Genomic DNA, 115343 nt, shown 5'->3' with positions numbered 1-115343 from the left:
GAGCGTCGAAAGCGACGCGCGGTGGCTCAGGAGCCGCTCGAAATAGCGCCCGGTCGTCCGCACAATGGCAAACAGCCGGATCATCGCGCTCGGGATGAGATAGTCGAAGGCACGCGCTGCGATCGGCCCCGCGCCGCCGGCGATCGCCGCGGCGGTGATGAACCATCCCGACAAGGCAAGGAGGCCGATCGTCGTCACCGCGACCGCGACACCTGAGGCGACGGCCAGGCGTCGCGTGCCTCGCCAAGGCGTGCCGCAGGCAGCGAGCGATTCGGTCAGATCGGCGGGCATCATCGGATCGCGACCTCGCGGTCGGCGGCCGCGATCAGCACCGTGTCATGGGTCGCGACGATCACGGCCCGCTCGACGGCGACCGCCTTCAGCATGGCGATCAGCGCGTCCGCGGTGTCGCGCTCCAGATCGGCGGTAGGCTCGTCAAGCACGAACACGGGGCGGTCCGCCAGCAATGCCCGGGCGATCCCGATCCTGCGCCTTTCCCCACCGGAAAGGCCCGAGCCGCGCGGATCGACAAGGGTGTCCAGCCCCTCGGTGCGGGAGGCGATCAGCGGCCCGAGGCCAGCGCGCAGGGCGGCGGCGCTGATCCTGTCCCGGGGCGCATCCGGCCACGCCAGCGCGATGTTGTCGGCGATCGTGCCCGGCAGCAGCATGACCTGCTGGCCGGCCCAGGCGATCACCTGATTGAATGCGCCCGGTTGTATGTTCGCGCTACCGAGGAACAGCCGGCCGCTCACAAGCGGCGCAAGCCCGACTATCATGCCGAGCAGCGATGACTTGCCGCTTCCTGTCGGGCCGGTCAGCGCGACCATCTCGCCGCGATCGACCGTCAGGCTGAACGGGCCGATGGTCGTACCGTCCTCATAGCCGATGACCGCCTGCTCGATCGCGAGGCCGTGCGCGTCCCGTGGATCGACGATGGCGATGACGGGCTCGGCCGGCAGGCCGGCGCAACGCGACTCGATCGCGGCCAGGGCCGCCTCGCCGAGCTGCTTGTCATGATAGGCAGCGGCAAGCCGGCGCAGCGGAAGATAGAATTCCGGCGCAAGCGCAAGCGCGAAGAAGGCGCGGGGCAGGTCGAGATGTTCGGGGACAGCGAACGGCAGCAGCCCGAGAAGCTGGAAGCCGCAATAGACCGCCACGAGCGCGACCGAGAGCGCCGAGAAGAATTCGAGTGTGCCCGACGACAGGAAAGCGATCCGCAGAACGCCATAGGTGCGATCCGCGACCTCCTGGACGGCAGTATCGACCTGGCGCGCGACACGGTCCTCGGCCGCAAAGGCGAGAATGATCGGCAGGGAGCGCACGCGATCGACGAACAGACCCGATAGCCGGCCCAGCGCCGAGACCTGGGCGTCCGCGGCGCGGCGGGCGGCGCCGCCCGCGAGCGCCATGCCGAGGCCGAAGGGCAGCAGCGTGGCGACCAGGATGGCCGCGGAGACTGGACTGGCGAACACGACCATGGCCGCGATGAGCAGGGGCGAGATCATCGCGGCGCGCCGCAGCGGCTCGAAGCGCCCGAAATAGGCGGTCAGCGCCCCGACCTGATCTACCGCTGCCGCGACGTCTTCTCCGAGCTGTCGGCCCGGAGCGCGGCGCGCGCGAAGCAGCACCGGGAAGAGGCGCCCGCGCACGACGGCCTTGGCCCGGCCGGCAGCGGCGATCCCGCTGTCCTCGACCTGCGCCTGGACCAGGGCTCGGACGCCTGCCGTCGCGGCCATCAATCCCGCCCAGACTAGGGATAAATACGAAGTGCCGGCAAGCAGGAAATGGAGTGTAGCCGCGAGCGCGAAGGCAAACAGCGCCGCCAGGAAAGCGTCGAGGATCCACCATGAGAGAGGCCCGGGACCAATGCCTGGCTTGGGGAGAATGTGATCCATGCGCAGTCCATTTACACACTTTCGTTTATACATTAATTGAAACCTATGCCCCGGCGCTGCCGGACCGAGTCTAAAGAAGGACGCCAGCGATGGACATGGCCGTAGTCGAGCTTTCCCGGCTCCAGTTCGCGCTGACCGCGCTCTACCATTTCCTGTTCGTGCCGCTGACGCTTGGCCTCTCCTTCATGCTCGTCATCATGGAAAGCCTCTATGTGATGACCGACCGCCCGGTCTGGCGGCAGGTCACCCGCTTCTGGGCCAAGCTCTTCGCGATCAACTTCGTGCTCGGCGTCGCGACAGGCCTGACCATGGAGTTCGAGTTCGGCACCAACTGGGCCTATTATTCGCATTATGTCGGCGACATTTTCGGCGCGCCGCTTGCGATCGAGGGCCTCATGGCGTTTTTCCTTGAGGCCACGTTCGTCGGCGTGATGTTCTTCGGCTGGGACAAGCTTTCGAAGCAGGCCCATCTGTTCACCACCTTCATGGTCGCGCTCGGCTCGAACCTGTCGGCGCTGTGGATCCTCGTCGCCAATGGCTGGATGCAGCACCCGACCGGATCGGCATTCAATCCGGCGACGATGCGCATGGAGGTCACTGACTTTGCCGCGGTGATCTTCAATCCGGTGGCGCAGGCCAAGTTCGTCCACACCGTCAGCGCGGGCTATGTGACTGCGTCGGTCTTCGTGCTCGGCGTGTCCTGCTATTTCATGCTCAAGGGCAAATGGCTTCCGCTCGCACGGCGCTCCTTCACCGTCGCCGCCGCCTTCGGCCTTGCCTCCTCATTGTCGGTCGTCGTGCTCGGCGACGAGAGCGGCTATGCGCTGACCGACAACCAGCGCATGAAGCTCGCCGCGATCGAGGCGATGTGGCACACCGAGCCGGCACCCGCCGGCATCGACGTGTTCGGCCTGCCGAGCAACAGCCGGCACGAGACCGCCTATGAGATCAAGATTCCCTATGTCCTGGGGCTCATCTCGACGCGCAGCCTGACCGGCGAAGTGACCGGCATAACCGAACTCGTCGACCAGGCCCGCGCCCGCATCGGTCACGGCATCCTCGCCTATGACGCCGTCGAGCGGCTGAAGAAGAACCGCAACGACCTCGCCGCCCGCGCTCAGTTCGAGGAAGCCAAGGGCGATCTCGGCTATGCGCTGCTCCTGAAGCGCTTCGTCGCCGACCCGCGCCGGGCCGATGCGGCAACGATCGACAAGGCCGCCTGGTCGACCGTTCCCAATGTCCCGGCGATGTTCTGGGTGTTCCGCGTCATGGCGGGACTCGGCTTCGGGTTCATCGCCTTTTTCGGCCTTGCCTTCTGGTTCGCCACCAAGCGGCAGTTCGATCGCCGCTGGTTCCAGCGCATTGCGCTCTGGATCATCCCGCTGCCCTGGCTGGCCGCGGAGTTCGGCTGGGTGCTCGCCGAGATCGGCCGGCAGCCCTGGGCCATCGACGGCGTGCTGCCGACCTTTCTCGGCACCTCGGATCTGAGCATAGCGCAACTCTGGACGACGATCGCCGGCTTCACCCTGTTGTACGGCACGCTCGCGGTGATCGAGGTCAGACTGATGCTTCAGGCGATCGGCAAGGGACCTGATCCGGTCACGGAGCCGATGGACGAGGCGGGCCCAAGCTATCCTGGCGGCTATGCCCCGCTCGCGGCGGAATAAGGAGTTCACGCAGATGGCCATTCCCCTCGATTATGACATGCTCCGGGTGATCTGGTGGGCGCTGATGGGCGTGCTGCTGATCGGGTTCGCGCTGACCGACGGTTTCGATCTCGGTGTCGCGACGCTGCTGCCCTTCGTCGCCCGAACCGATGCCGAACGCCGCATGGTCATCAACACGGTCGGCCCGACCTGGGAGGGCAACCAGGTCTGGTTCATCCTCGGCGGCGGAGCGATCTTCGCGGCCTGGCCGTTCGTCTATGCGGTCAGCTTTTCGGGCTTCTATCTCGCGATGTTCCTGGTGTTGGCAGCATTGATCCTGCGCCCGGTCGGCTTCAAATATCGCTCGAAGCACGAGGACGCGGCATGGCGCTCGCGCTGGGACTGGGCATTGTTCGTCGGCGGCTTCGTCCCGTCGCTCGTATTCGGCGTCGCTGTCGGCAACGTGTTGAGCGGGGCGCCCTTTCGTTTCGACGACGATCTGCGCCTTCACTATGCTGGCGGTCTACTTGGCCTGTTCACACCCTTCACGCTCGTCGCCGGCTTGCTCTCGGTCGCGATGATCGTCCAGCATGGGACTGCCTGGCTGTCGATGAAAGTGGAAGCCGGCGCGGTGGCGGACCGGGCTCGCCGGTTCGGCAAGATCGCGGCGGTCGCGGCGATCCTGCTTTATGCCATCGGGTTCGCGATGATCGCCTATACCGATCTCGGCTACCGGCTGAGCGCCGGCATCGACCCAGCCGGGCCATCCAACCCGCTTGACGGCAACAGCATCCATGCCGCCGGGGCATGGCTCGACAATTACGGCGCCTATCCATGGATGATTGCCGCACCCACCGCCGGGTTCATCGGTGCTGCGCTCGCCTGGCTCGGGCATCTGCGCCGTTGGCCCGCCATCGCGTTCGCCGGATCGAGCCTCGCCACGATCGGCATCATCGCAAGCGTCGGCGGCTCGATGTTCCCCTATATCCTGCCGAGTTCGATCGATGCCCGGTCGAGCCTGACGGTCTGGAACGCATCGTCTAGCCATATGACCCTGTGGATCATGCTGCTGGTGACGGTCGTCTTCCTGCCGATCGTCCTGCTCTACACCGCCTGGGCCTATCGCGTGATGTTCGGCCGGGTGACGGCCGAGGCTGTCCGCACCAATCCCGACCTTTACTGAGGAGCGTCGCGCCATGTGGTATTTTGCCTGGATCCTCGGCCTCGGCCTCGCCGTTGCCTTCGCGATCCTCAACGGCCTGTGGCACGAGATACATTCGGCGCCCGAGGAGGAAGAGGCAGCACCGGGCTCGCGTTCAGGGTGAAAGCGCGCGGTCGCGGTTGAGCCCCACATGAGACGACGAGTCGACCCCGAAGCCGGCCGGGAGCGCAACGAGAAAAGGGAAGCGACTCGAATAGCCGGCTTCCTCAAAGCCGATCTCGACGATCCCGGATCAGCGGCTCGTCCTCAACGACGAGGAGACGCGGCGCATTGGTTCAAGGTAGCCGATGAAGGCATCGCTCACCGGGGCCGACCAGCGATGGATCCGCCTCAGGAGGATTCGGCCAATGCGGGCCTGACTGCGGAAACCATTTCGTCGCCGGCGAACAAGCGATCCAACCGGAGGCGGGTCGTACGTTCAAACTCCTCCTTGGGCAGCGATGAGGGGCGCCTCAGCCCGAGATCGATGCGGATCGCATCCTTGATGCGGGCGACGGCATCTTCCGTCAAAACGCCGGCCCGAACGAGTTCGATCGACAATTGCACCAGACCCGCCGCCGTCGCGTGAGCGCGGAGCCCGACAAACTCGATCAGATCGTGGGCCTGCTTGCCTTCTCGTGTATCCATGGCTGTCCCTTCCCAATCACGCGAGACAGCAAGGTGGCTATCCCGGAATCGGCGCGGCAAAAATCGCTCCTGCTGCGTCGCGGATGCATAATAGGGCAGCAAAACGGCGACCCCAATCATTTGAAGAGGCATTAGCGTCGCGTGGCATAAGGCCGGGACAATCCCGACTCGCGGCAATTGGTGGTCGGCGAAAACCCGCGCGGAAACAGACGGACGCTTTCACGGTCCCGCGACCCAGACTGGTGCCTGCCGCATTGCGCGCTTCCTCGGCGAACGAGCCAGCACGTTGCGTTCGACCGTCGAATCTACTCTGATTGACGCTCGCTCGAACAGTGACGTCCTCAATAAGTTCGCAAGGGCGATTCCAGCCAATGGCTCTGATCCAGCGCCCGACTGGAAGCGAGACGCTCCTGCGCAATCCCCGGCCGAGCGGACAGCCAGGCTGTCGCGGCGGCGATTCGGGCTGAGGCGGTACGACCTCACGCATAGGCCGACACATTGTCGACAAGCCGACCCATCGGGGCGCCGAACGGCCCGGCGGGGATTGACTCTACCCGCATCTCGCGTCGAATGGCGGATAGCCACGAGGAGCATCTGATGAGGATTCCGGGCATCGTCGCCCTGCTGGTAGCCATACCCTCGATGGCGGGCGCCGCTTACCTCGAAACCTCACCGGTCACTGCCCCTGCCGGTCCGGGGAAGTCCGTCACCAGGGAACAGCTTCACGACTATGCAGCAGCACTGGTCGAGGTCGAAGGCCTTCAGCAGGCCGTTGCGGCCCAGCTTGCCAAGCTCGCTCCGGCCGACCGGCAGACGCTCGTTCGCCAGAGCAATGCCCAGATGATGTCAATCGTTCGTCGGCACGGATTTGACTCCAAGACCTTCAATGCCGTCAGTAAAGCCGTCGAGAGCCAGCCGGACCTTCGCCGCGAAGTACGGCAGGAAATGATGGAGAAGGTCATGGGTACCACGCAGCTCTAACGCGCGCGCCTCAACGTGCGCCGCCCCTGTCGCGCCGTGCCGCCGCATCGGCAATGCGCCCCCCCCCCACCGGCCTGAAGACGGGAGACCTGATACTCGCTGCTTCCGAGTCGCCGATCTCGAGCGCGTCGGAAGTCGCGCGAGCCCTGGACACCGCGGACGAGACGGTGTCGCTCGACGTGCTGCGCTGGGCCAGAAGACCGATCGTCTCGCTCGTGGTGCCGGATGCGACCGGGAGCACGATTGCATGACGCCGAGGGGCGATCGCCTGTACGACGGCAAGCCGCGATCGCCGAAAGTGCGGCATATCGTCGATTATGGTGATCGCGGCAGCTTAGACCCGATGTAAATGGATGGCTCCCCCTTCTCCATGACAGTAACTGATCGGATGATATCGGTAGACCAGCAATGACACGTCGGACGTACATCTCGTGCTGGAAAGGAAGTACCGATGGGCACGCCCCCAGATGACTCCCACGCCAGCGGAGCGCCTCCGATCCAGACCGATGTGGTTCCCGGTGACATCGCCACCGTCCCGGTCGCCAGCACGTTCGCCGATCTTCGCGTCAACGCCGGCACCGGGCTCACATCTTCGGAGGTGAGCGCCCGGCGCGAGACGTACGGCTTCAACGAAGTGGTCGATAAGAAGGGGCATCCGGTCCTCAAGTTCCTCGGAAAATTCTGGGGAATCTCGGCGTGGATGCTCGAACTAATCATGGCGCTGTCAGCGCTTCTCGGAAATTATTCCGACCTCGCGGTGGTCGGCGCGCTGCTGGTGATCAACGCAGTTTTGGGCTTCACGCAGGAACGCCGCGCAGCAGGCGTGGTCAAGGCATTGCGGAAGCGATTGCAGGTCAGCGCGCGCGTACGCCGCGATTCGAACTGGCAGACTATCCCCGCGCGAGAACTGGTTCCGGGGGACGTGGTGCGCGTACGCACCGGCGACATCATACCGGCGGACGTGAAGCTCCTTGAGGGCGCCATGAGCCTGGATCAGTCGGCGCTGACGGGCGAAGCGACCGAGACGGACATGGAGACCGGCGACGTGCTGCCGTCGGGGTCAATCGTCCGGCGCGGTGAAGGCAATGGCGTTGTAGTGCTGACCGGCGCGCAAACCTTGTTTGGCCGCACCACGATATTGGTACGGGAAGCGCAGCCAAAGCTGCACATCGAAACCGTCATAGCCGGGATCGTCCGCTGGCTCTTCATCATCGTCGGGCTGTTGCTGAGCGCGGTGCTCATCCTGTCGCTGATCCGCGGCGCGCCGCTGCTCGAGATGATCCCGCTCCTGCTTGTCCTCCTGATGAGCGCTGTGCCCGTTGCTCTCCCCGTCATGTTTACGGTCAGCATGGCTCTGGGATCGAAGGAACTGGCCAGGCGCGGCGTGCTCGTCACCCGTCTCAGCGCGGCGGAGGATGCCGCGACGATGGACGTTCTCTGCGTCGACAAGACGGGCACGATCACGATGAACCAGCTGACCGTCACTGAGGTGACGCCGCTGGAACATGCGACAAAAGCCGATGTGCTGTCCGCCGGCGCGCTCGCGTCTCGGGAGTCGAACCAGGATCCGATCGACCTTGCCTTTCTCGCTGCCGCCACAGCGAATCGCGTCTTCGACGATCTGCCCGCGATCACGCCCGTTTCCTTCGCGCCGTTCGATGCGAAGACCCGGCGGACCGAAGCCCTGGTCGAGCAGAATGGACGGCGGCTTCGCGTCATGAAAGGCGCGGTGCGCGCCGTCGCCGAGGCCTGCGGACTCAAGCCGCCAGCGCTCGAGGCGCTGGATGCCAGGGTCAGCGCGGCGGCGGCCAGGGGGTATCGCACGCTGGCGGTGGCGCGCGGCGTCGGGGAAAACACCCCGGTCCTGCTGGGGCTCGTCTCCTTATACGATCCGCCGCGACCGGACGCAGCGCAGCTTATCGCGACGCTTCATGGGCTCGGCGTGCGCGTGAAGATGCTGACTGGCGACGCCCTCGCGGTGGCGCTCGAGACCGGTCGGGGGATCGGGCTGCCCAACATCCGACGCGTCGCCGAGGTGAAGGGCGCGTGCGGGACGGCCGACCTGTTCACCGGCGCCGATGGCTTTGCCGAGGTCTATCCGGAGGACAAGTATATCCTGGTAAGGAATTTGCAGGCGGCGGGGCGCGTGACCGGCATGACCGGCGACGGCGTCAACGACGCGCCGGCGCTTCGCCAGGCCGAAGTCGGGATCGCCGTCAGCACCGCAACCGATGTCGCCAAGGGCGCCGCGAGCGTCGTCCTGACCGATGCCGGACTGACCAACATCGTTGCGCTGGTCGAGCAGGGCCGGACGATCTACCAGCGTATCCTGACCTGGATCATCAACAAGATCAGCCGGACGATCCTGAAGGCCGCTTTCGTGGCGATCGCGTTTGTGGTGACGGGCAAGTTCGTGGTCTCGGCCTTCACCATGCTGCTTCTGGTCTTCCTCACCGACTTCGCGAAAATATCGCTCTCCACCGACAATGTGCGCCCCTCCAGGAACCCGGAGACATGGCACATCAATCGCTTTATCGGCGTCTCCGTGCTTCTCGGGATCGCGATGGTGGCTGAGGCGCTCTTCCTGTTGTGGATCGGCTGGACCAGGTTCGGTCTGGCGACCAACGACGAGGCGCTCCACACATTCAGCTTTCTGATGCTCCTGTACTTCGCCGTCTTCTCCGTCGTGTCGGCGCGGGAGCGCAGCTGGTTCTGGTCAACGCTGCCAAGCAAGACCTTCATGGCGGCGCTGACCGCAGACGCCGTGGTCGGCACCGCTCTCACCCTGGTCGGGCTCAAGCACCTCCAGTCCCTGCCATGGTGGCAGGTCATCGCGGTCGGTGCCTATGCGCTGATCGCGTGCCTGATCATCAATGACACGGTGAAAGTTCTGATGTTCAGATGGCTCGTTCCAGGCGCCGGCGCCCGGCTAACAGGGCCGAAGGCAATGCCGGCTGAATAGGTCGAGCAGCGCCCGCAGGTATCGTGACATACAGGAATCCGGCATCTTTGACTGTCATTTCGTCGTTCCGGCTGCTTGCGCTGAATCAGGCGCTTCTCGTCTTTTCGAGCATGCCGGCGGAAGAGCGCAGCTGGCTCTATCTGCTCAGGCTTTTCGCGTTCGCCCTGATCCTCTTCGCGATCGGGCTCACGAATCGTCAACGCTAGAAGCCGGAAAATCGCACGCCGGCGCGATTCTGCCAGAATCGCCTGAATTCACCCTCGGGAGTCCAGGTCCCCTCGTGTCGCGTTCTTCAGGCATCTGATGACGCACTCCAGGGCGCCGGAACCGGCCGCCGTGAGACACTTGTCCGAATCTCGGCAAGGGATCCCGAACGTGCCGGAGTTGGGGCCGGACCCTGTGCCTGGCGCCCAGCGCCCCGGGAACGAGAGCATAGTGAGGCGGTCGCACCGGGCGTTGTTGCCGGGATGCCATGCCATTATCAGGCGATCATGGCGCGAATTCTGGTGATCGAGGACGACAGGACGACTGCGGCGGAAATCGCCGTCGAGCTCGTGGCGCATGGCCACACGGCCGTCCTGAGCCATGACGGCGACGAAGCCCTCGAGCGTGCGACCCAGGAGCATTTCGACGTCATCACGCTGGATCGAATGCTGCCCGGGCTGGATGGCCTCACTATCGTCGCCCGGCTGCGGGAACGCAGAATCGCGGCACCGGTGCTGATGATCAGCGCGCTGAGCGATGTCGGCGAACGCATCGCGGGCCTGCGCGCCGGCGGCGACGACTATCTCGTCAAGCCGTTCGCGCCCGGCGAGATGGCGGCCCGCGTCGAGGTCCTGCTGCGACGGGCCGCATCATCGGGCCGCGAAACCATGCTGGCCGTCGGCGCGCTGCGCCTCGACCTGATCCACCGCCAGGCCTCGATCGACGGAGAAGTGGTGAAGCTCCTGCACATGGAGTTCCGCCTGCTCGAATTCCTCGCACGCCATCCGGGCCAGGTAATGAGCCGGCGGATGATCTTCGAACAGGTTTGGGGCTATTATTTCGACCCCGGCGCGAATCTCATCAACGTCCATATCGCGCGGCTGCGCAGCAAGCTCGACCGGCCGGGGCGCACCTCTCCCATCACCACGGTCAAGGGCGAAGGCTATCGGCTCGATGCTGTCTGACCGGCTGCGCCTCAGCGACATTCGCCGCACCAGCGCCTTCCGACTGACCGTCATCCTAGGGACGCTGTTCCTGATCGGCGTCGTCCTGCAGCTCGGCCTGATCTACGGCCTGACCGCGCGCGAACTGACGGCGCGCAGCGACCGCATCCTGCGCGACGAGGCGGCACAGTGGATGTCGGTTCCCGCGCCCGCGCTGCCGGCGCGGGTCCGTGCCGATCTCGGCAGCGGCGACAGCGACCTGAACTATGGCGCCCTGTTCGCCCGCGACGGCGATCGGATTGCCGGCAATATCGCGACGGCGGATCATATCACCCCGGACCGGCCGATCGATATCGCGGCCAGCGCCACGCACGGCCCCTTGCGGCTGCTCGCCGAAGTCACGCCGGCCGGCGAGACGATCCTGGTCGGTCGCGACATCAGCCAGATTCGCGATCTGCGTGAGCGCATCCTGATCATCCTCATCTCGAGCGGCCTGCTGACCGCGATCGGCATCGCGCTCGCGGCGCTTGCGCTGAGCAGAGAACCGCTGCGGCGCGTCCGCGACCTGCAGCGGGCGTCGCGCGCCATCGCCGCCGGCCGACTCGACATGCGCATGCCGATCGCCGGCAGGCACGACGAGCTCGACCAGTTTGCGTTGACCGTGAACGTCATGGTCGATGATGTCGCGCGGCTGCTTGAACAGGTGAAGGGCGTGACCGACGCGATCGCCCATGATCTGCGATCGCCGCTTACCAGGGTGCGGGCTCAGCTCCACCGTGCCCGGCATCTGCCGGACGCGGCGCCCGCAATGGCCGAACTGCTCGGCGACGCGGAAAGCGACCTCGAACTGGTGCTGGATCGCTTCGCTGCGTTGCTGCGGATTTCCGAGATCGAAGCGGGTGCACGGCGCGCCGCGTTCAAGCCGACCGATCTCGCAAAGCTGCTGACGGATGTCGTCGCCTTATATGAACCGCTGGCCGAAGAAGAGGGGACCACCCTGACACTCGCCGCTGCGCCCTCGATGAAGATCATGGCGGATCGCAAGCTGCTGTTCGAGGCAATCAGCAATCTCGTCGACAACGCGATCAAATTCGCCCGGACAGAAGTGTCGATAACGGCACGGCGCAATGGCGGGGAGATGCTGCTCGACGTGCGGGACGACGGGCCGGGCATCCCCCATGACGAGCGCGAGGCGGTCCTGCGGCGTTTTCACCGGGGCGCGAAGGCCGCCGGCTATCCGGGTACCGGCCTTGGCCTCAGTATCGTCGCCGCGATCCTCCATCTGCACGGTTTCGAGCTCGAGCTGCTGGGCGGCAGCCCGGGTCTTGTCGCGCGGCTACGCATGCCGCCCGGCGAGCTCCCGCTACCGGCGAGGTGAATTTCATTTAACTTGGCGACGGCGCAAAATCGATCGAAGGGGAGCACGCCAATGGTGCGTTGCACAATGCGTCCCTCCCCGCGGCGCAGAGCGACCGCCATTGGCACCCCGGGACAACCAACGGTGCCATATGCTCCAGCTCGTCAAGCTTGCGCTCAGCAAACCCTATACCTTTGTCGTGCTGGCGATCCTCATCCTGATCGGCGGCACGATCGCCTGGTTCGATACCGCGACCGACATCTTTCCCGATATCAAGATTCCGGTGATCGCGGCGGTATGGACCTATCGCGGCCTGCCGCCGCAGGACATGGCCGGGCGCGTCGTCTATTATTACGAGCGGCAGCTGTCGACCTCGGTCAACGACATCGATCATATCGAGAGCCAGTCGCTGTCGGGCGTCGGCATCGTCAAGATCTTCTTCCGCCCCGGTGTCGATATCCGCACCGCGACCGCGCAGGTGACCTCGGTGTCGCAGACGGTGCTGAAGCAGATGCCGCCCGGCATCACCCCGCCGCTGATCCTCAACTACAATGCCTCGACCGTACCGATCCTGCAGCTCGCGCTCTCGTCGAAGGACCTGTCGGAGCAGAAGATCTTCGATCTGGGGCAGAACTTCATCCGCCCCGCACTCGCCTCGGTGCAGGGTGCCGCGATCCCGTCGCCCTATGGCGGCAAGGAACGCCAGATCCAGATCGACCTCGATCCCGATGCGCTGCAGGCACGGCATCTGTCGGCGAGCGATGTCGGTACCGCGCTCGCAGCGCAGAACCAGATCGTGCCGGCCGGTACGACCAAGATCGGCCAGTTCGAATATAATATCCGGCTCAACAACAGCCCGGAGGTGATCGACCAGCTCAACGACCTGCCGATCAAAACGGTCGATGGCGGGACCGTGTTCATGCGCGACGTGGCGCATGTCCGCGACGGCTCGCCGCCGCAGCGCAACGTCGTGCGGGTCGATGGCGGCCGCGCGGTGCTGATGACCGTGCTGAAGAGCGGATCGGCCTCGACCATCGCGATCGTCGATCAGGTCAAGGCGCTGTTGCCGAAGCTCAAGGAAACCCTGCCGCCGAGCCTCAACGTCGCTGCGCTCGCCGACCAGTCGCTGTTCGTCAAGGCGGCGCTTTCAGGCGTGGTGCGCGAAGGCGTGATCGCCGCGACGCTCACCTCGCTGATGATCCTGCTGTTCCTCGGGTCCTGGCGTTCGACGGTGATCATCGCGGCCTCGATCCCGCTCGCCATCCTGGCGGCGGTCGCGGCGCTGGCCATCTCGGGCGAGACGCTGAACATCATGACGCTTGGCGGGCTTGCGCTCGCGGTCGGCATCCTGGTCGACGACGCGACCGTCACGATCGAGAACATCAACTGGCATCTCGAGCAGGGCAAGACGGTCAACCGGGCGATCCTCGACGGTGCCGAGCAGATCGTCCAGCCCGCCTTCGTTTCGCTGCTCTGCATCTGCATCGCCTTTGTGCCGATGTTCTTCCTGCCCGGCATCGCCGGTTTCCTGTTCGCGCCGATGGCCAAGGCGGTGGTGTTCGCGATGATCGCCTCGTTCGTCCTGTCGCGCACCCTGGTGCCGACGATGGGCAATTATTTGCTGCGCGACCATGCGACCGAATTCACCGCAGCCCAGATGCTGACCCATGATGCCGGCGCCGGCAGGCCGAAAACGCGCAATCCGCTGCGCCGCTTCCAGCACGGGTTCGAGCGGCGCTTCGAAAAGGTGCGGGACTATTATGTCGCGCTGCTCGGCTTCGCGATCACGCAGCGCAAGCGCTTCGTGCCCGGATTCCTCGCTATCGTGCTGCTCTCCTTCGCGCTGATCCCGATGCTGGGCCGCAACTTCTTCCCGACGGTCGATGCCGGACAGATCAACCTCCATGTCCGGGCGCCGGTGGGAACCCGGATCGAAGAGACCGCCGCCCTGTTCGATCATATCGAGGACAGCATCCGCCAGGCGATCCCGCGTGAGCAACTCGCCTCGATCGTCGACAATATCGGCCTGCCGGTGAGCGGCATCAACCGCGCCTATTCCAACACCGGCGGCGTCGGTCCGCAGGACGGCGACATATTGATCACGCTGAACAAGAACCACGCGCCGACCGCGGGGTATCTCAAGACCCTGCGCCGGAAATTGCCTGACGCGTTTCCCGGCTCGACCTTCTCGTTCCTGCCCGCCGACATCATCAGCCAGATCCTCAATTTCGGCGCGCCGGCGCCGGTCGACGTGATGGTCACCGGGCCGGACATCAAGGCGAACGAGGCCTATGCGCACGAGCTGGTCGCCCGCATGCAGCACATCGCCGGCATCGCCGATGTCAGGCTGCAACAGGCGAACGACTATCCCGAGCTCGGCTTCGCGGTCGATCGCAGCCGCGCCGACCGGGTCGGCATCACCGAGAATGACGTGACCAAAAGCCTCGCCGTCAACCTCGCCGGCAGCTTCCAGGTCGCGCCCGCCTTCTGGCTCAATCCGAAGAACGGCGTGTCCTACCCGATCGTCGTGCAGGCACCCCAATATCGTGTCGACTCGATGTCGCAGATGCAGAATATCCCCGTAACCGGCGCGAAGCCGGACTCGTTCCAGCTGCTCGGCGGGCTGGGCTCGCTCACCCGCGAACCATCGGCGGCAGTGGTGTCGCATTATGCGGTGCAGCCGTCGTTCGACGTCTATGCGACGACCCAGGGACGCGATCTCGGCGCGGTGGCGGGCGATATCCAGCACATATTGAAGGATACGGCCAGGGATCTGCCCAAGGGCGCTTCAGTCAATCTGCGCGGCCAGGTCGAGACGATGAACACTGCGTTCGTCGGCCTGCTGCTCGGGCTGCTCGGCGCGATCATGCTGATCTATCTGCTGATCGTGGTGAACTTCCAGTCGTGGATCGACCCGGTCGTGATCATCTCGGCCCTGCCGGCCGCGCTCGCCGGGATCATCTGGATGCTGTTCGCCACGCATACGCCGCTCTCGGTGCCGGCACTGACCGGCGCGATCATGTGCATGGGGGTCGCCACCGCCAACAGCGTGCTGGTCGTCACCTTCGCCCGCGAACGCCTGGCCGAGACCGGCGATGCGCTCCGCGCCGCCGCGGAGGCGGGTGCGACCCGCTTCCGCCCGGTGCTGATGACCGCGCTCGCGATGATCATCGGCATGGCCCCGATGGCGCTCGGGCTGGGCGAAGGCGGGGAGCAGAACGCGCCGCTCGGCCGGGCCGTGATCGGCGGGCTGATCTGCGCGACGATCGCGACGCTAGTGTTCGTGCCGGTACTGTTCGGCATCGCCCATCGCAAGGACCGGCGCGCCGCCGCAACCCCTGCCGATAACCAAGTATATGGAGAACTCGCCCATGTCTGATTCCGCCCAGACTGAAACCGTGACCGCGCCGAAGGGGCTGAAGGCCGCCGGCATCGGTGCCGTGCTGGTCGCGGTCGCCGTCGTTGCGATGGGGGCCGTGACACGCGCGGAGGACGCACACGAGGCGCAGCACATTTCGGACGCAAGTTCCATTCCAACCGTCCACCTGGTCCCGGTGACGGGCGGTGCGGCAGGCGATGCGCTCAACCTTCCGGGCACAATGGAAGCCTGGGATGCCGCGAAAATCTATGCGCGCGTGCCCGGCTATGTGAAGGCATGGTATCGCGATATCGGCGCGGTCGTGCCGGCCAACGCGCCGCTGGGGTCGATCGATACGCCCGAGCTCGACCAGCAGATCATCCACGCCCGTGCCGCGCTCGCCAGCGCCCGCGCCGCCGAGACACTGGCCAGCGACACGGCGGCGCGCTGGAACGACCTGCTCACCACCAATTCGGTATCGAAGCAGGAAGCCGCCGAGAAGAATGGCGATCTCGCGGTGAAACGTGCGGCCGTGCAGGGCGCGACCGCCGATCTCGGCCGGCTTCTCGCGCAAAAGGCCTTTGCCACGGTGCGAGCGCCGTTCGCCGGCGTCGTGACGACGCGCGCAGCCGATATCGGCGATCTGGTCGGACCCGGCGCGACGAGCCAGCAGCCCTTGTTCGCGATCGCCAATATCAGCCGCCTCAGGATCTATGTCTCGGTCCCCCAGGCCTATTCAGCCGGCATGAAACCCGGCCTGATGGCGACACTGACCGTGCCTGAATATCCCGGGCAGGCGTTCAAGGCGCAGCTCATCGGCGACGCGAACGCGATCGATCCCCAGAGCGGCACGATGCGGGTCCAGCTGGTCGCCGACAATCCCGGCGGCGCGTTGAAGCCGGGCAGCTACGCGCAGGTCCGATTCGACGTACCCGGCGGCGGCGGCGCGGTGCAGATTCCGTCGAGCGCCCTGATCTTCCGTGCGCAGGGCACCCAGGTCGCGCTGGTCGGTCCTGACGCGCATATCCGCCTGCAGTCGGTGAAACTTGGTCGCGATCTGGGTGCTACGGTCGAGGTGCGCTCGGGGCTCGCGGCTGGGGTGAAGGTCGTCGACAATCCGCCGGATTCGATCGCCGATGGCGAGCTGGTGCGGATCGGGTCGCCGCGCCATGTCTGATCGCATATGCCGGGCAGCAGCCCTGATCGCGGCAGCGGCGCTGGGGGGCTGCTCGCTCGCCCCGACCTATCGGCCGCCGGTCGTCGCGGCGCCCGCGGCATTCAAGGAAGCCGGTCCATGGCTCCCCGCCGCACCCGCCGATGCCGCGCGGCCCGAGCCGTGGTGGACATTGTTTGGAGACCCGACGCTCGACGGGCTCGAACGGCAACTGGCCGATGCCAATCCCACAATCGCCGGCGCGGTCGGCCGGTACGATGCTGCCCGCGCCTATCTTGCGCGAGCGCGGGCCGATCTGTTCCCGAGCGTCTCGATCGGCTCGCAGCTGACCCGGAATCGCCAGTCCGACAATCGCCCGCTCCGCGGATCGAACCAGCCCGATCTCTACGCAGCCGACACCGCAAGCGGTGCGGCGGGCTATGAGCTCGATCTCTGGGGTCGGGTGCGCAACAGTGTCGCCGCCGGCCGTGCGGAGGCCGAGGCCAGCGCCGACGATATCGCCGCGGTCAGGCTCAGTCTCGCGGGGGAGCTCGCGAGCGACTATATCGCCTTGCGCGGCGCCGATCAGCAGATCGCATTGCTGAACAATACGGTCGACGATTATGCGCAGGCCGACGCTCTGACCCAGCGGCGCTTTCGCGGCGGCATCGCCTCGGGCGTCGATGCGGGGCGCTCAGGCGCGCAGCTGGACGAGGCCAGGGCGCAGCTGAGCGACGTCATGGCCGGGCGGGCGCTGATCGAACATGCCATTGCCAGCCTTGTCGGCGTGCCCGCGTCGAGCTTCACCATTGCCCCGGCCACGACCAGCCTGGCGATGCCGGCGATCCCGGCAGGCCTGCCCTCAACCCTGCTCGAGCGGCGGCCGGATGTCGCAGCGGCCGAACGGCGGATGATGGCCGCCAACGCCAAGATCGGCGTCGCGCGCGCGGCGTTCTTTCCATCGATTTCGCTGGGAGGGCAAGGCGGATTCCAGAGCACCGCCCTGGCGGGGCTGGTAAGCGCGCCCAACCTGTTCTGGTCTGTCGGGCCGAGCGCAGTGCTTAGCCTGTTCGGCGGCGGTCGCCGCCGTGCCCAGGTCGCGCTGGCCCGCGCCGACTGGGACCAGACGACGGCGGCCTATCGCGGCAATGTCTTGAGAGCCTTTCAGGATGTCGAGGACAGCCTTTCACAGCTCCACCTCATCGGCGACGAGGCGGAGGCTGAACAGCAAGCCGAGATACAGGCCGCGCAGGTCGAGACGCTGTCTCTCAACCGCTATGTGAAGGGTGCGGTGACCTATCTCGACGTGGTGACCGCGCAGACAACGGCACTGCGCATTCATCGCGCTGTCATCGACTTGACGACCCGGCGGCTGCAGGCCAGCGTCCGCCTGGCGCGCGCGGTCGGCGGTGGATGGCGTGTTGGAGAAGCGGCCTAGTCAATTCCAGAAGGATCTGCCCACCGAGCCGGCTGGGGGCACATGATCATCACAGCGCCGGATTGGTCGGCGGAATGGGACCGACCAGCATGGTCGCTTCAGTGAAGGTCAGATCCGGTGCGCCGCAATGATCGGTCCGGCATTATGTAACAACTGCACGTGCATTTGCTACATAATGCCGCGAAAGCGGCTGGTGCCGGGTCGTCGAGGACAGCCGCGGCGATCTGTGCGCTTTCCTGTGCGCGGATCAGCACGGCACCGAGCTGCACATATACGAGCTCGCCGTACGGCTCGATCGTCAGCGACTCGGCCTTGGCCGCAACCTCGTGGCCGTGACGATCCGAGCAGCGCAGCGCCGTCGCGTCGACTCGATAACGCTGACGACCTTCAGCGGCGTTGCCTGGAATGCGCCGTTCTACGAGCACCTTGGATTTCGCCGCCTGCATGCCCGCAACATGGGCGCCCGATTGCGCGCCATCCTCCGCGGCGAAGTCCAGGCCGGGCTGCCAGCCGGCGTCGATGTGCGATGCGCTTGATCCTGACTGCTAACGAGAAGGAGGAGGGCAATGAACCTTCATCGTCGCCTTCCGGTCACTGACGAGCCAGCCGCCGCCGACCTGTCTGAGCTCGACGGCCGCATCAACGACTATAATGCCGACCGCACCGGGATCCGCGATGCCCGCTATCTGAGCATCATGCTGCGGTCCGACGAGGGCGAGCTCTATGCCGGCCTGCACGGCCATAGCTGGGGCGGGTGCTGCGAAATCAAGCTGTTGTGGGTCGCGGAAGACCGCCGTGGCGAGGGGCTCGGCACGCGGCTGTTGCAATCGGCAGAGGACGAAGCGATCCGGCGCGGGTGTCACCTCATCCTGCTTGCAACGCGCAGTTTCCAGGCACCCGGCTTTTATGAGCGTCATGGCTTTTCGCCCGTCGCGACGGTGCACGGGTATCCGGCGGGGCATTCTGAGATCTTCATGGTGAAATACCCGCCGGCTTGAAGCGCAAGGTCGCGCCTTCACTCGCGCTGGGCGATCCCGCGCCGGTCCTGTTGCACCGAGCGAGGATCGGGGCCGCCGCGCTACTCTTCCTCGCCGGCTGCACCATGTCCGCCCCAAGCGGCAAACTCAAGGACGAGACAGCAAATTCTCCATGCGGATGGACAACCGCCCAACTTGACTACTCTTGGACGCCGGCCCGTTGCTGCATCTAAGCAACGTCTCCTGCCCCCTCACTGGCCGCCGTGGTGCGGCGCTCGGTAGTGAATTGGCGAACGCCGGGTCGGACCTGGGCCTCGATGAGCCGAACGCCACGACCTATCCCTACACTTGGCGTGTTCTCGCCAATGAGCTCGACTCCGGCATGTTCAAGCGCCTCGACCACCTTCATCAGCGTGTCGATGATGCCCCGCACTTGGCCGCCGGACGACTCCATGCGCTGGATGGTGGGCAGTGACAGCCCCGCCATCGCGGCCAGCTCGCGCTGGTCGATCCCAAGCAGGGCACGGGCCGCACGCATCTGTGCAGAAGTGATCATCTCATTGCTCCTGAAGCCACGCTTCTATTTCTCCCATGCCTGTATGCATGTCTGATACGTGAGGAAAGCAGCCTCAGCCATAAAAACCTGCGCTGCCCCGGGAAATCCCACAAAGTGGGGCATCTTCAACGAGATGATGCATCATATATCAAATGACCGCTTTATAAATGGCCATCTACCGGTATAGTACGTCATATATAACAGCGAGAGTGTCAAGAGTGCCGCTCCGGTGACGGAAAGGATGGACGATGGTTGGTGCAACGGATGGCCCGCAGCGCAAGGACAGCGGCGTCGCATCGATCGGCCAGCGCCTGCCCAATTTTGCGAGCGCGCGCCAGGGCTGGACCCTGCATCCTCAGTCAAAACCGCGTTCGGACGGCCAACGCACGATCCTGCTCGAGGCGCGCTGCGCCAGCGGCGCGATCGACATGTTGCTGACCGCCGCGGAAGCCGCCGAGCTGATGTTCGCACTCGGCTACGCCCTCGAGCAGGCTGCACGAACCGACACCTCAACGGCCAGCCCGAAGGCGCGCCACCAGAATTCCATGGAGACCCGGGCATGACAGTAAATTTGGTAGCAGCGACGTCGGATGGTCTCGCGTTCGGCCCGGAAGCGCGCGTCCATTCCAACCAGGCCGCTCCGTTCCTGGTCGAGGAGGCGCTGGCCCGGAACGAGGGTCGGTTCGCAGCCGGCGGTCCGCTAGTCGTCGAAACCGGCACGCACACCGGTCGATCGCCCCGCGACAAGTTCACCGTTCGCGATGAGCAGACCGAAGAGGCGATCTGGTGGGGCAAGGTCAATCAGCCGATGTCGCCGAATGCCTTTGCTGCGCTGGAACATGACTTCCGTGCGCATGTAGCGAGCCTCGACCAGGTCTACGTCCAGGATCTGTTCGGCGGTTCGCAGCCGGACCACCGCATCCGGGTCCGCGTGGTGACCGAACTGGCCTGGCACTCGCTGTTCGTCCACACGCTGCTCGTGCGCCCGACGATCGATGAGCTCGCCTCCTTCGACCCGGAGTACACGATCATCGACCTGCCATCGTTCCGCGCCGATCCGGCCCGGCACGGATGCCGGTCCGAAACCGTCATCGCGATCGACTTCACGCGCAAGATGGTCCTGATCGGGGGCACTGCCTATGCCGGCGAGATGAAGAAGGCCGTCTTTTCGATCCTCAATTACGTCCTCCCGCCACGCGGCGTTATGCCGATGCACTGCTCCGCCAATATCGGCTCCCATGGCGATACCGCGATCTTCTTCGGCCTGTCTGGCACCGGCAAGACGACCCTGTCAGCCGACGCCAGTCGCACGCTGATCGGTGACGACGAGCATGGCTGGTCGGACACCGCCGTGTTCAACTTCGAAGGCGGCTGTTACGCGAAGATGATCGGTCTCTCCGCCGAGGCGGAGCCGGAGATATTCGCGACCACGCGCCGGTTCGGGACGGTTCTTGAAAATGTCGTGATGAACCCGGCCACGCGCGCGCTCGATCTCGATGACCCATCGCTCGCCGAAAACAGTCGCGCGGCCTATCCGATCGATTTTATCCCGAATGCCTCGGCCGACAATATGGGCCCCGTGCCGCGCAATGTCGTCATGCTGACCGCGGATGCATTCGGCGTGTTGCCGCCGATCGCGAGGCTGACACCGGCCCAGGCAATGTACCATTTCCTCTCGGGCTATACGGCTAAGGTCGCCGGCACCGAAGTCGGCGTGACCGAGCCCGAAGCCACATTCTCAACCTGCTTCGGAGCGCCGTTCATGCCGCGGCATCCTTCCGTCTATGGGAACCTCCTGAAAGACCGCATCGCCCAGGGCGGAGTCGCTTGCTGGCTCGTCAATACCGGATGGACGGGCGGTGCCTATGGCACCGGGCACCGCATGCCGATCAAGGTTACGCGCGCGCTCCTGAACGCTGCGCTCGACGGCAGGCTCAACGCCGCCGCGTTCCGCACTGATCCGAATTTCGGATTCCAGGTGCCGCTGGCGGTTCCCGGTATCGATTCCACGATTCTCGATCCAAGATCGACCTGGGCCGATCCGACTGCCTATGATGCCACCGCGCACCGACTGGTGAACCTGTTCGTCGAGAATTTCGGCCAGTTCGAGGACAGCGTCGAGGCATCCGTGCGCAATGCATCGCCGGGGATGCGAGTCCATGCCTGAGACCGTGTCCCCTGTCGATTATCGACTGAAGCGCGAGAAGCCGACAATCTCGCGACGCTTGCGGAATCTGCTACCGACGCGCCGCTTCGGACAGCTCCTGGCACCGCGGACGATCTGGATCGCGCTATGGCGCGGGTGCCGCGACCGGTGCCCCGCCTGTGACGGTGCGCCCCTGTTCGGCAAGTTCCTCAAGCCGCTCGATCACTGCCCGGCCTGCGGACAGGACTGGACGCACCACAATGCCGACGATTTTCCGCCCTATATCGTCATCCTGGTGACGGGGCATGTGGTCGTGACAGGCATGGCGTTGGTAGAAACGACCTTCCATCCGCCGTCCTGGGTCCATATCGCGCTGTGGATTCCGCTCATCATCACCCTGACCATCGGCCTGATCCAGCCCGCCAAGGGTGGCGTCATCGCCTATCAATGGTGGCATGGGATGGGCGGTTTCGGCGAGCGCCAGCCGTTGAAGGCACCCGAGCCGGCATCGACAGTAAGCACGCCCTTGCCCGGCATCGAATATCATCGGCGTCGCGCTGCGCGCTCGCGCCAGCGGGTGAAGCGAACAGGCGGGCGATGAGACGGCACCCCATGTCCGAGCGCGCCGCAACCGCCGCGTCCACCACCCTTGCCGCCCGTGACGGAGAGGCACGATCATGGTGATCTTCGTCATCATCGTCGTCTGCGTCGCCCTCATGATCCTGTTTTTCGCCGTCACGATCGCGGGGGGCGAAGCCCATGACCGCGCGAACGCCGAGGCCGCGGCCCGAGCCCGGGCAAAGGCCGCCGCCCCTTCAACGTCCGACGACACCGGGGCGATCTGATTTCGCATCCTTTTGATTTGCTGTCGTTGGGCTTCAGCCCTGCGCGCAGTCGGCACGACAACGACAGGCCAGGCGCGTTGTTCGTCGCGTCAGCGGTCCCGCTTGAATGCGCCGGGGCGCATTTTCGACCGGGACTGCAAGATGTTGAGGGCGCGCGCGACTTCCGCCGAACCGACGGTCAGCCGGGACGGGACAATCCCCAGCCTCTACTCGACCTCGTCTCTGCCAAGCCTGCCCTCGATGTGGCGCATGGCCGTCCCCCAGACGTGATGGTCCAGCTGCCGGCAGATGCGTTTTGCGATCTGGGGCAGGAACGCTGCCTGATGCTGCGGGAACAAAGCGGCGGTCGCGGCGATATCCGCCTGGGACAGGGCAAGCTTTGCACCCTTCCGAGCAAACACGGCCTGATTGAAGCCGCCCTCGGTCGGCACTGATCGCGCCGCGCCGTTGAAGCTCCGCGCAATCCTTTTAGCGTAGCGGCGATTGAGATGGCCCCCACCCCACAGATTGACGATCATCATCCCGCCGGGCGCAAGTCGCCGATAACATTGGTCGTAGAAGTCCGCGCTGCACAGCTGTGGGGGCTGCCCGAACTCGTCGAAGCCGTCGATCAGAAGCACGTCCGGCCTCGAACCGCCCTGCGCCACGAACTCGGCACCATCCCCGGCCAGTATCCGGAAGCGGTCATCGTCGCGTGGGATCTGGAACTCGTCGCGAAGCGCGATGATCCGCTGATTGATCTCCACGACGGTGATGTCGGTCTCGGGCAGCAGATGATGGCAGAGCTTCGCGAGCGAGCCGCCGCCCAGGCCGATCATTTCGATGCGACGCGGGCTCGGATCGAACAGCAGAAACCCCATCATCATCCTGGTATAGTCGATCGTCAGTTCGATCGGATCGAGCAGGTTCATTTCACTCTGCATCGAGTGCCAGTCGAAGTGCAGCGAGCGGATATCGCCGACGTCGGAGATATAGGGCGGCCGCGATTCCACCTGGCCGCGACGTGCGCGTTCGCGCCACATATCGAGGCTTTCCAGCATCAGATTGCCCGCGATGAGGTCATCCACGTCATAGGCTGACGTCTCGGGATCGCCTCCCGAGGACCAGTCTGTACTGACCCTCTGGCTATCCTGGATCTTGCGCTCCGGGGACTCAGGCACGGTAGCTTCCTTCCGCCGCGCCATCGCTGGCGCACGCTGCCGGCAAGGGACTGGCGCTCTTAGCGGTCGTCATGCGAGCTCGACCGCACGGTCGTGGATTCTCCGCCGCCGATGCGCTGGTGCGCCACACCCTCGCGACCACCGCGATGCTGGAGCACGGCGAGCAGCGTGGCGACGAGCCGCGACGAACGCCCCGATAGGATGGCCAAGCGCCATTGCGTCACCGTTCACATTGAGGCGGCCCATGGAAATACCGTGATCCTTCGCTGCCATCATCGCCACGATGGCGAAAGCGTCGTTGACCTCGAACAGATCGACCTGCTCGATGGTCAGGCCCGTCCGTTCAGCCATCGCGGCGGGCCGATGGATCGCTGAGCGCGGCCAGGATTCCTGTTGTCGGCGAGTCTTTGGTCCATGTCTCAACACCAGGGCCCAGCGCAGCACCGGCCTCGGCAATCCCCGCTCCCGCGAACCGATCGTTCCGCTCCAGCGCGACCCGCGTTGCATGCATAAGGCGGTCCATTTCTACTGCGCCGGGCATGCCCTGCTCGCCGCGACCGGCGGGGCGAAGGTAGGGCGCGGAGCGGTCGCTGGCGGAATGGTCTCCACCTCGATCCTGCCCGCTACCGGCTGAAGGAGCATGTCCCAAAAACCATCTCCGAAAAACCGAAAAGGCACGCCCGCCTCAAAAGAGGTTGCCGTTAATACCCTGAACGATCATATATGACATATCTACAGAGCTATTTAAAGCTGTGCCTTGATGTATAGTACATCAATTCAATCGTCGAGCCGGGAGATCGGCCCGGTGATCCCGTAAGGCACGAGTTCGCCGTGGCGATGTGACGCAACCCGATGCGAGATTGACGAGATGAGCGAGCCCGAGCAGCATAGTCTCCCCGAGAAAGCGCTCACCTGTCATTACGATGTTGGCCGACATCGCACTCAATGCGGCGATGCGACGGCATTACCGCTTCAACAGGTCGACCGGGCGGACGAATATCCTGATCATGCCAGACCTGCATTCGGGCAATATCCCGGCGAAGCCGCTCGAGGCACTCGGCGGGCGCTCCGTGCTCGGTCCGTTCCCGGCCGGCATGGCAAGGCCCATGCAGTTCGGCGCCATGACTTCCGTTGTATCCGACCTGCCGACGCTGGCGGTGCCGGCCGCTACCGGCACATGCGATGAGCCGTGATGGATATCCGCAGCCCGGGTCCGGTGTCACTTTCCCCGCGCCCGGTGCAATTGCCCGGGGCTTTCGCCGGATCTCGCCCGATACGCCAAGCCTCGGAGGCTCGAATCCAACCCGCCGGTTAGCCGGAAGTGCGCCCGCCAGGAGAAATAGCATGACTGAGGAGTCGCTCCTGAAATCCGCCCAACGGCTCACCAGGATGCTGGGTATCGCCCCGTCAGTGGCAACGACAGTGGTCGACCATATTCCGGGCAAGCCGGGCCAGATCACGTTCCTCGTGCTGCGTCACAACAGTTACCAGATGCCGCCGGTGCCGACTCGTTTTGAAGGTAATATCGTCAGGATCAAGATCGACGGCGTGGTAAGGGAACGATCCGGGCGGCGGCATCCCGGGCGCTAGTCCAACAGCAAACAACGCGAAGGAATCCGACGGCGATCCTGCCGACAGAACCGAAATTCTACCAGAATTTCACGACAGGAAATCGTCCAAACTGATGATCGCGCCGAGATGAATTCTGCATCTCTTCGCCGCCATGGAAAACGGCAATGCTCTCGACCATTCAACTCAAATATTTTGCACAAAGAGGCCGGGACTGCCGCACAGCTGCGATACGAGCGACCGATCCGGAGACCAGACGGTGCCTGAATGATCTCGCTGCTGCCTATGAGTGTTTGTACATCGAGGCGGGTTCTGGCGATCCATTCCCAAATGCCCGGTTGCAGGCCGCCGCGTTTGCGGTGCTGGAGGCAGAGCTGCCTCGCGACACCCCCGAGGGGCGATCCATGGCTCCCCCGATCCCCTCACGCCTGCCTTCGTACGATCAAAGAGCGATGAGAAACGCGCTCGACCGATGGACGAATGAAAGCGGGTCGCCCTCCCGGTAACCCGGACAACGTCATTTTCAATCCCGCCCATCAGCCTGATGCGCTCAGCGACGATTGTTCTGGCGGGCCGCTTTATCTGAACCAGCCTCTGCTGATAATTCACGTTTTATATATCAATAAGCCATCTTTGCATGTTAGATTTCCTAATGTAGACGTGATATTCCATCGGCGTTCAATGATCACGGGAGTCAGGCGATGATAGGAGCGGCCCAGTTGCGCGGCGCCCGAGCCCTGCTCGGAATCGACCAGCGTGCGCTCGCCGAGATGTCCAGCCTGTCCCTGCCGACCATCCAGCGGATGGAGTCGAGCAAGGACATCATCCGGGGCAATGTCGATTCGCTGATGAAATTGATCGCCGCGCTCGACAGCGCCGGCATCGAGTTCATCGCCCAGGGTGCCGCGAGCCCGCAAGGCGGCCGCGGCGTCCGGTTTTCCGGACAGCAGCAGGGCGACCCGAGCGGTCGAACAGGCGATTGGGCGCTTTCCGGATCACGAGCAGCCTAGATGCCGGCGATGGGGCCTGTGGTCGCAATCCTGTGGTGCATAGCGGCCTTGCTGGTCACGGGCGCGATCGCTGTGTCGATCGGCCGCCTCAAATGGGCCAGGTGGTTGATCTACGGCAGCAGCCTGACAGTCTGCATGACGGCGTGCGCGATCGCGATCACGCATCTGATTGCCGGCCGGGCAAGCGTTTCGGAGATCGTTCTTCCGCTCGGCCTGCCCTGGATCGGCGCCAATTTCCGGATCGATGCGCTCGCCGCATTCTTCCTCGTCGTAATCAATCTGGGCGGGGCAGCCGCGAGCCTTTACGGGCTGGGCTATGGCAGCCACGAGACGGCGCCCGAGCGCGTTCTGCCTTTTTTCCCGCTCTTCCTTGCGGGCATGAACCTTGTGCTGCTGGCGTCTGATGCGTTCACTTTCCTGCTCTCCTGGGAATCCATGTCGCTGGCATCATGGGCTCTGGTGATGACGCACCACCGGGAGGAAGAGAATCGCAGGGCGGGCTATGTCTATATCGTGATGGCGAGCTTCGGGACGCTGGCGCTGCTGCTCGCCTTTGGCCTGATGGCTGGCCCGGAGGGCGGCTATGCCTTTGCAACCATGCGCGCGCACGGTGCGCCGTCCGGCCTCGCAGGTCTGGTGCTTGTTCTCGCCTTGCTGGGGACCGGCTCCAAAGCGGGTCTCGTCCCGCTTCATGTCTGGTTGCCCCTCGCGCACCCGGCCGCACCAAGCCATGTCTCGGCGCTGATGAGCGGCGTGATGACCAAGGTCGCGGTCTACGGATTCATTCGGATCGCCTTCGACCTGCTCGGGCCGGTTTCCTGGTGGTGGGCGATCCCCGTGCTGTTCGCCGGCGCCATCACCGCGGTGCTCGGCGTTCTGACCGCGCTGATGCAGAATGATATCAAGCGTGTCCTTGCGTACAGCACGATCGAGAATATCGGGCTGATCTTCGTCGCGATCGGCCTTGCGCTGGCATTTCAGGGCAATGGCATGAAGGCCGCCGCGGCGCTTGCGATGACCGCCGCGCTCTTTCATGTCTTGAACCATGCACTCTTCAAGAGCCTGTTGTTCTTCGGCGCGGGCGCCGTTCTCAACGCCACGGGTGAGAGAAGAATGGAAACGCTGGGCGGGCTGCTCAACCGGATGCCCGCCACGGGCCTGCTCTTCCTGGTCGGGGCGGTCGCGATTTCGGCCTTGCCGCCGCTCAACGGCTTCGCGTCGGAATGGCTCATGCTGCAGGCCATCCTGCTCAGCCCCGCGCTTCCCCAATGGGCGCTGAAGCTCCTCATTCCGGCGGTCGGTGCGATGCTCGCATTGGCCGCAGCGCTGGCGGCGGCCTGTTTCGTGCGCGCGTTCGGTATTTCCTTCCTTGGCAGGCCGAGAAGCCTTGCGGCATCCAACGCCCATGAGGTCGATCGGCTGTCGATCGCCGCAATGGCGATCCTCGCGATTCTCTGTCTACTCGCAGGGATCTTTCCCGCACTCGTCATCGACGCGCTCGCGCCCGTCTCCAGCGCGCTGACCGGGGCGCACATGCCGGTCCAGACTCATGTCGCCTGGCTTTCGATCGTTCCGATCGCGGAAAGCCGCAGCTCCTATAACGGTCTGCTAGTGTTCCTCTTCATCGCCGCCTCGGCGTCGCTTTCAGCCCTGGCGATCCACCGTTTCGCATCGGCCAAGCTGCGCCGGGCGCCCGTATGGGATTGCGGCTTTCCGGACGCCAGCCCCGCCACCCAATATACGGCGGACAGCTTTGCTCAACCGGTGCGCCGCGTGTTCGGCGGCTTCGCCTTTCGCGCTACTGAAGTAGTCGATATGCCGTCCCCGGGGGATGGTCGTCCGGCACGGCTAACCGTCACGCTGCACGATCTTGCCTGGGACCTGATCTACGATCCGGTCATCCGGCTGGTCGCTTACCTCGCGGAACGGCTGAACCACCTGCAATTCCTCACGATCCGCCGGTATCTGAGCCTGGTCTTCGGCGCCTTGATCCTGCTCCTGCTGATCCTCGCCGCATGGCCATGATCGACATGTCCGTGATCGACGGCTTTTCGATCCAGGTCTCCCAGATGCTGCTCGTGCTGCTCCTGTCGCCGCTGCTGACCGGGCTGGTGCGCAAGGTGAAGGCGCGGCTGCTGCGGCGGCGAGGCCCGCCGCTGCTGCAACCCTATCGCGATCTGATCCGGCTTGCGCGCAAGGAAGCCGTCGTCGCCGAGAGCGCGTCCTGGCTGTTCCGGATCGTGCCTTATATCGTCTTCGCCGCGACCTGGGTGGGAGCGGCCCTGGTGCCGACCTTCGCCACGGGGCTGCTGTTCAGCTGGTCGGCGGATCTCATCGTCATCATCGCCTTGCTGGGCAGCGCGCGCTTCTTCCTTGCGCTCGCCGGCATGGATGTCGGCACCAGCTTCGGCGGAATCGGATCGAGCCGCGAGGCGATGATCGCGACGCTCGCCGAACCGGCACTGATCATGATCGTGTTCACGATCGCCCTGATCGCCGGCTCCACGCAGCTTTCGACCGTGGCCAATGTGATGCTGGCGGGTGTGGGCCTGCGCGTCTCGCTCGGCATGGCGCTGGTTGCACTCGTCATTGTCGCGCTCGCCGAAAACGCGCGGATGCCGGTCGACAATCCGGCGACCCATCTCGAACTCACCATGGTGCACGAGGCGATGGTGCTGGAATATTCCGGGCGGCACCTGGCGCTCCTCGAACTCAGCTCGGCGATCAAGCTTCTGCTCTATTGTTCGCTGATCGCCTGCGTGTTCGTACCATGGGGTCTGGCACCCGCGGGTGCGCCGCTCCATGTGCATCTGATCGGCGCGGTTCTCTATTTAGCAAAGCTCGGCGTCGCGGGTTGCCTGCTCGCCGTCTTCGAATCCATGGTCGCGAAGATGCGGGTGTTCCGCGTGCCGGATTTTCTCGGCGCCGCGCTGATGCTCGGGTTCCTCGGCACGCTCCTCCTGTTCGTCTCGCGGAGTCTGTAGCGTGGATAAGTTCGCTTTCGACGTTGCCCATTTCCTGGCGGGGACCCTGGTCCTTGTCAGCCTGATGCTGCTCTATCAGGATCGCCTGTCGGCCCTGCTGAACGTCTTCGCTTTCCAGGCCGTCATGCTGGCCCTTTCGGTCGCGTGGCAGGCTTATGTACAGCATGCTCCCCATCTCTACTTGACCGCGGCGATCGCGCTCTCAGTCAAGGCAATCATCATTCCGGTCGCACTGCACCGGATGATCAGGCGCCTGGGCATACACCGCGAAGTCGAGACGGCGGTCAATATCGGTCCCACCATGTTGGGCGGACTGGCGCTGGTCGCGCTGTCGATGGTCGTCATCCTGCGCGTCACCACGCAGTCCGACATATATGCCCGCGAGGACCTCGCCTTCGCGCTCTCGGTCGTGCTGCTCGGCCTGTTGATGATGGTGACCCGACGCAACGCCGTCAGCCAGGTAGTCGGCTTCATGTCGCTCGAGAACGGGTTGATCCTCGCGGCCACCGGCGCGAAGGGCATGCCGTTCGTCGTCGAGATCAGCGTCGCCTTTTCCGTTCTGGTCGCCTTCATCGTCATCGGCGTCTTCCTGTTCAGGATCCGCGAGCGCTTCGACTCGGTTGATCTTCAGGCCCTTGACGATTTCCGGGGGGAACGCCGGTGATCGGGATGCCCGTCTCCGGCGCCGGTCTGATCCTGGCGATACCGCTGGTGACGGCGGCCTTGCTGCTGTTCATTCCGAACTACAAAGTGTCGGCACGCCTCAACGCGGCTTCCTCCTTTCTGACGCTGCTCGCCGCGCTGTCGCTGTTCGTGCACAAGCCCGCGCCCGGACCCTATCTGCTGGTCGACGATCTCAATATCGTCTTTATCGTACTCAACACCTTTGTCGGCTTCACCACGAGCGTGTTCAGCGCCAGCTATATCGGCCATGAACTGGAGACAGGCCGTCTGACGACGACCCAGCTGCGCTTCTACCATGCGATGTATCAGATCCTCCTGTTCGGCCTGAACCTGGCGCTGGAGGCGAACAATATCGGGTTGATGTGGGTCGCGATCGAGCTTTCGACGCTCACCACCGTCCTGATGGTCGGCATCTATCGCACCCATGAGGCGCTTGAAGCGGCGTGGAAATATTTCATTCTCGGCAGCGTCGGTATCGCGCTGGCGCTCTTCGGCACGATCCTGATCTATATGGCCGCCCGTCCGGTGGTCGGCGAAGGCCCTGACGGCATGGTCTGGACCGTACTGATCGCCCATGCGGCCACACTCGACCCGGCCTTGCTCAACCTCGCCTTCGTCTTTCTGCTGCTCGGTTACGGCACCAAGGTCGGGCTCGCACCGCTGCACGCCTGGCTCCCGGACGCGCACGCCGAGGGTCCGACGCCGATCTCGGCGGTACTGTCGGGCCTGCTGCTCAATGTCGCGCTGCACGCGGTCTTGCGGTTCAAGCTGCTGCTGGCCGCGAACCCCGGCGCGATCGCGCCAGGTCCGCTGCTGATGACGATGGGACTGGTCTCGCTGATCTTCGCAGGCTTCATGCTCTACCGGCGGCGGGACATCAAACGGCTGTTCGCCTATTCATCGATCGAGCATATGGGCATCATCGCCTTCGCCTTCGGCCTGGGCGGCCCGCTCGCGAACTTCGCCGGGCTCCTGCACATGACGATGCACAGCCTTACCAAATCGGCCATCTTCTTCACCGTCGGCCATATCGCACAAGCCAAGGACACGCAGAAGATTTCGGACATCCGCGGGCTGACCGTGAGCCATCCCTTGTTGGGCTGGGGACTGGTCGCCGGCGTCGTCGCGATCGCGGGCATGCCACCGATGGGCGTCTTCATGAGCGAATTCCTCGTCGTGAGTTCGACCTTCGCGCGCGCACCGCTGCTTGCCATTCCTTTGGTGATCGGCCTGCTGGTCGCCTTCGGTGCCCTCATGCTCAAGGTCCATGGACTGGCGTTCGGCGAACCGACAGGCGTGAGCCACCCGGTCAAGGCGTCCCATCTGCCGATGATCGCCCATCTTGGACTCGTCTTTGTCGCCGGGGTATATCTGCCTCCTCCGCTGGTCGCCTGGTTCCAGCATGTCGCTGGCCTCCTCCATTGAATCGGGAGGGAATATGCAGAGCATGATCAGGACACTGCCGGGCACGCCGCCGCCGCATGCCCACCATCCATGGCCGCGCAGAATCGTCGATGCCGAGACATGGTCCGCCCTTGCCGCACAACTTGCGGAGGGCCGATGGACATTGGCCGGCTTGTGGGGGGACGCGGGCGCCGTCCACATGGCCCTGCTCGACATGGGCCTTGGCAAAGAGGGCCGCCGCGAACTGGCCGTCCTGTCCCTGCCCTGTCCAACCGGCCAATTTCCGTCGATCGCTCGGCACCATCCACCCGCGCATCGGCTCGAGCGAACCATAAACGATCTGTTCGGCCTCGAACCTGTCGGCGCGCCCGACGATCGTCCCTGGCTCGACCATGGGCGCTGGCGCGTCGGTCATCCCCTCGGGACCAGCACCGCAACATCCGGCGAGGGCGAAGCATATGTCTTTTTGACGGCGGAAGGCGAAGGCCTGCACCGGATCGGAGTCGGTCCGGTCCATGCCGGCATTATCGAGCCGGGGCATTTCCGGTTCACCGCCAATGGCGAGACCGTCGTGCGCCTCGAAGAGCGGCTGGGCTACACGCACAAAGGCGTCGAGTCCCTGATGGCCGGCGCCTCGCCGGAGCGCGCCGCGCGGCTTGCGGGAAGGATTTCCGGCGACAGCACGGTCGCCTATTCAATTGCCTTCGCGCGCGCAGTCGAGGCGGCGCTGGGGATCGAGATCCCGACACGGGCGCATTGGCTGCGGGCTCTGATGGCCGAGCTCGAGCGGATCGCGAATCATCTGGGCGATATCGGGGCCGCCTGCAACGATGCCGCGTTCGCCCTGATGCATGCCCATACCGCCGTGCTGCGCGAACGCGTGCTGCGGCAATCGAACGCGTGCTTCGGTCATCGCCTGCTGATGGACAAGGTTGTGCCTGGCGGTGTCGCCGTTGATCTGGATCGCCCCGGTGTGACGGCTATCCGATCGCTCATGGCGACGATCCGGGAAGCCTTCCCGCCCTTGATCGAGCTGTTCGACGACACTGCCTCCCTGCAGGATCGCACTGTCGGCACTGGAATAGTCTCGCACGCCCTTGCCCATCAATATGGTTGCGGCGGGTATGTGGGGCGGGCATCCGGGCGCTCGTTCGATACGCGCCGCGACCTTGCCTATCCGCCCTATGACTCGCTGCGCTTCGATGTACCCCTGTTCCAGGAAGGCGACGTCAACGCGCGGCTATGGGTCCGCATCCGCGAGGTGGAACAAAGTCTCGGACTGATCGACCAGATCCTGGCGGAGATGCCGTCGGGCGATATCTCGGTCGCTGTCGGCCATGGTCCCGACCCGTGCGAGGGCATTGCCCTTGTCGAGGGTTTTCGCGGGGACATTCTCTGCTGGCTCCGGCTCGGCCCGACGGGGATCGTCGAGCGCTGCCACCTTCGCGACCCGTCCTGGTTCCTATGGCCAGTGCTCGAGGCCGCGATCGAGGGCAACATCGTCGCGGATTTCCCGCTCTGCAACAAATCGTTCAACTGCTCCTATTCCGGGCACGACCTTTAGGGTTGATGATGCGCAAGCTCCTGTTCGAAAGCCTGATCCGAGCGCCACTGACGGAAGCCCCGCCAGACCCTGAACTGGGCGATGTCGCGGCGCTTGCCGCTACGCTCGGTGACGTGGCACGGAGGCGGCTTGGACGGAGCCTTTCGATCCGCGAAATCGATGCCGGTTCCTGCAATGGCTGCGAACTTGAGATCCACGCGCTCGGCAATGCCTTTTACGATCTCGAGCGCTTCGGCCTTCGCTTCGTCGCCTCTCCACGCCATGCCGATGTCCTGCTCGTCACCGGCCCGGTCACGCGGAACATGCGCGAAGCGCTGAAGCGCACCTATAATGCGACCCCAGCGCCAAAATGGGTCGTTTCCGTAGGAGACTGTGCGGCCGACGGCGGCTGTTTTGCCGGCAGCTATGCCGTTGTCGGCGGCGTTTCCGCAGTGGTGCCGGTCGATCTGCATATTGCCGGCTGCCCGCCGTCGCCGGCGAGGATTCTGAAGGCGCTGGTCGCGCTGATCGACCATGTGTCGCTGGGTGCGGGTGCGCCGTGAAACCGCAGCCGATGCTTTGGTTGTTCCACGCCGGCGCCGCGGCCGCGACGCGCCAGTTGCTGTCAATCGTGATCGTCACGCTGACCTTCGCCCTTCTTTCCCGAAACGGACTGGTAGGGCCGATCCTCGTCCATACTGGTTCGGGCCATATCGCAGCCACGCCGATCCTGGGCTGGTTCTATCTGCTCACAGTGTGAATTGGCGTCGAAAGCGAGACCCCATGGATGTTGTCGGTAAACGACTGACAAGCCGGAATAAAGATTGCGATGGGCGGGGTCCCAAAGGGCGCCGATTTTACAATAGATCACACTCGTAAATTGCTCTGAATCAACGCCTTGGCGAAATCTGAGGGAGGCCCGCTTTGGGCGTGAGTTCACAAGCCTGACCCGCATCACGGTCGCACCGTCACCCTCCGACATCATCGTGAACCATGTAGTTGAGGTCGATGCGGACGGCGCACGACCCGCGCCTCCATGCGAAGACCCTGGCCTAGGACGATGACCATGTGCTGGTCATGAGCCAGAATTTCCTGTCGGCCGACCCGTCCGATCTCAACATCCGGCGCGAGATCGGTGTCTATGTGCGCGGCGCCTCTTTGCCACGGATGCTCAAGGACCGGTTTCATGCCGCGCGACGCTGAGTCCCATGGCGGCGGCATCCCGTGGGCGGATATAGTCGGGCAAGGGAGCCCCTCCCCTGGCGCCGCGAAGCTGCGCTTCCATCCTGTCTTGCGGACCGAGCCTAAGCTGCGACCGCCTCCCAATCGATTGCTTCCTCCAAGGCACGCCCTGCCGATTGCACGCTGATATCATCGCCGCAGCCCAGCCGCGTCAGCATGCGCAGCAGACGTTCCACGGACATCTCGCGGTACTGGCCGCCCAGCAGTTTCGTCAGATCCGGCTGCCCGACGCCGATCAGCTTTGCGGCAGCGCTTTGGGTGAGGCCGCCCCGACTGCCCTGTGCGCGACCTTTATCGGCAGATAGAGGCGCTCTGTCGTACGCTCGAGGGGTGAGAACCCAAAACGGCCGTAGAAGGCGCGCACCTGACCGTCGATGGGATCAACAACGATCAGGCGCGCGGCGGCCTCAATCAAGCAAAGCCGCGCCATCGCGTCCAGCAGCAGTAACTCACCGAGGCCCTTGCCCCTCATCGTGGCATCGCGCGCGAGCCGGCCGATCAGAAAGGCCGGGATCCGATCATAGGTCGGTAAGCCCTTCTTCTGCTCGGGCGACAGTTCGTTCACCAACACCGCATGCGCCGAGATGGTATAATAGCCGAGGATGCTCGGGGAGCCCGGCGCGACCGCCACGAAGCAGGCGGCGATGTCGCTGCGCTCGTTCTCGCCCGCGAATTTTAACAGATAGTCGGTGAGAGAGGGTTGCTCACAGGCGAACGCGCTTCGGTCATGCGCTGCTGTCAGCCGCTCGAACCGTACGTCGATCTCGTCGCTCACGCATGGCCTGTCATCGCACGGTGCCGCGCCGCGGCCGCGCGCAGCGCGTGATTGGGCTCCGCCTCGGCGTCAAGTGCGCGGGTCAATGCCGCGAAATCATCGCGATTGAGTCGCGTCACCTCGGCATCCTCGATCGCGCGTTGCGCGGCATCCTGGACCGCAGCGGTGACAAACGCTGCCAAGGTCTGGCCGCGCAAGGCTGCTGCCTGGCTCACGCGGTTGTGCAGTGAGGGGGGCACCCGCACCTCAAGCCGTTCCGAGCGGCGCTCCGGGGCTCTTGCGACCATGTCCATGCTCCTTCGCCTATAATGTACGGCATTATACCGACAAAATCGACCTGAAATCGACGTCACTTCCAGACCGCCGTTGATGGAGCGCCTCGCCGGAGGCGCTGCGATGGTCGCGGCGGCTGTCCGAGAAGACTTATAAGCGTTGCCATGTTCATAAAGGCCTCGTTGACGAGATCACACGGGACAGAACCCTCTACCCCGGGCCGCGAACGCCATGCGCGCCCATTTGGCCGAACTCGGGATCGTCGCAGCGACCGGCATGACGAGCGTAGCGAAGTTCATCGCCATTTTGCGCGACGCGGGAGGACTCTCGCTTCCATCGACGGCTCGCTCGGCGCTCTTGGAAATCGCCGGGCAGATCGAGAAGCCGACGGCACGCGCGCCGTGATGCACTTGATACGAAGATCGCCGCAGTTGTGGCGGCGGCTGTCGCCTCGGTGGCTGCCCTGGAGCGGTTGGGCTGCATCAGGTCGCCCGCCAGGATGATGGTGCGGGCGCAGCGCGCCATCTCAGGAATGTGGCGATCGAAACCTGCACGGCCTCGTCTACGATCAGGGAGTAGAAGGCGAGCATGTAGCGTCGCGCGAAGTTCCGGGCTCTCGCGCCCGGCCGGGTTCAAAAAAGGCGGACTTGGTGATGCGACGCATCGAGGCAACCGCGATGCCCACAGGCTACTGATCGAAAAAATCGTCCAGACACGACCTGCGCAGTCCCGTCGGGTCTATGGACCATGTATTGACGATGTTCTTGTTTTGATCAAGCGCACTTACGCTAAGTCATTGAAAACGCTGGTGACCCCTACGAGAATCGAACTCGTGTTTTCGCCGTGAGAGGGCGACGTCCTAACCGCTAGACGAAGGGGCCGTGCGAGCGGAGCGGCGCATCTACGGCGAGGTGGCGCCATCGTCAAGATGGCGCCCGTGAAGGGATGGGCGCGCGATCACGCCCGCCCTCGCTACTGGAGATATTTCTTGTTCGCGATCCGCGCGTTCGCGCAGGACATGGACTCTGTGCCAGTCCGCGCCGCAGGAGATATGCCGGAAAGTCCCTGCTGCCCATTGATGCTGCGAACGTCTTCAGCCGCGAAATTGATGTGGATGAACGGCCGCCGCATTCGCTTCTCCAGCGGTAATCGAACACGGGAAGACCTCCGCCCATCCGGAATAGCACGGGCCGAAAGCCTAAAAAAAGTGTCGCAACCATTAAGAAGGGAAGTTCGAACGACCCGGAGGATGCGACGGCGCAGCACTTTAGTTGCAATGACTTTCACCATGATTTTCGCAGCACCGCCCGCAGCCGCCCGCGCATATTGCTCGACAGGGGTGGCGCGTCGCGGGACAGTGCCGTATTTCAGTTCCATGACATCCCCACCAAATTTCGTTGCCATGCTCCGCGCCGAACCTGAAAATGCGCGTCGATGGGGGCTTTACTCAGTCCGCGAGGACCGTTGGCTCGATGTCATCTTCCGGTCACGGCGCGAAGCCGAAGAGGCTTTCGAGGTTCTGCGCCATGCACAGCTGCCAACGCCGGCGTCACCCAGGGGCAAACGCTCCTGAAGCGTCGTGGTGAAATCCGGGCTGAAGCATTTTGCGCAGGCTCGCGCGCGGAGAGGTGTCAGGCCGCGGGGCGACTCTGAATCTGCACCCGTGGCCTTTGCAGGGCGGTCCGGGGGCCATGGACCCCGGTTTCAAGCATGATCATCCGCCGGCGCGGCAGATTGAGCTTGTCCAGGATCATGTGGACGTGATTCTTCACCGTCGCCGGGCTGATGTTCAGCGTGCAGGCAATTTCCTTGTTGGAGAGCCCTTCCTCGACCAGCACGGCGATCTCGCGCTCGCGCCGGGTTAAATGGGAGTCGGCATCCGGCCTGCCGCGTCCGGCGAGCTGGGCGACGCGCTGCAACAACCTTGTGGTGAGCTGCGGCGGGCACACCGGCAAACCGCTGAGGACGCGGATCGCAGCGCGGTTCAAATCCTCGATCGTGCCGTCATGATTGACGAACGCGGTCACGCCCGCTTCGGCGCCGGCCAGGCCTTCATCTTCGCTGGTCATGCCGAACCCGATCACCTGGATGCCCGGCGCGAGCGTGCGTGCAGCGCGCGCCGCATCGCGCGAGCGGCTGCGGGAGATATCCAGGAACATGATCTGCACGGCGTGGGACGCAAGCGCGTCAGTCAGCTCGTCGGCTGAAATCGCCCCGAGCAACCGCAGATCGCCCAGCCGGCTCAGCCCCGCCGTGATTCCCTCGCGATAGATCAGGACGTCACTCACCACGACCGCGGTCGGCCGCGTATCGGTGCATGTCCCAGCGTCCTGATGCAGTTCCATTCGCGATGCTCCCGTCTGCCCGTACATGGGCTCGATTCCCACCGCCCGGCTCAATCAGCCAGGCAACAAAGCGGTGGGAAAGAAACACGCGACCCAGTTTCTTGGTTTTCTGTCGAGTCATTCCCGAGTTAGCCTTCCATCACGGAAACAATATTTCCGGTCGTGATCGAAGTGCGAGGAAGCCCCGCAGCTAACGTGATGCGGCATCATAATCCAAATCGGCCGATTCGGAACTATGATTCGCGATAAAGATCAGGTTCTGGATGTTTTTCCGAACGATCCGAAGCTTTCTCTACGGTCTGGACCAAATGGTCCGGACCGTTGGCCCGGGAGGATGATCCGGCCACGAGGTCCGGATAAAGGCCCGGGTGTTTCTCTCGATCCTCCGGCTCATGCGCCCCGCCCCGCCCTGCGCCTAACCTACCTTTCCTGACCTGAAGCGGGGGACGCGATGACGATCCGCGTATTGCTCGGCGCGACTACCGCAATGGTCAGATCGGCGCTTCACGGCGCGCTTAGCGAATGCGAGGATATCGAGCTGGTCCAGCCTAGCGCCTTCGACGCTGCTCCCGACGACATCGACGTGGTCGTCCTGCATCAGGTCGCACTCGGCGATTGCGACCCAGCGCTCCGGGCGATCACCGGCGCTCCGCGGATCGGGGTCGTCGCGATCGGCGACGACGGAATTGCCGGCAATCTCTATCGCGTCGACCGCGAGGGCTGGCGCTTCACCCCGGCCGGCCAACACGGCCTTGCCGACGCCATCCGCGCCGTGGCCCGGGCGCACTGATGGCGGGGCATCAAGCCATTGCCGCGGTGGCGGCGGCGCTGCGCGGAGTGATCCGCGAACGCTATCCGCGCGATATATTCGGGACGCTTACGGTCGATTGCTACCAGGCCAAGGACATCGAGAAGGGGCTGACGGGCGACGGCTTCGCGATCCTGATGTGGCGCGTCGCGATCAACACCCAGCGCCGCGCCCGCGGGCCGCGTACCGACATCTTCGGCCGCCGCTTCAAGCCGTCGCTTCCGCTCGATGTGAGCTTCCTCATCATCCCGGTCGCCTCGGCGGTCGAGAAGCAGCTTCGCATGCTCGGCTGGGTGATGCGCGCCCTCGAGGACGCCGGCGCGATCACCGCCGCCCAACTCAACGATTATCTCGCCGAAGACGGCATCTTCGCGGTCGACGAGGATATCGACCTGGTCTGCGATCCGCTGAGCGTGGTCGATCAGCTTTCGATGTGGGACCGGATCCGCCGCCATCCGCTGTTCGCCAATTATGTCGTCCGGATGGTGCTGCTCGACAGCGCGCTCGACCTCGACGATTCGGGGATCGTGCTCGAGCGGGGCTTCGAAGTCGGCGTTGCGGAAGACGTGTCGTGACGCTGCAGCTGGTCTCGCCCGATCGCTTCGTGCGTCATGTGCCGCTCGGTTTCGCCTTTCGCGACGCGTCCGACCTGTCGTTGATCGGTGATGGGCTCGATATCCGAATCACCGATGCGATGCGGCCCTGGCGCAATGCTCAACTCCGGCCCACGCCGAGCGGCACCTGGATGACACCGCGCCTGCCCGGGCTCGATGCGGTTCTTGCCGAAAAGCCGGCGGACTGGTCGACTCACCAGCGCAGCTTCGTGGTGGCGGTCGAGGACGATCTGCACCGCTTCCTGCCGGTCCGCTTCCAGGCCGACCTGCCCGTCCGTGGCCGATTTGCCTGGCCGAGCTGGAGCGGCTTCGCGACGGGCCCTATCGCGCCGTTGCTGCCCGCCGGCGCGCCGGCGGGATATGCACCCGACTATCTCCCGCTGTTCCCCGCGATCGCGCGCACCGCGCCCGGGCCCCGCGCCACGGTGCGGGCGCAGCTTGCGGTCCGCCAGGCCGACGGCACCGACCTGCCGGCAGGCTGGGCAGCGATGACCGTCTCCGTATCGGGAACGGTCATCGGGCTCGGCATTGCCGATGTCGGCGGGGCGATCGTGGTGAGCGGCGCCTATCCCACCTTGCCGTCCCAGACAGTCGAAGAGGCCGCGGCGGGCCGAAGTGAGGTCGCGTGGGAGGCCGTCATCAAGGTCTATTACGGCAAGCTCGCCGGCAGTCCGCCGGCGCTGGATGAGATACTCGGCCAGCTCTCGAAGCCTCCGACCAAGGCGCTCGCGACCCTGAAGCCCGCCGAGCCCGAGCTGCCCGCACAGACCTTGGTGCTTGGCCGTCCGCTGACCCTGGCCACCGGCAAGACCGCAACCGAGCGCTTTTCAAGCCTCTACCTCAAAGCGAATTGATCGAGGAGACCGCCCATGCCTGAATATCTCGCTCCCGGCGTCTTTGTGGAGGAAGTCTCCTACCGGGCAAAATCCATCGAAGGCGTCAGCACCACGACCACCGGCTTTGTCGGGGCGACGCGCTTCGGCCCGATCGACATCGAGCCTGATGTCATCACCGCGCTCGTCGAATTCGAGCGAGTCTATGGCGGCCGCCAACAACTCGAATTCGAGGACGGTACGCTCGACAATTATATGTGGAACGCAGTCCGCGCCTTTTTCGAGGAAGGCGGCAAGCGGCTCTATGTCGCGCGCACCTATACCGGCGACCCGGTGGATGGTTGCGCCACCGTGCCGCTACCTGCGGTGCCTCCGGCCAATATCAAGATCCGCGCGCGCTTTCCCGGCAAGGCCGGCGAAGCGCGGGTGCGGCTGCAATTCTGGGTGAGCCAGAACCGTCTCGTGTTCCAGCCGAGAAGCGACGACCCGACAAAGCATCTCGCGATCCTGCGCTCCTCGGCCGATCGCGACACGGTCTATGTCGGCAACATCCCCGATAAGGGGATCTATTTCATCTCACGCGACCCGCAGAAGGATCTCTGGAATTTCGAAAACCAGGACGGCACCAAGAAATTCGAGCTCCAGTCGCTCGCCGAGACCGCCGCGACCATCCGTACCATCACCGCGACCGTCTATGTCGAGCCGAGCGAGCCGGGGCTTCCCTTCTTCGCCGCGACCAACCTCGCGCTCGATCGCGGCCACAAGACAGCCGGCGCGCCTGACTCGCTGTTCGACTATTTCGCGGCCGAGCCCGCCAATCTTGCTGCCTCGCGCTCCATCCCGATCGTTATCGCGGCGCTGACCGCCGAGCAGGCGACGGCCGAGAAGAATGCCGCCGACAAGGTCAAGGCGGATGCCGACCAGGCCGACAAGGATGCGCAAAAGGCGCTCACCGCAGCCAACAAGGCTGTAAGCGACGCGCAGCCTGATCTCGATGCAGCCAATATCGCGCTGCAAAAGGCCAAGGACGATCTGGCGGCCGTGGTGCCGCCGACCGATCCAGCCCCGTTCGTACAGGCACTCAAGGACGCGCAGGATCTGAAGGACGCAAAGCAGAAGGTCGTCGACGACGCCACGCTCAAAGTCCAGCCCGCAAAGGATGCCAAGGCGGCAACTGCCGCGGCCCTGGCCCAGGCAACCGAGCGCGCGCAGCGGGCGCTCGACATCTTCACCGCCGCCGGCGCCGACGTGCCGCCGCGCAATGGCGCGAAGATCGTCTTCGATTATCACGCCGCCGCGCCCTCGCCCAACCGCTTCATCGACAGCGATATCGACACCAGCGACGGCAAGGCCCCGTTTCTCGAGGCGATCTTCTTCCTTACCGGGGGCAAGGACGGCAAGATCCCCGTCCCGGACGATTTCAAGGGTGCTGAGGACCCGACGACCAACCGGAAAAAAGGCCTGGTGGCATTCGAGGATATCGAGGATATCTCGATCGTCGCGGCACCCGGATCGACCTACAGCCTGGCCGCCGCGACCGATGCCCAGGCAATCGCCAATTCGCTGATCAGCCATGCCGAGCGTATGCAATACCGCATCGCCGTGCTCGACAGCATCAAGGGCGCCTCGATCGGCCAGGTGCGCGAATATCGCGCCAAGTTCGACAGCAGCCACGCGGCGCTTTATTATCCCTGGGTCAGGATCATCGACCCCGAGACCGGCCAGGAGAATTATTACCCGCCGGCGGGGTTTGTCTCGGGCATCTATGCCCGCAACGATATCGAGCGCGCTGTCTACAAGGCGCCCGCGAACGAGGTGGTGACGCTCGCGCTCGGCTTCGAGAAGATGCTCAACAAGGCGCAGCAGGAAGTGCTCAACCCCGAGGGGGTCAATTGCTTCCGCTTCTTCGAAGGGCGCGGCATGCGGCTATGGGGCGCGCGCACCGCGAGCTCGGATCCCGAATGGAAATATGTCAATCTTCGCCGATACTTCGCTTATCTGGAGCGATCGATCGACAAGGGCACTCAATGGGCAGTCTTCGAGCCCAATGGCGAGCGGCTCTGGGCCAATGTCAGGCGCACCATCTCCGATTTCCTGCTCAACGAATGGCAGACCGGCGCGCTGCTCGGGGACAAGCCGGAAAAATCCTATTTCGTGAAATGCGACCGCTCGACGATGACCCAGAACGACCTCGATAACGGCCGCCTGGTTTGTCAGATCGGCGTCGCCCCCCTTCGTCCCGCTGAATTCGTCATCTTCCGCATCGGCCAGTGGACGGCCGACGCCAAGTCATAAGGGGAAAGCGTCATGGCAATCCTGAGAGAGCGTCCGTACGTCCAGTTCAACTTCCTGGTCGATCTGGGCGACGGCAATACCGACGGGCCCCAGGCGGGGTTCCAGGAACTCAGCGGCATCGGGATGGAAGTGACCGTCTCCGAATATCGCACGGGCAACCACAAGGAAAATTCGGTGATGAAGATCACCGGCATGAACAAGTCGACCGACGTGACGATGAAGCGCGGCGTGATCGGCTCGCTCAACCTCTACAAGTGGCTCGACGATATCCGCAACGGCAACCAGAACGCGCTGCGCACCGTCACCGTCACGTTGATGAACGAGGACCATACCGACGCAGTCCAGACCTGGAAGCTGATGCGCGCGCGCATCACCAAGCATACCAGCGGGCCGCTCAATGCGAAGGGTACCGACGTGGCGATGGAGGAACTGGTCCTCGCCTATGAGCGGCTGGAGATGGAATAAGCCATGTTCGCCGGCGACGCCCTTCCCGGCATTCGCGTCGACGTCGCCCCGGCGCCCGTTGCCGAGGCGCTGCCACGCATGGACGTCGCCGTCTTCGCCGGGTTCGCCGAACGCGGACCGTGCCACCGCGCGATCGCCCTTTCCAGCCCCACCGCCTACGAAACAGTGTTCGGTGGCGTTTGCCCGCTCGCCTATGAAGCCGATAGCGGCGCCCGGCTGACGGGCAACCTTGCCGCCACCGTCCGCGCCTTCTTCTCCAATGGCGGCAAGCGCTGCTGGGCGATCCGGCTTGCCGAAACCGACGATTTTGCCGCCGTCCGCGCTTCCCTCGGGGTTGTCGATCCGGGATCCAGGCCGGCCACCATGGGCCATTTCGCGCTGCCCGGCATCTTGTGCCGCCTGCCCGATGCGGAAGACAATGCGAGCATCGTCTCGCCCGCAATGCTGGGCGCGGCGAGCCTCGGCTCCTGGTCCGATGCGATGCAGCTCGCGACGCGCGTCGCCCGGCAGCCGCTCGCCATTACGCGGCAGCACAGGGTGGCTTATGGGCTGCGCTTCGCCGATCGGGGCGTGCTGTCCCCGGGGGACCTGATCGAGCTCGGCGGCGGCAACGGGCTGGTCACGCGCTATGCCAAGGTGCTGCGAATAAGCGGCGGTGAGGTCTTCGCGCTCTGGATCGCGTCCTTCGCCCGCATCACTGACAGTGAAGCGGGCTCGCTGGTCATCAAGAAGGGCCATGCGAGGATTTCGGGTGAGTCCGGGCTCTTCATCGCCAAGCTGACTGAAGGTACGACCGCCACCCTCGCGATCGATCCGGCCGTGGCGAAGCTGCTCGTACCCGGGCGCTGGGTGCAGTTCCTGCATCAGGGCGAAGCCGACTGGCTGCGGATCGAAACGGTGAAAGGCAGCAAGGCGCTCGGCCCGGCCTGGCAGCAGGTCGCATCGCGCCTGCCCGGCGCGCCGCTTTCCGCCGCCAGGGTGACGGTCGACATCGCCGAGCACCGCCCGGGCACCGACCGGGTCAGTGCCGGATTGTCGCCGGCGCCCGAGGCGGCGGGCGCGATCCAGGGCCTGCTCGACGCCGATCTTTTCCATGCCGACCCAGCAAACCGGACCGCGGCGATCCGCCCAGGCTTTGCGGTCGCGCGCAGCGAAAGCGCGCTGATCGCGCTCGGCTATGCGGGCAGCGGCGGGGTCGGAAGCTTCGGTGACATCGCGGCGCGCTTCGGCACGCCGGCCTTCACGCCCTCGGACCGTATCGCGCTGCGCTCGAGCTGGCTCCCGATCGGTCTCGACGCGAGTTTCGGCGAGCCGATCGGCCCGGTACCGCAGAGCGATGACCCGCTGGTGCGCGACGGACTTTCCCGCTTCGACGAGCGGCTGTTCCTCGATCCCCGCCTTGCCGATCTTCGCGGCGCTACGCTCGTCGAACAGGTCGCCGCGATCAGGGATCTGGACGAAAGACAGCTGTTCGGCATCCATGCCGCGTTCGACATTGCCGGCGATCTGTTCCCCGAGCCGAGCCTTCTCGCCGTTCCCGATGCGGTGCAGCCCGGCTGGGAAACCGGCGCGCCACCGGCTGCGGCGCTCCCACCGCAACCCGGCGCGCCGGCAAATCCCGACTGGCGGACCCATTCGGGCGGCTGCGCCTCGGCCGACACGACCGCATTGGCAGCGCCCGACTTCGGCGCCTTCCTCGACAGTAGCACGAGGCTGCTCGACACGCCCATGCTCGTCGCGCCGACCCAGCCGGTGGTCGCGGATCTATTCACTCTATCCTGGGGCCCGCAGCCGGCGGGCAGCGTCGTCGTGCTCGAAGAAGCCGCGAAGCCCGATTTCTCGGATGCCGTCGAAATCCTGCGCGACACCGGCGTCGAGCATCTCGACATCCCCGGCCGCGCCCAAGGCGCGCATTATTACCGCCTGCATATCGAACTGGACGGCAATGTCTCGTCCTATGCCAGCGCCGTGGTCGTGCTGCACAAGGCGAGCTATGTCGCGTTCGGGGAGCCGGCCGGCCCGGCCCGGCTCGCGCTGCTCGCGCGCCTTCAGGTCGCCATGGTGCGGATCGCCGGCGCCAATGGCGACTTCTTCGCGCTGCTGTCACTTCCCCGCCACTTTCGCACGGCTGACGCCGCAGCCCATGCCTCCGCCCTCACGACTCTCGCCCCCGGCGCAGGCGGTGTCGCCCAGCTTGGTGCCGATGAGCAAAGGCTCCTCTCGTTCGGCGCGGTCTATCATCCCTGGCTGATGTCGCGCGGCAGCAACGGCTTGCTGGCATCGCCACCCGAGGGCGCCGTCGCCGGGATGATGGCGGCGCGAGCCGAGGACCGCGGCGCCTGGATCGCGCCCGCCAATGATCCGCTCCAGGATATTGTCGGGCTCGACCCGGCGTTTCCCGAAGCCGAACTGCTGACTCTCGACCGCGCGCGCGTCAATATGGTGCGCCGCCTGCCGCTCGGCTTCACGCTGTACGATGCCGACACGCTCTCGAGCGAGCGCGACTGGCGGCAGATCAACGTCCGCCGGTTGATGATGCTGCTCCGCCGCACCCTGCTCCGGCGCGGCATGACCTATGTGTTCGAGCCCAATGGCCCGGTGCTGCGCCGCGCGGTCGAGCGCAGCCTGGTGGCGACGCTAGACGACCTCCAGCAGCGTGGTGCCTTTGCCGGGGCGAGCTCGGCCCAGAGCTTCCGGGTCGCGGTCCAGGAGAGCGCGGCCGATCTCGATGGCGGCCGGTTGGTCGTCGAGATTTCGGTCGCGCCCGCCCAGCCGATCCGGTTCCTCACCGTAAGCCTCGTCCAGCAGGGCGCGCGGCTCACCATCCTCGAGGCGGCGTGATGGCAGACGATCCGCGCCCCTTCACTGCCTTCAACTTCTCGGTCGAGATCTATCCCGACGGCAAGAGCGCGCCGCTCTGCAAGGCTGCCTTCGCTGAATGCGACGGGCTGGAGATGACGCATGATTTCAAGACGATCCGCTCGGGCGGCGCCAATGATCATGCCTATCGCGTGCCGGGGGTGATCAACTACGCCAACCTCACGCTGAAGCGCGGGCTGACCGGCAATTTCGATCTCTGGACCTGGTTCGCCGCTTCGATCGCCGACCCGTTCCTGCGCGCCAATGCCGAGGTGGTGATGCTCGCCGAGGATGGCAGCACCGAGCGCGCGCGCTTCCAGCTCAGCCGCTGCCTGCCCGCCAAGCTCAAGGCACCCGCGCTCAACGCCAAGGACGGGACGATCGGAATCGAGGAGTTCCAGCTCGCTTACGAGAAGCTCCAGCTCGCCCCGGCGGCGGGAGGTGGCAAATGAGCGAAGCAGTGCTGGTCAAGGCGAAGCTCATCGAGCTCAAGCAGGATCTCACTTCCGAGCTTCCCGGCGGCAAGAAGATCGACGTCCAGTTCAACCCCGAAAACATGAAGGTCAGTTTCGCCAACCAGGTCGCCGAGCCGAAGGGCGGCGACCAGAAGGCGGGGACAGCCGGGCGCCAGTTCGTCGGCGCGGGCACGACAAAGCTTGTGCTGACCCTGTGGTTCGATGTGACCGCGATGGACAAGCCGGTCGACGACGTCCGCCGCCTGACCGCCGACGTCATCTATTTCATGACCCCGACCAAAGCCGATTCCGACCCCAAGAAGCTTGCGCCGCCGGGCACGCGTTTCTCCTGGGGCTCGTTCATTTTCGACGGGATGGTCGAGGGGCTCGAGGAATCGCTCGAATTCTTCTCGGCCGCCGGCAAGCCGCTGCGCGCCAGCGTCGCGGTGACGATGAGCCAGCAGAAGATCCTGGTGGCTGATTTCAAGGGCAGCAGCGGTATCGTCCCGAACCGCCCGGGCCAGCGGCCGTTCACGCCGGCACCGCAAGGCGGCAGCCTGCAGAAGATGGCCGGCGCGGCGGGCAAGGGCGGCGACTGGCAAGGCATCGCCGCCGCCAACAATATCGAGGATCCGCTGCGCATGTCACCCGGCGCGCTGATCGATCTCGACGCGAGCGTGAGCGTCGGCGGCGGCATCGGCTTCGGCGCGAGCGCATCGATCTCGGCGCCGTCAGTCTCGGCAAGCGCCGCGGTGTCGCTCCCGGCACCCAGCCTGTCGATCAGTTGAGGAGAAGGAAATGGCAGTCGTCATCGACGAATTCGAAGCGACCGGGGAACCGGCCGGCGACGCCAAGGGTGATGCGGCGCCGCCGCGCGAGCCGCATCCGCACGAGACAAGGCGGCGGCTCCGCATGGTCGCCTTGCGCGTCGCGCGCCTGTCGCCGCGCTGAGGGCCGCCATGTCAGCTGAAGTCGCCCGTCTGCCGATGCGCCCAGCGCGGCCCTCGATCGCGATCGAGGACAAGCGCGACGCGAAACTCGAGGCCGCCCTGCTCCGCTACGAGCTGACCGACAGCATCGAGGGGATGGCGCGTGCCGAACTGGTGTTCGGCAATTGGGGCGGCGACGACAAGCCGGGCTTCCAGTATTTCGACCGCAAGACGATCGAGTTCGGCAAGAAGATCAAGGTCGGGATCGGCGACGACAGCATCCTGTTCGAGGGGCGGATTACCGCGATCGCCGCTGCCTTTCCCGAAGGCGAGGCAGCGCGGATCACCGTCTTCGCCGAGGACCGGCTGCAGGATCTGCGCATGACCCGGCGCACCCGCTGCTTCGCGCAATCCTCGCTCGGCGACGTGGTCCGCAAGATCGCGCAGGAGCACGGACTCCAGGCGCAGATCGATACCCGGGCACCCGCGGTGCCGCTGCTCGCCCAGCTCAACCAGACCGATCTCGCCTTTCTGTTCGATACCGCGCGGCGCTTCGATGCCGATATCTTCGTCCAGGGCACGACGCTGCACGCGGCCCCGGCGCGGACTCAGGAGGGCGTCGCGCTTGCCTGGGCCGGGACGCTGCGCTCCTTCCATGTGCTCGCCGATCTCGCGCAGCAGCGCAGCGCCGTCGTCGCTTCGGGATGGGACGTGTCGGGCAAGGAGGGCGTCAGCCATCGCGGCGTGAAGGATGCGATCCAGCCCGAGCTCAATGGAGATACCGCCGGCGGCGATATCCTGGTCCAGGCGCTTGGCGAGCGGGTCGACACGCTCGCCCACGGCCTGCCGCGCTCAGCCGACGAAGCGAAGCAACTCGCCGAGGCGAGCTATCGCCACATGGCGCGCGGCTTCGTCACCGGCGAGGGCACCTGCGAGACCGACGTCAAGCTGCGCGCCGGGGTCAAGCTCGACCTGACCGGGCTCGGCCCGTTGTTCGAGGGCAGCTACCGCGCGATTGCGGTCACCCATCTCTACGATCCCGAGCATGGCGCGCGGACCGAGTTCCGCTGCAACCGCCCGGGAATCAAGCCGCTATGACCGCCTTCGCGCTTCTCGACGGCGACCGCCGCCAGGTGCAGCTCGACGAGCGCATGCCGCAGGGCTGGGGTGGCATCTGGTATGGCGTCGCGCCGGCGACCGTCGTCGATATCAAGGACCCCGATGGCCAGGGCCGGGTCCAGGTCACCCTGCCCTGGTGCCCGGATTCGGGCGGCGGCCGCTATGAGGCATGGGCGAGGACGGCGTCGCTGTTCGCCGGCAAGGATCGCGGCAGCTGGTTCATCCCCGATGTCGGCGACGAAGTGCTGGTCGCGTTCGAGCATGGCGACCCGGCGCGGCCTTATGTGCTCGGCGGCTTGTGGAACGGATCGGATTCGCCGCCCGATTCAATGGATGGCGCGGGGAAGAACAACCGCAAGGTGATCAAGTCGCGCGAAGGGGTGAAAATCACCTTCGACGACACGAGCGGCCAGGTCCAGCTCATCATCGAGACACCCGGCGGGCAGAAGGTGACGCTGAAGGATACGCCCCCGGCGATCGATATCGAGGATGCGAGCGGCAATTCAGTCAAGCTCGAAGCCAGCGGGATCACCATCACTGCCTCCGCCAAGGTGACGGTCAACGCCAGCCAAGTCGCGGTCTCGGCCGGGATGGTGACGGTCGATGCCGGCATGTCGAAATTCTCTGGCGTGGTCCAGGCTGACACGGTGATCTGCAACTCCATCGTCTCGGCGAGCTACACGCCGGGCGCGGGGAATATCTGGTGACCGCGCTCGCCCATCCCCTGACCTGGGCCGCGCCCCGGCCGCTGTGGCGGGGCGGCGCCTCGCCCGGTCGGGCGCCGACTATCCTGCGCTTCGCCACCGACGATTTCATGGACCAGCTGCTGGGGATGCTCGCGACTGATCCGGGCAGCCTGGCCGATCATGTTGCCCGCTACGAAACCTGGCGCTCGCCGCCCGGCACCCTCGCCACCGAGGATCTGATCGAGCGGGTGCCGCTGCCGGCGCCGCTCAAGCAATCGCGGCTGATGACGCGGCTGGCCCGCGCGCCGAAGCCGATCGCCGTGCCTGCGGCCGGCACGCCGGGGCTCAAGCTCTATCAGCCGGCGCACCAGCGTTATTATATCGCCTGCGCCACCCTCGCCTGCGCGATCCCGGGCCTGCCCGACCGCAAGCTGGCGGGCGGCCATGAGCAGGTCGGCTTCGTGCTGCGCCGCCGGATGCCGGCGACCGCCAATGCGCCGGCCGGCAGCCCGCTCGTCGAATATGGCTATGTAAAGGACGCAGCCGGCGTGCGCTGGCAGCGCGTCTCCGACGGGAACGACGCTGTCCTCGCGCCCGGCGAAGAGCGGTTGCCTGCCTTCCCGCTCGCGCACCAGGACGGCCATGGCCTCAAGCGCAGCCTGTGGGGCGGGCTGATCCCGGTCGGCCGCCGCGAGCAATATCTGAGCGCCCCGGTCACCCGCACGGTGAAGCGCCTCGTCGAAGGCCAAGCCCAGGCATTGGCCGGAGTTACACCCGATGCACCGCGCAATTCGAAGCTCGCGCGCACCACCGAATTCAAGATGGATTTCGCCGAACCGTGGAAGGCGCTGATCCAGGCGGCGATGAAGGCAGCCGACGATATCGACCGCGACAATGACAAGGATTATTCGAGCCCGACAAAACGCCAGACCCGCATCCGCGCCCGCAATGTCGGCTTTCAGTCGCAGAGCTGGCTCCTGCTGCTCGACCTGATGGCGTTTCTCGACCGCCATCTGAAGACAGTCGCGGCCGCGGTCCGGCGAGACAGCGGTGCCGGGTTGAGCGGCGCCAAGCTCGATCTCTACATCTGGCTGTCGAACGGGCTGCAAAAGGCCGATAGCGACCGGCTCGCCAATGGTTTCAAGCTCACCGGCGCCAATCCGAGCCCCACGCCGCCACTGCCGCATCTGCAAACCCTGGCCGATGCGCTCCGTCACATCGACGCCGCGGGCGGCGGCGCGCTGCTCGAGGCAGCCGAAACACAGTATCGGGACGTGCTTGCCGAACGCGCGCGCTGGCCGAGCTTTCATTATCTTCTCGCCGGCATCGCAAGCGATGGGAATGGCGGCGCGATCGATGCGGGCGGCGGGTTCCGCACCCTGCCCCCGTCAAACCCCGGCACTGCGCCCGATGCCGAGATCGACGCGCTCACGGTGCCGCTGGCCGGCCCGGCCGACCCGGTCTCGATCGACCCCAGCCCGGCCCCGCCCCACCCCCAGCCGTTCGATATCAACGCGGTCGAGAAGCTCACCGTGCTCGTCGCCCGCGCGCTCGACACCAGCGATGAGAGCGATGCCCGCGCCATGCCCTTCGCGCAGCAGCTCGCGCTGGCGATGCAGGACAGCGTCGGCGACACCGGCCAGTTCATCCTGCGCTTCGTCCATCTGAATGCCGATTGCGGGCCCATCCATCCGCCCACCCTGTCGGAACCGAGCGTGCCCTTCGAGCTCGCCAATTTCTTCGATCCCGATGCGCCGGCGCGGCCGGTGCGCATCACCCTGCCGATGGACACCAGCCCGGCCGGCCTGCGCAAACATGCCCGCGGCACTGCCTTCGTCCTGTCCGACATGCTGTGCGGCCAGGTGCAGCGCGCCAAGGGCATGGGGTTCATCGATCTGGTGCTTCAGGTCCTGCCCTGGCCGCTCCACAAGGACATCGACACCGGCGACGGCGGCGGCTGCAAGAATGCCAACGGCATCGACATCGGCATGATCTGCTCGCTCTCGATCCCGATCATCACGATCTGCGCGCTGATCCTGCTGACAATCATCATCACCCTGCTCGATTTCATCTTCCGCTGGGTGCCCTTCTTCATCCTCTGTTTCCCCGTGCCGAAGCTCAAGGGCAAGGGAGGCGGCGGATGACCAGCCCGTTCGGCAAGAGCCTTGCTTTCCCGCCACGCGTCGACGCGTCAGGCCGCATGCTGTGGTCCGAGGGCGAGCGGAACATCCAGGAATCGATCGCGATCATCCTCAGGACCGCCCCCAATGAGCGGGTCGGCCTGCCGCGCTTCGGCGCCGGGCTCACCGCTTTCCTGTTCGAGCCCAACAATGCGGCGACCCATGCCCGCGTCGCGCATGCGATCGACAGCGCGTTGAAGAGCCTGGAACCGCGCATCAAGGTCGACACGGTCGACGTCGTCGCTGACCCCGAGGCGAGCGAGACCGCGATCGCGACCATCACCTATCGCCTCGTCGCGACCGGCTCGACCCAGCGGATCGCGCTCGATGTGCCGCTCGCGGCAGCCGGTTGACGGAGGACAGGACATGCCACTCCCCGCACCCGCCACCGACAACCGCCGCTACCAGGCGCTGGTCGACGAGCTCGTCGCCCGCATTCCATCGCACACGCCTGAATGGACCAATTTCAACGATTCGGATCCAGGCGTCACGCTGATCCAGCTGTTTGCCTATATCACCGAAAGCCTGCTTTACCGGACCAACCAGATTCCCGAGCGCAATCGCGCCAAGTTCCTCCAGCTGCTCGGCGTGCCGCTCGCGCCGGCCCAGGAAGCGCGCGGTCTCGTCGCCTTCGCCAATGGGCGTGGCCCGACTGAATCGCTGGTCGTCCCGCGCGGCACTGAAGTGTTCGCCGGCGCCCTGCCGTTCCGGACCGCCACATCGCTCGACGTGCTGCCGCTCGAGGCGCGCTTCTATGTCCGCCGCCCCATCATCAGCCCGACTCAGGAGCAGCAGGATTATTACGCGCTGCTCTACGCCTCGTACGACAAGCCGGTGCCGCAGACGCTGGCGCTGTACGAGACAGTCGAGGTCGTCGGCGGCGGCGGCGTCGATCTCGCTGAAACCGTTGATCACAGCCTGTGGGTCGCGCTGCTCGGGCGGACCATGGACAATGTTCCGGCAAAGGATCGCGACGGCTGGGACGATCTGCGCAGCAAGCTCGCCGGGCGGACTTTATCACTGGGCATGAAGCCCGATCAGGGCGCCGATCAGATCGTCGCCCGCCCCGGCACGCCGCCGGCGCTCAGCGACGGCCTGCTCCGCTTCGAGCTGCCGAGTCCGGGCCCGATTGCGCTCGATGCCAATGGCAGCCCGATGCCAAGCTATACGCGGGTTGCCGCGCGCGCCGATTTCGATCCGCTGTCTCAGCCCGGCATCATCGAGCTCGCGCTTCCCGCCGCGGCCGGCCTCGATCTCTGGCATCTCGACCCGCTCGAGGCCGGCGTAGGCGACCTGCCCCCCGTCGCCGATGCGCCCGACGTCGCCGCCCGAATCGTCACCTGGCTCAGGATTCGCTCGGGCAGCACCACTGACGTCAAGCTCGATTGGGTCGGGATCAACGCAGCCCAGGTCCGTCAGCAGTTGCTGATCAGCGCCGAGCAGCTCGCTCCCGGCGACAACACGCCCGACCAGGTTCGACAGCTCCGCCAGACGCCGGTGCTCGCGGGGTCGGTGACGCTGACCAGCATCGAGAACAACACGCGCCACGACTGGACAGCGATCGACGATGTCCGCGCCGCCGGTCCCGAAGTCGCGATCCCCGGGGCACCCGACATGGGTGATCCGCTCGCGGTATTTTCCTGCGATGCCGAGGCCGGTACGCTCAGCTTCGGCGACGGTTTCACCGGCCGTCGCCCGAAGCTCGACGAAGCTCTGTACGCCAGTTACGCCTCGACCGCAGGGGCCGCGGGCAATGTCAATGCCGGCGCGCTGAAGGGCGGGTCGATGGTGCCCGAAGGCGTGACAGTAACCAACCCGGTCCCGACCTGGGGTGGTGCCGATGCCGAAAGCGTGGCCGCCGCCGAGACCCAGATTCCGCGTTTCATCACCCACCGCGACCGGCTCGTCACCGCCGAGGATTTCCGCGCCATCACCTGGCGGACGCCGGGGGTTTCGATTGGCCGGATCGAGATACTGCCCGCAGCGCATCCGGACGTCGTGCCCCTGACGATCGGCTCGGCGCCTGGCGCAGTCACGCTGATGGTGATTCCGATCCGTGATCCCGCTCACCCCGACGCCCCGCGCGCCGATCGCCCCTTCCTCAACACGCTCTGCAATTACCTCGATCCGCGTCGTCTCGTGACGACCGAGCTGGTGCTTCGCGGGCCCGATTATGTCGGCATCTGGATCTCGATCGGTATCGAGGTGGCCGGCGGCCGGGCGGTCGCCGAGGTGGTCGAGGCAGTCAAGACTCAGATCAAGGCGTTCCTCAGGCCGCTCCCCGCTCCGGACACGCCCATGCCGCAGCTGCCGATGCTCTACGGGCCTGACATCGACCCGGCGCTGCGCGGCTGGCCGCTTGCCCAGGCGGTTCATGCCCGCAGCCTCCAGGCAGCGGCCGCGCGCGCAGCCGGCGTGGTGTCGGTCGAGGACGTGCTGCTCGCACAAGGATCGGGCGCGGCGGTCGACAGCATCGCTCTGTCCGGGCTTGAGCTTCCCGAGATCCTCGGCCTGTCGGTGGTCGCCGGGTCGCCCCTGTCGCTCGACGCACTGCGTGGCGCCACGACGCCCAGCCAGACTGCCCCGCGCCTGCCGGTCCCCATTTTGGCGGAGACCTGCTGATGAACGTCAACAGCGCCCATTTCCATCTGCTGCTCGGCGACGGCGACTGGGGTGCGTGCACCAGCGTGGGGGCCAAACCGGCAGCGCTCGCGAAAAAATGGAAGTCGCTCCAGCCGGACGACACGATTCCCATCTTCGACGCGAAAAGCCTTCAGCTCACGCTGCAGCCGCTCGAGGAGCCGATTCCGGCGACTCCGGGCGAGCCCCTGTTCACCGCCGCCGATCGCCGCGACGCCGTCGCTGATCGCAACGGCAATCTCTATGTCATCGCCGACGACCGGCTGGGCTTGACGATACGCTCCGCGGGCAGCGGAGTGGTGACATCCTTCTGGCCGCCCGCGCCCCGCCGCCGTCGCCGTGAGACGCGTGCCTTCGCTGATGCGGCGCCCGTCGAGACGGCGCCCCGGATCCTGGCCGGGCTCACGATCACGAGCGACGATTTCCTGATCGTGGGTGCCGGCGGCAGCCTGCTCCGTTTCGATCTGGTCGGTGGCGGCCCGCCCGACCGGGCGCAACTCCCCGACGGCATCGTCGCCGCCGCGCTTGCCCCGGCTGGCGACGGCGGCCTCTGGCTGCTCGACGCGACATCGCCGCGCCTGTTCAGGCTTGATGCCAACCTCTGCATCGAGGCCCGCAGGGTGCCTGGCGAGGCGGCGATCTTCGCGCCCGACGGCATCGATCCGGCACCCGGATTCACCGCCGAACCGGTCACCATCGACACGAGCGTCATCCCCGCGCCCGCCGGGCTCGTCGCGCTGTCCGACGGCGCTGTCATCCTACTCGACGCGCCGGTGAAAACCGCCGCCGGGCTGTTTATTCTCGATCCCGGCGCGAGCGCGATCCGATCGCTGATCAGGCTCGACATTGTCGCCTTCTGCTTCGCCGCCACCGAACCCAAAGGCATGCCAGCCCTGCTGCTCGCGGATACCGACGGCAACCAGGCATGGCGCGTCCAGCTGGTGCAGCGGAACGGTCGCTGGGAGGCGAGTCCGCAATCCGATACGCTGCCGCTGCGCCGCTTCGGTGGGCGCGCGCTGGTGCCGATCCAGGGAAATGTCCATTATGACAGCGGCGCCACCGACCCGATCTGGGTCCAGGTGATCGCGATTCCGCATCGCCGCTACGCCCTGAGCGCCGGCTTCGTCACGCCCGTCCATGACAGCGGCGTCCCGCAATGCGTGTGGGACCGTATCTGGATCGACGGTTGTATCCCGCCCGGCGCCACGGTGCGGGTGGAGGCGCGTGCCGCTGACGATTCCCGGACCTTCGCGACCCAGGCGACGACCGGCTGGATCGCACAGCCGGCTCTCGTCCTCTCGCCGAGCGGTTCGGAGCTGACCGGCAAGCGTGCGATCGCCGCGGTCGCCACCGACCCCCGCAACGGCAAGGGAAGCTGGGGCCTGCTGCTCCAGGGCATTACCGGCCGCTACACCCAGCTCAGGATCACCCTGATCGGCGACGGCCGCATCACGCCGCGGCTGCGCGCGCTCAGGATCTGGTATCCGCGCTTTTCCTATGTCCAGCGCTTCCTCCCTGGCGTCTATCGCGAGGAGCCGGTTTCCGCCTCGTTCCTCGAACGCTTCCTCGCCAATTTCGAGGGGCTGAACACCATGATCGAGGATCGCATCGCCACCGCCGAGGCCTTGTTCGATCCGCGCATCGCGCCAGTGGAAATGCTCGACTGGCTGGCAAGCTGGTACGAAGTCGCGCTCGACCCGGCCTGGGACGAGCGGCGGCGGCGTCTCTTCATCGCGCACGCCGCGGCATTCTTCGGCTGGCGGGGCACGATCCGGGGGCTGCAACTCGCGCTCAAGCTCGCGCTGGACGAGACGATCACCGCAGCTGACTTCACCCTCGACGGCCCCGATTGCACCTGCCCGGGCGCGATCCGCATAGTCGAGGCTTATCGCAACCGCCCCCGATCGCGGCGCTTCCCCAAGGCAACCGATATCCCCGCCCCCGGCATCCGCAGCCTCGATGGCGACTGGCTGCCTGAAGAAGGCGCCGCCGGCCTCTGGGCGCGCTGGCCGGAGGGGCCGGCCCCCGCCGGACGCTTCCCGCTGTTCCCGCTGGCCGGCAAGGAAGCCATCTGGACCGCGCTCGTCCAGCAGCAACTCGGCTTCGTGCCGAGCGTCGGCCAGGCAGAGCGGGCGCGCTGGCAGGCATTCCAGGCCTCGATCGGCATCGCCGCGCCCGAACCCGACCTGCCGGCAGCGACGAGCGACGTCTGGGAACGTTATGCCGCGCTGCCAACGCACGACCGACAGGCATGGCAGGATTTCCTGCGCGCCCGCTATCGCACGATCGACCTGCTCAACGCAGCGCACGACACCCTCTGGAGCGATTTCACGCTCGTGCCGCTTCCCGATCATCTGCCCGCCACCGCGACCGGCGCGCGCGACTGGCTGATGTTCGAAGGCCAGGAGATGCCGATCGACCGCGCCGCGCATCGCTTCAGCGTGCTCCTGCCCCGCACCCGGGTTGATACCGACCCGGACACCGAGGCGACTCAAATCGCCCTCGCCCGCCGCATCGTCGGGCTCGAAAAGCCCGCCCACACCGTGTTCGACGTCCGCTTCTACTGGGCGATGAACCGGGTCGGCGAAGCGCGGCTCGGGCTCGACAGCGCGATCGGCCAGGGCAGCCGCGCACCCGAACTGGTGCCCGCCGCGGTGCTCGGCCGCGCTTATGCCGGCGCCACCTTTATCGGCGGTCCGGCGATCCCGCCCACGGGCAGGAGCCGGATCGCATGCTGACACATCCAACCCAGAAGGGGGAGCGATACCATGGGATGCTGTAGCCCATTTTCGGCGGTGGCGACGGCCTCGACCGCCGACCCCGCCCGCCACGTCAACTTCACCGCCGGCATGGTGCTAGGCGTCGACGATTATCGCCAGGAATTCGCCTATCATTCAGCGCGCGACAAATGGATTGTCCGCGAGTTTCTCGGCTATGGCACGCTCTCCGGCCTTGCGGTCACCGTCGAGGCGGATGCCAACGGCCCCCGCGTCCGCGTCACGCCCGGCGCCGCGGCGGCCCCGAGCGGCCAGCTGATCTGCGTCGGCCGCGAGCAATGCGGTTCCTTCAACCCGTGGCTCGCCCGCAAGGAGATTGCCGACAAGCTGAACGCCCAGGCCGCGCTCCAGGTCGACCATGACCATCTCACCCTCAATCTCTTCCTGACGCTCTGCTATGTCGACTGCGCCGTCGCCGATGTGCCGATCCCCGGCGAGCCGTGCCGCAGCGACGAGAATCTGATGGCGCCGTCACGCATCGCCGACGATTATACGCTGAGCTTCTCCTTCGATCCGCCGCCAATGGCCGAGGCGCTGGCCGGCCCAGCGCTGGATGCGTTCTGGGCTGGCCTGGATATCGCTCCCGCCAACGCCGACACCGCCAAAGCCTTCGCCACCGCGCTCAGTCGCGCCGAGCTGCAGCTCCGGCTCGCGCTCGGCGTCTATCCCGCTGACGCGCCGGCACCGGCGGATGCCGATCTCGGACAGATCAGTATCGCGACCAACGCCGCGCCGCGCTTTCGCGCCGCGCTCAAGGCACTCTGGGTCACGCGTCTCCGCCCGCTGGTCGCTGCCCAACGCTGCGGTACGAGCCCGGTCACCGCGAATGACTGCGTTCTGCTCGCCCGGCTGACCGTTCCCGTCGTTCGCGTCTCCACCCATTGGGAAGTCGCGGCGCCCCCCGTCGACCAGCCGACTGCGGTAACGCTGGACGAAACCGATCGGCCGGTACTCCTGCCCGCAGCGCTCGCGCAATCGACCTTCGGGGCTACGGTAAACGACGATTCGAGCGGCCAGACCATCGCCTTCATGAGCGCGGCCGGGAATATCCTGCCGCCGATCCGCATCGCGGTGGTGCGCTCGGATACGGCGATCTCGGTCAAGGTCCCGCCCGCCAACGCAGCGAGCCTCGGCAAGGAGCTCACGGTCAAGGCCGGCGGCGCCGGCGTGATCACGCTCACCACCCCAGCCTCGACCACGATCGACGGCGCCAACACTCTTGACCTCAAGGTACGCGGCGCGGTGTCTCTGGTCTCGGATGGCGCCAACACCTGGCACGTCACCGGACTGGTTCAATGAGCGCGTCCGGCGATTTCATCGATCTCGAACAGCCGGTCAGCGATGGCGGCATCGAGAGCGTCAACTTCTTCAACGGCCGGTTGCTGACCGGTGGCGACATGTCCCGAGAGCAGCGCGCGCGCCGCGATTCGGAGGCGCGGTTCGGTGAGGCGCTCGGCGACGGCATCGCCTTCGGCCTCGACGTCTCCGCCCAGCCGCCCGATGCCAATGACACCCTGCCGAGCATCCTCGTCCAGCCCGGCCTTGCGGTCAGCCGCACCGGGCAGTTGCTCCGCCTGAACCAGCCCGAGCGGATCCGCCTGTCGCGGACTGATTCCACCAGCTTCGCGACGTCGGGCTGCGCCTTTGACGATTGCGTGCCGCTCGCTGGCGGCACCTATGTCGCCGGCGAAGGTCTGTATCTGCTCACCATCGCGCCGGCCGAACTCGCCGCGGGCCGCGCCCCGACCAACGGCTCGGGCGCGACGGGAACGCCATGCGATATCGATCGCCGGATCGACGGCGTCCGCTTCCGCCTGATCGAAATCCCCTCTTCGCTCTATGCCGACCTTCCCGTCACCGCGCCGGACTTCCGGAACCAGATCGCCTATCGCTGCTTCGGCCCGGGCGTGCTTGTTGACTGGTCGACCAACCTGCTCGCAAGCGGCGCGCGCGTCGACGGGTTGCTCGACAGGATGGCCGGCTATGGCTTCGCGGTCCAGGAAGTCCCGCTTGCACTGATCGGCTTTCAGGGCGCCGCTGACCTGACGCTGCTCGATGCCTGGTCGGTCCGCCGCCCGCTCGCCCTCGCCGATCCACCCGGCCCCTTCCGCAGCGCCACCGCGCCGCGCCGCATCGCCACTGGCCGGGCGATGCTCGCCCAGTTCCAGGCCCAGCTCGACGAGCTGGTTGCCGCCAACACCCCCGGGCTCAAGGCGCGGACTTATTTCCCCAATCTACCCCCGGTCGGCGTGCTGCCGCGCATGACGCCCGATCAGGGCAAGGATTTCTTCGGCGGGATGGAGATACGTGGGCCGGTCCATATCAACAGCGCGACGGTCGAGCTGCTGATCCGCGAGAGCCTTGCCTTCCCCGCGATCCGCTCGGCCGACATCGAGATCGTCTGGCTCTACGCGGTCGCAGAGAACCTGATCGCCGGCACCAAGGCGATGGCGGACGGCACCAGGGTCGACCCCTATCTCGTCTTCGCCTCGGCGAACCTCGCCTATCGCGGCGACGCCCGCTTCAACCTGCATCGCTGGAACTACGCCAACTACGCGCTCGGCGGTGGCTGAGCCTCCGCCGGAAAGGATCGCAAGACCATGGTTCAGACCACCGCCACCGACCCCGGCACGATCGCTGTCCCGATGTCGAGCATCCTCGACGCGCTCGAAGGCGTGCTCACCGACGAAGAGCGGACCGCGCTCTACGAGCAGCTGGTCGGCCTGCGACCGTCCACCGTCGCCCCCGGCGACCTGATCACCGCCGAATTGTTCAACCAGGTCAGGAGCGACATCAATGATCTCGTGCGTCGCGTGACCCTGCTCGAAAGCGCAAGCAACACGACGCCCAAGCTCCCGATCATCCACCAGATCGTCCCGCAGATCGTCCATTCGGGCGATCAGCTCATGGTGCTCGGCGAGAATCTCAATCCGGAGCTGCTCAACCGCATTCAGGTGAATGATACGCCGGTGGCGATCGCCGACCTCCTGACCGGCAGCGGACCGACCCAGTTGATCTTCGCTGCGCCCGGCATCATCGGGCTGCCGCCTGCAGGTACCGTGGTGATCCTGACGATTTCCAATGCAGCCGGCAGCGCCCAAGCCACCTACACGCAGCTGCCCGGCATTTCGTCGAATATTTCGGTGAATGTCGGCTTCGTTCCCAAATCCTTCACTCCCAACCAAAGTCTCGCGCCGACCACTGATTACGCCTTCACCTACGAGCTGCAGATCCACAGCTCGCAGGACGAGACCTTCCAGCTCGTTCCGCACATCGAGGGGGGCTGGACCGCGACAGTCAAGGACACCGACCAGATTCCGGCCACCGCGGCTTCCGCCGTCAACGGCCTTACCGTGCAGAAGGTGATAACGGTCCACACCCCCGCCAACGGTGGCGGTGCCGGCAATCTGGTGCTCGAGCTCAAGGGGACCAAGTTCCCAGGCTTCACCCAGAGCTCGCAGCCCTTGCCGCTCGCGCTCGGCACCAAGCCGGTGCTGCCGAGCGACCAGATCCAGTTCATCAATACCGACGTGCTCGGGCCACATGCCTGGGCGAACAATGTCATCAAGATCTTCTCGGGGGCGCCGACCATGCAGAATGGCGCCACGGCCACCGTCAATATCAGCACGATGTTCGCCGCGACGGGCAGCTATACGATCGACAGTCTGACAGTCGCGCCGGGAACGGACTGGCAGATCAGCAGCAGCCCGCAAAGCCCGTTCACCGTTTCCGACATCAATTTCCCGACGATGCTCTCGTTCATCATCAAGCCGCTCAAGACCAGCCTCGACGGCAAGACCTTCATCTCGGCCGATGGCACGTTCAGCTTCACCGTCAACGGCCCCGGCGGCGCCACGCAGAAATTCACCGCCGCCCTGCAGGTCCGGTCGGCGTGAGCCGGCCCACCGCAACCCATCGTCAGATGCTTTCTCAAGGAGAATGACCATGACCCGTTATTCAAGCACATTAAGGCGCCTCGCCGTCAGCGGCAGCGCCTTGACCGCGCTGCTGATGCTCGAAGGATGCCCCGGCGCCAGCCTCTATAATGCACGCGAGCTCATCGGCTTCCCCACCACTGCGCTCGGGATGGGGACGCCCAATGGCGTGGCGGACGATGCTGGCTGGACCAATGGCTTCACCAAGTTCCTGGAAGACGGATCGTCATCGCCGGCAGCCTTTATGCGCGGGGTGGCCGACGCGAACCACGTCTATCTCTATGTCGAAGCCGAAGATTCGAAGTTCGACAGTGACGACGCGGTCATCGTGGCGTTCAACCCCACCGGCGACAACAACAAGTTCATGCGGCTGCACATCTATCCGTGCCGGCTGTCGGGTGGCGGCGTCTGTCCGGATACAGGAGCGGTCCCTGATACGAACCTCACTCCCTCGGTCGAATTCGAAACCGGAACGCTCAATGCGGGTGCCGTCACCTGGGGCGCGAAGAGCCAGTCGCCGGCGGGCGTGGTGGTACGCTCTGCCACGGCGCCAAACCATGTCGCCGGCCGCTGGTCAGTCGAAATCCAGCTCGACCGTTCGACCTACCCGTTCCTTGCCAAGGGCACCTTCGGCATGTTCGTCGATGCGATCTCCGTCAACCCGGGCGGGTTCGGCATGTCCGCCTCAGCCGTGCAATATAGCTGGCCGCTCGGGAGCTTCGTCGGCGCCAACGCCAGTGACCCACCGGCGCAGGTAGCGATCGACACGGCAGCGCTGCCGCTGCCGCGCTGGGGCACCGCAACGCTGGATACTGCCACGCTCGGCACCGGCCTGCAGATCACCGGCTTCGAGACCACCGGTGCCGACCCGAGCCTGATCTCGCTGACCCAGCCCAACGAGTTCATCGCGACTCTCGCCAATTCCCCTGACGGCAGCGGCGGCCCCGACCTGACCAACGCAACCGCCGACTTCCAGATCAACAATATCGGCCTTCATCCCGACTGGACCTGGACCGGGATTCCGCCGACGCCGATCCCGAACACGCCGCAAACCATTCATCCCCAGGAATATGTCTCCTTTTCCTCGGGCGAATGGCAGCTTGCCACGACCGGCAACTGGCAGGGATCGGGCAAGACGGAACAGCAATTCTTCACTGACAATCCGCACCAGTGCATCATGGTCAACGCGCATAATCTGGGCTTCACGACCTCGCGCCAGTACAACATGAATTTCGTCTCGGTGAACTCGCCGTTCGACATGAAGCCCGAGATCGCGATGAGCGCCTGGCGCAAGAATTTCCCCCAGGCGACCGGCGTCACGCTGCGCGAGGAGTTCTTCAACGCGCCCGATGGCTTCACCTGGCAGACCACGCTTGGCGGCGCCGAACCCGCGGGGCCGCATAGCTGGCTGCTCCGCTCTTTCGACAAGCCAGTCCTGCATCTCAAGCAATCGGTGCTCGTCGACGAAAAGCTCACCCTGCCGAGCACCAGCTACCCGCTCGACGCGGTCTCCCTGTCGCAGGGCAAGACCTTCGATCTCGACGTCAAGCCAGGCACGGTCACGACCCTGCTCGCTGACGGCCAGGCCATGTTGAGGGGACGCCCGGTGAGCGCGGGCGGTATCGGGGACCAGGCGGCCAGGCGGCTCCAGATCGAAACCAGGCATGTTCCCGACAGCCTGCGCGGCGGCCGGGGAATCCAGACCGGCGCGCTGGTCGGCTCGTTCGACGGGTTCAAGAGCCAGTTCGCGATCGGCAACGGTACGACCTTCTATGTGCCAGCCGACGCCGGCAAGCTCTCGGTCCGCTTTGCGACCAGGGTGCCGTTCGACAAGGGCGCCTTCACGCTCCAGTCGATCGCGACCGCGCCGACGCCGTTCTCCGTCAACGGCGCCAATCTGGACAGGCTGCGCAATGCCCGTCTGCCGATCCTGCTGCCGGTCGGCAACAACCTGCCGATCCATATTGTCCGCGGCTCGCTTGCCGTCGGCAAGGTGATCGTGATCGGCGGCCACTCCTATCCTGTCGGCGTGCCGATGGGCAGCTATGGCTCGATCATCCGGCACGTGCGCGATGGCTCGGGCGTGCCCGGCCAGCCGGGCGGCCCCAGCGGTCCGGGGACGCCCAACGTGCCAGGCACGGTGGTGACCGGCACCACGGTCGTCCCGAAGGGTGGCTCGCCGACGGCGCTGCACAACACCGTGACGCCGATCAAGCCCAGATAGGCGATGCTCCCGTCGCGTCCCCAGGCCGGCGCCGACCTCGCCGTCCACCGTGCCCGCGCCACCGGGTGGCGCGGCACACGAGCCGAGGTCGCGCGCTGGCTTGAGGACGTGCCGGTCGCTTCGCTGGGCCTCGACCCGGAGGAACTGCTCTATCTCCCCCGACTGCGGGTTCGCGTCCCGGCGCATCAGGGTCCTGGCCCGGGCCGGATGCCGGAGCGGATCATCGCCGAGTTGCGCGCGCTGCTCGCCGGGGCGGATAGCGGCTGGGGCGCTGGCTTCTCGCCAGATCGCGCCTATCGATTCACCAGCCGGGGCCGCTATTTCGCCTGGCTGGTCGCGCTGCTGATAAAGGACGGCTCGGCCCCCGCCCTCGGCGCCTTCAGCGCTGCCACCGGTACTGTGTCGCTCCGACGGTGGCAGCGTAGCGCCGTCCTGCCCGACGGCGCCGCTTTCGTTGCCACGATCGGGCGGCTGGCGGAGATCGGCTGTGCCGCGCGCTGGATCGAGCGCTTCGATCCGGCCGATGCGGCGCTTGCCCGTTCCGGGCTCGAGCAAAGCTTCGGGCTTCGCCTCGATACGCCCGCCGCGCCAGCCGCGCGCGGCACGGCAGGCCGGCCGAGCGTGCGGCCGGATCCCATAGCGGACAGGCCGTTGACCGAGGCGATCACGCAGCTCGTGGCGCAAGGCAATGAGTGGCACGCGCTTCCCCCTTCCGGCAAGGCGCTGCTGCTCGCGGCGATCGTGCTGGCGCGCGCCCCGTCGCGGTCTCCCGCCCAGGCCGCTGCGCTGGCGGTGCTGCTCCCAATGGCGTGCGAGCCGCGGGAGGAGCGATCCCCGCATCCGCTTCTGGCACCCCGCCGACCACCAGTCTCCCACCATGAGCCGTGCCGCGCAGGCACCGTTTCGCAATCGGAAAGCGATGAACCAAGGCGGGGCGACCGCCGGCTGACCGCCAGCCCGCAGGCGCGCGCCACTCGTGTCGCGCCGCCGGTTGCGCCGCCGGACGGCACAGCGACATGTACCGGTCCGGCGATCGGCCCGAACACCGGTATCCATGTTCCCTTGTCCGCATCGCCTTCGCCGCGCTTCGAGCGCGCAGCGCCCGGCCGTTCCGTGGGAGTGCCCTTTCTCGCGCCAGATGCGCAGTTCAGGACCGGCTATGGCGGCCTGCTCTTCCTGCTCAACGCCTTTGTCGCGCTGGGCCTCTACCCCGATTTCTCCGCGCCGACGGGTGCGCGGCTCAATCCCTCGCCGCTCTGGCTCGCCGACCGGATCGGCCGCTACTGGTTCGGCATATCCTATCGCCGCGATCCGCTGGCTGGCTGGATCGCCGGCCACGCAGCGTCCGGACGCCTGCCCCGCCTTTGGCAGGCCGAACCCGACTGGCTGACGGACTTCGCCACCATCGTCCCGCCGCGCCGCGTGTGCTGGCGCGGGCGCGTCACCGTCTGGCATCCCGCGGGCTTTCCGCTCGCTGACGAACGGAAAAGCGGGCGCTCGCTGCGCGCCTTCGCTGGCTTCCGCCAACCGCGAAGCGGCCGTGCGTCGCTTGCCCGCCGCCTGCCATCGGGCTCGTCCGATCGCTGGGCCGCCTGCCTGGCCTGCTATCTCGACGCGCGCCTTCGCCTCCTTAGCGGCGCCGGCCTCTCGCTCCTCGCCCAGCCCGCCCGGATCCGAACCCGCGACCTCGACCTGACCGCGACCTTCGCCCTCGATCACCACCCGATCGGCCTGCGCATCGCGGGGCTCGATCGCGACCCGGGCTGGAGCCCGGCCGAGGGGCGCGCCATCGCCTTCGTCTTCGAATGATCGGCCGGCCGCCTTTCGTCGCTGTGCCCCGTGGTGCTGCGAGCCATTTCCGGCTGACGCTGTTTGCGACCGTCCTGCGCCTCGCCGAGCTGTGTGCGCCCGGCGAGCAGCCTGCCTTCCTGGCCGATTATCTCGACGAATGTGCGATGCTCTGGGGCACGCCCAGGCCGCCCGATGCCGCGACATGGAACAGCGCGGTCGATCGCTGGGCGTCGGACCAGCCTGATCTCCCCTTCGCCCGGCTCGCCTCCGGTTTCCCTGCCCTTCATCGCCAGCTTCTCGCCACGATTGCGCTGATCGAGGAGGATCCGCGCTTCGCCAGCCTGATCGAACCCGAGGGCGGCTTCGCGACGCTTGGTGGCCTGACCGCACTCTGGCGCGAAGCGGTTCCCCTGCGCGACGGCAGCGCTGTCCGCGATCTGCTGCTCGAAATGGTCGCCGCCGGCGTGGTCACCGTCGCCAATGCCGAGGCGGCGCGGATCGAGTGGCAATTGCGCCTTTCGCATCCGATCCACGATCTGTTGTCGGGCGCAATTCCCCGGCTCGACGGCGCGATCTTCGAACCCTGCGCCATCTTGCCCGAGCCGAGCGGCTGGATCGGCGAGGGCGATCCGGCGGCGCTTGCGGCGATGCTGACGGCCAACCGGGCCGCCCTCCTGCTGGTGCGTGGCCCGCGCAACAACGGCCGCAAGACGTTGCTGCGCGCCGCCGCGCGCGCGGCCGGGCTGAACGTGCTTGCCCTCGCGCCGGCCACGATTGCTGATCCGACACGCTGGCGCACTGCCGGCGCGCTTGCGCATGCCGGGAATGCGCTTGTCCTTGTCGAACTGGAAACCGGACCGGCCGAAACCGTCGACCTGCCGCAACACCCGCTGTTCGCCGGGCCGATCGGCGTCGTCACCGGGATGACCGGCGGCGTTCGCGCGCCAGGCGCATTGCCGACGATCGGCTTGCATCTCGCCATCCCCGATGCGGCGCTCCGTGAAGCCCATTGGCGCAGCGTCGGCTTCACCCCCCTCGCCGAGTCGCTCGGTACGCTGTCGCTGACCTCGGGCAATATCCGCCGCGCCGCCGTCGGCGCCGCGAGCCGCGCCGCGCTGGCCGGCCGGGCCGTGCCCGGGCAGAGCGATGTGATGCGCGCGCTCCGCGACCTGCGCGATGCCGGGCTCGACGCGCTCGCGACGCCGATCGACCTGACCGCGCCACCCGAGCCGCTCCACCTCGATATCGGCGACCAGACGGAGTTCGATGCACTGCTGCTGCGCTGCCGTCACCGCGAGCAGCTCGGCGATCCGGGCGGCGGGCGAGGCGTGCGCGCGCTGTTCGCCGGGCCGAGCGGTACCGGCAAGACGCTGGCCGCGCGCCACATCGCCGCCGCGCTCGACAAGGATCTTTACCGGATCGATCTTTCCGCCACGGTCAGCAAGTTCATCGGCGAAACCGAGAAGAGCCTCGAGCGCGCGCTGTCGGCGGCTGAATCGCTCAACATCGTGCTGCTGCTCGACGAGGGCGATGCGCTGATGGCACGGCGCACCGACGTCTCGAGCTCGAACGACCGCTATGCCAATCTCGAGACCAATTTTCTGCTGCAGCGGATCGAATCCTTCGACGGAATCCTGCTTGTCACCAGCAACGACGCCGATCGCATCGACCCGGCTTTCTCGCGCCGGATGGACGCGGTCCTCGCTTTCCGTCCCCCCGACGAGATCCGCCGCCACGGCATATTGCGCCAGCTGCTCGGCGAGCACCGCGTGTCGCCCGGGCTGCTCCAGGACATTGCGTGTCGCTGCGCCCTGAGCGGCGGGCAACTGCGCAACATCGCGCTCCACGCCCGCCTGCTCGCGCTCGATACCGGCGCGCCGATCAGCGACATCGAGCTCCGCCAGGCGGTCGTGCGCGAATATCGCAAGACCGGCGATTACTGCCCGCTCAAGCTCCCGTTGCTGGCGGTGGGCTGAGCCATGGCCGAGGGCGCGCGCGAGGCAAAGGCTAAGGAGCCGGTACGCAGCGTCACCTCCAATGTGCGGGCGCGCGAACCAGCGCGCGCCTCGATCGCCCGGGCACCGATGGACGGCCGCCGATCGATCCTGTTGTCGCCAAGGACGATCCAGCCGTCGCTCCGCATCTCCTCGCCGAGCGATGCGGCCGAGCTGGAGGCTGACCGGGTCGCCAAGGCAGTGGTGTCGGCGCCCGATCCGGCGCCCACCGCAACCCAGCGCAGCCCGCCCGGCCTGGACCGCGCACCCACGCCGGCTGCGAGCAAGAAAGCGCCCGGCGCAGATCCCGCGGTCGAGGCGAAGGTCCGCAAGGCGGCAACCGGCGGTGCAGCGCTGCCGGCCAAGACGCGTGGCCTGCTCGAACCCCGCTTCCGCGCCAATTTCGCCGGCGTCCGCATCCATACCGACAAGAATGCGAGCAGCCTCGCCACGCAATTGGGCGCGCGCGCCTTTACCTTCGGCAGCCATATCTTCTTCAACGACAGCCAGTACGACCCCAACAGCAAGGGCGGCCTCGAGCTGCTCGCGCACGAACTCACCCACACCATCCAGCAGGGTGAGGCGATCCAGCGCAAGGCGATCGACCCGGGCGAGACCAGAGTCACCGAGCGCACCCCGCAACAGGCGAGCCGCCTCGGCCTGAGCGACGCACTCGATTTCTTCGCCGACGCCGCCAACGCGATCCCCGGCTATCGAATGTTCACCATATTGATCGGGGTCAACCCGATCAACATGAGCGCAGTCGAGGCGAGCGCCGCCAATATCCTCCGCGCGATCGTCGAGTTCCTGCCCGGCGGCAACATCATCACGCGCGTGCTCGACAGCTACGGCATCTTCGACAAGGTCGGCGGATGGATCGAAGGCCAGCTCAAGTCGCTCGGCATTACGGCCTCCGCGATCAAGGCAGCGCTCAAGGCCTTCCTCGATTCACTCGGCTGGCGCGACATCTTCGATCTCGGTGGCGTGTGGAATCGCGCCAAGGCGATCTTTACTGACCCGATCACCCGGATCATCGCCTTCGCGAAATCGCTATTCAGCGAAATCCTGCGCATGGTCCGCGAGGCAGTCCTCAAGCCGCTCGCGGCGCTCGCCGAGGGAACGGCCGGCTATCCGCTGCTCAAGGCAGTGCTCGGCTTCGATCCGGTGACGGGCGAGGCGGTGCCGCGCACAGCGGACACGATCATCGGCGGCTTCATGACGATGATCGGCCAGGAGGAGCTCTGGCAGAACATCAAGAAGGCCAACGCTATCTCCCGCGCCTGGGCCTGGTTCCAGGGCGCGCTGGGCGGGCTGATGGCGCTCGTCCGCAGCATTCCCGGCCGCTTCATGGCGGCGCTCAAAGGCCTCGAGATCATGGACTTCGTCGTCCTGCCCTCGGCCTTCGTCAAGCTCGCCAAGACCTTCGGCAGTTTCCTCGTCGATTTCGGCAAATGGGCGCTCGGCACCGTCTTCGACCTGGCCAAGATCATCATCGAGGTCGTCGCGCCCGGCGTGATGCCGTACATCGCCAAGGCGGGTGCTGCCTTCAACACGATCGTGCGCGATCCGGTCCGCTTCGTGCAGACCCTGGTCCGCGCCGCCGTGCAGGGCTTCAAGCAGTTCGCGGCCAATTTCCTCACACATTTGAAAGCCTCGCTGATCGGCTGGCTGACGGGTGCGCTGGGCGGCGCGGGCATCTATATCCCGCAGGGCTTCTCGCTGATGGAGATCGTCAAGTTCGTCCTGTCGGTGATGGGGCTGACCTGGGCTAACATCCGCGCCAAGCTGGTCAAGGCGACCAATGAAACCACCGTCAAGGTGCTCGAAACCGGCTTCGACATCGTCAAGACGCTCGTCACCCAAGGCCCGGCGGCGGCATGGCAGAAGATCGTCGAGACGCTGACCAACCTGAAGCAGATGGCGATCGACGCGATCATGGATTTCGTGAAATCCAAGGTGGTCAGCGCCGCCGTTACCAAGCTCCTGTCGATGCTGTCACCGGCGGGCGCGCTGATCCAGGCGATCATCGCGATCTACAATACGGTGATGTTCTTCGTCGAGCGGATCAAGCAGATCGCGGCGGTCGCGGCGAGCTTCATCGATTCGATCGCGACCATCGCGGCGGGCAATATCGGCCCCGCCGCCAACCGCGTCGAGCAGACCATGGCCGGTCTCCTCACCCTGGTGATCAGCTTCCTCGCCCGCATCGCCGGGCTCGGCAAGGTCAGCGACGCGGTGGTCGGCCTGATCAACAAGATCCGCGCACCGATCGACAAGGCGCTCGACAAGGTCGTGGACTGGATCGTGGCGACCGCGAAGAAACTGGGCAAGATGGCCAAGGAGGGTGCCGCCGCGATCTTTGACTGGTGGAAGGAGAAACTCGGCTTCTCCAACGCGGATGGCGAGAGCCACACGCTGCAATTCATCGGCACCGGCGACAGTGCCAAGATGGGCATCGCCACGACCCTGACGCCGGTCGCCACCTATCTCGCCAACCATCCCGACAAGGGCAAGCCGGTCTGGAACACAGCGAACTCGGTGTTCAGCGCGGCAACGCAGGTAATCTATTCGCCTGCCGCGAAAACCCAGGCGGAAAAGGACCGCCGCGCCGCGATCAAGGCCGAGCTCGCCAAGGTGAGCGCGGCCTTCGCCAAGCTCTCGGGAGCTCCGCCCGACGCGTCCGACTATGGCACCAACACCCCACCGACCTATGGCAATCCCTGCAAGGTCGACGTCATCATTGGCGCGCCCCTTACCGGCAGCATCACGGGCGCTTGGCCGGTGAACATGAAAGGCTACAAGGAAATCTACGATGCCGGCCTGACTACTGCGACCGACCGCTGGGTCCAGATGCACATCATTTCCGAAAAGCTCGGCGGCGACGGGACGAACTTTGCGAACCTCGTTCCGGCTCCCAACAGCGTGAACACCGGCCCGTTCCGGAGCTTCGAACATGCGATCGGCCCGCTCGCCAAGGCGAAATCGGGCGCGATCAAGAACCGCGTCTGGGTCGAGGTGTCGGTGAGCGGGTCGAAGACGGCCGCCACTGGCGTTTCGGGCAAGGCCGGCCTGTGGTTGTGGAAGGGGAAGAAGGCCTCGCCGAAATGGATGAAATCGGAGACCGCTTCCTTCACCGCCAGCGCGGGCATTCCGAAGCCGCAGCTCGGCGCGAAGCGGAAGCTGGTCCTCAATTTTACCTCGGGGACGGAAATGACCAAGGATTTCGGGATCAGCTCGGCAACCGCGACGCTCGTCAAGCAGGGCAGGCCTTATGCGTCGGTTGCCGCGTTCAAGGCGACGATGCTCGCAAACGGCGCCACCATCGGGCAGATCAATGCAGTATTGGCAAGAGGACCCGCACTCAATGGACCATGATCCGGATTGGCAGCGCCTGGTTTCCCGACTGAAGGCCGCGAAGACCGTCAAGGTCGTCCAATATGAGGTCGGCGACCCGATCACCAAGGACGATCGCGAGATCCTCAAGGTGATGGAGGCGGTGCCGCCACCGCCGCCAGTGATGCGCCTGCTCGAAAAGGCCAACGGCCTGAAACTGCTCTGGAACGGTTCGCCCGGCGGGCACGCGGTCCAGGGTTCGATCAATATCCTGCCGCTGGTCCAGTCGGCGCTGCGCGCCGGCGCGACGGAGGAGAGCGCGCCGCTCGAAGGCGTACTCTGGAACGACGAATATGCGCCGGCCATCAAGAAGCAATTGCAGGAGATGGCGATATTCGAGGCGCTGGCTGGACGATCAGCTCATCTGACCTACCGGGTCGGCGACAAGGACGCCCGGCTGTTCCTGGTCGATGACGACCGGATCGAGGCGCTTGTCCCCGATTTCGTCACGGTCATCGGCCTTATCGAACGCTTCGGGGGAGCTGACGGGCTGCGCGAGCATCTCGTTCATGCCGACTGGAAAGATCGGCTGGCGAAGGACGAAACGCTCCAGGCCATTGCGGCGCTCTGACCGGTCACCTTTCAGCGCGGAGCAAAGGACCGCTCTCGAATTTCGGCAGCGCCACCATGGCGCATGCTGCGCGATCCGGTTTAGGTACCATCCGACACGCAGATGGATGGAGACCTGATTCATGCCCGGTTTGATTGCACGCGCGGGCATCCTCGCGGCCCTTTGGGCCTCTCTCGCGGGCGCATCGGACCCGGCCTACACGCCCCGCGAAACCTTTGCGCCGCTCGATCTCGGCCAGCCCGCGAGTGGCGTTCGCACCGCGAGCGGCGTGCCGGGGCCGCGCTACTGGCAGAACCGCGCCGATTACGCGATCCACGCGACGCTTGATCCCGCAGCGAAGACGATCACCGGCAGCGTCCAGATCAGCTATGCCAATAACAGCCCCGACGCGCTCGACGTGCTGTGGCTCCAGCTCGAGCAGAATATCTACCGCGCGGACTCACGTGGCGCACTGTCTCAGGGACAGCGAAAAGGCCGCGGCGGGGGCACGACCGACGGCATGACGATCGACTCGGCCGAAGTGCAGATCGCCGGCAAGGCCTTCCCCGTCGCGCCGCTGATCAGCGACACGCGCGCGCAGCTCGCGCTCCCCACCCCGATTGCGCCCGGCGGCAAGGCAATCGTCACGCTCCATTATCATTATACGGTGCCCGGCCTGTTCGGCGGCCGCACCGCCTGGGGCAAGAGCCGCGACGGCGAGATCTACGACCTCGCTCAATGGTATCCGCGCATGGCGGTCTATGACGATATCCGCGGCTGGGATCCGCTCCCCTATCTCGCCCAGGAATTCTACCTCGACTATGGCAATTTCGATTATTGGGTGACGGTCCCCTCCGACATGCTCGTCGCCGGCTCGGGCGCGTTGATGAACCCGGCCGAAGTCCTCACCAAGACCCAACTCGCCCGCTTCGCCCGAGCCCGTACCAGCGATGCGACGGTCGCGATCCGCGCCCCGAGCGAGATCGCCGACCCAACGACCCGCCCGAAGCAGGGCGGCATGCTCACCTGGCATTTCCGGATGGAGAACACCCGCGACGTGGCGTGGAGCGCGTCAAGCGTGTTCGCCTGGGATGCAGCCCGCATCAACCTGCCCGGTGGCAAAACCTCGATGGCGATGTCCTTCTACCCGGCCGAGAGCCAGGGCAAGGAACGCTGGGGCCGCTCGACCGAATATATGAAGGATGCGGTCGAGCGGATGTCGGCGAAGTGGTTCCCCTATCCCTGGCCGGCCGCGATCAACATCGCAGGCCCCGCGACCGGCATGGAATATCCCGGCATCGTGTTCGACGGCATTGACGATGCCGGCAAGACGCTGTTCTGGATCAGCGCGCACGAGATCGGCCATAGCTGGTTTCCGATGATCGTCGGCTTCGACGAGCGCCGCCATGCCTGGATGGACGAGGGCTTCAACACCTTCATCGACGTGTATGAATCGGACGAGTTCAACAGGGGCGAGTACGCCCCGAAGCGCGATTCCGAATATGCGCAGGGCGGCGGCAATCCGGTCGACGAAATCCTGCCCGTGCTCGCCGATCCCCAGGCCCCGCCGATCCTGTCGCGCGCCGACACCGTCACCGAGAAATACCGCCACCCGGTCACCTATTTCAAATCAGCGCTCGGGCTTGTGCTGCTGCGCGAACAGATCCTGGGGACCCAGCGCTTCGACCATGCCTTTCGCCGCTTCATCGCCGCATGGGCATTCAAGCACCCCAAGCCGGCCGACTTCTTTCGCGCGATGGAAAGCGATTCGGGTGAGGATCTCAGCTATTGGTGGCGCGGCTGGTATTACAACAACTGGCAGCTCGACCTCGCCGTGACGAAGATCGCGCCGGCCGCGGCGGACGATCCGGCCAAGGGCGCGCTGGTGACCGTAGAATCGCGCGACAGGCTGGTGATGCCCGCCACGTTGCGGGTTGGCTTCGCCGATGGCAGCACACACGATATCAGGCTGCCCGCCGAGACCTGGATCCGCCAGGGGTCGGTCACGATCGGCGTGGACGGGCCCGGCAAGGTGGTGAAGGCGGTGATCGATCCCGATCATCGCCTGCCCGATCGCGACCGGAGCAACAACGAGGCGACTGCGCCCTAAGGTCGCCCCCTTCCCGAACCTCCCGTTTTCACCCTTGCAATCAATTATCATATTTATCTGGACGACGGAAACGCCGGGCATTACCGTTCGCAACAGGTCATCTCCGGGAAAAGCGCGGTGCAACGCGCTTGCGGGAGCAGGGCATTGGGGAGATTTTCGTGTCTGATCGCAAGCTTCGCGCCGTGAAGAAGGCTATGCTGGCGACCACGCTCGCTTTGTCCTGTTCGAGCATGGCGCTGGCCGCGACTGTCGAGAAGGTCCCGCACGGCGTGATCGTCACGCCCGACAGCGGCCCGGCCAAGCGAGTCCGCGTGCTCGCCTATGACGATCGCAGCTTCCGGGTGACGGCGGTGCCCGATGCGAGCCTCGACCTGCCCGCCAGCCTGATGGTGATCGAGCAGCCGCACGGCGATGTCACCGTCAGCCAGGCCAAGGGGATCGTCACCGTCAAGGCCCCGAAGGCCACCGCCGAGATCCGCCTGTCCGACGGCCATGTCCAGTTCCGCGACGCGGCCGGCAAGATCGTCCTGAACGAGGCGGCGCGCGGCGCCTTCACCCCCGTCTCGCTCGACGGCAAGCCGTATCTGGCGACCCGCCAGCAGTTCAACCGCGGCACCGACGAAGGCTTTTACGGCCTGGGCCAGCACCAGAACCGGCAGATGAATTACAATGGCGAGGACGTCGAACTCGCCCAGCACAATATGGACATCGCCATCCCCTTCGTCGTCTCGACGAGGAACTACGGGCTGCTGTGGGACAACAACGCGATCACCCGCTTCGGCAACCCCAAGCCCTATGCGCTGGCCGGCACCGACATGAAGGTCATTAGCGACGGCAAGCCAGGCTGGAAGGCAGCCTATTATCTCGGCGACACGCTCGCCGTCACCCGGACCGAACCGACCATCGACTATCAGTTCATCCGCGACCAGGCGAAATGGCCCGCCGCGGCCAAGGCCAGGACGGTCGCCTCCGCCGACAGCGGCCAGAACACCGCGGGCGTCGCCACCCAGGCCCAGCATGTCGTCTGGACCGGATCGATCACCCCCGATGCGAGCGGCACCCACAAGTTCCGGCTCTATTCGTCGAGCTATGTGAAGGTCTTCGCCGACGGCAAGCTGGTGCTCGAGCGCTGGCGCCAGAACTGGAACCCCTGGTTCCATAATTTCGAACTGCCGATGACGGCGGGCAAGCCGGTCGCCATCCGCGTCGAATGGGAGCCCAACGCGGGCTATATCGCCTTCTTCCACAACGACCCCCTGCCCGCCCCGGACCGCCACTCGCTGTGGATGTCGTCCGAAGCAGGCAAGGCGACCGATTACTACTTCGTCGGCGGCGCCAGCATGGACGATGTCATCGCCGGCTATCGCGGCCTGACCGGCAAGGCGGCGATGATGCCCGAATGGGCCTATGGCTTCTGGCAGAGCCGCCAGCGCTACGAAACCCAGGAGCAGTTGCTCAGCGTCGTCCGCGAATATCGCAAGCGCCGCATCCCGCTCGACAATATCGTCGAGGACTGGTTCTACTGGCCCGAGGACCAATGGGGCAGCCACGACTTCGACAAGGCCCGCTTTCCCGACCCACAAGCGATGGTCGACGAGGTCCATGGGCTCGATGCCAACATCATGATCTCGGTCTGGCCGAAATTCTATCCGAACACCGCCAATGCGAAGGAGCTCGACGCCAAGGGCTTCCTCTATCGGGGCAATCTCGACGCCCACCGCAAGGACTGGGTCGGACCGGGCTATGAGAACACCGATTACGACCCCTATGCCCCCGAGGCGCGGCAGATCTACTTCCGGCAGATCCGCGACAAGCTGGTGAAATACGGCTTCGACGCCTGGTGGCTCGACGCGACCGAGCCCGACATCCATTCGAACCTCTCGATCGAAGAGCGGACGGCTGCGATGGGCCCGACCGCGATGGGACCGGGCGGTGCCTTCTTCAACAGCTTCCCGCTGGTCCATGGCCAGGGCGTGGCAGAAGGCCTGCGCGCGGCGCGGCCCGATGTCCGGCCCTTCATCCTCACCCGCTCCGGTTTCGGCGGGCTGCAGCGCGCCAGTGCCGCGGTCTGGTCGGGCGATCTCGCCGCGCGGTGGGACGATCTCCACGACCAGATCTCGGCTGGCGTGAACCTCTCAATGTCGGGCCTGCCCAACTGGACTCACGATATCGGCGGCTTCGCGGTCGAGGACCGCTACACCCGCCAGCTGCCCGAGGCGCAGGCCGAGTGGCGCGAGCTCAACCTGCGCTGGTTCCAGTTCGGCGCGTTCAGCCCGATCTTCCGCAGCCATGGCGAATTCCCGCACCGCGAGATCTACGAGATTTCCGCCAACGACCCGGCAATGCAGGGATCGATGATCTGGTACGATCAGCTCCGCTACCGGCTGATGCCCTATATCTACACGCTCGCCGCCGACACCTTCCACAAGGACGGCTCGATCATGCGCGGGCTGGTGATGGATTTCGGCGCCGACCGGAAGACGTGGGGAATCGACGACGAATATCTGTTCGGCCCAAGCTTCCTCGTCGCCCCGGTCTCGACCTTCAAGGCCCGCGACCGCGCGGTCTATCTGCCGGCCGGCGCCGACTGGTACGACTTCGACAGCGGCGTGCATTATAGGGGCGGCCAGACGATCAGGGCAGCGGCGCCCTATGAGCGCATGCCGCTCTTCGTCCGCGCCGGCGCGATCATCCCCACCGGCCCCGAAGTGCAGAACACGAGGGAAGAGCGCGATGGCCCGCTCGTCCTCCAGGTCTTCACCGGCGCTGACGGCAGCTTCTCGCTCTACGAGGACGACGGGGTGAGCCCCGCCTATCTGAAGGGCAAGTTCGCCCGGGTGCCGATCCGCTGGAACCAGGCGACCCGCACGCTGGCGATCGGTGCGCGCGAGGGCGGCTATGACGGGATGCCAGCGAAGCGGGCGATCTCGGTGCGCTTCTACAGGCCGGACAAGGCGGTGGCGCCCGACTTTGCGGAGAGCGCGACGAATATAGTGTATGAGGGGAAGGCGGCGACGGTTCGGGAGCCGTAACCCCGCACCTGGTGCGGCGGGCTTCCGGGGCCGGCGCGCCCGACAGCGACCCCGATTTCCCGCTGTTCCCCGCTGTTCCGGCGCATTTTTATTTTCGCCGCTGTTAAGTTGGATTTTCCGACCAATTTCCTCACATATTATCAATATCTTGTGCGCAATTCCGCTGTTATTGAATAACAGCGGCGGAACAGCGGGAAACAGCGGGCCGAACAGCGGCGATAACAGCGGGGAACAGCGGGGAACAGCGGGGCTGTTGGAAAGAACAGCGGCGCCCCGCGCGCGAACAAAACGGTCATGTCAAAGAGCGGGCGGCCGATCGAGCATTCGCCGCTCGCGCTCTTCCACAATCTCCGACACGGTTGAATCGAGCGGTTGCCGGTGCCGTGCAACGAGGCGCGCGCGGGTGCCACCCGATTTCGGCGCGCGCAGCAACCTTTTCGACACGATCATCCGCTAGCGTCGTCGGCGCCGAGGGTCGGAGCGAGGGGGTTTGCATGATCACCAGCGTGGCAAAAATTGTCACGGTTGCTGTGGTGGCGGTCGGCCTGCTCGCCTCCGTGCCTCCCGCCGCCCGAGCTGGTGCTGGTCCAGACGAGCATTGGACATGCGGCAGAGGCCAACGAAAACAAGGCGCGGATCGAGCGCGTGAGGACCGCCTTCGTCAAGGAGGACTTCGCCGCCCTCGACGCCATGGAAAACGACTATCGGGGAAGCGGCGGCTCGACACAGTCGGGCGCGTCGAAGCTCCAGGCTTATTACGAGGCGCTGAACTTTTTCCTGAGCGGACTTAATCCTCCCGGTCAGTGCGATACCGCCTGGCAGCCCTATCTCGATCGGTGGCGGAAAGCCTCGCCTCAGGCCCCAGCGCCCATCATCGCCAATGCCGCTCTAATCGAGGCACGCGCATGGTGCTATCGTGGCGATGGACCCGCGGGCAGCGTGGGCGCAAGCGCCTGGCAGCCCTATGAAGAGAATATCGAAGCCGCCGCCGCGCTGCTGCGACAGGAGGAGAAGGCCGCCTCGATCGACCCGCAATATTATGCGGAGATGGAGAGGCTCTACGTCGCTCAGGGTCGGTCACGCGCGGAGTTCAGGCACCTTCTGGATGAAGCGAGCGCGCGATATCCCTATTATTACAACATCTATTTCGAGGCACAGCGTTATTTTCAGCCACATTGGTATGGCAGCAATGCGGACATCGAATTGCTGGCCCGCTACGCTGTTGAGAAGACCCGGGCGCGTGACGGGAAGAGCGCCTATGCCCGCATCTACTGGCACTCAGTCCTGTGCGGATGCACCGACGAGCTTGCCGGCATGGATTGGCCGGTCATGCAAACAGCCATGGCTGATCTGGCGGAGCGCTACCCGGTCGATTGGACCTATCTCAAGCTGATCCAACTGGCATGCCTGCGTGGCGAAGCGGACGAGGCCCGGAAATATTTCGCCCGGCTGACCGTGAATGATGCGGGTGCCTGGTCAAGGGAAGACTGGGAGCGCTGCCGCCAACTGGTGGGCCCGAACAGCCAGGCATTTCCTGAGGGAACGGAGTAGAGTTCGCACCTGCCGTCATCATCGCGAACCCGGCTTGATCACCAGGGCAGCTCGCGCCCCTCATAATTTACAAAGGCGGTGGTACCCGAGCCGTGGCGCTGTTCGAGCAGATCGGCGATCGCCGGAATGCTCTGGTCGATCGAGAGCGTGGCCGCTGGCCCGCCCATATCGGTACGCACCCAGCCCGGCGCGACCGTCAGCCAGGCCTGGGCCCCGACGCGGCGGCGCTGCGCGAGGCTGACGAAACCCATGTTGAGCGCTGCCTTGCTCATGCGATAGGCCTCCCAGCCGCCATTGTTGTTGGCGATGCTGCCGAGGCCCGAGGTCATCACCGCGGCGGTGCCGTCGGGCGCGAGAAGATCGGCAAAGCGATCGACGATGCGCAAGGGCGCGAGCGCGTTGACCAGCATCAGCTGGGTGAAGGCGTCGGGCTCGACCGCGCCGATCGGCGCGGTGACGGGCCCGGAAATGCCGGCATTGACGAAGAGCAGATCGAGCGCGATGCCGGCGAGCCGGGCGTGGAGCGCATCGACCCCGGCCCAGTCGATGGTGTCGAGCAGCTCGACCCGCAGCGCATCGCCGTGCGCGGCGGCGAGGTCGGCCAGCGCGGCCGGATCGCGCACCGTTGCGATCACCGCCCAGCCACGCTTCAGATGCTCTTCCGCCAGCGCCCGGCCAAGGCCGCGCGAGGCGCCGATGATCAGGGCAGTCGGCATTGGGGGTTCTCCTTCAGGTGCGGAATATAGGGGTGCGCGAGACAGGATCGAGGGGGGAGCGCTCAATAGCGTTCATGCTCGCGCACCGACACGCGATGCGATCGGATCCCGATCCCTCCACTTGGCCGGGAAGCGGCGTCCGACCGCGCGACAGAGGTTGCGGCGAGGTTACCGGAGGTGTAGAATAAGCCCTTCGTCAGCAACGGAAGTTTCGACATGCGCCGCTTCATCGTCGCCGCGCTCGCTACGGCATTCGCTTCTCCCGCAATGGCCCAGACGGCGCCGCAACGCCAGGACGATCAGGCGATCGCCGGGGCCGCCGCCACGCTTGCCAACCCGGAAACGGCGCACGCCGCCGGCAGGGCGATGGCAAAGATGACCGGCGCGATCCTCGATACTCGGGTGGACGAACTCCAAAGGGCGGCCGACGCGCTGCGCGACCGGCCGAATGCCGATCCCAACGCTCCCCATACGGTGCGGGACATGGTTGCGGGCGGCGATCCGACTGTCGAGCGACGCGTCGAAGAACGCACCGAGCACAGCGTCGCGACCGCCGGTGCAGCCGTGCGCGCAGCGGCGGTGATGGTGCCCGAACTGCGCGCAACGATGGCGGAACTTAGACGCAACTTCCAGCAGGCGCTCGACGAAATCGACCGACGCTGAGATGATTCCACCGGCCGCGACCCCACCGGCAGCGCGTCGGCGGCGGGCGGGATTCCGGTAGCAGCCCACTTAGCCGGCCTTCAAGCACGCTGGCGACCCCAAGCCGATCTGCGCCAGCCAGACGCACCTCTGCCGCCCGCCCCCGTGGCCGCACTGCACCGGCCGCAGGCCCGCCAGCGAAGGAAATGGCGCATCCGGAAAGAGGAGATAAGGGGCCCGACCCTATTGGAGATGGTCCAAAAGGTCCTCGCCCGCATCGCGGTTCATCAGCCGACCTTGGTGCGGCCACGCCAGCCGCCACCGATGCCCGCAAGGTGCGGGGAGCGCAGCGGCGCTGCGCTCCCCGGCGTTCGTCAATAGTCCATCGCCGGCGCAGGCGTGGTTTTCTCGTCCTTGGGCAGCTCGGCGACGAGCGCTTCAGTGGTGATGAGAAGCGATGCCACCGAGGCAGCATCCTGGAGCGCCGTGCGCACGACCTTGGCCGGGTCGATCACGCCCGCCTGGACAAGGTCCTGATATTCACCGGTCGCTGCGTTGAAGCCCCAGTTATAGTCCTCGCTCTCAAGCAGCTTGCCGACGATCCAGGCGCCGTCCTCGCCGGCATTCTCGACGATCTGCCGCGCCGGGGCGCGCAGCGCGCGGCGGACGATGTCGATGCCGGATTGCTGGTCGTCATTCGCCGCCCTCAACCCCTCGAGCGCCTTCAGCGCGCGCAGCAGCGCGATGCCGCCGCCGGGCAGGATTCCCTCCTCGACCGCGGCGCGGGTGGCGTGGAGCGCATCGTCGACCCGGTCCTTCTTCTCCTTCACCTCGACCTCGGTCGCGCCGCCGACCCGGATCACCGCAACCCCGCCGGCCAGCTTGGCGAGCCGCTCCTGGAGCTTCTCGCGATCATAGTCGGACGTGGTCGTCTCGATCTGCTGGCGGATCTGCGCGATACGCCCGTCGATATCAGCCCTGGCGCCGACCCCGTCGATGATCGTCGTATTGTCCTTGTCGATCGTGACCTTGCGGGCGCGGCCGAGCATCGCGATAGTGACGCTTTCGAGCTTGGTGCCGAGTTCCTCGCTCACGACATTGCCGCCGGTGAGGATCGCGATGTCCTCGAGCATCGCCTTGCGCCGGTCGCCGAAGCCGGGCGCCTTGACCGCCGCGACCTTGAGACCGCCGCGCAGGCGGTTGACGACCAGCGTCGCGAGCGCCTCGCCCTCGACATCCTCGGCGATGATCAGCAGCGGCCGGCCCGATTGCACCACCTTCTCGAGCAACGGCACCATCGCCTGGAGGTTCGAGAGCTTCTTCTCATGGATGAGGATATAGGGGTCCTCGAGCTCGGCCCTCAGCTTTTCGGGGTTGGTGACGAAATAGGGCGAGAGATAGCCGCGGTCGAACTGCATGCCCTCGACTGCCTCCAGCTCGGTCGCGAGGCTCTTCGCCTCCTCGACGGTGATCACGCCCTCATTGCCGACCTTCTCCATCGCCTCGGCCAGGATTCGCCCGACCTCCTCGTCGCCATTGGCCGAGATCGTCGCGACCTGCGCAATCTCGCTGTTGGCGCTGACCTTGCGGGCATGGCTCTCGAGATCCTTGACCACGGCCGCGACGGCGAGATCGATGCCGCGCTTGACGTCCATCGGGTTCATGCCCGCGGCGACCGCCTTCGAGCCTTCGCGCACGATCGCCTGGGCGAGCACGGTCGCGGTGGTGGTGCCGTCGCCGGCCTTGTCGTTCTGCTTGTTGGCGACTTCGCGCAGCATCTGTGCGCCCATATTCTCGAACTTGTCGGCGAGTTCGATCTCCTTGGCGACGGTCACGCCGTCCTTGGTGATGCGCGGCGCGCCGAAGCTCTTCTCGATCACGACGTTGCGGCCCTTGGGGCCCAGCGTCACCTTCACTGCATTCGCAAGCGTATCCACGCCGCGCAGCATGCGGTCACGCGCGTCCGACGCAAATTTCACTTCCTTGGCAGCCATCTGGCCAAACTCCTTTCAATGCCTTTGCTGATATTTGAGGAAAACAGGCGCTCAGGCGGCCCGTTTGAGTTCTGCGACCGTCTCGATCACGCCGAGGATATCGCTCTCCTTCATGATGAGCAGCTCCTCGCCGTCTACCTTGACCTCGGTGCCTGACCATTTCCCGAACAGGATATGGTCACCGGGCGCGACCGACAGGCCGACAAGCGCGCCGCGATCGTCCCGGACGCCCGGCCCGACGGCGACGACTTCGCCTTCCTGCGGCTTTTCCTTTGCGGTGTCGGGGATGATGATGCCGCCCGAGGTCTTCTCCTCGGCATCGATGCGGCGGACGACCACACGGTCGTGCAAGGGGCGGAAATGCATGCATAACCTCCAGATGCAAAACGTGGATGTGACAGCCCGGCGTCCCTCCCGGACGACAGGCGCCGCCGAGCTAGGAAAATGGATTTTCCGGTTCAAGAGGGCGGCCGAAAAAAATTGGCACTCTCGCCCGAGAGTGCCAAAAACTGCCGGATCCGGACCCTTGACTGCGCGCGATTCAGCACCAAAATTCGCGCCGCGGTTCTGCCGCACTGACTGAAAACCGGCGACACACGGAAAGGAGGCATGGCCATGTCGCAGCCATTTTCCCGTTTTCTGCATCCCTTTGACGTAGCGAGACATCCGAGCCTCGAGCCTGAGGTCAAACGCGCCCTTCTCGCATCCTGGGCTTCCGACCGGTCAGCGGTGCGCGATCAGCCTGCCCTGCGCAAACCCCCCGGCGCCAAGCGCGCGGTACCGATCGACGATGTCCTCGCCGCCATGCGATCGCTCGACGGCGGCGATCGACCGGGATCCCCGCGTCGATGAGCGATCGCGCCTTCATTGCCCAGTTGCGCGGCTATGGCCTCACGACCGCTGAAGTCCATTATTACCGCCCCGATGCGCCTTCGCTGCTGCAGCTGTTCGTCTGGCAGGAATATGACGTTGCGCCGGATTTTCCGGTGCTGTTCGATTTCCTGGATTATTGGCGCCGCGAAATCGAGGCCGCGCTCCACTCAGTCCGCATCGCGCACCAGCAGCTGATCGGACCGGCCGAGTGGCGCGCGGTCGACGGCGTGATTTCAATCCAGTGACGCGCGGCCCGATCCGCCGCTGGCGCGAGCGCGGTGGCCGGAGCGCGCGCCTCGTGCTCCCGTTCGACGACATCATGGAGTTCGCCCTGGCGCTGCTCGCTGTGCCGCCGGCCGAACTGAGGGCGCTTGGCTGGACGTTCCGCGACCGCAAGCGGCTGCTCGATCATTTCCTCGCGTCGGGCAAGGCGGCGCAAGGTTCGAAGCCCGAGGATCTTCCAACCATGCCGATCGCGCTGGCCGTGCCGCAACGCGACGTCGACCGGCTGCTGCGCTTCGCGCGGCGCGAGCTCCCCAAGGCAGCGAGCAATGCGGGCGTGATCGACCGGGTGCTGGCGGCGCTCGATACCGCGTCGCATCGCCGGCACGCCGACGGAGCCGCCGCGTGAAGCGGGTTGCGGTGACGCGGCGCAGTCGAAGCAGCCATTCTGCGGCGTAGGCTGAGTCACCGATGACGGGCGCTCCGCCGAGACGCCCTGTCCCGGCGAACGAAGGGCCCACAATTTCAGCCGTGATCGTTCAGGCCAGCCCCCGCCCCTCCAGCGCGACAACGGGCACGAAATCCCCCACGCCGGCACGCGGCAGGGTCAGCGTCAGCCCTGCCCCGGTCCGTTCGGCCATCACCGGCCCGCCGCCGATCAAGGTCGCCCGGGCGATCGTCACGGCCGGCAGCGCGCGGCTGCCCAGCGCGGCGATCGTCACCGGCCCTTCGGGCCAGCGCAGCAGCGCTGCGAACAGCCGCCCGTCCTTCACCGTGAAGCGCACATCCTCCGGCGTGAAGCCGCCCGCCTTGCCCTCGTTCATCTGGCCCACGCCGACCCGGGTCGGGCCCTCGCCATAGATATGCCAGGGCCGCGAACCATGAATCGCCGCCTCGCCATTGCGCGCCATCCACCGCGTGATGCCGGCGACCACTTTCTCCTCCTCGCTGTCGATCGTGCCGTCGCCGCGCAGCGGGATCGAGAGCAGCAGGTTGCCGTTCTTCGCCACGACGTCGCAGAGCCGCTGGATCACCTGCTCGGCGGGGACGTAGCTTTTGGTATCGAAGCGGGCGCGGTTGTAATGCCAGTCGCCGATGCAGGTGCAGGTCTGCCACGGCTCGGCACGCAGCCGGTCGCTGAAGCCGCGCTCGATATCCTCGACCATGGCGCGGCGCTGATAGGCCGAGAGCAGCTTGGCGGTCAGCACCACATCGACCTTGCCGTGCCACGCCTGCGACTGCGCATAATAATGCGCGAGCGCCTCGAGCCCGGTCGAGCCGAAGGGCAGCTGGGTGTCGTCGAGATAGACGAGATCGGGCCGGTATTTCTCGACCAGCTCCTTCTGCCGCGCCAGCCATTTCTCGGCGAAGCCGGCCGGCGCGGGCGGCGATCCTTCGAGCCAGCGGCCGTCATGCACGTCATGCCAGGCATTCATCGACTCGATCGAGCCGATGCCGTCGGGGGGCACGAAGGAGCCGCCGGTGTAAAGCTCCTGCGGATCGAGCCCATCCCACCATTTCCCCGCGCCATCGGCCTTGCGCAGCCTGAACGCATCGTAGCGCTGCCCGGCGCGCGGGCCGACGGCGTCATAGCCATAGGCGGTCTGCCACCAGTGCCAGGCGTGCGAGCTGTGGTTGCTGACCCCGAAGCGCAGCCCCGCCGCCCGCGCGATCTTCTCCCAGGTGCCGACGATGTCGCGCTTCGGCCCGACCCGCAGCGTGTTCCAGGCGTGGTGGCTGCTGTCCCAGGTATCGAGATTGTCGTGATGCCCGGCCAGCGCGACGAAATATCTGGCGCCGGCTCTCTTGTAGAGCGCGATCAGCGCCTCGGGATCCCAATGTTCCGCCGTCCAGCGGTTCTCGATCTCCATGAAGCCGGTATCGGCGGGGTGGCCGTAATGCTTCAGATGATGATCGTAGAACGGGTTGCCCTGGACATACATCAGCCGCCCGTACCAGTCGCCGAATTCGGGTACGCACTGCGCGCTCCAATGCGCCCAGATCCCGAACTTCGCGTCCTGGAACCAGCGCGGCGCCTCGAACGCGCCGATCACCGACGACCAGTTCGCCTCGACCTCAGCCGCCTGCGCTGCCGAGGCCATCGCGGCTCCCGCCAGGCCAGCGGCCCCGGCGACGAAATGGCGGCGATCGATTGTGTCCATCATCATCCCCGATTCACCGCGCGGCCGGATCGCCGTACATCAGCCCGCGGCCATCGGTCCCGATATAGACCCGGCCGAAGATCCGCGGATCGCCGCCGATGACACGGAAGCGCAGCCCCCATTGATGATCGGCATCGTTGATCCGCGTCCATTCCCGGCCGCCATCGAGCGAGCGCCAGACGCCGCGCACAGTACCGAGCGTCCCGATCGCGTAGATCGCCGCGATCCTGCTCCCCTCGACCGGCTTGCCGAGCCCGAACAGCTCGACCCTGAGCTTGCCGCTCGCCTGCCCGAACGACTGGCCGCCATCGTCGCTGTGCCAGAGCGCGTCGCCGACCTGAAACCACAGGTCGCCCGCGCCAAAGGGGCTGGCGACGAGCCGATATTGCTGCTCGCGCCAATGGACTTTGCCGGGGCCCAGATCAGCCGGCAGTCCCTTGCCCGCGACAGGCGCAAAGCTCCGCGCGCCGTCGCTGCTGGCGAGCAGCCGGTTGCCGGCGAAATCGACCGAATAGAAGCGCCCGGGATCGACCTTGTCGGCGACCGGCCGTGCATCGCGGTGAAGCCCCTGCGCCAGCCCCCAGCTCCTGCCATGATCGCGCGTGACCAGCGGCACCGGCGTGCAGACGATGAAGGTCGCGCCGTCAGCCGAAACGATGATCGCGGCATCGCCGTGCAGGTCGTAGCGCTGGCCGGGCTGGTCGTCGGCGAGGCGGATCGCCGGGGTGCGGACCGGCTGCCAGGTCATGCCGCCATCGCCCGACCAGGCGAGCGTCGCGTCGCGGGGATGATCCTCGTAGAGGCTGCCGCTGCGCACCACGATCAGCGGCGCCTGGCCGGCATAATCGAGATTGTTGGTGTTCGAGAGATAGGGATTGGTGAAGCTAGGCTGGGGGGACCGGGCCAGATCGGTGTGGACGAAGCCGGCAAGGTCGCCGAAGCCCGAGATCAGGTTGGCGCCACCGGTCGGGCTGATCAGGGTAATGACCGCGGTCTGCTCGATGCCCTCGGTCCAGGGCGCCCATTTGAGGCCGCTCGCCGCGCCGAACCCCGGCGTCGCATAAAGCGTGGCGCCGGTCGTATAGGCGGCATGCCCGGCATCGAACGGGTCGATCGCGAGACCGGTGATCCAGTGCCCGAAATCGCCGCCCCCCAAATCAGTGCTGGGGCCCTCGTCGCGCAGAAACGGCGTCGCGCTGATGTCGCGGGCGCTGCGGTCGCGCAAATTGGTCCAGTGCGCGCCATTGTCGGTCGAACGCCAGACGGTGTCGCCGGGATTCCAGCGATCGATGCTGCTTACCGCGATCGTCCCCGGCGCCGAGCGGGCGACGCTCACGCCCATGAAGCCGCCGCTGGTCCGGTCGGGCGGCGATATGTCGGCCCAGCGCCCGCTTGCGCCGTCGCGGCGCCACACCGCGCCGTCGGCGATCCCGTTGGGGCCGATCGCATCGTCATAGGTGACGAACAATGTGCCCCGCGCGTCGATCGCCGCCTTGACCGGCAGCAGCGCCGGGCGGGCGCCGTCATCGGCCTGCCAGGTCGCGCCGCCATCGGCCGAGCGGAACAGATGGTGCGCGCCGGGATCGGCAACGCCGGCATAAAGCGTGCGCGAGCCCTGCCCCGCCGCGCCGCTGGCGGGATCCAGCACGACGAAGCTTACCCCGCCATGCGCCTGCCTCGCCGCCGGCGCGCCGAGGCCCGGCGCCGGGAAGCCTGCGACCTTCGCCCAATGCGCGCCGGAATCGTCGCTTCGCCACAGCCCGTCATGGCGCGAGCCGAAGAACAGGGTGGCGGTGCGGTTGGGATCGATCGCAAGCCGCTCGCCGAGCCCGCGGCCATTCTCGTTGCCCCCCATCCGGAAGGGCACCGGCACGATCGTCCAATGCCGCCCGCGGTCGGCCGAGCGGAGAATCGCGGCCGGCGACGTCGCGCCCATGCCGGCGGCGAGATAGACGATGTCCGGATTGACCGGATCGGGCGCGATGCTCTCGACGCCCATATAGCTGCCCTCGGCCATCCCGTCCTGCAGCGGCAGCCAGCGCCCGGCAACTGCATCCCAGCGATAGGCGCCGCCCATATCGGTGCGCAGCCAGGCGAGGCCTCGCTCGGCCTGGCTGAAGACGATGCCGGGCGCGAAACCACCGCCGCCGACTTTGGCATTCGCCCAGTGATAGGGCGCGGGCGGCAGGTCTTTGGCGGACAGGCTACCGCAGCCCAATGCGAGTGCAAGGACAGTCCGGACGATCCTTGCGACCCTCACCAGCAGAGGCCCGGCCGGACGCATATCTTCTCCTCCCAGGCGAAGGAGATCGCCATATCGATCATAGTGATGCAGCCGCCGCAGCAAGGCTCGAGTGCGGGGCAACCGACGCCGGATAAACAGCCCCTTCCGCCACCCCGGGCCGATGCTCGAACGCAGCCAGCGTCGCCGCCTTCATCTCGATCGAATAGCCCGGCGCCATCGGCGGCATATAGGCCGCGTTGTGGACGACGCAGGGCGCGACGAAGTGCTCGTGGAGATGGTCGACATATTCAGCGACCCTGCCCTCCGTCGTGCCGGCGAAGCACAGATAGTCGATCATCGAGAGATGCTGGACATATTCGCACAGGCCGACGCCGCCGGCATGCGGGCAGACGGCGAGATCGCGCTTCGCCGCCATCAGCAGTACCGCCAGCACCTCGTTCACCCCGCCGAGCCGGCAGGCGTCGATCTGGACCATGTCGATCGCCTCGCGGCTGATGAACTGCTTGAACAGGACCCGGTTCTGGCACATTTCGCCGGTCGCGACCTTGATCGGGGCGACGGCCTCGCGGATGCGGCGATGGCCCTCGATATCGTCGGGGCTGGTCGGCTCCTCGATGAACCAGGGATCGGCGAAGGCGAGCGCGTTGACTCGCTCGATTGCCTCCTCGACCTCCCACACCTGGTTGGCGTCGATCATCAGCTTCACATCGGGCCCGATCACCTCGCGCGCGATCGCGACGCGGCGCCGGTCGTCCTCGGCATTGGCGCCGACCTTCAATTTGATGAAGGCGAAACCATCGGCGACCGCCCTGGCGCACAGGCTCCTGAGCTTGTCGTCCGAATAGCCGAGCCACCCCGCCGAGGTCGTGTAGCAGGGATAGCCCCTTTCCATCAGTGTCGCGACGCGCTCCGCCTTGCCCGCCGACCGCTGTTCGAGCAGCGCCAACGCCTCGTCCGGCGTGATGAAATCAGTCATGTAGCGGAAATCGATCTGGCTGATGATCTCGGCCGGGCTCATCTCGGCGATCAATCGCCACAAGGGCTTGCCCGCCTCCTTCGCCAGCAGGTCCCACACTGCATTGACCACCGCGCCGGTCGCGAGATGGATCACGCCTTTTTCCGGGCCGATCCAGCGCAGCTGGCTGTCACCGGTGACATGCCGCCAGAAGCGCGCACCGTTCTCGCGGATCCAGTCAAGGTCGAGCCCGACCACCAGCGGCGCCAGCGCCTGGATCGCCGCGCAACAAATGTCGTTGCCGCGCCCGATCGTGAAGGTGAGGCCGTGCCCCGCGAGATCGGGTTCGTCGGTATCGAGGATGCAGTAGGCCGCCGAATAATCGGGGTCGGGATTCATCGCGTCGGAACCGTCGAGCCTCAGCGCGGTCGGGAAGCGGATGTCGAGGACGCGCACCGCGGTAATTATTGTCATTGGCCGGCTCCACGGTACCGGTCACACGCCGCCGACGAGGCGATCCGGCGCTTCGGGGAATGGAGACTATTTTGCAAATTTCCCTCCCGCCGAGCGGATGCCGCGCACCCCCTTTTCCCTCGAATCTCCGTTCGTGGGTGACATGGATTTTCATATGTGTAAAGACAATGCGGCGCAAGCGCGCGCTTACCGTCACGGCGACAAAGCAATCGCCTGTCAGCTCCGCATCTTGTCAGGCCCGGCTGTCGCCCTCGACAAGTTGCTCGGCAATACGGTCAGCCGCGAGGCGAACGGCACGCGCCGCGACCGACTTGGCAACCATCGGCTCGAGCTTCTTGAGGAACGGTACCGTGAGCGCCGCCGCCGCAAAGCCGCCGCGCAGGATCGGCGCCGAGATATCCGTCACGCCCGCGACAAACTGGCTGGGCGTCAATTCGACCCGCCGCGCGCGCACTTCGTCGGCATGGGCGCGAAAAGCGGCGAGCTCGTCTTCGGCGAGCGGCGGCCGCATCATCCCTTCCCAGCGGCGGCGGACATCGTCGGGCTGGAACGCATACAGCACGACGCCCGACGCCGATTTCACGAGCGGCCGACGATACCCGACCCGCACCGAAAAGCCGAGCTGTTCGCTCGATTCCATCCGCGCCACCACGACCATCTCGCCCATGGTGTGCATCGCGAGGTGGCAGGCCTGGCCGAGATCGAGCGACAGCTGGCGCATGATCGGCAAGGCAATCTCGATCAGGTTGCGCGTGCGCGGCTGCTGCATGCCGAGCGAGAACAGCCGGTCAGTCAGCAGATAGCCGTCGGTCGCCTTGTCCTGCTCGATATAGCCGCGGAACTCGAGCACCTGGACCATCCGGAACAGCTCGCCATGCGAGCGGCCGAGCTCGTTGACGATCGCTGTCAGGGTCATCGGCTGCGTCGCGGTGGCGAGCAGCTCGAGGATGTCGAGCCCTTTTTCCAGGGCCGGCGCCCTGTAGCGGCGATCGTCGTCGTTGTTCGCTTCGTCCAGTGACACGCCGCCGCCCCTCATTCGCTTTGGATAGAATATATCAGATAGGGCGACCCGCGGTCGGGCGGCAACTGTTTCGTTACCGACCAGACGTGGGTCCAGCGTTTCGGGGCCGCGATCGCACGCCGCATATGGCGAGGCGAATCAAACGCCGCTTACGTTCATGCTTGAAAATTATTTTCATTAGTAGTATCGTACGTATCTCTCGCATGACCGGGCAAACGCCCGGCTGCGACATTGACAACGATGTCAACGATAAGAGGGGGAGAGATGATGAAGAGCATTTACGACAGCGGGCGAGAGTGGCGGCGGCCGGAGGGTCGCTGGCTCGGCGTCTCGACGGCGGCACTTGCGATGGCGCTGCTCGCTTCCCCGGCATGGGCGCAGGCGACTCACACAGCCACCTCGGACTCAAGCGCAGGTGCCGGCCCGATGCAACCAAGTGGTGCCGTTCAGAGCGACCGGGGCGACGCTGCCAGCGCCGATGTTGTGGTGACGGGCATTCGCAAGTCGGTCGAGAGCGCCGTCGCAATCAAACGCAACGCGGATCAGATCGTCGACTCGATTTCAGCGCAGGATATCGGCGCATTGCCCGATCGGTCGGTTGCCGAAACGCTGCAGCGTATCTCCGGCGTGTCACTCACCCGCACTGCATCGGAATTGACCACGGGGCGCCCGACCGACCCCGGCCGCATCGCGCCTGAGGGCGGCGGCGTGACAATTCGCGGGCTGACCGGCGTGGGCAGCACAAGCAACGGCCGCGACATTTTCACGGCCGGCAGCCGCACGCTGGATTGGGCGGACGTTTCGTCTGACCTCATCGCCGGCATCGACGTCTACAAGAATCCGTCGGCGGAAATGATCGAGGGTGCGCTGTCCGGCATCATAGACCTGCGAAGCCGCAAGCCCTTCGATCAAAGCGGGCGCCTGGTCTCCTTCAGTGCGGACGTCAGCTATGGCGACCTGATGAAGAGGGGCTTCGTGTCGGGTAACGGTCTTTACAGCAACCGCTGGACCACACCCGGCGGCGCTGAGATCGGCTTTCTGGTCAGCGCGACGGTGAACAACAAGGGTACTCGGACCAACACGATCCAAAGCGGCATTCTCGGGGCGCAGACGCTGGCGAGCGCGATCGGCTCGCGGCCCGCGGGTTCGACGGTTTATACCCCGAGCGGGCTTGGCTTGTCGTCGATCGACTGGCAGCAACATCGCTTCATGATCGATGGCGTGCTGCAGTTCCGCCCGATTCCGGACATGCAATTCACGCTCGACATGGCGTATTCCAAGGCGACGCCGCACGAGCTGGAATATGCAGCGTTTACGGGCTCGCCTCCCTTGGACAGCAACAGCGTGTTCGATGCGAACAATGCTCTGATCGGGGGAGTCGTCCCGCGGGAAAATCTCGATCTGGACACGCGTCACGGCGATTACCATTATCAAACGCGCGACTTTTCGCTGAACTGGCGCTATGCGCCATCGGGCACGCCCTGGACGTTCACCGCCGATCTCCAGCGCGTCACATCCACCGCCGACGTGCTGTCTTTCACGGTGTTCGACGAATTCGGCATCGCGCCGAACAGCACCAACCGGCCGACGCTCAACTTCAACTTCGGCAACGATCCCCACATCACGACCACGCCCGCTCCGGGATTTCCCTACACCGACAAGGGTTCCTATTGGTGGGCCGCGGCCATGGACCATCTGGAGCACAACACCGCGGCCGAATGGGCGTCGCGCGCTGACGTGGAATATAAGTTCGAGGATTCGTTCCTGAAATCGCTCCGGGTGGGTGCGCGCTGGACCAACAAGGATTTCTTCACCAACCAGACCACCTACAACTGGTCATTGCTCAGTGCTGAATTCTGGGGCGGCGGCACGCCTGTCTACCTGAATCAGGACGTTGTGCCGAACCTCTCGGGGCAAACCACCTTCTTCGGCTTCCCCAACTTCATGCATGGGAGTCAACCCGCGCCGCTCTCGGGCTGGTTCCCGTCGCCGTCGCTGGTCAACGATACCCAGCTCGCCTATAAATATCTGGCTGCGACTGAAACCGCGGGCTGGGGCTGGGCGCCGCTGACCTACGCCAACTACCCGAACAATGTCGCGGATCAGAAAGAGACGACCAAGGCCGCTTACGCCGTGGTCCGCTTCGGTGAGAGCGAGGGTCCGCTCGGTCGCTTCGAAGGCAATATCGGCGTTCGCGTCATTAACACGATCTATCATGGCACCGGTTTCGCTTCGGTCGGCGGTATCCAGGCCACGCTGACCGGTTGCCAGACGGCCAATGCCGCGAACCCGTCAAAATGCGACGCCCTGGCTAACGCGTTGAAGTTCCTGGGCGCTAGTCCGACCACGCCGGCGCAGGGCGGGATCACCGGGCCGTTCCGAAATAGCTACACCGATGTCCTGCCAAGCCTCAACCTCAACTTCCATCTCAACGATCGGCTGCAATTGCGCTTTGCCGTCGCCAAAGCGATGCTGCGGCCGGACTTCCACCAGACATCGCCGGTCTCGAATTATTCGTTTACCTTCGATTCCACGGGCGCAACCCAGCCGGGGGTCAATCCTTATGGCGGGAACATCGGAAATCCGAATTTGAAACCGATGACGGCGTGGCAGGGCGATACCAGCATCGAATATTATTGGGGCCACGGCAATTCCGTGACGCTGGCCTTGTTCTACAAGGATATCGCCAATCAGATCGAAACCAAGGCGTATGATATCAACCTGACGGCCAATGGTGTGACGCTGCCGTTCCACGCCTTCACGAACGACAATTCGAGCAAGCACGCCAAGATCAAGGGCCTGGAAGTCGGCTTCACTCAATTCCTCGACTTCCTGCATGGCCCTCTGGCGGGCTTCGGTGCGCAAGGCAACTTCACCTATCTGGATGCCACCGGCGGTATCAACAGTGCCTACAGCGCCACCGCCGGCGGGGCAGCCGGTGTTTCGTCCGCCAATCTGCCCTATGAGCAGCTTTCGAAATATGCCTTCAATGCGGCGTTGATCTATTCGAAATATGGCGTCGACGCGCGCGTTGCGTATAACTGGCGCTCGAAATATCTGATGACGATAATCTCGGCGAACAATTTCGCACCGACCTGGGCCGAGGATTTCGGCCAGCTCGACGGTTCGATTTTCGTCGACATCACCAAGAACATCAAGATTGGCATACAGGGTACCAACATTCTCGGCACCAGGACCTATCTCGACCGTTCGCTGCTGACCGCCACCGGCGGGGTGGTACCATTGCAGTCCCGATATCAGGTCACCGACAAGGATCGCGTGATCGACGCGGCGATCCGGGTGAGATTCTGATCGCTGCGCGAGGCAAAAGACGTGTAACCTGAAGCGGCGGGCGTTGGGAAACCGACGCCCGCCCTTGTTTTATCCAAGCGACCTGCGCCTGACGGACGAATGACAAATGGCCAATAATCCCGTCCGATCCATCACCATCCTGGGGGGCGGGGCTGCGGGCTGGATGACGGCTGCCCTGTTGATACGTCAACTCCCGCCCGCCGGCTTTAGCGTTACAGTCGTCGAGTCCGAGGAGATCGGAATCATCGGCGTGGGCGAGGCCAGCGTGCCGATCCTGCGACAGTTCAACGCCATGCTCGACATCGACGATCATGAATTCCTGCGTCTGACGCAAGGATCCTATAAGCTCGGTATCGAGTTTCGCGATTGGGGTCGACCAGGCAACGTCCATTTCCATGGTTTTGGCGACTATGGAAAAGCCATAGAAGGGGTCTTGCCCTACCAATATTGGCTGAGATTGCGCGAGCAGGGCGATGCCGAACCCATCGACGATTATTCCTATCCCTATGCTGTGGCGCGCCGCAACAAGTTCACCCCGGCCGAGCCCGGCGCGTCCAACTATCTTCACGCCTTTCATTTCGATGCCACGCTCTACGCGCGCGCGCTGCGCGGAATTGCCGAAGGGCTCGGAGTCACGCGGATCGAAGGCAAGATGGTCGAGGCCGTGCTTGATGGCGAGACGGGCGATATCCGCACGCTTCGCCTGTCCGACGGCCAGCAGGTGCCTGGCGATCTTTTCATCGACTGTACCGGCTTTGCCGCGGCACTGATCGGCAAGGCGCTGGGCACGCGCTATATCGATTGGTCGCACTGGTTGCCAGCGGACCGGGCCCTGGCGGTGCCGTGCGCACCGGTGGGGCAGCCCACACCCTTCACCCGGGCAACCGCACGCAAAGCGGGATGGCAGTGGCGGATCCCGCTGCAGCATCGGACCGGCAATGGTCTGGTCTACAGCAGCAGCTTCATGAGTGACGACGATGCCCGGGAAGAACTGCTCGCAAATATCGAGGGCCCGCCACAGGCGGAGCCGCGCAGCTTCCGCTTCCGTTCCGGCCGTCACGAACAGTTCTGGAACCGCAACTGCGTCGCGATCGGATTTGCGGCCGGCTTTCTCGAGCCGCTCGAGTCGACTGGAATTCAGCTGATCCAGACCGCGATAGGATGGCTTATCGAGTATTTCCCCAAAGCGGGAATCGATCCTGCATTCCGCGACGAATATAACCGGATCACCGGGCTGGAGATGGAGCGTATCCGCGACTTCATCATCGCTCATTATTGCGTGAGCCGCCGCGACGAGCCGCTATGGGCCATGTGTCGGGAAATGGACCTTCCCGATACACTGAAGTACAAGTTGAAGATCTGGGAAAATTGCGGGCGCCTGCCGCTGTTCGACGCTGAGTCGCACCAATTGCCCAGCTGGGTGGCCATTCTCATCGGCAACGGCTTCATCCCGAAAAATTACGACGTTCTGGCCGATCGCGTGCCGCTCGATCGCTTGCGCCAGGGTATGGCGGGACTCCGCGCCCAGATCGCGCGCGCAGCGGCGGCTCTCCCGGACCACGGCGCGTATCTCGATCGCAATTGCAGGGCAGGTGTCTGATGGCGCGCCAGGACAATATCAACTCGATCGTCATCGCCGGCGGTGGCACTGCGGGCTGGATGACAGCGGCTGCGCTTTCCGCCGTCTTGCCGCCCCATCTTTACTCGATCACCCTCATCGAATCCGATGAGATCGGCGCGATCGGCGTCGGAGAAGCGACCATCCCTCCGATCCAGCTGTTCAACCGCCTCGCGCAGGTCGACGAGAGTGCCTTCATCAAGGCCACGGGCGCTACGTTCAAGCTGGGCATCGAATTCGCCAACTGGCGGACCGGGAGCGACCGCTATTTTCATCCTTTCGGACGCTATGGCGATGATTTTGGCGCCGCACCCTTTCACCAGCATTGGCTGCGCGCCCACGCGCTGGGGGACCCGACGCCGATCTCCGAATATTCGTTGGCGACCAAGGCGGCATATGCCGGCAAGTTCCGCTGGCCCGACACCGCAGCCAACACGGTCTATTCGACGCTGGGCTTTGCCTATCACTTCGACGCGCTGCGCTACGGAAAATATCTTCGCTCGCTCGCCGAAATGCGCGGCGTCGAACGCCGCGAAGGCAAGATCGTCGATGTGAGGCTCACCGCGGAAACCGGCTATGTCGAATCGCTCCGGCTGAGCGACGGCGGAGAGCTGACGGGCGATCTGTTCATCGACTGCACCGGCTTGCGCGCCCTGCTGATCGGAGAGGCGCTCGGCGTCGACTATCAGGAGTGGTCGCGATATCTGCCCTGCAACCGCGCGCTGGCCGTACCGACCGACGTGATTGACCTCGATACGCCCTATACGCGCGCCACCGCGCACGCCGCGGGCTGGCAATGGCGAATCCCGCTGCAGCACCGCCTCGGCAATGGTATGGTCTACTGCGACGGGTTCTGGAGCGAAGACGAGGCGGCACGCGCTCTGCTCGGCAATCTCGACGGCGACGTACTGGCCGACCCGCGCCCCATCCGCTTCCGCACCGGCCGACGGGAACGCTTCTGGGAAAAGAATTGCATCGCCATCGGCTTGTCCGCCGGCTTTCTCGAACCGCTGGAATCGACAAGCATTCACCTGATCCAGACGAGCATCACCCGGCTGCTCGGTTTTTTCCCGACCCGGTCATTCGATCCACTCGTGATCGGGGAATATAACCGCCACACCACCAATGAATATGATCGTACGCGTGATTTCCTGGTGCTGCACTACCATGCGACCGAACGTTCGGATTCCGAATTCTGGAACCATTGCCGCACCATGCCCATTCCCGAGACGCTTGCTGAAAAGCTCGATATGTTCCGCGGGTCGGGCCGTTTGCTGAAGCGCGACTTCGACCTGTTTCAGGATGCGAGCTGGCTGGCCGTCATGCTTGGGCAGGGTGTGCGACCCAAAAGCTATGACCCGCTGACGGAATCGGTCCCGCCCCTCGATCTGGACCGGGCGTTGCGCGGAATGCGCGTTACCGTCGCCAGAGCGGCCGAGGAAATGCCGCCCCACGCCCGGTTCATCTCTCAATTTTGCAGCGCCGCGCCGACATGAATCTCCGCGACGGGGAAGCCGGCAGGTGCGCGGCCATCTGGTGGCTGAAGCCTGCGATCAAGTGCCGCGCGAGCTGATCCGCTTCCAGGCTGGGAAATTCGCCGCCGACCTTAACAGGCGCGGCGACATCGTTTCCGCAAAATCGCGAAAACGGGAAGGAATCGCGCCGGCACCGGGCTGTTATTCCGGGAAAATGCCCCCTACCCGCCCCGATGCGGTCTCGCCGCGCCCGTACGGAGCGCCCGCGTGATCGCCGCGGCCGCGATCGGTGCCATGCGCGCATAACCGGGCGCGAGAGGATGAATGCCGTCGGTCGTCAGGCCGCGCTCAAGCAGCCCGTGATCGTCGACCAATGCCGTATAATAATCGGCATATTGATAACCGCGCCGCCGGCAGAATGCCTCGAGCCAGCGGTTGATGGCCCGCAGCTCCTCCGGGTTCCGCTCCTCGAGCATCGATGTCGCATTGCCGGTGTAATTGTTCACCGGCAGGATCGATCCGAACACGACTCGGATGCGGTGGCGATCGGCAATGTCGGCCATCGCCTCGTAATTGGTCTCGATCTGCGTCGCCGTCTCCTGCTGGAGGAACCCCTGGACGTCGTTCACCCCGGCGAGGATGACGACGACCGATGGTTTGAGGGCAACGACATCCTGATGGAAGCGCAGGAGCATCTGCGCCGTCACCTGGCTACCGATGCCGCGGTTCACATAGGGCTTGCCGGGAAAAAAACGGCCGAGCTCCCACAGATCGGTGATCGAATCCCCGAGAAAGACGACACGCTGCTCGCCCGGGCGCGGCGGCGGCAATGCCGCATCGTCCGCCGCATAGAGATACCGTTCGCCGAAATCCTGCATCAGGCTGGGCACCAGTTTCGCACGGAACGGCCCGAGCCAGGGCCCCCAATCCTTCTCGACCACCAATCGCCGTTCGGGCGAGCTCTGGTAACGGTCCTGCGCCGATGCCGCGGAGACGCCGGGCAGCGCGAGCAGGATCGCAAGGAGGCGGCGCTTCATGCCGCCACTGAGGGGAATATCCCTTTGCGCGCGGCGAAAGCGGCGAACAAACTCGGCCATATCGCGGTCGGGATTGCCCGCGGCAGGCGCGCGCCGAAGCCGTGCCCGCCTTCGTCGAAAACGTGCAGCTCGGCCGGGCGTTTCGCGTCGAGCAGGGCGTTGTAGAGCGCGAGGCTGTTCGCAACCGGCACCAGCCCGTCGTCCGATGCGTGGACGATGAACATCGGCGGCGTCGCCGCCGTCACGCGATGTTCCACTGAAAAGGCGCGTCGTTGCGCCGCCGGCGCATCGGCCCCGAGCAGATTGTCGCGTGAGCCGCCATGGGTGAATGGGGCCTCCATGCTGATCACCGGATAGATCAGCCCGGCGACATCAGGCCGCGCAGACAGGCGATCGGTCGAATCGATCGCCGCGTAGACGGGATCGGCATGGCGTGTCGCGAGCGACCCGGCGAGATGGCCGCCGGCGGAAAAGCCGAGCACCGCGATCCGGTCGGGCCTGACTGCGAAGCCGGCGGCACCCGCCCGGATGACCCGCATCGCGCGCTGCGCATCCTGCAGCGGCACATCGGCGCGATCGCTCCAGCCCTCGCCCGGCAAGCGGTACTGCAGGATGAAGGCGGTAACGCCGCGCTCGTTCAGCCAGCGGGCCTGTTCAGTGCCCTCATTGTCATAAGCAAGGAAGCTGTAACTGCCGCCCGGCACGACCAGCACGCCGGCTCCATTCGGGTTTGCCGGCCGGCGGACGATCAGAACGGGCCGGTCGATCCCGGTCACCCAGCGATCGGGGTGCGCGACATCCTGCGATCGCTCCTCAATCTTGCGATGGATCGGCCTGCCCTGATCGCCGGGGGGCGCATCAGGCCACAGGCGCACGATCTCATCACCCGCGGCGGAAGGCACGCCGACAGCCTTCGCGCAACCGGCCGTGACCGCGAACAAGGCGCCACCGCCAAGGATCGCGCGACGCGAGATATCGAAACCCATCACCATCATCCCCACCCTGCCGATCAATTCGGTCGCGAAGGGCCTTAACAAAGGTTGGCACATACGTACCAGTGAAAATCGTTTTCATACTTCACAATATCGCAACGACGTGTAGCAAAGGTCCGAACCGTTGAAGACGGGCGGAAAGGGAGAGACATGGGAACTGCGCAGATTGTTACCGACCGCCACCTCATGCCGGCAGGCGAAGGAGAGCAAGCGAGCCGCCCCGCGCTGATCCTGGTGACGGGCTTGTTCTTCCTCTGGGGGGTCGCCAACAACCTCAACGACATCCTGATCGCCCATTTCCGGCACGTCTTCTCCCTTACCGATTTCCAGTCCGGCCTCGTGCAGTCGGCCTTTTATCTGGGCTATTTCTGCTTTGCGATCCCGGCCGCCCTGTTCATGCGCCGCTTTGGCTACAAGGCGGCGGTGATCTTCGGCCTGCTACTGTTCGCGAGCGGCGCGCTGCTGTTCTGGCCTGCTTCAGTCGAACTCAGCTATGGCTTTTTCCTCGCCGCCCTGTTCGTCATTGCCAGCGGCCTCGCCTTTCTCGAAACCGCAGCCAACCCGATGGTCCCTGCGCTCGGCCCGGCCGATACCGCTGACCGGCGGCTGAACTTCGCACAGGCGTTCAACCCGCTGGGATCGATCGCGGGCATCTCGCTGGGCGCAGTGTTGATCCTGTCGAACGGAGCGGGCGCCGCCGCCGACGCGGCATCGGTACGGCTGCCCTATATGCTGATCGCCGCGATCGTCCTGGTCTGGGCGCTGCTGCTCCACCATACCCCCCTTCCCGCCGCGGCAACGCGAGGTGAACGCGGCGACGCAGGCGGTATCGGCGGCCTGGCGGCCTATCGTGCCCTGCTCGGCCGGCCACGCTATCTCGCGGGCGTTGCCGCGCAATTCTTCTATGTCGGCGCGCAGGTCGGCATCTGGAGCTATCTCATCCGCTATGTCGGCGTCGCGCTGCCCTGGCTCAGCCAGCGCGATGCGGCGTGGCTGCTGACCGGCGCGCTGATATTGTTCATGATCGGCCGCTTCACCGGGAGCGCCCTTCTCGCGCGGATCAGCGGGGCGCGGCTGATGCTCGCCTTCGCTGCGATCAACGCGGTGCTCTGCATCGTTGCGGCGGCCATGGGTGGCGCGATCGGCGTGACCGCACTGCTGCTGACCAGCTTCTTCATGTCAGTGATGTACCCGACGATCTTCGTGCTCGCATTGCGCGGCCTCGGGCCGTTGACCAAGCCGGGCGCATCGCTGATCGTGATGGCGATCATCGGCGGCGCAGTGCTCACCGCGGCGATGGGGCTCGTCTCGGATAGGACCGGCACGATCCGAGCGGCGATGCTGGTCCCGGCGCTTTGTTTCCTGGTCGTCGGGCTGTTCGCCCGGCTTCACCTTGGCGACGCGGGGGGGCACAAGGGCACGGCATGATCGACGCGCATTTCCATATCTGGCGGCTGGGGCGGAACGATTGCGCCTGGCCGACACCCGACCTCGGTGCGATCCACCGCGATCATGAGCTCGCCGAGATCGCCACGCTTGCGCGTGCCGCCGGCGTGGCATCCGCGATCCTGGTCCAGAGCCAGGCAAGCGAGCGCGATACGCGCTGGCTGCTCGAGGTGGCGAAGGGTTCGGACTTCATCGTGGGCGTTGTCGGCTGGGCTGACCTGACCGCAACCAATATCGGCGAGCGGCTCGACGCGCTGGCGCATGCCGGGCCGCTGGTCGGCATGCGTCCGATGACCGAGGGATGCGCCGACGACTGGTTCGATGCGCCGGCGATCGACGCAGGCCTCACGGCGCTGGTCGAGCGCGGCCTAACCTTCGATGCGCTGATTCGTCCCCGCCACCTGGCGTCGCTCGATCGCCTTGCCGCGCGCCACCCGACGCTTCCCGTCATGATCGACCATGCTGCCAAGCCCTCGATCGGCATCGACCGGGAAGCATGGCGGGACGCCCTCGCGCCGCTCGCCATGCGGCCGAACATCATGTGCAAGCTGTCGGGCCTCATGACCGAACTCGCGCCTGATGGCAGCGCCGACGATCTCCCGCCCTATATCGCCGACTTGCTCGCCCTGTTCGGGCCGGAACGGCTCGTCTGGGGCAGCGACTGGCCGGTGCTCAACCTGCGCGGCGACTATGCTGAATGGCTTGCCTGCGCCCGTGCGGCAGTGCCCGCCACCGACCAGCCGGCCGTGTTCGACGACAACGCGCGCCGCTTCTACGGCCTCGAGGCGGCATGACCGGCATGGCCCTTCCCCGCCTCGGCATGGGCACCGCCGCGATCGGCAATCTCTACCGGCCGGTCAGCGACGACGCGGCACGCCAGACCGTCATGGCCGCGCTCGCGGCCGGCATCCGGTATTTCGATACCGCGCCGCATTACGGCTTCGGGCTGGCCGAGCGCCGGCTCGGCGACGCCCTGGCCGAAGCCGATCCGCGGGGTAGCGCGATCATTTCGACCAAGGTGGGCCGGCTCCTGGTGCCGAGCGACGCTACCGGCGCGCGCCACGGTTTCGTGGATGCCGATCCCTTCGAGCCGGTGTTCGACTACAGCGCCGATGCGATCCGCCGGTCGCACGAAGCGAGCCTGCGCCGCCTGCGCCGCGACCGGATCGACATCCTGCTCGCCCATGATCTCGGCCGGATGACTCATGGCGACGATCATCCGGCGCATCTCAGAACATTCCTCGACAGCGGCTATGGCGCGATGCGCGCGCTGCGGGAGGCAGGGGCGGTCGACTCGATCGGCATCGGCGTAAACGAGGTCGCCATCTGCCAGGAGCTCCTCGACCGCGTCGACCTCGATGTCATCCTGCTTGCCGGGCGTCACACCCTGCTCGATCGCAGATCGGCGGCCACCTTGTTCGAGACCTGCGCGAAGCGCGGTGTCAGCGTGATTATCGGCGGCCCCTATAACAGCGGCATCCTGGCACAGGACGGCATCGGCGGCGCCACCGGCCTCCATTATGATTATCGCCCGCCCGGGCCCGAAACGCTTGCTCGCGCCATCCGGATCGAGACGATCTGCGCCCGGTTCGGCGTGTCGTTGCCGGCCGCCGCGCTGCAATTCCCGCTGCGCAGTCCGCAGGTCGCCGCGGTGATCCCGGGCATGGTCGGTCCCGATCAGGTCGCCGCGTCGATCGCCCGGCTGGCGACACCCATTCCCGATGCCCTATGGGCAGCGCTCGACGAAGAGGAGACCGTCATTGTACCCTGACTGCGACTGGAGCACGCGCCGATGACCGGCAGGCTTGCAGGCAAGACCGCGTTGCTCACCGCCGCCGGCCAGGGCATCGGTCGCGCCGCCGCGCTGTTGTTCGCTGCCGAAGGAGCGCATGTCGTGGCGACTGACCGCGATCCGGCGACCCTCGCCGGGCTCGACGGCTGCGACCGCCACATTCTCGACGTGACCGAGCCCGCCGCGATCCTCGCGTTGCGCGATTCGATCGGTCCGATCGATATCCTCCTCAATGTCGCCGGCGTCGTTCACAACGGCACGATCCTCGATTGCGACGAGCGCGACTGGGCCTTTTCCTGCGATCTCAACATGACTGCGATGTATCGCACCATCCGTGCCTTCCTGCCCGGCATGCTCGCGCGGGGCGGCGGCTCGATCGTCAACATGGCGTCGATCGCCAGCTCGGTGAAAGGCATCCCCAACCGCTTTGCCTATGGGGCGACCAAGGCGGGCGTGATCGGGCTGACCAAGGCAGTCGCCGCCGATTTCGTCGGGCAGGGCATCCGCTGCAACGCCATCTGCCCGGGCACGATCGACACACCCTCGCTCCAGCAGCGCCTCCACGATACCGGCGATTACGCGGCAGCGCGCAAGACCTTCATCGAACGCCAGCCGATGGGCCGGCTCGGCCAGGCCGGGGAGATCGCATCGCTGGCGCTCTATCTCGCCAGCGACGAAGCCAGTTTCACCACCGGCGCCATCCATGTCATCGATGGCGGCTGGATCAACTGAGGATCTGCCATGAAGCCGTCGCGCCACGTCCTGCTGATCGATCTCGCCGATGATGCGCAGGCGATTGCCCAATATGAGGCATGGCACGCCGCAGGCGCGGTGCCGTCGGCGATCTCGGCAAGCATTCGCGGCGCCGGTATCGAAGCGATGGAGATCTATCGTACCGGCAACAGGCTGGTGATGATCATGGAAGCGGCCGCCGATTTCGACCCGGAACGCAAGGCGGCGGCGGATGCGGCCGACCCGGCCGTCCAGGCCTGGGAAGCGACGATGGACAGGGTGCAACGCCCGCTGCCCTGGGCGCTCGACGGCAGCAAATGGACGCCGGCCGAGCTTATCTATTCGCTTGCCGATCAGGCATAGGCATTGGGCCTGCCCTCGGCTGCCCGCATCGCCGGGCGCCGGCGCGGTGCTGAATCCGATTGTCGCCGCACCAGGGTGAAATCCATTGTCCGGTGGCCCCCGCCATCGCCCGGGGGCAATCCGCGGATGGTCGCGGCGAGCAGCTCAACCGCAGTTCGCGCCATCGCCGCGGTCGGCTGGTGTATCGTTGTCAATGCGGGCCAGATAGCGGTTGCGATCCGCGTATCATCGAAACCGCAGACGGTGAGATCAGCGGGGACGTCGAGCCCGCGGCGATGCGCCATCGCCACCGCCGCCGCGGCCATATCGTCATTGCAGGCGAAGATCGCTGACGGCGGGCTGGGCTCGTTCAACAGCATTTCGGTCGCGTCGAGACCGGATCGATAGGTGAACAGGCCGTTCGCGATCAACCGGTCGTCCATCGCGATGCCCGCGCTCTCGACCGCCGCGCGATAGCCGGCAAGACGGCGGTCGCTTGCCGCGAGGTTCGGGTGGCCGGCGATGAAGCCGATCCTCTCATGGCCGAGCGCGATCAAATGATCGGTCATTGCGAAGGCCGCCCGGAAATCGTCGATCATGACAGCGAGGACGTGGCTCGCCGGCGCCGCAGAGGCGACGACCGCGACTGGAATATTTGCCTCCGCGAGCACGTCGAGCACCGCGGCTGAGTCGCACAGGGGCGGCGGCAGGATCACCCCGTCGACGCCGCTCGCGAGCAGATGGCGGACGATGTCGGCCTCGTGATCGCCGATCCGGCATCGTTCGACGACGAGATGGGCACCGGCCCGGCTTGCCTGTTCGAGGCTGCCGAGCAGCACGTCGCTGAGATAGCCGGTGCTCGGGTTGCTGCAGAGCAGGCCAAGGCGGATCGAGGCGACGCCGGCAAGGGTGCGTGCCGCCGAACTGGGCACATAATTGAGCGTCGCGATCGCCGCGTTGACGATTTTTCGCGTTGCGGCGTGGACCCTGTCGTTACCGTTGACGACGCGCGACACGGTCATCGACGAGACGCCGGCCAGCTGTGCCACGTCGCTGAGGGTGGGCCCACCGCGCCGCCTCGTCGAAACCCCCTCGTTCACGCGCCCGGCCTCGCGACCTCGAGCGCGGCAATGAAGGCGCGCGCGCGATCTCCGACAAGGCCGGCTGCATCGCCCGGCCGGTAGAGCGCCGATCCAAGACCGAAGCCCTGCGCCCCAGCCTCGAGCCACGGGACGAGCCCGGTCGGGGTGATGCCGCCGACGATCAGGACGGCGGCATCGGCCGGCAGGACGGCGCGCTGCGCGCGAAGCAGGGCCGGCGCCGCTCCCTCGGCGGGGAAGAGCTTCAATCCGCTTGCGCCGGCGGCGATCGCCGCGAACGCCTCGCTGGGCGTGAAATAGCCGGGAAGCGATGCGAGGCCCGCTTCAGCCGAGGCGGCGATGACGTCGCGATCGGTATTGGGCGATACGATCAACCGTCCGCCCGCACGCGCGACCGCGTGAACCTGGTCGACCGACAGCACCGTGCCGGCGCCGATCAGCACGCCGTCGCCATAGCGCGTCGCGATCCGCCCGATGCTCGTCAGCGGGTCAGGCGAGTTGAGCGGGACCTCGATCATCGAGAAACCGGCCTCGACCAGCGCATCGGCGACACCCTCGATCTCGTCGGGCCTTATGCCGCGCAGAATCGCGACCAGCGGACAGCGCGCCATCGCGGCGGCGAATTCAGGACTTGGGCGCATTGGTCATTCTCCAGAGTGCGGCAATGCCCGTCACGAACGCAGCTTCACTGTCGACGGCGACCGCGCGGCCGCCCGCCAGGTCGATCGCCGCCGCATAAAGCTTGCCGAGGTGCGCATCGGCGAGGACATGCACTGCTTGCCCCGGCACGAGCGATTGTTCGCGAACGTCGCTGCCGATGAGCAGGCCGCTGACATAGGCAGCCGAATCCCCGCGCGCGCGCAGCCCGAGCAATGCGTCTGCGCGGACGCCGAACAGCCGCGTGAGGAGCGTCGCGTCGGCTGACGCGGCGACGCCCGCGCGAAAGGCGGCGCCGTCAGCGACCGCGCCCGTCAGGAAATCGGCGAGCAGGCTGTGGCCGCGCAGCAGCGCGAAGAGCTCGCCGGTGATCGTGGTGCTGAAGCGCTCGACGCGCGCCTGCTCGATCCAGGCCCATTTGCAATGCGTACCAGGCTGGCAGAGCAAGGCGTCGCGCGGCGCGAGGCCCGCCACGACGCTGCCCAGCAGCTGCACTTCCTCACCGCGCATCACATCGCCGCGCCCCTCCGCGACGAACGACAGGCCGGGCACGATCGCGGTGCGCGCATCCACCCGGTGGAGCGCCCCGGCCAGTACGCCGAGATCTGCCGGGCAGCGCAGATAGGGCACCTCCACCCAGCCGCGCACCGAGCCGACCATGCCGGCGCACAGCACCGGCAGATCGCCGAAGCGCCGGCGGATTCCAGCAACCTCGGCGGCGAACTCCTCCCGCGCGATGGCGAGCACGCCATGATCGTCGCGTTCGCACGCAACCACCGCGCCGGCCGCATCGAGCGCATAGACCCTGCGATTGGTCGTTCCCCAATCGATCGCGAGAAAGACTGCATCAGCCATGGATCACCACCAGGTTGCGTACAGCGCGATGAGGATGAGGATCACGCCGAGGCTCATGATGTTGAACGACGCCGAGGTCCCATAGCCGACATCGGCGGTGATCGTGCGATTGCGGTCGGCGCGCCCCGGCACCGCCAGCGATACCAGCACCGCCAACGCCAGCGCAGCGATGAACACCATGAGCATCCGGTTCATGAAGGGGAAGTCGGGCGCCCAGTATTTCATCGCCAGCGACAGCACGAACGACGCAATCGCCGCGGTGAGCGCGCCCGCTTCGCTCGCGCGTTTCCAGAACAGCCCAAGCAGGAAGATGACGACGATGCCGGGGGTGAAGAAGCCGGTATATTCCTGGATATATTGGAATGCCTGGTCCGAATGGCCGAGCAACGGCCGCGCGGTGATCATCGCGATTACGATGGCAACCGCCGCTGCGATGCGCCCGATCAGCACGAGCTTCTTCTCGTCGGCGGGGACTGTGTCGAGCGGTGCCGCACCCGGCGTGGCGGCGCTGCGCCTGGCATAGAGATCGAGCGTGAAGATCGTCGCGATCGAGTTGATCTTCGATGCGGTCGAGGCGATGATCGCCGCGATCAGGGCGGCGAACACAAGGCCCAATATGCCCGACGGCAACAACCGCATCATCGTCGGATAGGCCTGGTCGGGCTTGGCGAGATCGGGTGCGAGGATCACGGCGGCGATTCCCGGCAACACGATGATCACCGGCATCAGCAACTTGAGATACGCGGCGAACACCACGCCCTTCTGCGCCTCGGGCAGGCTTTTGGCTGCCAGTGCGCGCTGGATGATATATTGATTGAAGCCCCAATAAGAGAGGTTCGCGATCCACATGCCGCCCACCAGCACGGCAATGCCGGGCAACTCCTTGAAATGGGGGTCGGATGGCGAAAGGATCATGTTGAAATGATCGGGCACGCGGTGGATGAGAGTCGCAAAGCCGGTGAGGATGCTGCCGTCGCCGATCTTGCTGAGCGTCAGCCCCGAGACCATCAGCCCCCCGAATACCAGCAACGTCACCTGGACGATGTCGGTAAGCGCCACCGCTTTCAGCCCACCGCGAAGCTGGTACAGCAGCGCGAACGTCCCAAGCGCAATCAGCGCGATGTCCTGGTTGATGCCCGCCACCTGGGTTACCGCGATCGACCCGAGCCAGATGATCGAAGTGAGGTTCACGAACACGTACAGGCCGAGCCAGAACACCGCCATCAGCGTACGGATCGAGGGGCCGTAACGCTGTTCGAGGAATTGCGGCATGGTGTAGATCTGGTTGCGCAGGAAGATCGGCAGGAAATATTTGCCGACGATCAGCAAGGTCAGCGCCGCCATCCATTCATAGGAAGCGATCGCCAGCCCGATCGCGTAGCCCGAGCCCGACATGCCGACGATCTGCTCGGCGGAAATATTGGCCGCGATCAAGGATGCGCCGATGGCCCACCACGGCAGGTTGCGCGAGGCGAGGAAATAGTCGGTCGACGTCTTTTCATGTCCCGCTTTTTCGCGCGACACATATTGCGCGAGGCCGAAGATCGCGACGAAATACACCGCGACGACGACGATATCGATTGTTGCCAGTTGCATCGATCCCCTTCCCTGCCCCGCCAACCCTTGCGCTGTAGGGCGGCTCCCATTTATGATATTGATATTATTTAGCCAGCCTCGCGAGCGGAACCAGCATGAACCTACCTCATCCATCCGATGTCAGGACCTCGCTCGGGCGGAACCTCACCTACGGCATGCTCGATCATCTCGGTAAGGTGATCGTGACCGGCGGCTATGACGACAAGCCGTTTCCGACCGAGGCCGAGCTCTCGATTCAGCACAGTGTGAGCCGTTCGGTGACGCGCGAGGCGGTGAAGATGCTGACCGCCAAGGGGTTGCTCAGCGCGCGGCCGCGCCAGGGCACGATCGTCCAGCCGAGCAGCTCCTGGAACCTGTTCGACGCCGACATATTGCGCTGGCTGCTCGACCGGAAATTCTCGCTCGACCTGCTGCGCCAGTTCAGCGAATTGCGCCTCGCGATCGAGCCCGCTGCGGCCGAGCTCGCCGCGCGCGCAGCCGACCAGGCCGGGCTCGACGCCATCGCCGCCGGCTTCGCCCGGATGGTTGCGGCCGAAGCGGGCGACGACGATACGCTCGAGGCGGATATCGCTTTTCACCTGTCGATCCTGCATGCCTCGGCGAACCCGTTTTTCATGCAATTTCGCGATGTCGTTGCCACCGCGCTGCGGACCTCGATCCGCTTCACCAACCGCATTCAGGGCCGGACCGCCGATCTCGAGGCGCATGAGGCAGTGAAGGTCGCGATCGAACGGCGTGACGCGCCGGCGGCGCACGCCGCAATGCTGCACATCATCCAGGACGTGATGGTGCTGATCTCCCATAGCGCCGAGCCGGCTTGAAAGGCCTGATGCCACATCCCGCCGGGCACGACGCGATACGCCCGGCGCAACCCTGCCCAGCACTCTCATCATCCGCGCCATCTCCCGCACCGCGACAGGCAATCCGCCAGCCCGATGTCAGGGGTAGCGCGCCGCTCAGGCGATGGATAGCATATAAATCTTATTTATGTGGAGGGAAGTTTGTCTCCACCCCCCGGACGATCATGCGGCACCCCATAATGCCGCCGGCACCATGATTGACCCATCCGCGTAAAGCTGGGCCGCGAGCGGATCGTCGGCGAGGAACCAGGGACCATCCAGGTCGACCACGTCGCATGCCTGGCCGAGCACGAAGGCCGGGGCGATGGACAAGGTGGCGCCGGCCATGTTGCCGACCATCACCTTCAAGCCGAGCCGACGGGCATGATCAGCCATCATCAGCGCCTCGGTGAGGCCACCGCATTTATCGAGCTTGATGTTGATCACCTGGAAGCGGTGGCGATGCAGGTCGATCTCGGCGAGATCGAGCACGCTCTCGTCGGCCGCGACAGGGACTGGCGATTGCCAACCGTCGAGCAGCGCCTCGGCGCCGCGGCGGATCGGCTGTTCGAGCAGCGACACCTTCTGATCGACCAGCATCGCGACGAGTCCGTCGAGATCGTCGCCGTCATAGCCCTGATTGGCATCGACCCCGAGCCAGACATGCGGGCGCGCGTTGCGCACCGCCTTCACGCGCTCGCTGTCGGCAGCGAGATCGCCTTCGAGCTTGAGCTTGATCGCCTTCAGCACCGGCAGCGCCTCGAGGCGGCGGAGAATCTCGGCCGGGTCGTCGGCCGGAAGCGTGAAGGTGGTGACCAGGGGCCTGGGCGGCCCAACCCCGGCGAGCTGCCAGACCGGCACGCCGGCACGCAGCGATTCGAGCTCCCAGAGCGCGCAATCGAGTGCGTTGCGGGCGCCGCCCGGCGGTAGAAGGGCACGCAACGCCTGGCGGCTGATGCCTGATTCGATCGCCTCGCGGCAGCGCTCGATCTCGCGCTCCATATGCTCTGAATCATCGTCGAGATAATAGACGCCCGCCGCCTCGCCGCGCCCGGTAACCTCGTCATCCGAGATGGTCGCGATCACCGCCGGCATCGATTCGAACAGATAGCCCGAGATCCGGAACGGCTCCCGAAAGACCATGGCATCGCGATAATGGGAGAGCGTCAGGGCGCTGCCGGTGTCGCGGCGGTTTAGGTGCGCGTCATTGGATACGGTCATCATGACCGCTCACATCACATGGATGCGATCACGTTTCAATATAAGAAACATCGTTTCCGGCTACGGCCTCGAAATCGTCGCCCGAAACCAGATTCCAGGTGCGTTCAGCCGATTGTGCGAAAATCTGTATCCCGACTCCGGCGCAAACCGACAGCACGCGGCAGGGCGCCTCGCCGACCCAGACATAGCCATGCGCCATGCCGCTGTCGAAATAGACCGAGTCTCCCGGACCGAGCGGCAGCGGCGCGTAGATATCCGAGTGAAGCTCCATCGCACCGGAGAGCACGTAGAGATATTCCTCGCCCGAATGGCGGACCAGCCCGCCAAGCTCGTCGACGCTGCGCGCCTTCACCTCGATGATGATCGGCACCATCAGCTTGCCGAGCAGATCAGCCGCCGGATAATGATGGGTGTGGCGCTCCGAGTTGACGCCGAGCCATTTGCCGGCGCGCGAGACGCTGCGGCGCCCCACTGCCGGGGGCGCCTGCTCGGCCGGCGCGGTCCCCGCGATCAGGCTGCCGAGATCGACGCCGAGGCCCTGGGCGAGCCTGACCAGCTTGTCATAGGTCATCACCATCTTGCCGTTTTCGAGCTTGGACAGCGTCGAAAAAGGCATGTCGATCCGGGCGGCGAGCGCCCGCAATGTCAGCCCCTGTTCGATTCGCGCTGCCCGCAGCGCGAGGCCTGGATGCGAAGTGTTGGGTTTCTTGGCCATGATCCCTCTCGGTACCACGCTAGCGCAAAGCTGGCCTCTAGGAAACCGTCGTGCGCATTTGAGAAAACAGTTGCCATAAATGAAACATGCGTCATGATGCCGTAGCAATTCAGGGGATATGGCGATGACGATCGCATTTCGATCAAAGATATTGTGGCTGGCTTCAACGGCACTGGTCGCATGGACCCCGGCGGCGCAGGCCCAGCAATCTACCGGGGGGTCTTCAGCCGCCGCGGCGCGGGCCGGCGACGAGGACCGCCATGATGACGACGTCGTCGTCACCGCCCAGAAGCGGACCCAGAATCTGATCGACGTGCCGCAGTCGATCTCGGTCGTTTCGGGCGAAGTGCTCGAACAGCGTCACGCGACGAGCCTGATCGACTATGCGGCGCTCGTCCCCGGTCTCAGCATCCAGCAGCAGAATGCCGGCGAAAGCCGGATCATCCTGCGCGGCATCAATACCGGTGGCGCCAGCCCGACGGTCGCCGTCTATATCGACGACACACCGTTCGGATCGAGCACCAGCCAGACCAACGCGGCGCATCTCGCCGGTGACATCGATCCGTTCGACGTGGAGCGGATCGAAGTGCTGCGCGGCCCGCAGGGTACGCTTTACGGCGCGAACTCGCTGGGCGGCCTGCTGAAATATGTGACGACCGCACCCAAGTTCGACCGTCTCTCGGTGCGCGCTCAGGCCGGTGTCGAAACGGTGGATGGCGGCGGCACCGGCTGGTCGGGCAACGGCGTGGTCAATGTGCCGCTGAGCGACACGCTCGCGATCCGAGCCAGCGGCTTCTACCGCGAGACGCCCGGCTATATCGATAGCGTCGGCATCCCCGCGACCAACATCAACCATTCGGCCAGCTATGGCGGCCGTGCCTCGCTCCTGTTCAAGCCGAGCGACAAATTCTCGATCCGGCTGACCGCGATCGCGCAGAATATCCGTGCCCATGGCCGCGACACGGTCGATGTCGATCCGGCGACCCTCACGCCGATCACCGCCGATCCGTTCACCGGCGCGCCCGGCAAGGGCCTGTTGCGCTACCAGACCCTCCCCGAAGGCAACCGGGTGGATTATCGGCTCTATTCGGGCACGCTCGAATATGATTTCGGCCTCGCCACGCTGACCTCGGTCACCAGCTACGCAACGCTGCGCCAGCATGAGGATATCGACGCGACGCCATTGCTGGGCGATATCAGCCCCTTTTACGGCGCATCGACGCCTTACGGCACTGACGAACCTTCCAATATCAGCCAGAAGAAATTCGCTCAGGAAATCCGGCTGACCTCACCCAAATCGGACAGCTTCGAATGGCTGATCGGCGGTTATTACACGCGCGAGCCCGGCCAGATCTATCAGCTCTACCGGCCGTTCAATCCCGCTACCGGAGCATTTCTGCCGGAGGCCGGCACCATCCCGCAGGATCTACTCGGGCCGGGCGTTCCCGCGGCGCCCTTCCCCTTCACCCATTTCCTGACCGCCGAGCTGGACTCGACCTACAAGGAGTTCGCCGGATTCGGCAGCGCCACCTGGCATGTCACTCATGCTTTCGACATCACAGGCGGCGTTCGCTACAGCCATAACGAGCAGCACACGACCCAGAGCCTCGGCGGCGGATTCGTCGTGGTGCAGGGCGCCGACGGCACGCTGATCGGAAATTCGTCCGAGGGCGTGTGGACCTGGTCGGTTTCGCCGCGATACCAGTTCAACGACCGGGTCGCTGTCTATGCTCGTGTCGCCAAGGGCTATCGGCCGGGCGGTCCAAACCTCGTCCCCCCCGGCGCACCTGCCGATTATCCTGCGCAGTTCAGGGCCGATACGCTGATCAGCTATGAAACCGGCGTTCGCGCCGAAACGGCTGACCGCACCTTCGGCATCGACGCCTCGGTCTATTATCTCGATTGGAAAAACACCCAGATCACGACCACCTTCCAGACGTCGATCGGCCCGGTAACGGCTGACGGCAATGGCGAAGGCGCAAAGAGCTATGGCGGCGAAGTCACCGCGACCCTCCGCCCGATTCACGGCTTCGTGGTGGTGGGTTCGGTCGCCTACAACCATAGCGAGCTGAAGGGGAACATCCTGGTCGGCGGATCGGATGGCGATCAGCTCCCTTATGCGCCGCACTGGAACGCGAGCGTTTCAGCTGACTATGATTGGGCGCTGAGCGGGAGGGTCAACGCGTTTGCCGGCGCCTCGATCACGGCGGTGAGCGACCGTCCGGCTGATTTCGATGCCGCCTATCAGGGGACGTTCGGTCACCGCCTGATCCTTGACGGTTACGCAACGGTCGATCTGCGGGCGGGCATTGAAATGAAGCCTTTCACAGTCAGCATCTATGCCCGGAACCTCACCAATTCAGGCGGCCAGACCTATGCGGGGCCCTATGGCGGCAGCTATGCCGGCTTGATTGACGTCGCGATGATCCGTCCACGCACGATTGGCCTCACAGCAGGATTTGAATTCTGATGCGCACTGGATTGATCCAAACCGCCTCGCGCCTGCTCAGGCTCGCTTTGCCCTCGCTGCTGCTGGTTGGCGTGCCGATCACGGCGCAGGCACCCACAGGCCCCACCCCGGCCAGGCCGCTTACCGTGCCCCAGGGTCGCGCGGCGCCCGCGACCACGGTGTCGGCGCCAGCCGGCAGCCCGGAAATGACTGCAGCCGATGTCAATTCCTGGCTCGACGGTTTCATCCCCTATGGCATCGAGACCGGCGACATCGCCGGCGCTGTCGTCGTCGTGGTCAAGGACGGCAAGGTGCTGACCCAGCGCGGCTACGGCCATGCCGATGTGAAGTCGGGCAAGCCGGTCGACCCCGACAATACCCTGTTCCGCCCCGGCTCGATCTCGAAGCTCTTCACCTGGACTGCGGTGATGCAGCAGGTCCAGGCCGGCAAGCTCGACCTCGACCGCGACATCAACGACTATCTCGATTTCAAGATTCCGCCTGCGTACGGCAAGCCGATCACGCTGCGCAACCTGATGACCCATACCGCCGGGTTCGAGGAGACAGCGAAATATCTGATCGCGATCAACCCGGCCGACAACCGGCCGCTCGACGCTGCGCTCAAGCGCTCTGTACCGAATAGAATCTACGCGCCGGGCAGCATGGCCGCCTATTCCAACTATGGCGCGTCGGTCGCGGGCTATATCGTCCAGCGCGTGTCGGGCGAGCCGTTCGAGGCCTATGTCCAGCACCACATCTTCGCACCGCTCGGCATGGCACATTCCAGCTTCGTGCAACCTCTGCCTGCCGGGCTCGCGCCGCTGCTCTCCAAGGGTTATCTCGCCGCCTCGGGTGACTCCAAGCCCTATGAGATCATCCCGATGTCACCGGCGGGCGCTCTAACATCCAGCGGCGCCGACATGGCGAAGTTCATGATCGCCCATCTTTCAGCGAATAACCCGCTGCTCGACCAGAAGACGGCGAAGCTGATGTACGCAACCGCCAACACGCCGATCCCGGGCATGCCGGGCATGGCGCTCGGTTTCTATCATGAGGATCGCAATGGCCTGAACATCATCGGTCATGGCGGCGATACCGACTGGTTCCACTCCGACCTTCATCTCTATCTCGACAAGGGGGTCGGGCTGTACATGTCGTTCAACAGCGCGGGCAAGGAAGGCGCGGCGCACGTCCTTCGCCAGCGCGTCTTCGACAGCTTCACCAACCGCTATTTCCCCGACCACGCGGCTGCCTTGCCCACTCTCGCCACAGCCGCCGAACATGGCCGCGTGATGGCGGGCAATTATGTCAGCAGCCGTGGCTCGACCACCAACTGGCTGCGCATCGCCAATCTGATCGGCCAGGCAGTGGTGACGGTGAATGACGACAATACGATCACTGTCTCCGCGCTGACGAATCCCGCCGGCGTGCCGAAGCGCTGGCGCGAGGTCGCGCCCTGGCAATGGCAGGAAGTCGGCGGCGACGATCGCCTCGGCGCCGTCGTGAAGGACGGCCATGTAACTGCGTTCGCCCCGGCAGGCTTTGCGCCCATCTTCCTTTTCCTGCCGGCCAGCGCGGGGATGAATGCCGGCTGGATCGTCCCGGCCATGCTGGCGGCGCTCGCGGTCATGCTGATCGCGGCACTCGGATGGCCGATCGTCGCGCTGACCCGCTGGCGCTACAAATATCATTCGACGGCCACCGGCCGGCCGCTGATGCTGCACCGCGCGACCCGACTCACCGCATGGCTGATGCTGATCATCGCGTGCGGCTGGATGGGCATGATCATGGCGCTGAGCAGCGATGTCGCGTATTTCGACGGACGGCTCGATATCTGGATGCGGCTGCTGCAATTGCTGTCGCTCGCCGCCATTGTCGGGACGGCGCTGGCGTTCTGGAATGCCTGGGTGATCGCGACGGGGCCCGAAAAGCGGCGGCTGGCGACGGCCTGGGCAGTCGTCATCGCCTTGTCGGCACTGTTCCTGGTCTGGACGATGTTCGACATGCGGACGCTGACGCCCAGCCTGAACTTCTGACGGTGACGATCTCAACTGCCCTGCCGGGTGCCATCCTGTCGCGATGCGGATCCACCCGTGTCCGATAGGGGGGTGCCGGGGGCGCACCAAAAGACCCTGTTCGGCCACCCGCCCGGGCTGACCGTGCTGTTCATGACCCAGATGTGGGCCGAGTTCTCCTATTTCGGCCTGCAGGCGCTGCTGGTCTATTACATGACCCAGCATCTTGGCTTCAGCCAGGCCAGATCGTCGCTGATCTATGGCGCCTATGGTGCGGCGGCGTTCTTCAGCCCCTTCTTCGGCGGGATCGTCGCGGATCGCTGGCTTGGCCGGACCCGAAGCGTGGTGATCGGCGGCCTGCTGATGATGCTGGGCCATTTCGCGATGGCGTTCGAGGCATTGCTGTTCCCGGCGCTTGCACTGGTCGCGATCGGCAACGGCTTGTTCATGCCGCCCCTGGCCGTCCAGGTCGGCGATCTCTATGCCGATGACGACCCGCGCCAGGCGCAGGCCTTCAGCGCTTATTATATGGGAATCAATCTCGGCGGCCTGCTGGCGCCTCTGGTCTGCGGTACGCTCGGCGAGCTATATGGTTGGCATTGGGGCTTCGGCGCGGCCGGCATCGGCATGCTCGCCGGCGTCGTCATCTATCTTCGCTTCAGGCACCTTCTCCCGAAAGACCCGCAAACCAGGTCGCAGACGCTTCCCGGCGCCCGCGTCGCCTTCACTGCACTCGACTGGAGCAACGCGCGCCTGCTGATCGCGATCATCGCCGTCGTTGTGATGTTCCGGATCGGCTATGAGCAGAGCGGCAATGTCATCGCCTTGTGGGTCGAGCATCAGACCGACCGCGGCATCGACCTGCTCGGCACGCACCTGGAAATTCCGGCGACCTGGTTCCAGTCGATCAACCCGCTGCTGATCATCGTCCTGACGCCGTTCCTGATGCGCTATTGGGCGAAACACGCCGAACGCCACGGCCCGGCGAATCTGTTGTCGCGGATGAGCCTCGGCTGCCTCGTCGCCAGCCTGTCGATGCTGGTGATGGTCGCCGCGGCCGCCCTGAACGCGCGGACCGGGCAGCCGGTCGGCGCGGGCTGGGTGACGGCGTATTTCGTCCTGCTGACGATCGGCGAACTCCTCGTCATCCCGGTGGGGCTGACATTGGTCGGCGCGCTCTCGCCCGTCCAGGTGGCGGCGATGGCGATGGGCGGGTGGTACATTGCCAAGTTCCTCGGCAGCCTGCTCGCCGGCGCGATGGGCGCTTATTGGGGCGTCATTCCGGCAACCGCTTTTTTCGGGATCGGTGCCGGGTCAGTGATGCTCGCGGCGGCTTTCCTCTACGTGCTGGGCAGGATGAGGCCGATCAGGCTCGGCTGACGGGCAGAAGAGATGATTTCAAATCGTTGACCGCCGGCCCCGGAATATGGCACGGGCGCAAACAGGATCAGGGACAGCCGCAAAACGGACCGCAACGCGGTCAGGATCACGGCGCCCCGATGATGATGTGCGGGTGTAGCTCAATGGCAGAGCAGAAGCTTCCCAAGCTCATTTTTGAGCTTTTCATAGCTGCTCATACCATCCCCTTACGATAGCTAACTGGCGTATTTCTCTAGATTTTGTCTCCCCATGCTGACCATAGCGGTTCACCCCTACGCGTCGTATTGTGGAGACAGAAAGGAGACAATTATGCCGAAGATGCTTTTGACGGACCTGTCCGTCCGCGCCTTGAAAGGCTCCTCAAAAAACGAAAAGTTCTTTGACACGAAGACCCCCGGCTTCGGCATCCGAGCAGGCCTCAAGACGAAAACATGGATTGTGATGCGGGGCAGAAACCGCGAACTCGTCACCATCGGGAAATACCCGGACCTATCGCTCGCGGACGCCCGCACCGAGGCCAAGAAGCTCCTATCGACTACGCCAGAGCCGAAGTCGGTTTCCAAAACATGGGCGGTCGCGTGTGACGAATTCCTCACCGAAAACTATAAGGGCTCGACCTCGCGTTGGCCGCATCTCGTCAAGCTCATGCTCAAAAAGCACTTCAAGGGGCTCGACCACCGGCAACTTGCGGAGATCGACGACACGGACATCAGCGTTGTGCTCGACAAGCTCAAGAAGACCCCGTCGGCACAACTTCACGCGTACCGTGCGGCGCGAACTTTCCTGAAGTGGTGTACCCGCCCCCCGCGCAAATGGATCAAGCATTCACCGATGGAGGGCTACGAGCCGCCGAGCAAAGACAAGAAGGGCACCCGGACGCTTACCGACGATGAACTTCGGAAGGTGTGGTACGCCTCAGAAATGGGCTCCAGGCAGGTTTTCCAGCTTATGGTGCTCTGGGGGACGCGCAACGAGGAAACTGCCGTCATACGGCGAGAATGGCTCGTTGAAGGAATGCTCACCATCCCCGGCGACTTCACGAAGAACGGGCGCGACCATTCCATTCCAATCCTCCCGCTCGCACAGTCTATTCTCGACTCCCGTCCCGACTCCGGCCCCTACTTTTTCCAAGGCCGGCACACGAACGAGAAGAGCCTCACGCCGTGGGGCCTGCCGCGCCTCTGCCGTGAAGTGAAGGAAACGTCCGGCACGACCGGTTGGCAGCTCCGCGACATTCGCCGCACGTTCCGATCAAACATGGCACGGCTCAAAGTACCCCGCGAGATTTGCGAGGTACTCATCAACCACGCGCCGCCCGTGCTTGATGAAATATATGACCGTTACGACCGCGTAGAAGAAAAACGCGAAGCTCTGGCGAAGTACGAAGCGTTCATGGTACGGTTGCTCGCCGAGGCTTAACCCTGGGCGTCATGACGCTCCCTAACGGGAGTGACATGACATGAGGTTGCTATCGAAGAAGCAAGTGCGTGAGATGGTCTTGTACAGCCCACAGCACATTGCCCGCCTGGAGGCGGCCGGGAAGTTCCCTAAACGGGTACAACTCGGTCCCGGAAGGGTCGGGTGGGTCGATGAGGAAGTACAGAGCTGGCTCACCGCACGCATTGCAGAACGCGATACGCCCGGCTCCTGAACGGAGTCACTTAAGGCCGATGGGAAACCATCGGCCTTTTTTCGGCGGCCTCACCCCTATACAGCTACGGCATAGGCTCCCCTATACTGTATGCCCATGGAGATGCTGAAAATGTGCTGCTTTCACAGGGTCATGCGCTAAGCAGCGGGCCACGACCTCCCTTCTCTTCCTTTTCCAGAGACGGGTCGACGCCCTCACGGCGTCGACCTTAGCCCGTCTTATTCACCGGGAGCCTGGGATCGGGTTGGCGGACGTAGCGTAAGTTACTGATCTGG

At 65.4% G+C, this 115343-nt stretch carries 101 protein-coding genes and 1 tRNA gene (1 of these 102 running past the window's edge); 75 read left to right on the top strand and 27 right to left on the bottom strand.

Annotation, left to right across the window (positions count from 1 at the left end):
* A protein-coding gene (locus ABD050_RS24355) for an ATP-binding cassette domain-containing protein (protein WP_343892133.1) crosses the window boundary here: on the bottom strand, positions 1 to 291 show its 5' portion. Its footprint begins 1302 nt before the window's first position; only the first 291 of its 1593 coding nucleotides appear in the window; its start codon is at positions 289 to 291; its stop codon lies off the left edge, out of view.
* Positions 291 to 1895, bottom strand: coding sequence for an ABC transporter ATP-binding protein/permease (locus ABD050_RS24350; protein ID WP_343892132.1), 1605 nt, complete (start codon positions 1893 to 1895; stop codon positions 291 to 293). Before ABD050_RS24350 ends, ABD050_RS24355 begins: the two co-directional genes overlap by 1 nt.
* A gap of 89 nt (positions 1896 to 1984) precedes the next feature.
* On the opposite strand from ABD050_RS24350, the gene ABD050_RS24345 reads away from it, so the two are divergent.
* From ABD050_RS24345 to cydX, 3 genes are read left to right on the top strand one after another with little or no spacing between them, the layout of a single operon-like run.
* Positions 1985 to 3562 (top strand): cytochrome ubiquinol oxidase subunit I, encoded by a 1578-nt coding sequence (locus tag ABD050_RS24345; RefSeq protein WP_343892130.1) that lies wholly within the window; start codon positions 1985 to 1987, stop codon positions 3560 to 3562.
* Between the two features lie 13 nt (positions 3563 to 3575).
* Positions 3576 to 4724 carry a cytochrome d ubiquinol oxidase subunit II gene (gene cydB / locus ABD050_RS24340; protein ID WP_343892129.1) on the top strand — a complete coding sequence of 383 codons (1149 nt, stop codon included), beginning with the start codon at positions 3576 to 3578 and terminating at the stop codon, positions 4722 to 4724.
* Between the two features lie 13 nt (positions 4725 to 4737).
* Positions 4738 to 4866 (top strand): cytochrome bd-I oxidase subunit CydX, encoded by a 129-nt coding sequence (gene cydX / locus ABD050_RS24335; protein ID WP_343892128.1) that lies wholly within the window; start codon positions 4738 to 4740, stop codon positions 4864 to 4866.
* Positions 4867 to 5093: 227 nt separating this feature from the next.
* Here the strand turns inward: cydX and ABD050_RS24330 are convergent, their stop codons facing one another.
* On the bottom strand, positions 5094 to 5390 hold the full coding sequence (locus ABD050_RS24330) for a hypothetical protein (RefSeq protein ID WP_343892127.1): 297 nt from the start codon (positions 5388 to 5390) through the stop codon (positions 5094 to 5096).
* Positions 5391 to 5960: 570 nt separating this feature from the next.
* Here ABD050_RS24330 and ABD050_RS24325 point away from each other — a divergent pair.
* From ABD050_RS24325 to ABD050_RS24275, 11 genes are all read left to right on the top strand, one after another.
* Entirely contained in the window at positions 5961 to 6371 is a 411-nt protein-coding gene (locus ABD050_RS24325) for a DUF4168 domain-containing protein (protein WP_343892126.1), read from the top strand.
* Positions 6372 to 6424: 53 nt separating this feature from the next.
* Positions 6425 to 6622 carry a hypothetical protein gene (locus ABD050_RS24320; RefSeq protein ID WP_343892125.1) on the top strand — a complete coding sequence of 66 codons (198 nt, stop codon included), beginning with the start codon at positions 6425 to 6427 and terminating at the stop codon, positions 6620 to 6622.
* A 200-nt stretch (positions 6623 to 6822) separates the two neighbouring features.
* The gene (locus ABD050_RS24315; protein WP_343892124.1) at positions 6823 to 9333 is read left to right on the top strand and encodes a plasma-membrane proton-efflux P-type ATPase; all 2511 of its coding nucleotides are present in this window, start codon (positions 6823 to 6825) and stop codon (positions 9331 to 9333) included.
* 47 nt (positions 9334 to 9380) lie between these two features.
* On the top strand, positions 9381 to 9539 hold the full coding sequence (locus ABD050_RS24310) for a DUF5985 family protein (protein ID WP_343892123.1): 159 nt from the start codon (positions 9381 to 9383) through the stop codon (positions 9537 to 9539).
* Positions 9540 to 9824: 285 nt separating this feature from the next.
* Positions 9825 to 10502, top strand: coding sequence for a response regulator transcription factor (locus ABD050_RS24305; RefSeq protein WP_343892122.1), 678 nt, complete (start codon positions 9825 to 9827; stop codon positions 10500 to 10502).
* Entirely contained in the window at positions 10492 to 11859 is a 1368-nt protein-coding gene (locus ABD050_RS24300; RefSeq protein ID WP_343892121.1) for a sensor histidine kinase, read from the top strand. Before ABD050_RS24305 ends, ABD050_RS24300 begins: the two co-directional genes overlap by 11 nt.
* 130 nt (positions 11860 to 11989) lie before the next feature.
* Positions 11990 to 15217 (top strand): efflux RND transporter permease subunit, encoded by a 3228-nt coding sequence (locus tag ABD050_RS24295; RefSeq protein WP_343892120.1) that lies wholly within the window; start codon positions 11990 to 11992, stop codon positions 15215 to 15217.
* Positions 15210 to 16373: an efflux RND transporter periplasmic adaptor subunit gene (locus tag ABD050_RS24290; RefSeq protein ID WP_343892119.1), complete on the top strand. Its 1164-nt coding sequence runs from the start codon at positions 15210 to 15212 to the stop codon at positions 16371 to 16373. The genes ABD050_RS24295 and ABD050_RS24290 overlap by 8 nt, the downstream gene beginning before the upstream one ends.
* Positions 16366 to 17787, top strand: coding sequence for an efflux transporter outer membrane subunit (locus tag ABD050_RS24285; RefSeq protein WP_343892118.1), 1422 nt, complete (start codon positions 16366 to 16368; stop codon positions 17785 to 17787). Before ABD050_RS24290 ends, ABD050_RS24285 begins: the two co-directional genes overlap by 8 nt.
* Before the next feature lie 224 nt (positions 17788 to 18011).
* Complete coding sequence (locus ABD050_RS29120) at positions 18012 to 18323, top strand: GNAT family N-acetyltransferase (protein WP_425542514.1); 312 nt, start codon at positions 18012 to 18014, stop codon at positions 18321 to 18323.
* Between the two features lie 30 nt (positions 18324 to 18353).
* The gene (locus ABD050_RS24275; protein WP_343892116.1) at positions 18354 to 18785 is read left to right on the top strand and encodes a GNAT family N-acetyltransferase; all 432 of its coding nucleotides are present in this window, start codon (positions 18354 to 18356) and stop codon (positions 18783 to 18785) included.
* Between the two features lie 208 nt (positions 18786 to 18993).
* Here ABD050_RS24275 and ABD050_RS24270 read toward each other — a convergent pair whose 3' ends face one another.
* Positions 18994 to 19320: a helix-turn-helix domain-containing protein gene (locus tag ABD050_RS24270; RefSeq protein ID WP_343892115.1), complete on the bottom strand. Its 327-nt coding sequence runs from the start codon at positions 19318 to 19320 to the stop codon at positions 18994 to 18996.
* A gap of 248 nt (positions 19321 to 19568) precedes the next feature.
* Here ABD050_RS24270 and ABD050_RS24265 point away from each other — a divergent pair, with 248 nt between their 5' ends.
* The 4 genes from ABD050_RS24265 (at position 19569) to ABD050_RS24250 (ending at position 22311) form a co-directional block, all read left to right on the top strand.
* Entirely contained in the window at positions 19569 to 19883 is a 315-nt protein-coding gene (locus tag ABD050_RS24265) for a hypothetical protein (protein ID WP_343892114.1), read from the top strand.
* The gene (locus tag ABD050_RS24260; protein ID WP_343892113.1) at positions 19880 to 21487 is read left to right on the top strand and encodes a phosphoenolpyruvate carboxykinase; all 1608 of its coding nucleotides are present in this window, start codon (positions 19880 to 19882) and stop codon (positions 21485 to 21487) included. Before ABD050_RS24265 ends, ABD050_RS24260 begins: the two co-directional genes overlap by 4 nt.
* The gene (locus ABD050_RS24255) at positions 21480 to 22067 is read left to right on the top strand and encodes a DUF983 domain-containing protein (protein WP_343892112.1); all 588 of its coding nucleotides are present in this window, start codon (positions 21480 to 21482) and stop codon (positions 22065 to 22067) included. The genes ABD050_RS24260 and ABD050_RS24255 overlap by 8 nt, the downstream gene beginning before the upstream one ends.
* 76 nt (positions 22068 to 22143) lie before the next feature.
* Entirely contained in the window at positions 22144 to 22311 is a 168-nt protein-coding gene (locus ABD050_RS24250) for a hypothetical protein (protein ID WP_343892111.1), read from the top strand.
* 206 nt (positions 22312 to 22517) lie between these two features.
* On the opposite strand, the gene ABD050_RS24245 is transcribed toward ABD050_RS24250, so the two are convergent.
* Both ABD050_RS24245 and ABD050_RS24240 read right to left on the bottom strand, forming a co-directional pair.
* Complete coding sequence (locus ABD050_RS24245; protein ID WP_343892110.1) at positions 22518 to 23471, bottom strand: spermine/spermidine synthase domain-containing protein; 954 nt, start codon at positions 23469 to 23471, stop codon at positions 22518 to 22520.
* A gap of 69 nt (positions 23472 to 23540) precedes the next feature.
* Positions 23541 to 23822 (bottom strand): hypothetical protein, encoded by a 282-nt coding sequence (locus ABD050_RS24240; RefSeq protein ID WP_343892109.1) that lies wholly within the window; start codon positions 23820 to 23822, stop codon positions 23541 to 23543.
* 154 nt (positions 23823 to 23976) lie between these two features.
* Here ABD050_RS24240 and ABD050_RS24235 point away from each other — a divergent pair, with 154 nt between their 5' ends.
* The 12 genes from ABD050_RS24235 (at position 23977) to ABD050_RS24180 (ending at position 33868) form a co-directional block, all read left to right on the top strand.
* On the top strand, positions 23977 to 24105 hold the full coding sequence (locus tag ABD050_RS24235) for a hypothetical protein (RefSeq protein WP_343892108.1): 129 nt from the start codon (positions 23977 to 23979) through the stop codon (positions 24103 to 24105).
* 289 nt (positions 24106 to 24394) lie between these two features.
* Positions 24395 to 24664 (top strand): phosphate acyltransferase, encoded by a 270-nt coding sequence (locus tag ABD050_RS24230; RefSeq protein ID WP_343892107.1) that lies wholly within the window; start codon positions 24395 to 24397, stop codon positions 24662 to 24664.
* Positions 24665 to 24815: 151 nt separating this feature from the next.
* Positions 24816 to 25061 carry a hypothetical protein gene (locus ABD050_RS24225; protein ID WP_343892106.1) on the top strand — a complete coding sequence of 82 codons (246 nt, stop codon included), beginning with the start codon at positions 24816 to 24818 and terminating at the stop codon, positions 25059 to 25061.
* Positions 25062 to 25741: 680 nt separating this feature from the next.
* Complete coding sequence (locus ABD050_RS24220) at positions 25742 to 26050, top strand: helix-turn-helix transcriptional regulator (RefSeq protein ID WP_343892105.1); 309 nt, start codon at positions 25742 to 25744, stop codon at positions 26048 to 26050.
* Positions 26051 to 28075: a hydrogenase 4 subunit B gene (gene hyfB, locus ABD050_RS24215; RefSeq protein ID WP_343892103.1), complete on the top strand. Its 2025-nt coding sequence runs from the start codon at positions 26051 to 26053 to the stop codon at positions 28073 to 28075.
* Positions 28072 to 29034, top strand: a complete 963-nt coding sequence (locus ABD050_RS24210; RefSeq protein WP_343892102.1) for a respiratory chain complex I subunit 1 family protein — start codon at positions 28072 to 28074, stop codon at positions 29032 to 29034. Before hyfB ends, ABD050_RS24210 begins: the two co-directional genes overlap by 4 nt.
* Before the next feature lies 1 nt (position 29035).
* Positions 29036 to 29698 (top strand): hydrogenase-4 component E, encoded by a 663-nt coding sequence (locus ABD050_RS24205; RefSeq protein ID WP_343892101.1) that lies wholly within the window; start codon positions 29036 to 29038, stop codon positions 29696 to 29698.
* Between the two features lie 5 nt (positions 29699 to 29703).
* Positions 29704 to 31143: a hydrogenase 4 subunit F gene (locus ABD050_RS24200; protein ID WP_343892141.1), complete on the top strand. Its 1440-nt coding sequence runs from the start codon at positions 29704 to 29706 to the stop codon at positions 31141 to 31143.
* 13 nt (positions 31144 to 31156) lie between these two features.
* A complete protein-coding gene (locus tag ABD050_RS24195; protein WP_343892100.1) occupies positions 31157 to 32686 on the top strand; it encodes a hydrogenase large subunit in 1530 nt (509 codons plus the stop codon).
* Between the two features lie 8 nt (positions 32687 to 32694).
* The gene (locus ABD050_RS24190) at positions 32695 to 33228 is read left to right on the top strand and encodes an NADH-quinone oxidoreductase subunit B family protein (protein WP_343892099.1); all 534 of its coding nucleotides are present in this window, start codon (positions 32695 to 32697) and stop codon (positions 33226 to 33228) included.
* An 11-nt stretch (positions 33229 to 33239) separates the two neighbouring features.
* The gene (locus ABD050_RS24185) at positions 33240 to 33425 is read left to right on the top strand and encodes a hypothetical protein (RefSeq protein WP_343892098.1); all 186 of its coding nucleotides are present in this window, start codon (positions 33240 to 33242) and stop codon (positions 33423 to 33425) included.
* 308 nt (positions 33426 to 33733) lie between these two features.
* On the top strand, positions 33734 to 33868 hold the full coding sequence (locus tag ABD050_RS24180) for a hypothetical protein (RefSeq protein ID WP_343892097.1): 135 nt from the start codon (positions 33734 to 33736) through the stop codon (positions 33866 to 33868).
* 101 nt (positions 33869 to 33969) lie between these two features.
* Here the strand turns inward: ABD050_RS24180 and ABD050_RS29115 are convergent, their stop codons facing one another.
* The 3 genes from ABD050_RS29115 to ABD050_RS24170 are packed head-to-tail and all read right to left on the bottom strand — an operon-like array spanning position 33970 to position 34969.
* Positions 33970 to 34113, bottom strand: coding sequence for a hypothetical protein (locus tag ABD050_RS29115; RefSeq protein WP_425542513.1), 144 nt, complete (start codon positions 34111 to 34113; stop codon positions 33970 to 33972).
* Positions 34114 to 34142: 29 nt separating this feature from the next.
* Positions 34143 to 34682, bottom strand: coding sequence for a hypothetical protein (locus ABD050_RS24175; RefSeq protein WP_343892096.1), 540 nt, complete (start codon positions 34680 to 34682; stop codon positions 34143 to 34145).
* Complete coding sequence (locus ABD050_RS24170) at positions 34679 to 34969, bottom strand: type II toxin-antitoxin system TacA family antitoxin (protein WP_343892095.1); 291 nt, start codon at positions 34967 to 34969, stop codon at positions 34679 to 34681. The genes ABD050_RS24175 and ABD050_RS24170 overlap by 4 nt, the downstream gene beginning before the upstream one ends.
* 217 nt (positions 34970 to 35186) lie before the next feature.
* On the opposite strand from ABD050_RS24170, the gene ABD050_RS24165 reads away from it, so the two are divergent.
* Positions 35187 to 35360 (top strand): hypothetical protein, encoded by a 174-nt coding sequence (locus ABD050_RS24165; RefSeq protein ID WP_343892094.1) that lies wholly within the window; start codon positions 35187 to 35189, stop codon positions 35358 to 35360.
* 401 nt (positions 35361 to 35761) lie between these two features.
* Here the strand turns inward: ABD050_RS24165 and ABD050_RS24160 are convergent.
* The 3 genes from ABD050_RS24160 to ABD050_RS24150 all read right to left on the bottom strand — a co-directional run bounded on the left by ABD050_RS24160 (position 35762) and on the right by ABD050_RS24150 (position 37114).
* Positions 35762 to 35836 (bottom strand) — tRNA-Glu (locus ABD050_RS24160).
* Positions 35837 to 35927: 91 nt separating this feature from the next.
* Entirely contained in the window at positions 35928 to 36359 is a 432-nt protein-coding gene (locus ABD050_RS24155; RefSeq protein WP_343892093.1) for a hypothetical protein, read from the bottom strand.
* Positions 36360 to 36586: 227 nt separating this feature from the next.
* Positions 36587 to 37114, bottom strand: coding sequence for a response regulator transcription factor (locus tag ABD050_RS24150; RefSeq protein ID WP_343892140.1), 528 nt, complete (start codon positions 37112 to 37114; stop codon positions 36587 to 36589).
* 637 nt (positions 37115 to 37751) lie between these two features.
* On the opposite strand from ABD050_RS24150, the gene ABD050_RS24145 reads away from it, so the two are divergent.
* From ABD050_RS24145 to ABD050_RS24020, 26 genes are all read left to right on the top strand, one after another.
* Positions 37752 to 38090 carry a hypothetical protein gene (locus tag ABD050_RS24145; protein ID WP_343892092.1) on the top strand — a complete coding sequence of 113 codons (339 nt, stop codon included), beginning with the start codon at positions 37752 to 37754 and terminating at the stop codon, positions 38088 to 38090.
* Complete coding sequence (locus ABD050_RS24140; protein ID WP_343892091.1) at positions 38090 to 38683, top strand: Pvc16 family protein; 594 nt, start codon at positions 38090 to 38092, stop codon at positions 38681 to 38683. Before ABD050_RS24145 ends, ABD050_RS24140 begins: the two co-directional genes overlap by 1 nt.
* Positions 38680 to 39576 (top strand): hypothetical protein, encoded by an 897-nt coding sequence (locus tag ABD050_RS24135; RefSeq protein ID WP_343892090.1) that lies wholly within the window; start codon positions 38680 to 38682, stop codon positions 39574 to 39576. Before ABD050_RS24140 ends, ABD050_RS24135 begins: the two co-directional genes overlap by 4 nt.
* 15 nt (positions 39577 to 39591) lie before the next feature.
* Entirely contained in the window at positions 39592 to 41850 is a 2259-nt protein-coding gene (locus ABD050_RS24130; RefSeq protein ID WP_343892089.1) for a phage tail sheath family protein, read from the top strand.
* A 12-nt stretch (positions 41851 to 41862) separates the two neighbouring features.
* Positions 41863 to 42315: a phage tail protein gene (locus ABD050_RS24125; RefSeq protein WP_343892088.1), complete on the top strand. Its 453-nt coding sequence runs from the start codon at positions 41863 to 41865 to the stop codon at positions 42313 to 42315.
* A 3-nt stretch (positions 42316 to 42318) separates the two neighbouring features.
* Positions 42319 to 45156, top strand: coding sequence for a phage tail sheath C-terminal domain-containing protein (locus ABD050_RS24120; protein ID WP_343892087.1), 2838 nt, complete (start codon positions 42319 to 42321; stop codon positions 45154 to 45156).
* Positions 45156 to 45626 (top strand): phage tail protein, encoded by a 471-nt coding sequence (locus ABD050_RS24115; protein ID WP_343892086.1) that lies wholly within the window; start codon positions 45156 to 45158, stop codon positions 45624 to 45626. Before ABD050_RS24120 ends, ABD050_RS24115 begins: the two co-directional genes overlap by 1 nt.
* On the top strand, positions 45623 to 46417 hold the full coding sequence (locus ABD050_RS24110) for a CIS tube protein (RefSeq protein ID WP_343892085.1): 795 nt from the start codon (positions 45623 to 45625) through the stop codon (positions 46415 to 46417). Before ABD050_RS24115 ends, ABD050_RS24110 begins: the two co-directional genes overlap by 4 nt.
* Before the next feature lie 10 nt (positions 46418 to 46427).
* Positions 46428 to 46580, top strand: a complete 153-nt coding sequence (locus ABD050_RS24105) for a hypothetical protein (protein WP_343892084.1) — start codon at positions 46428 to 46430, stop codon at positions 46578 to 46580.
* An 8-nt stretch (positions 46581 to 46588) separates the two neighbouring features.
* A complete protein-coding gene (locus tag ABD050_RS24100; RefSeq protein WP_343892082.1) occupies positions 46589 to 47656 on the top strand; it encodes a phage late control D family protein in 1068 nt (355 codons plus the stop codon).
* Entirely contained in the window at positions 47653 to 48384 is a 732-nt protein-coding gene (locus tag ABD050_RS24095) for a phage baseplate assembly protein V (RefSeq protein ID WP_343892081.1), read from the top strand. Before ABD050_RS24100 ends, ABD050_RS24095 begins: the two co-directional genes overlap by 4 nt.
* The gene (locus ABD050_RS24090) at positions 48381 to 50507 is read left to right on the top strand and encodes a hypothetical protein (protein ID WP_343892080.1); all 2127 of its coding nucleotides are present in this window, start codon (positions 48381 to 48383) and stop codon (positions 50505 to 50507) included. The genes ABD050_RS24095 and ABD050_RS24090 overlap by 4 nt, the downstream gene beginning before the upstream one ends.
* Positions 50504 to 50896, top strand: a complete 393-nt coding sequence (locus ABD050_RS24085) for a GPW/gp25 family protein (protein WP_343892079.1) — start codon at positions 50504 to 50506, stop codon at positions 50894 to 50896. Before ABD050_RS24090 ends, ABD050_RS24085 begins: the two co-directional genes overlap by 4 nt.
* Positions 50897 to 50909: 13 nt before the next feature.
* Complete coding sequence (locus ABD050_RS24080) at positions 50910 to 53165, top strand: baseplate J/gp47 family protein (protein WP_343892078.1); 2256 nt, start codon at positions 50910 to 50912, stop codon at positions 53163 to 53165.
* Positions 53165 to 55921 carry a phage tail protein gene (locus ABD050_RS24075; protein ID WP_343892077.1) on the top strand — a complete coding sequence of 919 codons (2757 nt, stop codon included), beginning with the start codon at positions 53165 to 53167 and terminating at the stop codon, positions 55919 to 55921. Before ABD050_RS24080 ends, ABD050_RS24075 begins: the two co-directional genes overlap by 1 nt.
* A 30-nt stretch (positions 55922 to 55951) precedes the next feature.
* Positions 55952 to 57259 (top strand): hypothetical protein, encoded by a 1308-nt coding sequence (locus ABD050_RS24070; RefSeq protein WP_343892076.1) that lies wholly within the window; start codon positions 55952 to 55954, stop codon positions 57257 to 57259.
* Positions 57256 to 58533 (top strand): hypothetical protein, encoded by a 1278-nt coding sequence (locus ABD050_RS24065; protein ID WP_343892075.1) that lies wholly within the window; start codon positions 57256 to 57258, stop codon positions 58531 to 58533. Before ABD050_RS24070 ends, ABD050_RS24065 begins: the two co-directional genes overlap by 4 nt.
* A gap of 27 nt (positions 58534 to 58560) precedes the next feature.
* Positions 58561 to 59856 (top strand): hypothetical protein, encoded by a 1296-nt coding sequence (locus ABD050_RS24060; RefSeq protein ID WP_343892074.1) that lies wholly within the window; start codon positions 58561 to 58563, stop codon positions 59854 to 59856.
* A 49-nt stretch (positions 59857 to 59905) separates the two neighbouring features.
* On the top strand, positions 59906 to 62119 hold the full coding sequence (locus ABD050_RS24055) for a hypothetical protein (protein ID WP_343892073.1): 2214 nt from the start codon (positions 59906 to 59908) through the stop codon (positions 62117 to 62119).
* 3 nt (positions 62120 to 62122) lie between these two features.
* Positions 62123 to 63928 carry a hypothetical protein gene (locus ABD050_RS24050; RefSeq protein WP_343892072.1) on the top strand — a complete coding sequence of 602 codons (1806 nt, stop codon included), beginning with the start codon at positions 62123 to 62125 and terminating at the stop codon, positions 63926 to 63928.
* The gene (locus tag ABD050_RS24045) at positions 63925 to 65886 is read left to right on the top strand and encodes an ATP-binding protein (RefSeq protein WP_343892071.1); all 1962 of its coding nucleotides are present in this window, start codon (positions 63925 to 63927) and stop codon (positions 65884 to 65886) included. Before ABD050_RS24050 ends, ABD050_RS24045 begins: the two co-directional genes overlap by 4 nt.
* 3 nt (positions 65887 to 65889) lie before the next feature.
* Positions 65890 to 69279 carry an eCIS core domain-containing protein gene (locus ABD050_RS24040; RefSeq protein WP_343892070.1) on the top strand — a complete coding sequence of 1130 codons (3390 nt, stop codon included), beginning with the start codon at positions 65890 to 65892 and terminating at the stop codon, positions 69277 to 69279.
* The gene (locus ABD050_RS24035; RefSeq protein ID WP_343892069.1) at positions 69269 to 69868 is read left to right on the top strand and encodes a hypothetical protein; all 600 of its coding nucleotides are present in this window, start codon (positions 69269 to 69271) and stop codon (positions 69866 to 69868) included. The genes ABD050_RS24040 and ABD050_RS24035 overlap by 11 nt, the downstream gene beginning before the upstream one ends.
* Before the next feature lie 121 nt (positions 69869 to 69989).
* The gene (locus ABD050_RS24030; RefSeq protein WP_343892068.1) at positions 69990 to 71957 is read left to right on the top strand and encodes a M1 family metallopeptidase; all 1968 of its coding nucleotides are present in this window, start codon (positions 69990 to 69992) and stop codon (positions 71955 to 71957) included.
* 158 nt (positions 71958 to 72115) lie between these two features.
* On the top strand, positions 72116 to 74989 hold the full coding sequence (locus ABD050_RS24025; protein WP_343892067.1) for a TIM-barrel domain-containing protein: 2874 nt from the start codon (positions 72116 to 72118) through the stop codon (positions 74987 to 74989).
* A gap of 579 nt (positions 74990 to 75568) precedes the next feature.
* Complete coding sequence (locus tag ABD050_RS24020) at positions 75569 to 76540, top strand: hypothetical protein (RefSeq protein WP_343892066.1); 972 nt, start codon at positions 75569 to 75571, stop codon at positions 76538 to 76540.
* Between the two features lie 38 nt (positions 76541 to 76578).
* Here ABD050_RS24020 and ABD050_RS24015 read toward each other — a convergent pair whose 3' ends face one another.
* Positions 76579 to 77256: an SDR family NAD(P)-dependent oxidoreductase gene (locus tag ABD050_RS24015; protein WP_343892065.1), complete on the bottom strand. Its 678-nt coding sequence runs from the start codon at positions 77254 to 77256 to the stop codon at positions 76579 to 76581.
* 216 nt (positions 77257 to 77472) lie between these two features.
* On the opposite strand from ABD050_RS24015, the gene ABD050_RS24010 reads away from it, so the two are divergent.
* On the top strand, positions 77473 to 77919 hold the full coding sequence (locus tag ABD050_RS24010; protein ID WP_343892064.1) for a hypothetical protein: 447 nt from the start codon (positions 77473 to 77475) through the stop codon (positions 77917 to 77919).
* Between the two features lie 353 nt (positions 77920 to 78272).
* Here ABD050_RS24010 and groL read toward each other — a convergent pair whose 3' ends face one another.
* Together groL and groES are read right to left on the bottom strand one after the other, a co-directional pair.
* Positions 78273 to 79892, bottom strand: coding sequence for a chaperonin GroEL (groL, locus tag ABD050_RS24005; RefSeq protein WP_343892063.1), 1620 nt, complete (start codon positions 79890 to 79892; stop codon positions 78273 to 78275).
* A 51-nt stretch (positions 79893 to 79943) separates the two neighbouring features.
* Entirely contained in the window at positions 79944 to 80258 is a 315-nt protein-coding gene (gene groES, locus ABD050_RS24000) for a co-chaperone GroES (protein ID WP_343892062.1), read from the bottom strand.
* A 249-nt stretch (positions 80259 to 80507) separates the two neighbouring features.
* Between groES and ABD050_RS23995 the strand changes: the two genes are divergently transcribed.
* Genes ABD050_RS23995 through ABD050_RS23985 form a run of 3 tightly spaced genes read left to right on the top strand, consistent with a single transcriptional unit; the run spans position 80508 to position 81396 of the window.
* Positions 80508 to 80744: a hypothetical protein gene (locus ABD050_RS23995; RefSeq protein ID WP_343892139.1), complete on the top strand. Its 237-nt coding sequence runs from the start codon at positions 80508 to 80510 to the stop codon at positions 80742 to 80744.
* Positions 80741 to 81010: an usg protein gene (locus ABD050_RS23990; protein ID WP_343892061.1), complete on the top strand. Its 270-nt coding sequence runs from the start codon at positions 80741 to 80743 to the stop codon at positions 81008 to 81010. Before ABD050_RS23995 ends, ABD050_RS23990 begins: the two co-directional genes overlap by 4 nt.
* Entirely contained in the window at positions 81007 to 81396 is a 390-nt protein-coding gene (locus ABD050_RS23985; RefSeq protein ID WP_343892060.1) for a hypothetical protein, read from the top strand. The genes ABD050_RS23990 and ABD050_RS23985 overlap by 4 nt, the downstream gene beginning before the upstream one ends.
* A 130-nt stretch (positions 81397 to 81526) precedes the next feature.
* Here ABD050_RS23985 and ABD050_RS23980 read toward each other — a convergent pair whose 3' ends face one another.
* From ABD050_RS23980 to ABD050_RS23965, 4 genes are all read right to left on the bottom strand, one after another.
* Positions 81527 to 83149: an alpha-L-fucosidase gene (locus tag ABD050_RS23980; protein WP_425542512.1), complete on the bottom strand. Its 1623-nt coding sequence runs from the start codon at positions 83147 to 83149 to the stop codon at positions 81527 to 81529.
* Between the two features lie 13 nt (positions 83150 to 83162).
* Positions 83163 to 85433, bottom strand: a complete 2271-nt coding sequence (locus ABD050_RS23975; RefSeq protein WP_343892058.1) for a beta propeller repeat protein — start codon at positions 85431 to 85433, stop codon at positions 83163 to 83165.
* Between the two features lie 37 nt (positions 85434 to 85470).
* The gene (locus ABD050_RS23970) at positions 85471 to 86823 is read right to left on the bottom strand and encodes an L-fuconate dehydratase (protein ID WP_343892057.1); all 1353 of its coding nucleotides are present in this window, start codon (positions 86821 to 86823) and stop codon (positions 85471 to 85473) included.
* A gap of 232 nt (positions 86824 to 87055) precedes the next feature.
* Positions 87056 to 87844, bottom strand: coding sequence for an IclR family transcriptional regulator (locus ABD050_RS23965; RefSeq protein WP_343892056.1), 789 nt, complete (start codon positions 87842 to 87844; stop codon positions 87056 to 87058).
* 267 nt (positions 87845 to 88111) lie between these two features.
* Here ABD050_RS23965 and ABD050_RS23960 point away from each other — a divergent pair, with 267 nt between their 5' ends.
* The 3 genes from ABD050_RS23960 to ABD050_RS23950 all read left to right on the top strand — a co-directional run bounded on the left by ABD050_RS23960 (position 88112) and on the right by ABD050_RS23950 (position 94270).
* Positions 88112 to 91156 (top strand): TonB-dependent receptor, encoded by a 3045-nt coding sequence (locus tag ABD050_RS23960; protein ID WP_343892055.1) that lies wholly within the window; start codon positions 88112 to 88114, stop codon positions 91154 to 91156.
* Positions 91157 to 91262: 106 nt separating this feature from the next.
* Entirely contained in the window at positions 91263 to 92756 is a 1494-nt protein-coding gene (locus ABD050_RS23955) for a tryptophan halogenase family protein (RefSeq protein WP_343892054.1), read from the top strand.
* The gene (locus ABD050_RS23950) at positions 92756 to 94270 is read left to right on the top strand and encodes a tryptophan halogenase family protein (RefSeq protein WP_343892053.1); all 1515 of its coding nucleotides are present in this window, start codon (positions 92756 to 92758) and stop codon (positions 94268 to 94270) included. Before ABD050_RS23955 ends, ABD050_RS23950 begins: the two co-directional genes overlap by 1 nt.
* A gap of 200 nt (positions 94271 to 94470) precedes the next feature.
* Here ABD050_RS23950 and ABD050_RS23945 read toward each other — a convergent pair whose 3' ends face one another.
* Both ABD050_RS23945 and ABD050_RS23940 read right to left on the bottom strand, forming a co-directional pair.
* Entirely contained in the window at positions 94471 to 95286 is an 816-nt protein-coding gene (locus ABD050_RS23945; protein ID WP_343892052.1) for a GDSL-type esterase/lipase family protein, read from the bottom strand.
* Positions 95283 to 96272 carry an alpha/beta hydrolase gene (locus tag ABD050_RS23940; RefSeq protein WP_343892051.1) on the bottom strand — a complete coding sequence of 330 codons (990 nt, stop codon included), beginning with the start codon at positions 96270 to 96272 and terminating at the stop codon, positions 95283 to 95285. The genes ABD050_RS23945 and ABD050_RS23940 overlap by 4 nt, the downstream gene beginning before the upstream one ends.
* Positions 96273 to 96464: 192 nt before the next feature.
* On the opposite strand from ABD050_RS23940, the gene fucP reads away from it, so the two are divergent.
* From fucP to ABD050_RS23915, 5 genes are read left to right on the top strand one after another with little or no spacing between them, the layout of a single operon-like run.
* Positions 96465 to 97706: an L-fucose:H+ symporter permease gene (fucP, locus tag ABD050_RS23935; protein WP_425542511.1), complete on the top strand. Its 1242-nt coding sequence runs from the start codon at positions 96465 to 96467 to the stop codon at positions 97704 to 97706.
* A complete protein-coding gene (locus ABD050_RS23930) occupies positions 97703 to 98518 on the top strand; it encodes an amidohydrolase family protein (RefSeq protein ID WP_343892049.1) in 816 nt (271 codons plus the stop codon). The genes fucP and ABD050_RS23930 overlap by 4 nt, the downstream gene beginning before the upstream one ends.
* Positions 98519 to 98523: 5 nt before the next feature.
* Complete coding sequence (locus ABD050_RS23925) at positions 98524 to 99495, top strand: aldo/keto reductase (protein WP_343892048.1); 972 nt, start codon at positions 98524 to 98526, stop codon at positions 99493 to 99495.
* 21 nt (positions 99496 to 99516) lie between these two features.
* Complete coding sequence (locus ABD050_RS23920; protein ID WP_343892047.1) at positions 99517 to 100248, top strand: SDR family oxidoreductase; 732 nt, start codon at positions 99517 to 99519, stop codon at positions 100246 to 100248.
* A gap of 9 nt (positions 100249 to 100257) precedes the next feature.
* A complete protein-coding gene (locus tag ABD050_RS23915) occupies positions 100258 to 100611 on the top strand; it encodes an L-rhamnose mutarotase (RefSeq protein ID WP_343892046.1) in 354 nt (117 codons plus the stop codon).
* Here ABD050_RS23915 and ABD050_RS23910 read toward each other — a convergent pair.
* From ABD050_RS23910 to ABD050_RS23895, 4 genes are read right to left on the bottom strand one after another with little or no spacing between them, the layout of a single operon-like run.
* A complete protein-coding gene (locus tag ABD050_RS23910; RefSeq protein WP_343892045.1) occupies positions 100602 to 101639 on the bottom strand; it encodes a LacI family DNA-binding transcriptional regulator in 1038 nt (345 codons plus the stop codon). The two genes, ABD050_RS23915 and ABD050_RS23910, sit on opposite strands and share 10 nt — an antisense overlap.
* Positions 101640 to 101686: 47 nt before the next feature.
* Positions 101687 to 102331, bottom strand: coding sequence for a 2-dehydro-3-deoxy-6-phosphogalactonate aldolase (locus ABD050_RS23905; RefSeq protein WP_343892044.1), 645 nt, complete (start codon positions 102329 to 102331; stop codon positions 101687 to 101689).
* Positions 102315 to 103202: a 2-dehydro-3-deoxygalactonokinase gene (locus ABD050_RS23900; RefSeq protein ID WP_343892042.1), complete on the bottom strand. Its 888-nt coding sequence runs from the start codon at positions 103200 to 103202 to the stop codon at positions 102315 to 102317. Before ABD050_RS23900 ends, ABD050_RS23905 begins: the two co-directional genes overlap by 17 nt.
* Positions 103203 to 103205: 3 nt before the next feature.
* Positions 103206 to 104798: a sodium/sugar symporter gene (locus ABD050_RS23895; protein ID WP_343892041.1), complete on the bottom strand. Its 1593-nt coding sequence runs from the start codon at positions 104796 to 104798 to the stop codon at positions 103206 to 103208.
* Between the two features lie 95 nt (positions 104799 to 104893).
* Here ABD050_RS23895 and ABD050_RS23890 point away from each other — a divergent pair, with 95 nt between their 5' ends.
* Positions 104894 to 105619, top strand: a complete 726-nt coding sequence (locus ABD050_RS23890) for a FadR/GntR family transcriptional regulator (protein ID WP_343892040.1) — start codon at positions 104894 to 104896, stop codon at positions 105617 to 105619.
* Positions 105620 to 105820: 201 nt separating this feature from the next.
* Here the strand turns inward: ABD050_RS23890 and ABD050_RS23885 are convergent, their stop codons facing one another.
* The gene (locus ABD050_RS23885) at positions 105821 to 106861 is read right to left on the bottom strand and encodes a dipeptide epimerase (protein WP_343892039.1); all 1041 of its coding nucleotides are present in this window, start codon (positions 106859 to 106861) and stop codon (positions 105821 to 105823) included.
* A gap of 25 nt (positions 106862 to 106886) precedes the next feature.
* Positions 106887 to 107573 (bottom strand): helix-turn-helix domain-containing protein, encoded by a 687-nt coding sequence (locus tag ABD050_RS23880; RefSeq protein WP_343892038.1) that lies wholly within the window; start codon positions 107571 to 107573, stop codon positions 106887 to 106889.
* Between the two features lie 124 nt (positions 107574 to 107697).
* Here ABD050_RS23880 and ABD050_RS23875 point away from each other — a divergent pair, with 124 nt between their 5' ends.
* The 5 genes from ABD050_RS23875 to ABD050_RS29110 all read left to right on the top strand — a co-directional run bounded on the left by ABD050_RS23875 (position 107698) and on the right by ABD050_RS29110 (position 115068).
* Complete coding sequence (locus tag ABD050_RS23875) at positions 107698 to 110043, top strand: TonB-dependent receptor (protein WP_343892037.1); 2346 nt, start codon at positions 107698 to 107700, stop codon at positions 110041 to 110043.
* Positions 110043 to 112058: a serine hydrolase gene (locus tag ABD050_RS23870; protein WP_343892036.1), complete on the top strand. Its 2016-nt coding sequence runs from the start codon at positions 110043 to 110045 to the stop codon at positions 112056 to 112058. The genes ABD050_RS23875 and ABD050_RS23870 overlap by 1 nt, the downstream gene beginning before the upstream one ends.
* A 57-nt stretch (positions 112059 to 112115) precedes the next feature.
* Positions 112116 to 113417, top strand: a complete 1302-nt coding sequence (locus ABD050_RS23865; RefSeq protein WP_343892035.1) for a peptide MFS transporter — start codon at positions 112116 to 112118, stop codon at positions 113415 to 113417.
* Positions 113418 to 113726: 309 nt separating this feature from the next.
* On the top strand, positions 113727 to 114836 hold the full coding sequence (locus tag ABD050_RS23860; RefSeq protein ID WP_343892034.1) for a site-specific integrase: 1110 nt from the start codon (positions 113727 to 113729) through the stop codon (positions 114834 to 114836).
* A gap of 40 nt (positions 114837 to 114876) precedes the next feature.
* Complete coding sequence (locus ABD050_RS29110; protein WP_425542509.1) at positions 114877 to 115068, top strand: helix-turn-helix transcriptional regulator; 192 nt, start codon at positions 114877 to 114879, stop codon at positions 115066 to 115068.
* Positions 115069 to 115343: the final 275 nt, after the last annotated feature.

This window comes from Sphingomonas oligophenolica (assembly GCF_039522915.1).
Taxonomy (GTDB): Bacteria; Pseudomonadota; Alphaproteobacteria; order Sphingomonadales; family Sphingomonadaceae; genus Sphingomonas; species Sphingomonas oligophenolica.
This window is presented reverse-complemented; position numbering and strand designations above follow the sequence as displayed.

Excerpts from the sequence above, each read along its gene's own strand:
- ABD050_RS24350 (WP_343892132.1), bottom strand. The coding sequence starts at position 1,895 with ATGGATCACATTCTCCCCAAGCCAGGCATTGGTCCCGGGCCTCTCTCA.
- ABD050_RS24345 (WP_343892130.1), top strand. The coding sequence starts at position 1,985 with ATGGACATGGCCGTAGTCGAGCTTTCCCGGCTCCAGTTCGCGCTGACC.
- cydB (WP_343892129.1), top strand. The coding sequence starts at position 3,576 with ATGGCCATTCCCCTCGATTATGACATGCTCCGGGTGATCTGGTGGGCG.
- cydX (WP_343892128.1), top strand. The coding sequence starts at position 4,738 with ATGTGGTATTTTGCCTGGATCCTCGGCCTCGGCCTCGCCGTTGCCTTC.
- ABD050_RS24330 (WP_343892127.1), bottom strand. The coding sequence starts at position 5,390 with ATGGATACACGAGAAGGCAAGCAGGCCCACGATCTGATCGAGTTTGTC.
- ABD050_RS24325 (WP_343892126.1), top strand. The coding sequence starts at position 5,961 with ATGGCGGATAGCCACGAGGAGCATCTGATGAGGATTCCGGGCATCGTC.
- ABD050_RS24320 (WP_343892125.1), top strand. The coding sequence starts at position 6,425 with ATGCGCCCCCCCCCCACCGGCCTGAAGACGGGAGACCTGATACTCGCT.
- ABD050_RS24315 (WP_343892124.1), top strand. The coding sequence starts at position 6,823 with ATGGGCACGCCCCCAGATGACTCCCACGCCAGCGGAGCGCCTCCGATC.
- ABD050_RS24305 (WP_343892122.1), top strand. The coding sequence starts at position 9,825 with ATGGCGCGAATTCTGGTGATCGAGGACGACAGGACGACTGCGGCGGAA.
- ABD050_RS24300 (WP_343892121.1), top strand. The coding sequence starts at position 10,492 with ATGCTGTCTGACCGGCTGCGCCTCAGCGACATTCGCCGCACCAGCGCC.
- ABD050_RS24295 (WP_343892120.1), top strand. The coding sequence starts at position 11,990 with ATGCTCCAGCTCGTCAAGCTTGCGCTCAGCAAACCCTATACCTTTGTC.
- ABD050_RS24290 (WP_343892119.1), top strand. The coding sequence starts at position 15,210 with ATGTCTGATTCCGCCCAGACTGAAACCGTGACCGCGCCGAAGGGGCTG.
- ABD050_RS24285 (WP_343892118.1), top strand. The coding sequence starts at position 16,366 with ATGTCTGATCGCATATGCCGGGCAGCAGCCCTGATCGCGGCAGCGGCG.
- ABD050_RS24275 (WP_343892116.1), top strand. The coding sequence starts at position 18,354 with ATGAACCTTCATCGTCGCCTTCCGGTCACTGACGAGCCAGCCGCCGCC.
- ABD050_RS24270 (WP_343892115.1), bottom strand. The coding sequence starts at position 19,320 with ATGATCACTTCTGCACAGATGCGTGCGGCCCGTGCCCTGCTTGGGATC.
- ABD050_RS24265 (WP_343892114.1), top strand. The coding sequence starts at position 19,569 with ATGGTTGGTGCAACGGATGGCCCGCAGCGCAAGGACAGCGGCGTCGCA.
- ABD050_RS24260 (WP_343892113.1), top strand. The coding sequence starts at position 19,880 with ATGACAGTAAATTTGGTAGCAGCGACGTCGGATGGTCTCGCGTTCGGC.
- ABD050_RS24255 (WP_343892112.1), top strand. The coding sequence starts at position 21,480 with ATGCCTGAGACCGTGTCCCCTGTCGATTATCGACTGAAGCGCGAGAAG.
- ABD050_RS24250 (WP_343892111.1), top strand. The coding sequence starts at position 22,144 with ATGGTGATCTTCGTCATCATCGTCGTCTGCGTCGCCCTCATGATCCTG.
- ABD050_RS24240 (WP_343892109.1), bottom strand. The coding sequence starts at position 23,822 with ATGGCTGAACGGACGGGCCTGACCATCGAGCAGGTCGATCTGTTCGAG.
- ABD050_RS24235 (WP_343892108.1), top strand. The coding sequence starts at position 23,977 with ATGCATAAGGCGGTCCATTTCTACTGCGCCGGGCATGCCCTGCTCGCC.
- ABD050_RS24230 (WP_343892107.1), top strand. The coding sequence starts at position 24,395 with ATGTTGGCCGACATCGCACTCAATGCGGCGATGCGACGGCATTACCGC.
- ABD050_RS24225 (WP_343892106.1), top strand. The coding sequence starts at position 24,816 with ATGACTGAGGAGTCGCTCCTGAAATCCGCCCAACGGCTCACCAGGATG.
- ABD050_RS24220 (WP_343892105.1), top strand. The coding sequence starts at position 25,742 with ATGATAGGAGCGGCCCAGTTGCGCGGCGCCCGAGCCCTGCTCGGAATC.
- hyfB (WP_343892103.1), top strand. The coding sequence starts at position 26,051 with ATGCCGGCGATGGGGCCTGTGGTCGCAATCCTGTGGTGCATAGCGGCC.
- ABD050_RS24210 (WP_343892102.1), top strand. The coding sequence starts at position 28,072 with ATGATCGACATGTCCGTGATCGACGGCTTTTCGATCCAGGTCTCCCAG.
- ABD050_RS24200 (WP_343892141.1), top strand. The coding sequence starts at position 29,704 with ATGCCCGTCTCCGGCGCCGGTCTGATCCTGGCGATACCGCTGGTGACG.
- ABD050_RS24195 (WP_343892100.1), top strand. The coding sequence starts at position 31,157 with ATGCAGAGCATGATCAGGACACTGCCGGGCACGCCGCCGCCGCATGCC.
- ABD050_RS24190 (WP_343892099.1), top strand. The coding sequence starts at position 32,695 with ATGCGCAAGCTCCTGTTCGAAAGCCTGATCCGAGCGCCACTGACGGAA.
- ABD050_RS24185 (WP_343892098.1), top strand. The coding sequence starts at position 33,240 with ATGCTTTGGTTGTTCCACGCCGGCGCCGCGGCCGCGACGCGCCAGTTG.
- ABD050_RS24170 (WP_343892095.1), bottom strand. The coding sequence starts at position 34,969 with ATGGTCGCAAGAGCCCCGGAGCGCCGCTCGGAACGGCTTGAGGTGCGG.
- ABD050_RS24165 (WP_343892094.1), top strand. The coding sequence starts at position 35,187 with ATGCGCGCCCATTTGGCCGAACTCGGGATCGTCGCAGCGACCGGCATG.
- ABD050_RS24155 (WP_343892093.1), bottom strand. The coding sequence starts at position 36,359 with ATGGCAACGAAATTTGGTGGGGATGTCATGGAACTGAAATACGGCACT.
- ABD050_RS24150 (WP_343892140.1), bottom strand. The coding sequence starts at position 37,114 with ATGTTCCTGGATATCTCCCGCAGCCGCTCGCGCGATGCGGCGCGCGCT.
- ABD050_RS24145 (WP_343892092.1), top strand. The coding sequence starts at position 37,752 with ATGACGATCCGCGTATTGCTCGGCGCGACTACCGCAATGGTCAGATCG.
- ABD050_RS24140 (WP_343892091.1), top strand. The coding sequence starts at position 38,090 with ATGGCGGGGCATCAAGCCATTGCCGCGGTGGCGGCGGCGCTGCGCGGA.
- ABD050_RS24130 (WP_343892089.1), top strand. The coding sequence starts at position 39,592 with ATGCCTGAATATCTCGCTCCCGGCGTCTTTGTGGAGGAAGTCTCCTAC.
- ABD050_RS24125 (WP_343892088.1), top strand. The coding sequence starts at position 41,863 with ATGGCAATCCTGAGAGAGCGTCCGTACGTCCAGTTCAACTTCCTGGTC.
- ABD050_RS24120 (WP_343892087.1), top strand. The coding sequence starts at position 42,319 with ATGTTCGCCGGCGACGCCCTTCCCGGCATTCGCGTCGACGTCGCCCCG.
- ABD050_RS24115 (WP_343892086.1), top strand. The coding sequence starts at position 45,156 with ATGGCAGACGATCCGCGCCCCTTCACTGCCTTCAACTTCTCGGTCGAG.
- ABD050_RS24110 (WP_343892085.1), top strand. The coding sequence starts at position 45,623 with ATGAGCGAAGCAGTGCTGGTCAAGGCGAAGCTCATCGAGCTCAAGCAG.
- ABD050_RS24105 (WP_343892084.1), top strand. The coding sequence starts at position 46,428 with ATGGCAGTCGTCATCGACGAATTCGAAGCGACCGGGGAACCGGCCGGC.
- ABD050_RS24100 (WP_343892082.1), top strand. The coding sequence starts at position 46,589 with ATGTCAGCTGAAGTCGCCCGTCTGCCGATGCGCCCAGCGCGGCCCTCG.
- ABD050_RS24095 (WP_343892081.1), top strand. The coding sequence starts at position 47,653 with ATGACCGCCTTCGCGCTTCTCGACGGCGACCGCCGCCAGGTGCAGCTC.
- ABD050_RS24085 (WP_343892079.1), top strand. The coding sequence starts at position 50,504 with ATGACCAGCCCGTTCGGCAAGAGCCTTGCTTTCCCGCCACGCGTCGAC.
- ABD050_RS24080 (WP_343892078.1), top strand. The coding sequence starts at position 50,910 with ATGCCACTCCCCGCACCCGCCACCGACAACCGCCGCTACCAGGCGCTG.
- ABD050_RS24075 (WP_343892077.1), top strand. The coding sequence starts at position 53,165 with ATGAACGTCAACAGCGCCCATTTCCATCTGCTGCTCGGCGACGGCGAC.
- ABD050_RS24070 (WP_343892076.1), top strand. The coding sequence starts at position 55,952 with ATGGGATGCTGTAGCCCATTTTCGGCGGTGGCGACGGCCTCGACCGCC.
- ABD050_RS24065 (WP_343892075.1), top strand. The coding sequence starts at position 57,256 with ATGAGCGCGTCCGGCGATTTCATCGATCTCGAACAGCCGGTCAGCGAT.
- ABD050_RS24060 (WP_343892074.1), top strand. The coding sequence starts at position 58,561 with ATGGTTCAGACCACCGCCACCGACCCCGGCACGATCGCTGTCCCGATG.
- ABD050_RS24055 (WP_343892073.1), top strand. The coding sequence starts at position 59,906 with ATGACCCGTTATTCAAGCACATTAAGGCGCCTCGCCGTCAGCGGCAGC.
- ABD050_RS24050 (WP_343892072.1), top strand. The coding sequence starts at position 62,123 with ATGCTCCCGTCGCGTCCCCAGGCCGGCGCCGACCTCGCCGTCCACCGT.
- ABD050_RS24045 (WP_343892071.1), top strand. The coding sequence starts at position 63,925 with ATGATCGGCCGGCCGCCTTTCGTCGCTGTGCCCCGTGGTGCTGCGAGC.
- ABD050_RS24040 (WP_343892070.1), top strand. The coding sequence starts at position 65,890 with ATGGCCGAGGGCGCGCGCGAGGCAAAGGCTAAGGAGCCGGTACGCAGC.
- ABD050_RS24035 (WP_343892069.1), top strand. The coding sequence starts at position 69,269 with ATGGACCATGATCCGGATTGGCAGCGCCTGGTTTCCCGACTGAAGGCC.
- ABD050_RS24030 (WP_343892068.1), top strand. The coding sequence starts at position 69,990 with ATGCCCGGTTTGATTGCACGCGCGGGCATCCTCGCGGCCCTTTGGGCC.
- ABD050_RS24015 (WP_343892065.1), bottom strand. The coding sequence starts at position 77,256 with ATGCCGACTGCCCTGATCATCGGCGCCTCGCGCGGCCTTGGCCGGGCG.
- ABD050_RS24010 (WP_343892064.1), top strand. The coding sequence starts at position 77,473 with ATGCGCCGCTTCATCGTCGCCGCGCTCGCTACGGCATTCGCTTCTCCC.
- groL (WP_343892063.1), bottom strand. The coding sequence starts at position 79,892 with ATGGCTGCCAAGGAAGTGAAATTTGCGTCGGACGCGCGTGACCGCATG.
- groES (WP_343892062.1), bottom strand. The coding sequence starts at position 80,258 with ATGCATTTCCGCCCCTTGCACGACCGTGTGGTCGTCCGCCGCATCGAT.
- ABD050_RS23995 (WP_343892139.1), top strand. The coding sequence starts at position 80,508 with ATGTCGCAGCCATTTTCCCGTTTTCTGCATCCCTTTGACGTAGCGAGA.
- ABD050_RS23990 (WP_343892061.1), top strand. The coding sequence starts at position 80,741 with ATGAGCGATCGCGCCTTCATTGCCCAGTTGCGCGGCTATGGCCTCACG.
- ABD050_RS23980 (WP_425542512.1), bottom strand. The coding sequence starts at position 83,149 with ATGGACACAATCGATCGCCGCCATTTCGTCGCCGGGGCCGCTGGCCTG.
- ABD050_RS23975 (WP_343892058.1), bottom strand. The coding sequence starts at position 85,433 with ATGCGTCCGGCCGGGCCTCTGCTGGTGAGGGTCGCAAGGATCGTCCGG.
- ABD050_RS23970 (WP_343892057.1), bottom strand. The coding sequence starts at position 86,823 with ATGACAATAATTACCGCGGTGCGCGTCCTCGACATCCGCTTCCCGACC.
- ABD050_RS23960 (WP_343892055.1), top strand. The coding sequence starts at position 88,112 with ATGAAGAGCATTTACGACAGCGGGCGAGAGTGGCGGCGGCCGGAGGGT.
- ABD050_RS23955 (WP_343892054.1), top strand. The coding sequence starts at position 91,263 with ATGGCCAATAATCCCGTCCGATCCATCACCATCCTGGGGGGCGGGGCT.
- ABD050_RS23950 (WP_343892053.1), top strand. The coding sequence starts at position 92,756 with ATGGCGCGCCAGGACAATATCAACTCGATCGTCATCGCCGGCGGTGGC.
- ABD050_RS23945 (WP_343892052.1), bottom strand. The coding sequence starts at position 95,286 with ATGAAGCGCCGCCTCCTTGCGATCCTGCTCGCGCTGCCCGGCGTCTCC.
- ABD050_RS23940 (WP_343892051.1), bottom strand. The coding sequence starts at position 96,272 with ATGGGTTTCGATATCTCGCGTCGCGCGATCCTTGGCGGTGGCGCCTTG.
- fucP (WP_425542511.1), top strand. The coding sequence starts at position 96,465 with ATGCCGGCAGGCGAAGGAGAGCAAGCGAGCCGCCCCGCGCTGATCCTG.
- ABD050_RS23930 (WP_343892049.1), top strand. The coding sequence starts at position 97,703 with ATGATCGACGCGCATTTCCATATCTGGCGGCTGGGGCGGAACGATTGC.
- ABD050_RS23925 (WP_343892048.1), top strand. The coding sequence starts at position 98,524 with ATGGCCCTTCCCCGCCTCGGCATGGGCACCGCCGCGATCGGCAATCTC.
- ABD050_RS23920 (WP_343892047.1), top strand. The coding sequence starts at position 99,517 with ATGACCGGCAGGCTTGCAGGCAAGACCGCGTTGCTCACCGCCGCCGGC.
- ABD050_RS23915 (WP_343892046.1), top strand. The coding sequence starts at position 100,258 with ATGAAGCCGTCGCGCCACGTCCTGCTGATCGATCTCGCCGATGATGCG.
- ABD050_RS23905 (WP_343892044.1), bottom strand. The coding sequence starts at position 102,331 with ATGCGCCCAAGTCCTGAATTCGCCGCCGCGATGGCGCGCTGTCCGCTG.
- ABD050_RS23900 (WP_343892042.1), bottom strand. The coding sequence starts at position 103,202 with ATGGCTGATGCAGTCTTTCTCGCGATCGATTGGGGAACGACCAATCGC.
- ABD050_RS23895 (WP_343892041.1), bottom strand. The coding sequence starts at position 104,798 with ATGCAACTGGCAACAATCGATATCGTCGTCGTCGCGGTGTATTTCGTC.
- ABD050_RS23890 (WP_343892040.1), top strand. The coding sequence starts at position 104,894 with ATGAACCTACCTCATCCATCCGATGTCAGGACCTCGCTCGGGCGGAAC.
- ABD050_RS23885 (WP_343892039.1), bottom strand. The coding sequence starts at position 106,861 with ATGATGACCGTATCCAATGACGCGCACCTAAACCGCCGCGACACCGGC.
- ABD050_RS23880 (WP_343892038.1), bottom strand. The coding sequence starts at position 107,573 with ATGGCCAAGAAACCCAACACTTCGCATCCAGGCCTCGCGCTGCGGGCA.
- ABD050_RS23875 (WP_343892037.1), top strand. The coding sequence starts at position 107,698 with ATGACGATCGCATTTCGATCAAAGATATTGTGGCTGGCTTCAACGGCA.
- ABD050_RS23870 (WP_343892036.1), top strand. The coding sequence starts at position 110,043 with ATGCGCACTGGATTGATCCAAACCGCCTCGCGCCTGCTCAGGCTCGCT.
- ABD050_RS23860 (WP_343892034.1), top strand. The coding sequence starts at position 113,727 with ATGCCGAAGATGCTTTTGACGGACCTGTCCGTCCGCGCCTTGAAAGGC.
- ABD050_RS29110 (WP_425542509.1), top strand. The coding sequence starts at position 114,877 with ATGAGGTTGCTATCGAAGAAGCAAGTGCGTGAGATGGTCTTGTACAGC.